Raw genomic sequence first — 113014 nt, 5'->3', positions numbered from 1 at the left:
CTCGCGTCAACTTTGCAGCAGGCGAGGCAAGCGCGCAAGGCGCCCCTCACATCGCGAAACTGATCCCGCAGCCGCAGCTCGCGGTCGCGTTCGGGTTCTGCACGACGAACCGCGCGCCGATCAGCTCGTCGGTGAAATCGATCACCGCGTTTTCCAGAAACGGCAGGCTGACCGGGTCGATCAGCACGCGCTGGCCGGCGCCTTCGAGCACGATGTCATCGGCCTCGGGCGCCTCGGCGAGGGTGATCTGATACTGAAACCCCGAACAGCCGCCGCCCTCGACCGCGACGCGCAGCGCGCGCGGCGCGGTGGCGGCGGCGTTGATCTGGGCGAGGCGCTCGAAGGCGCGGGGGGTGACTTTCGGGGGCAAAACCATCGCGTTGGGCCTGTTCTTGGGGGTTCAACCCGATATAGGGTGGGGCAAAGGCGCCGACAAGCGAGGACGACGTGCTGCACCCCTATGCCTGCCATCCCGAGGCCAGCCGTGGCCGGCTTTTCCCGGAAAACATCTCGACCTTCCGCTCGCCGTTCCAGCGCGATCGCGACCGGATCATCCATTCCTCGGCGTTCCGGCGGCTCAAGCACAAGACCCAGGTTTTCGTCGAACATGAGGGCGATTACTACCGCACGCGGCTGACTCATACGATCGAGGTGGCGCAGGTGGCGCGCACGATCGCTTCGGCGCTCGGGCTCAATACCGATCTCGCCGAGGCGGTGGCGCTCGCCCATGACCTCGGCCACCCGCCCTTCGGCCATACCGGCGAGGATGCGCTGGCGGTGTTGATGGAGCCCTATGGCGGGTTCGATCACAACGCCCAGGCGCTCCGGATCGTGACCAAGCTCGAGCGCCATTATGCGGGGTTTGACGGGCTCAATCTGACCTGGGAGACCCTCGAGGGGATCGCCAAGCACAACGGGCCGGTGATCTCGGACAGGGGCGGCTCGCATCAGGTGCCTGACCGGGCGAGCCTGCCCTATGCGCTGGCGGAATTCGACGCGGCCTGGGATCTCGAGCTCGAGACCAATGCTTCGGCCGAGGCGCAGGTGGCGGCGGTGGCCGATGATTGCGCCTATAACCACCATGATCTGCATGATGGGTTGCGGGCGGGGCTGTTCACCGAGGAGGATCTCTGCGCGCTGCCGGTGATCGGGGATTGTTTCGCGGAGGTGGACAAACTGCACCCAGGCCTCGAGCCGATGCGGCGCCGGCATGAGGCTTTGCGGCGGGTGTTCGGGGTGATGGTCGAGGATGTGATCGCGGTGGCGCAGAACCGGCTGGCGAGCCTGCAGCCGCAATCGGTCGACGATATCCGCCATATGGAGGGGCCGATCATCCGCTTTTCCAAGCCGCTTTACCAAAACCTCAAGGCAATCAAGCGGTTCCTCTTCGAGCGGATGTATCGCGCGCCGACGGTGGTGGTCGAGCGCAAGCGGGTGACGGCGATGGTCAATGCGCTCTTTCCGCTGTTTCTGGAGCGGCCCGAGCTCTTGCCCGAGGATTGGCAGGCCGATGTCGCGGCGGCGGCGGCGCGGGGCGAGACCGAGCTTGCGCGGATGGTGCTCGATTATGTGGCGGGGATGACTGATCGTTTCGCGATCCAGGAATATCACCGGCTGATCGGGGGCGAGCCCTGATCGGGGGCGCCGCCCCCTCTGGCCTGCGGCCATTCACCCCCGGGATATTTCGGCATCGTTGAAGGGCGGGTCAGGCGAGCGCGTGGCGGCGCAGCACGTCGAAGGCGCCGGTTTCGGCGCCGAGCTCGATCTCGCAGGCGGCGAGGCGGTCGAGGAGGCGGCAGCGGCTGCGGATATTGAGCCAGCTCGCCTCGGTGAGGCGGGTGCGCAGCTCGAGGCAGGCGCCGAGGCCGAAGGCGCGTTGGGCGTCGGAGAGCGCGAAATGGGGGGTGAGGCGGCGCGCATCGGGGCGCAGCTGCAGCCGGCTTGCGGTTTTGAGGAGCCGCGCGAGGCGTTCGATGTAGCTCAGCCGGTCGGCGGGTTGGCGCAGGAAGGCGCTTTCGGCCTCGCGCAGCTGGGCGTGGGCGCGATCGGGCAGGGCGTCCGGGTCGGCCTCGGCGAGCAGGAGCATCACGTCGAGATCGGATCGGGTCACCGTCTTGGCGGTGAGGCAGGCTTGGGCAATGGCGGTCAGTTCGCGAAACATGCGCGTCTCCGGCCCCGAACCATGCGGCTTATGGTAGCAGGGCGCGCGCAATGCAACCTGAAGGTGCGTGTCAGGCCGGGGGCAGGGCGGCGCCGGTGTCGAGGCCGCGCTCCATCATCGGGGCGCGGGCGGCCTCGAGGCGGGCCCAGACGGCGGGGTCGGTGCCTTCGCCCTGCCACACACCGGTGAGCGCGAAGGCCACGCGCGGGGCGCGGCGGGCCTGATCCTCCAGCCGGTCGATGACCGCGGGGCCATGGGCGGCGATCAGATCCTCGAGCGGGCCCGCGGCCAGAAGCCCCGCCTGCCAGGCGGTTTCGGCCTTGCGCAGCGCGCGCAGGATGAAGGCGAGGAGCACCTCCGGGTGGGCGTCGAGCTCGAAGACGCAGAGGTCGGACCAGGTCGGCTCCTCCGGGTCGCCGCCGTCCTCGGCATGATCGGCCAGCCACAGATCGGCCAGCGCCTCGACGGTATGGAGCCCCGCGGGCGCGCCGGCGGCCTCGGTCAGGCGCGTCGTCAGATCGGGCGGCAGCGGCGTCACTGCATCATCTCCTTGGTCGCCGAGAGCTTGACGCCCTCGTAATCGCGCACCACGCGGTCGATATCCCATTGCAGGCGGGTCAGGAACACGATGTCGCCGTCATGGTCGGTGGCGATATGCTGCTTGTTGACGTTGACGAGCTTGTCGACCACGTCCTTCGGCCCGGTGACCCAGCGCGCCGAGGTGAATTGCGAGCTCTCGAAGCGCACCGGGATCCCGTATTCGATCTCGATCCGGCTCGCCAGCACGTCGAATTGCAGCGCGCCGACGACGCCCACGATGAAGCCCGAGCCGATCATCGGCTTGAAGACCTTGGCCGCGCCTTCCTCGGCGAATTGCATCAGCGCCTTCTCGAGATGCTTGCCCTTCATCGGGTCGGTCGAGCGCACCGCTTGCAAGAGCTCCGGCGCGAAGCTCGGGATGCCGGTGAAGCGCAGCTTCTCGCCCTCGGTCAGCGCATCGCCGATGCGCAGCTGGCCGTGGTTCGGGATGCCGATGATGTCGCCCGCCCAGGCCTCCTCGGCCAATTCGCGGTCGGCAGCGAGGAACAGCACCGGGTTCGTCACCGCCATCGGCTTGCCCGAGCGCACATGGGTGAGCTTCATGCCGCGCTCGAAATGGCCCGAGGCGAGGCGCACGAAGGCCACGCGGTCGCGGTGCTTGGGGTCCATGTTGGCCTGCACCTTGAAGACGAAGCCCGTGACCTTGCCCTCGCCCGCGTCGATCGCGCGTTCGGCGGCCTTTTGCGGCTGCGGCTCGGGGCCGTATTCGCCCATCCCGTCCATCAGCTCCTTGACGCCAAAGGAGTTGATCGCCGAGCCGAACCAGATCGGCGTCATATGGCCCTCGAGGAAGCTCCGCCGGTCGAAGGCGGGCAGGAGCTCGCGCGCCATCTCGATCTCCTCGCGCAGCTTGGCGAGCAGATCGGCAGGCACATGTTCGGCGAGCTTGGGGTCGTCGAGCCCCTCGATCTTGATGCTCTCCGCCACCCGGTTGCGGTCGGCCCGGTCCATCAGCTCCAGCCGGTCGTGCAAGATGTCGTAGCAGCCCACGAACTCGCGCCCCATCCCGATCGGCCAGCTCGCCGGCGCCACGTCGATCGCCAGGTTCTCCTGGATCTCGTCGATGATCTCGAAGGTGTCGCGGCTCTCGCGGTCCATCTTGTTACAGAAGGTCAGGATCGGCAGATCGCGCAGCCGGCAGACCTCGAAGAGCTTGCGGGTCTGGCTTTCCACGCCCTTCGCCCCGTCGATCACCATGATCGCGGCGTCGACCGCGGTCAGCGTGCGATAGGTGTCCTCGGAGAAATCCGAGTGGCCGGGCGTGTCGACCAGATTGAAGCGATACTGGCGGAACTCGAAGCTCATCGCCGAGGCCGAGACCGAGATCCCGCGCTCCTGCTCGAGCTTCATGAAATCCGAGCGCGTGCGCCGCGCCTCGCCCTTGGCGCGCACCTGACCGGCCATCTGGATCGCGCCCCCGAAGAGCAGGAACTTTTCGGTCAGCGTGGTCTTGCCGGCGTCGGGGTGCGAGATGATCGCAAAGGTCCGGCGGCGGGCGATTTCGGGCGGGAGGGCGGCGTTCTGGGTCATGCCCGCCCTTTATCCGAAGGGCGCGGGGCGGGCAATGGGCTTGGGCGCTCAGCGGCGCTTGAGCTGCAGGGTGGTCTGCACCCCATAGGCATAGTGCGAGGAGCCGGTGAGCGCGAGCGCGACCGCGCCCTTGGTGTAGGAATATTGCGCGCCGCGGCTCCACATGTCCTTGCCGGTGCCGTCGCGGCTGTAGCCGCGCGCCTCGAGCGCGGTGGTGATCTCCGCGCCCATCCCCTGCAACGCGCCGGAATTGGTCGAGAAATTGCAGCTCTCGCCGTCGAACTTGACGGTCATCGCCACCGCGCCCGTCGTGCTGGCCCAGCTGCCGAGCATCCCCACCTTGTAGCCCAGCCGCGCCATCGCCGCAGGGGCGGCCGGCGTGCCGCTTTCGAGCGCGGCCAGACAGACCGGGACCAGCGGCTTGATCGCGGCGCGCGACAGCGCGTCCTGCTCGGCGACACGGGCCTCGGCGGCGGCGATCTGCTCGGGGGTCGGGCCCTCGAGACAACCGGCCAGCACCAGCGCGGCCAAAAGAAGCGCCCCCGGCGCGGCGCTCAACGAAACGAACCCATGAAAATCTCCTGAAATTATCTGCCCAAACCGCTGAACATCCGCGCGCCCGATCCCCCTTCAACGATGTCGAAATATCCCTGGGGACTGGCCGCAGGCCAGGGGGGCAGAGCCCCCGCGCGCTCACTCCTTCTTGCGAAACAGCGCCTCACGCCCCACCGTCTCGAGCAATTCGCGCCCGGCTTCGGTGCCGAAATGCGGCGCATGTTTGAGATCGGGCAGCCGCGCGCGGATCTCCGAGGTCAGCTCCTCGGGCATCATGCTCAGCGTCGCCTCCGAGACCATCAGGCTCTCGACCGGGATCCCCTCGGCATAGATGATCTCATGATGATCGAAAACCAACGCATAATAATCGACATAGCCGCCCTCGCGCCGCCAGACATGCTCGCCATCGACGAGATGCTTGGCCTGAACGAGGATCTCGGCGGTCTCGCCAAGCCGCTTCTCGCCGCGCCGATAGAGAAACACCCGGTGATGCGGCGAGACCACCAGATCGCCCTCATTGCCCAGCGTGCCGGCCGAGATCACCACCGGCGCGAAGGAGCCGAGCGCGCGCATCGTCGCCCGCGCCACCACCCGCAGCGGCTGGGGCCCGTTGTCACGCGTCAGCACCCGGTCGCCGGGGGAAAGCGTCTCGATCGGGGCCTGCGCGCCGCCCGCCATGGTGATCAACGTGCCGGTGGTGAACGCCACGCAGACGAGATCGGAAAGCCGCACCGTGCCCGGGTCCTCATGCGCCTCGAGCAGCGTGTAATCCATCCGCGGCGCGATCGGCGAGAGCGGCAGCGCGAAGAGACGATGACTTTCCTCGTGGCGGATCAACAAGATATCGACCGTATCGCCATCGGGCGCCATCATCACATGGCGCGCCACCAGGCTCACCCGGTCGCCCGGCAGCCCGATCTCGGAGCCCTGCGCGATGGTCTGCGCGCCGTCCGCCCCGGTCGCAAGCAAGATCCGCAGCGTCTCGGCCTCGGCGTCGAGCTGATAGACATCGCCCGCCTCGCAATTCTCCGCCGGCTCCAGCCCGTCGCCCTGATTGGCGCCGGACGTCACCCAGATCAGATCGGCGTCAAAGACATGGACGGCCTGAGCGGGGAGGGGGGAGGCGGAAGACATACCGGCGCGACTACTCTGCAAAAAGGTTGTGTGCCCTTGATAGCACGACAAAACTGCCGGAGGGTTAACCAACTCACGTCCCTCGGGTCAAGTATTTCGGGGCCTGCGCGGGCGCGATCCGGGCTTGCCCGTGGCGCGCGGGCCGCTACATCTGGGCCAAAGCAAAGGAGAAGCGACATGGATCTGGGGATCAGGGGCAAGCGCGCGATCGTCTGTGCGGGCTCGAAGGGGCTTGGGCGGGGCTGCGCCGAGGCGCTGGCCGAGGCGGGGGTCGAGATCGTGCTCAACGCGCGCGGCGCCGAGGCGCTCACCCGCACCGCCGCGGAGATTTCCGCGCGTTACGGCGTCACCGTCACCCCGGTCGCGGCCGATATCACCACCGAGGCCGGGCGCGCCGAGGTGCTCGCGGCGGCGGGCGGCGCGGTCGATATCCTCGTCAACAACGCCGGCGGCCCGCCGCCCGGGCTCTGGAGCGACTGGTCGCGGGAGGATTTCCTGCGCGCGATCGAGGGCAACATGCTCACGCCGATCGCGATGATCCAGGCGCTGGTGCCCGGGATGATGGCGCGCGGCTGGGGGCGGGTGGTCAATATCACCTCGGCGGCGGTGCGCGCGCCGATTGCGCCGCTGGGCCTGTCGAATACCGCGCGCACGGGGCTCACCGGCTTTGTCGCCGGCACCGCGCGGCAGGTGGCGCCCGCGGGGGTGACGATCAACAACCTCTTGCCCGGCATGCATGGCACCGACCGGATGGCCGCGCTCGACGGGCCGGTGGCGGCGGCCGAGGGGATCACGATGGAAGAGGCCGCCGCGCGGCGCGCCGCCACGATCCCGGTGGGGCGCTATGGCACCGCGGCCGAATTCGGCGCGACCTGTGCGTTTCTGTGCTCGGCCCATGCGGGTTTCATCGTCGGGCAGAATATCCTCGCCGATGGCGGGGCGACGAACCTCACCCTGTAAAGGCGGGCGGCGGCGCGCTTGCGTGGCGGGCGCGGCGCTGCTATCCCCGGGGGATGCCTGAGAATTTTGATCGGATAGCCCCGTGAGCCTTGCCGAAACCGCGCCCGTCCCGCCCGCCGCCCCGCCCGAGCCGCCGCGCCTCGAGGTCCAGAACCTCACGCGGATCTTCGACGGCCAGGTGGTGCTGGACGATGTGTCCTTCTCGATCCCGGCGGGGCAGGTGACCTGCCTGCTCGGCCCCTCGGGCTGCGGAAAATCGACCACGCTGCGGATCGTCGCGGGCGTCGACATGCAGGACGCGGGCAAGATCTTCGTCGACGGGGCGCTGGTGTGCGACACGGTCTTCCGGGTGCCGCCCGAGCGGCGCGCGATCGGGCTGATGTTTCAGGATTTCGCGCTCTTCCCGCATCTGAGCGTGGCGGAGAATGTGGCTTTCGGGCTCACCGGGCCGCGGGCGGAGAAACGCGCGCGGGTGGAGGAGCTGCTCGCGCGGGTGCGGCTTTCGCGCCATATCGACAGCTACCCCCATGCGCTTTCGGGGGGTGAGCAACAGCGGGTGGCGCTGGCGCGCGCGCTCGCGCCGCGGCCGCGGATCTTGCTGATGGATGAGCCGTTCTCGGGGCTCGACGAGCGGCTGCGCGACGGGATCCGCGACGAGACGCTGGCGCTTCTGAAGGAGGAGGGGACGGCGGTTCTCCTTGTCACGCATGAGCCGCATGAGGCGATGCGGATGGCGGATCAGATCCTGCTCATGCGCGCGGGCAAGATCGTGCAGCGCGGCGCGCCCTACAACCTTTACAACGCCCCGGCCGACCGCGCGGCGGCGGCGTTCTTCTCGGATATCAACGTGATCAAGGGCCGCGTCAAAGGCGCGCTGACCCCCACGCCCTTTGGCGATTTCCTGACGCCCGGCCACCCCGACGGCACCGAGATCGACATCGTGATCCGCCCGCAGCATCTCAAGATCGACTTCGACCGCGCCGGGCGCGGCCCGAACCCGACCGTGCAGGACGGCACGCCCGCGCGGGGCGTGGTCGAGCGCGCGCGTTTCATGGGCCGCGAGAGCCTTGTGGAGTTTCGCATGGAGGCCAATGGCGAGGTGCTGCGCGCCACCGTGCCCAATGTCTTCCTGCCCAAGCCCGGCACGCCGATGTGGCTGATGATCCGGCGCGACCGCTGTTTCGTCTTCCCCTCGCAGAGATGAAAAAGGCGCCCCGCGGGGCGCCTTTTCTGACGTGAGGGGCCCGCTCAGACCGCGCGGATCGGCGCGATCTTGGCGCTGGGCGCGGGGTCGGCGTTCTGGTCGATGAACTCGAGCACCAGCGGGCGGATGTTGTTGCGCCACGAGGAGCCCGCGAAGATCCCGTAATGGCCCGCGCCCGGCTCGAGATGCTGGGCCTTCTTGCTCTCGGGCAGGCCCGTGCACAGCCGCAGCGCCGCGACGCATTGGCCCGGCGCCGAGATATCGTCATTCGCGCCCTCGACGGTCTTCACCGCGACATCGGTAATCTTGCCGATATCGACGCGCTTGCCGTTCACGGTGAAGCGGTTCTGCGCGATCTCGAGGCCCTTGAAGATCCGCTCGACGGTGGAGAGGTAGAATTCCGCCGTCATGTCCATCACCGCGAGATATTCATCATAGAAGATGTTGTGGTGATCGCGCTCGGAGCCTTCGCCCTTGGCCTCGGCGAGGATCTTGTCCTGGAAGGCCTTGGAATGTTTGTCGGCATTCATCGAGATGAAGGAGGCGAGCTGCATCAGCCCCGGATAGACCATCCGCCCGGCGCCCTTGTATTTGAAGCCGACGCGCTGGATGACCATATGCTCGAGCTGGCCCATGGTGACGCGGCGGCCGAAATCGGTGACTTCGGTGGCGGCGGCATCGGGGTCGATCGGGCCGCCGATCAGGGTCAGCGTGCGGGGCTGGGCGGCGGGCTCTTCCTCGGCCAGATAGGCGGTCGCGGCCAGCGTCAGGGGCGCGGGCTGGCACACGGCGATGACGTTGATGTCGGGGCCGAGGTGTTTCATGAATTCGACAAGATAGAGCGTGTAATCTTCGACATCGAACTTGCCGGCCGAGACAGGGATATCGCGCGCATTATGCCAATCGGTGACATAGACCTCCGCGTCGGGCAGCAGCGACGCCACCGTCGAGCGCAGCAGCGTGGCGTAATGGCCCGACATCGGCGCGACGAGCAGGATCCGGCGCTTCATCGGCGCGCGGCCCTGCACGTTGAAATGGATCAGCGCGCCGAAGGGCTTGTCGATCACCGTCTCGACCGAGATCAGATGGTCGCGCCCGTCCTCGCCGGGGATCGAGCGGATCCCCCAGTCGGGCTTGATCACCATCCGCGCGAAGCTGCGCTCGGTGACGCGGCCCCAGGCCGACATCACCTTGAACATCGGATGGGGCGTCAGGCCCCAGATCGGGTAGGAGGCCATGGCGCGTGCGGAGGCACCCATCCACTCGTTGGTATTCCTGATGGTTTCCATCAGGTCGTAACTCATAATGCCCTTCATCTGCGCTCCTTGGCCCTGAGGCTCTCCCCTGAAAACGCCGCTTTACCCTCCCGCAAAGGCGGCGCTATGCTGTTGTTCAAAAGGATAGGGAGGTTAACGCGTTATGGCAACTACTGAGGACTTTGCCCCCGCCGCATCGCAGCATTTCAAGGACAATCTGGCCAAGATCGAGGCTCTGACGCAACGCATGGTCGAGGCTCTCGCGCGCAAGCGCACGCGCCAGCCGGGCACCGAGGCGCCGGGGATGGATCTGGTGATGGCGACGAGCGCGGCCTTTCTCAAGGAGCTCACCACGCATCCCGAGAAGATCCTCGAGGCGCAGGTGAATTACTGGGGTCAGGCGATGAAGCATTACGTCGAGGCGAGCCATGCGCTCGCCCAGCGCGGCTTCAAGGCGCCGGAAAATGCCGGGCCGAAGGACCGCCGCTTCACCAACCCGCTCTGGGATACCCACCCCTATTTCAACTTCATCAAGCAACAATATCTGATCTCCTCGAAGGCGCTCGAGGAGGCGGTGAACAATGTCGAGGGGCTCGACCCGGTCGACCGCAAGCGGCTCGATTATTTCACCCATCAGATCATCGACATGATGGCGCCGACGAATTTCCTCGCGACCAACCCCGATGCGCTCGAGCGTGCGGTCGAGACCGAGGGCGACAGCCTGGTGAAGGGGCTGGAGAATCTGGTCCGCGACATCGAGGAGAACCAGGGCGACCTGCTCGTCACGCTCTCGGACAAGAACGCCTTCAAGGTCGGCCAGAACATCGGCACCGCCGAGGGCAAGGTGGTGTTTCGCAACCGCATGCTCGAGCTGATCCAATACAGCCCGACCACCGAGACGGTCCACAAGACGCCGCTGATCGTGTTCCCGCCGTGGATCAACAAGTTCTACATCCTCGATCTGAAGCCCGCCAATTCGCTGATTCGCTGGATCGTCGATCAGGGCTTCACGCTGTTCATGGTGAGCTGGAAGAACCCCGATGCGAGCTATGCCGATGTCGGCATGGACGATTATGTTGCCGAGGGCTATCTGGCCGCGATCAACGAGGTCAAGCAGATCACCGGCGAGAAGAAGGTCAACGCGGTCGGCTATTGCATCGCGGGCACCACGCTCTCGCTCACGCTCGCGCTGATGGAAAAGCGCAAGGACAAGTCGGTCAATGCCGCGACCTTCTTCACCACGCTGACCGATTTCTCCGATCAGGGCGAATTCACGCCGCTTTTGCAGGACGATTTCGTCGACGGGATCGAGGCGCAGGTGAAGGTCGACGGGGTGCTCTCGAGCTATTTCATGCAGCGCGCCTTCTCGTTCCTGCGCGCCAACGACCTGATCTACACGCCCGCGATCCGCTCCTACATGATGGGTGAGGCGCCGCCGGCCTTCGATCTGCTCTACTGGAACGGCGATTCGACCAACCTGCCGGGCAAGATGGCGGTCGAATATCTGCGCGGGCTGTGTCAGGACGACCGTTTCAGCACCAAGGGCTTCCCGGTGCTGGGCGAGCTGGTGCGGATCTCGGAGGTCAAGACGCCGCTCTGCGCGATCGCCTGCGAGACCGATCATATCGCGCCCTGGATCGCCTCGTTCAACGGCATGGCGCAGATGGGCTCGGCGGAAAAGACCTTCATCCTCTCGGAATCGGGCCATATCGCCGGCATCGTGAACCCGCCCTCGAAGAAGAAATACGGCCATTACACCTCCGAGGCGCCGATCACCGACCCGATGGCCTGGAAGGCGGCGGCGGTGCGCCATGAGGGCAGCTGGTGGCCGCGCTGGGGCGCCTGGCTTGCGGAGCGTTCGGGGCCGATGGTGCCCGCGCGCCAGCCGGGCGACGCCAAGCACCCGCCGCTGTGCGACGCGCCGGGGACCTATGTGGGCGAGGTCGTCCGCGTCTGAGCGGAATTAATTCGGCTGGTAAAATTTCTGCGGCGCAGCATTTTTAGTTGAAATGCTGCGCCGCAGCATGTATATAATTGAACAAGCGAACGGGCCCTCGCCGCAGATCAGTTTCGGGCCCCCAGATCGGAGCAAGACCAATGGCCAAGACCCAAGACTTCACCAAGATGATGCAAGACATGATGGCGTCGATGCCGATCGATGCCTCGAAATTCCAAGACGCGTTCAAGTCGCAAGCGGCGCTTGGCGAGAAGATGGCCAAGGTTGCCCTCGACGCCGCCGAGAAGTCGACCGAGATCTCGTCGAAATGGGCCAAGGACACGCTGAGCAAAGTCGGCTCGCTGGCCACCAAGAAAGAAGAGCCGGCGGATTACGCCAAAGCGGTGAGCGACTTCGCTTCGGCCTCGGCCGAGATGGCCGCTGAAAACCTCGCCGCCTTCGCCGAAGTCGCCAAGAAAGTTCAGATGGAAACCGTCGAGCTGATGCTGGCCGCCGGCAAGGATTTCTCGGAAGACGCGACCGCCGCGGTGAAGAAAGCCACCGAGGAAGTGACCGCTGCCGCGAAGAAGGCCACCTCGGCCGCGACCTCGAAGTAACTGTGACCTCGTAACGAGTTCCTCCCGCGACCCGGCAACCTCCTCCCTGCCGGTGCGGACTAGAGGGCGGGCTTCGGCTCGCCCTTTTCTTTTGTTGCTTTTGGGCGGCTGGCGGATCAAGATTGCTGCGCTGCAATAAGGGAGGACCCGATGAGCGATGAGACCAAGCCCCTGCTGATCAAGCGGTATGCGAGCCGCCGGCTCTACAACACCGAGACGAGCGATTATGTGACGCTCGAGGATATCGCGAGCTTCATCCGGGCGGGGCGCGAGGTGCAGATCGTCGATCTCAAATCGGGGGACGATCTGACGCGGCAATATCTGTTGCAGATCATCGCCGAGCATGAGAGCCGCGGCGAGAATGTGCTGCCGGTGGATGTGCTGACCGATCTGGTGCGCAGCTATACGACCTCGGCGCAATCGGTGGTGCCGCAATTCCTCGCGGCGAGTTTCGAGATGCTGCGCGAGGGGCAATCGCAGCTGATGGAGCAATTCTCCGGCTTCCCGAACCCGATGGCTTCGATGCCGGGGTTCGAGGCCTTGCAGCGTCAGCAACAGGCGTTCCTGAAATCCATGATGGCGGGCTGGGCGCCGCCGGGCGGGTCGAGCGGGCCGGAGGGCGAGGAGGCCCCCGCCGCGACGCAAGACCGCGAGGAGCTGGCCGCGATCAAGAAGCAACTCGCCGAGCTGCAATCGAAGCTCTCGAAGCTCTGATCTTTGGCCGGGGGGGGCTGCCGGGCAGGGGGCTCTGCCCCCGGGCCTTGCGGCCCTCCCCCGGGATATTTTTGGCAAGATGAAAGCGCAGGCGGCGCGTTCGGGCATCAAAAAGGGCGGTCCTTGCGGGCCGCCCTTGTGCATTTCAGGGGGGGGTGCGGCCTCAGACGAGGCGGCTTTGGTCCTTCGCGGCGCGGACGAAATCGGCAAAGAGCGGATGCGGCGCGAAGGGTTTGGATTTCAGCTCGGGGTGGAACTGCACGCCGATGAACCACGGGTGGCCCTTGTGTTCGACGATCTCGGGCAGGCGGCCATCGGGCGACATGCCGGAGAACACCAGCCCGCAGGCTTCCAGCTGCTCGCGGTATTTGATATCGACTTCGTAGCGGTGGCGGTGGCGCTCTTCGATCTCGGTGGTGCCGTAGACCTCGGCGACTTTCGAGCCCTCCTTGAGGCTCGCCGAATAGGCGCCAAGGCGCATGGTGCCGCCCTTGTCGTCGCCGAGTTTGCGCTCGACGCGGTGGTTGCCCTGCACCCATTCCTTGAGGTGGTAGACGACCGGGGTGAAGCGTTTCTTGCCCGCCTCATGGTCGAATTCCTCCGAGCCCGCGTCGGTCACGCCGGCGAGGTTGCGCGCCGCCTCGATCACGGCCATCTGCATGCCGAGGCAGATGCCGAGATAGGGGATGCCCTTTTCGCGCGCATATTGCGCGGCGCGGATCTTGCCCTCGGTGCCGCGTTCGCCAAAGCCGCCGGGCACCAGAATGGCGTTGAAGCGCTCGAGATGCGGGCCGGGGTCTTCGCGCTCGAAGATCTCGGCGTCGATCCACTCGGCCTTGACCTTGACGCGGTTGGCCATGCCGCCATGGGTCAGCGCCTCGGCGATCGATTTGTAGGCATCCTCGAGCTGGACATATTTGCCCACGATCGCGACGCGGACCTCGCCCTCGGCGTTGGTCAGCCGGTCCATCACGTCTTCCCAGCGGCCCATGTCGGGCTTCGGCGCGGGCGAGATCCCGAAAGCGTCGAGCACCGCCTGATCGAGGCCGGCGCGGTGATAGGCCAGCGGCGCCTCGTAGATCGAGCGCAGGTCATAGGCCGGGATCACGCTATCGGGGCGGACGTTGCAGAACAGCGCGATCTTGGCGCGTTCCTTGTCCGGGATCGGCTGTTCGGAGCGGCACACGAGCACATCGGGTTGCAGCCCGATCGAGCGCAGTTCCTTGACCGAGTGCTGGGTGGGCTTGGTCTTGAGTTCGCCCGATGCCGCCAGATAGGGCAGGAGCGTGAGATGCATGAAGATGCATTGGCCGCGCGGGCGGTCCTGCGCGAACTGGCGGATCGCCTCGAAGAACGGCAGCCCCTCGATATCGCCGACCGTGCCGCCGATCTCGCAGAGCATGAAATCGACCTCGTCGTCGCCGACCGCGATCCAATCCTTGATCTCGTTGGTGACATGCGGAATCACCTGGATCGTCTTGCCCAGATATTCGCCGCGGCGCTCCTTCTCGAGCACGTTCGAGTAGATCCGCCCCGAGGAGACCGAGTCGGTCTTGCGCGCCGAAACGCCGGTGAAGCGCTCGTAATGGCCGAGGTCGAGGTCGGTCTCGGCGCCGTCATCGGTGACGAAGACCTCGCCATGTTCGAAGGGCGACATCGTGCCCGGATCGACGTTGAGATAGGGGTCGAGCTTGCGCAGCCGGACCGAAAAGCCGCGCGCTTGCAAGAGCGCACCGAGGGCAGCCGAGGCCAGACCCTTGCCGAGCGACGAAACAACGCCGCCGGTAATGAAGACATAACGCGCCATGAGACCCCCGTGAGCAGAAAATTCTGAATTATTCCCGCGCCACGAGGGGCGGGATCACGGGATTTAATGCTTACACGATTCGCAGCCCGCCCGCAACCGGACCGCAAGCAGTTGAGTTAAGTCTTTGCAGCTACCCTATTTATAGGGTCAGTTTGCCGCAGGCGGCACCACCGGCGCATCGGAGGCCGCGGGCGGCAGCTCCACCGCCGGCGCGGCGGGGGTGGCGGGCGCCTCGGCGGGCGCGGGCGCGGCCACCGCATCGACGACCGAGCTCTGATTGGCCTTTTGCGCGGCCAGAACGGTCAGCGTGACCGAGGTGACGATGAACAGCCCGGCGAGCGCCCAGGTCACCTTTTGCAGCGCATTGGCCGCCTGGCGCCCGGTCATCACGCCCGAGCCGCCGCCCATGCCAAGGCCGCCGCCCTCGGAGCGCTGCAGCAGCACGACGCCGATCAGCAAAAGCGCGAGGATCAGGTGAACCGAAAGAACGACGTTTTCCATGCGGGCTGGGCCTTCCATCATCAGACGCGCCTACTTAGGCAGTTGTCGCGCCCCGCGCAACCCCTTTGGGGCCCCGCGCCCCCCGCCCGGTTTCTTCTTGGCAAAAATACGCAAATCCCCGGCCGGGCCGGCGCCGCCAATGACAGAAAGATGACGCGCGGGGGCGAAAAAGCGGTTTCAACCGGGCGGCCGGCCCGCTATATGTCGCGCGGTTTTGCAACCCTCGAGGAGAGAGACATGGCCAATGTCGTGGTGGTCGGCGCCCAATGGGGCGACGAAGGCAAGGGCAAGATCGTTGACTGGCTGTCGAGCCGTGCCGATGTGATCGCGCGGTTCCAAGGCGGTCACAACGCGGGCCATACGCTCGTCATCGACGGCAAGGTCTACAAGCTGAACGCGCTGCCCTCGGGGGTCGTGCGCGGCGGCAAGCTGTCGGTGATCGGCAACGGTGTCGTGCTCGACCCGTGGCACCTCGTCACCGAGATCGCCAAGATCCGCGAACAGGGCGTCGAGATCAGCCCCGAGACGCTGATGGTGGCGGAAAACACCCCCCTCATCATGCCCTATCACGGCGAGCTCGACCGCGCCCGCGAGGCGCAGGCCGCCGACAGCAAGGCGAAGATCGGCACCACCGGCCGCGGCATCGGGCCCTGCTATGAAGACAAGGTCGGGCGTCGGGTGATCCGCGTCGCCGACCTCGCCGACCCGGCCACGCTGGAACTCCGCGTCGATCGCGCGCTCGTCCACCACAACGCGCTGCGCGCAGGCCTCGGCCTCGAGCCGATCGACCGCGATGCGCTGATCGCCGAGCTCAACAAGATCGCGCCCGAAATCCTGCAATATGCCGCGCCGGTCTGGAAAGTGATGAACGAGATGCGCCGCGCCGGCAAACGCATCCTCTTCGAGGGCGCGCAGGGCTCGCTGCTCGACATCGATTTCGGCACCTACCCCTATGTGACCTCCTCGAACGTGATCGCGGGCCAGGCGGCCACCGGCGTAGGCCTCGGGCCGAACGCCATCGATTTCGTCCTCGGCATCGTCAAGGCCTACACGACCCGCGTCGGCGAAGGCCCGTTCCCGACCGAGCTGAAGGATGCCGATGGCGAGCGGCTGGGCACGCGCGGCCATGAATTCGGCACCGTCACCGGGCGCAAGCGCCGCTGCGGCTGGTTCGATGCCGCGCTCGTGCGCCAGACCTGCGCGATCTCGGGGATCAACGGCATTGCTCTGACGAAACTCGATGTGCTCGACGGGTTCGAGACGATCAAGATCTGCACGGGCTATGAGCTCGACGGCGTGGTGCTCGATTACCTGCCCACCGCCGCCGACCAACAGGCGCGCTGCACCCCGGTCTATGAAGAGGTCGAGGGCTGGTCGCAATCGACCGAGGGCGCGCGCAGCTGGGCCGATCTGCCCGGCGCCGCGGTGAAATATGTCCGCCGCATCGAGGAGCTGATCGGCTGCCCGGTCGCGATGCTCTCGACGAGCCCCGAGCGCGACGACACGATCCTCGTCACCGACCCCTTCGCGGATTGATCCGGCCCGCCGGCACAGTCTTTCGGCGGCCCTTGACCTGAGGGCCGCCGTTTTCCTATCTGGCCTCTGATGGCCAAGGAGACCTGCGATGAGCCTGTCCTACAAAACCCGCCGCCGCCTGTCGTTGCTCGTTCTGGTGGTCGGCTTGCCGCTTTATATCGTGGCCGCGGTCAGCCTGACGGGCTGGCTCGATGCGCGCTTCGGGCGGCTGCCGATCTGGGCGGAACTTGGCGTCTATGTCGGGCTCGGTTTCCTGTGGATGGCGCCGCTCAAGCCGGTGTTCACCGGAGTCGGCCGCGAAGACCCGGACGCCGAAAAGTAAAACGGAGGGGAAACCCCCTCCGTTTCAATGCGTTGGCTGCGGGTCAGGCGCTCTTGCTGTCGTAGTAGCGCGAGGCCTCGGTGATCGCATATTGGCCGCGCCGGACCTTCGCGATCTTGCCCTGACGCAGCAGTTTTCCAAACACCCGCAGCCGCTCCTCGCGGCTCGCGCCCGCGCCCTCATCGGTCGCAGCGACCTTCTTGAGGATATGGGGCGGCGAGAAATGCGGGCGCCCCTCGACCTGTTCGGTATAGGCCGCGGCGGCCTCCAGAAGCTCGGCGAGCCCCTGCGCGCCGCGCGCCTCGACATAATCGGCAAAGCTCGAGGCCCCTGCCGGCGCCGGGGCGGGCGCTTCCTCGGCCTCGAAAGCCTCCGCGTCGAACTCGGTCTCGGCCTCGGTCTCGGGCGTGGCGCGCTGCAGGCTCGAGATCCGCCGCGGGCGCACGACGACCGGCGACACCGGCGTTTCCGGGGTGCGATCGACGCGCTGTTCGGAGACGAGCACGAGCGGCGCCGCACGGCCGCCGGAAACCTCCGGGCGGCGGGTGGCGGCATGGGCGGCGGCGACCGGTCGGCGCGGGCGCACGGCCTGATCGAGATCGTCGCGATAGGGGCGGGTCTCGTCCTCGGCCTTCGGCGCGCCCTTCAGCCGCCGGTCGGCCACGGTCGCGGCGACGGCGGCCTTCAGATGCGCGATCGCCGAGAAGCGGCGGCGCGTCTCATTGCCCGAGATCTGCGCATCGGCCTTGTCCATCAGCCGCGCGAGATCGCTGTCCTGGGCGGCGGGCAGGCTCGGCGCGGCGGGGCGCGCGGGAGGGGCGTGGACGGCGGGCGCCTCGGGCTCCGGCGCGGCCGGGGCGTCGAGCTCCTCGGCCGCGACAGCGTCGCTCTCGGCCTCCTCGGCCGCGTCGATCTCTTCGAGCGCATCGAACTCCGGCGCCTCTTCCGCCGCGTCGATCTCCGCCGCAAGCTCGGCGATGAGCGCCTCCTCGGCGTCTGCCTCGGCGTCAACCGCCGCCTCGGGCGCGGCCCATTGCGGCGCCGCGCTCGGCTCGGCCACCGCCGCCATCACCGCGGCCAGCGCCTCGTCGTGATCCTCCTCCTCGACAAGCTCCGCTTCCTCGATCGCGTCGACGTCCTCGACGTCCTCGGCCATCGGCTCCTCGAAGGCGAAGGCCTCGAGATCGAGCGCGGCCTTGGCCTCAACCGGGGTCTCCGTCTCCGCCTCGAGTTGCAGCGCGGGCGCCTCGGCGGCCAGCGGCGCACCCAGAAGCGTGTCCTCGCCCACCGCCAGCGGCTCGCTTTCGAGCGCGGCAAGCTCGGCCATCAGCGCGTCTTCCTGCTCCGGCGTCAGCCCCGAGGCGAGATCGCTCTCGGCCCGGGCCCCGGCACCGAGCGCCGCAGCGATCAGCGCATCCCGGTCCTCGCCGGGCTCGGCGGGCGCGGCGGGCGCGGCGGCCGAAGCCGGCGCGATCGGTTCGGGGCGGCGCACCTTGATGACCCGGGCGCGAATGCGCGGACGCTCGGCCTCTTCGGGGGCGCGCTCGGGCAGCTGCGCAACGCTCACCGCCTCTGCGACCGGCGCAGCATCGCGCGGGGCCTCGGCGGCGGCGCGGGCGGCTTCGGCGGCGGCACGCGCTTCCCGCGCGGCGCGGCGGGCGGCGCGACGGGCGGCGCGGTTGGCGAAGAAATCCTCCGGCGCATCGCCCGAGGCTTCGGCGCTGTCCTCGTCCTCGGCGTCGTCGTCGTGGTCCTCGGCCTCCTCGGCCTCCGGCGCGGCCTGATCGACCTCCGCCTCCGGCTGCACTTCGGGGGCCGCGACCGGCGCGATCTCGGCGACGGGCTCCGCTTCCGCTTCCGGCTCCAGAGCTTCCGGCTCCAGAGCTTCGGGCGCGCCAGCTGCGAGCGTATAGCCGAAATCCTCGCTCTCGGGCTCGATCGCGAAATCGCTCAGATCGTCCTCTTGCGGGGCGGCGGCCTCGGTCAGCGGCGCCTCGGCAAACATCTGCGCAAGCGGCGCGGCCGGGGTCTCGGCCGCGGGCGCCTCGAGGGTTTCGGCCTCGGCGGGCTCGGCATGCTGGGCGGCGGCGGCGCGGGCGGTGGCCACGGCGGCGCGGATCCGTTGCAGCTTCGCCGCGACCGATTCGGGCACCGAGAGCGCCGGCGCGACATGCGCGGGCTCGGGCGCCACGACCGGCTCGGCGGCGGCGACGGGCTCGGCCCGCGGCGCCTCGATCACCGGCTCGGGAGCGACAGGGTCTTCGGCGACAGGCGCGGCGGCGACAGGGTCTGCGACGGGGGCGGGCTCCGCCTGCGGCGCGTCGAGGGCTTCCGCCACGGGCTCCGAAGCGGGCGGCTCGGCGGCGGGCGCGACCGGCGCCTCGGTAGGCGCCTCGACAGGCTCCGCGAGGGCTTCGGCGACGGGCTCGGACACGGGCTCGGGCACGGGTTCGGACACGGGCTCGGCCATGGGCGCCGCCGGCGAAACGGCCGCCGCAGGGGCGATCTCGGGCACGGCCTCGGGGCGCAAGATCACGCCATTGGCGTTGATCTTCGCCTCGACTCGGCGCTGGATCTCGCGCTCGGCGATCTTGTGGAGCATCTCCGCATCGGGCTGCGGGGGCTCGGCCCCGAAATAGCGGTCGTCGGCCGCCAGGTCGCGGAAATATTCCGCGATTGCCTTCATCGTGTTGAACGGCTCGTCAAACCCTTCGAGGGTGCACGAGAACGTCCCGTAGGACACGGTGAGGATTTTACTCGCTCCAACCATTGGCCCGCTCGCTTTCCTATTGAACCTCATTGCGCCCACATTCGAGGTAAACTGGTGCTTTAGCGTGAACGAAAAAAGGCAAATGCGGGGAATTTTATCGAGTTTGATTGTGTTTCTTTGCCGCAATTGGCATCAAATGGCGTATGAAAACGCCTATTGTCCAGTCTGACACCGGTGTAACGCTGCTTGGCGGGGGGGCCGTGGCGGCGGCGGATGTCCACGCGGCGTTGACAATCGCGCCGCGGCTGGTGGCGGCGGACGGCGGCGGCGATGCGGCGCTCGGCATGGGGATCACCCCCGCGGCGGTGATCGGCGATCTCGACAGCCTCTCGGAGGGCGCGCGCGCGCGGCTCGGGGCGCGGGTGCATCCGGTGGCCGAGCAAGACAGCACCGATTTCGGCAAATGCCTCGCCCATGTCGCGGCGCCGTTTTTCCTCGGGCTCGGCTTCACCGGGCTGCGGCTCGACCATACGCTCGCCACGCTCAGCGATATCGTGCAGGAGCCGCGCCCGGTGATCCTGATCGGCGAGGAGGAGGTGATCTTCCGCGCGCCGCCCCGGCTTGCGCTCGATCTCGGGCCGGGCACGCGGGTGTCGCTGTTTCCCTTCGGGCCGGTGAGCGGGCGCTCGACGGGGCTGCGCTGGCCGATCGAGGGGCTCGCCTTCGACCCCGCGGGGCGGGTCGGCACCTCGAACGAGGCGCTCGGGCCCGTGACCCTCGAGATCAGCGGAGCGGCGTTGGTTCTGCTGCCGAAAGCGGCTCTGCGGGCGGCGCTTTGCGGGCTCGGGCTGTCACCCGCTCGCGGTGGATGAGGTAGAGCCCGGAGCCGGTGATGATCGCGATGCCGATCCAAGTGAGCGCGTTCGGGAAATCGCCAAAGACGAGGAAGCCGAAGAGCGTCGCGGTCAGCATCTCGAAATAATGCAGCGGCGCGAGCGTCGTCGAGGGGGCGAGCTTGAGCGCATAGGTCATCGACATGTGGCTGACCGTCGAGGCGAGCCCGACGCAGAAGCACCACAGCCAGAAGATGCCGGTGGGCTGCGCGAAGGAGAGCTCCTTGAGCCCGGCCGCGGTGCCAAGGCCGAGAAGCGGCAGGCAGAGCACGGCGGCGACGAGCGCGGTATGGAGCTGCATCGTGACGGGGTGCATGTGGCGCGAAAGCGCGCGGGTGAGCAGGATATAGAGCGCAAAACAGACCGCCGTGCCGAGCGGGAAGAGCGCCACCGCGCCAAAGGTGGTGAAGGAGGGCTGGATCACGAAGAGCGCGCCGATGAAGCCCACGACCGAGGCCGCCAGCCGGCGCGGCCCGACCTCCTCGCCCATCCAGAACCGCCCGATCAGCAAGATCACGAAGGGCTCGACGAAGGCGATGGCCAGCGCATCGGCAATCGGCATCACCTGCACCGCCGCCACGAAACAATAGGTCGCCACGATCGACACCGCCGAGCGCGCGAGAAGCAGCCACCCCGCATGCCGGCTGACCCGCCAACTGAGCCGCATCGCCAGCACGATCGGCGCCATCAGCGCCGCCTGCACCAGATACCGCCCCAAGGTCACCGTGCCCACCGGCACCGATTGCGCCGCGAGTTTCGAGGCAACATCGATGAGGGGCGCGATGATACAAAACCCGAGCATCAGCGCGATGCCGGGGAAGATCCGATCCTGTTCGCTCATGCGGTCTTGTCACCCGATGCGCGGGGCGCGTCCATCCCGAAAGCGACCCTCCGCGCGGTGTTTTTCGGCCGCGCGCCGATTTCTTCCGGGGGCTCGTGGAGGGGCGCGCAGGGGGCGCTGCCCCCTCTGCCTTCGGCATTCACCCCCGGGATATTTGGAGCAAGATGAAAGGGCCGCACTTCATCTTGCCATAAATATCCCGGGGGGAGCCCGGAACGGGCGGGGGGCAGCGCCCCCCCCTGACCCGCGGGGGTCAGCCCATCCGTTCGGAGGCGTAGGAGCCGGGCGAGGCGGGGAAGACCACCGTCTTGTTGCCGTTCAGGAAGGAGCGGTGTTGCACATGGGCGTGGATCGCGCGGGCGAGCACCTGGGCTTCCACATCGCGGCCGAGCGAGACGTAATCGTCGGGGCTCTGGGCGTGGGTGATGCGGACAGTATCTTGCTCGATGATCGGGCCTTCGTCGAGGTCGGCGGTGACGTAATGCGAGGTCGCGCCGATCAGCTTCACGCCGCGTTCATAGGCCTGTTTGTAGGGGTTCGCGCCCTTGAACGACGGCAGGAACGAGTGGTGAATGTTGATGATCCGGCCCGACATCTTCTGGCACAGCGCATCCGACAGGATCTGCATGTAGCGCGCCAGAACCACGAGTTCGGCGCCCGACTCCTCGACCACGGCCAGCAGACGCGCCTCGGCTTCGGGTTTGTTTTCCTTGGTCACCTTGATGTGGTGGAAGGGGATGTCATGGTTCACCACGACCTTCTGATAGGTCATGTGGTTCGACACCACGCCCACGATCTCGATCGGCAGCGCGCCGATGCGCCAGCGGTAGAGTAGGTCGTTCAGACAATGGCCGAAGTTCGACACCATCAGCAGCACCTTCATCTTCGCGCCCTGATCGTAGATCGCCCAATCCATGTCGAAGGTCTCGGCGATCGGGGTGAAGCCCTTTTGCAGCGCCGCGAGGCCCGCGCCGGTTTCCGAGGTGAAGCTCACGCGCATGAAGAAACGGCCGGTCAGCTCGTCGTCATATTGATGCGAATCGGTCAGGTTGCAGCCCTGATCGGCGAGGTAATTGGCGATGGCCGCGACGATGCCGCGGGTGGTGGGGCATTGCACGGTGAGGACGTAGGAGCTCATCTGGGTTCCTTTTCGGGCCTTGCGGCGGAAGATCTGGCGCCAGATTTGCCGGGATGGCACGCGATTGGCCATCCGGAACCGACCGGCGGGCGGCGAAAAGCGGCGTGACTTCGGTCGCAAATGCGACGCAAGTTTCCGATAGGCGGCGGGCTGGACGCGGGCGGAACGGGCGCCTAGCATGGGCGCAAAGGAGACCCGATGCATGGCCGGTGGCTGGGCGCGCGATGGCGCGGTGAATGAACAGATCGACGCTTCGATCGCCGATGAGCTCAAGCGGCTGCAGGCGCGGCGCGAGCTGGTGGGCGAGAGCCTCGAGGATTGCGCCGAATGTGGCGAGGAGATCCCGCCGGCGCGGCGCGCCGCGATCCCGGGGGTGAAGCTTTGCGTGGCCTGTCAGCAGGCGCGTGACAAGGGCCGCGCGGCGGCGCGGGGCGGCATCAACCGGCGCGGCTCGAAGGACAGCCAGCTCAAGTGAAAGGCCGCCCCGGGGCGGCCTGTCGCGATCAGATCTGTTTTTCGGGGATATGGACGACGAGGCCGTCGATCTCCGGGGTGACCTTGATCTGGCAGGTCAGCCGCGAGGTCGCCGGGTTCGGGTTCCAGGCGAAATCGAGCATGTCCTCTTCCATCGAATCCTTCGCGGGCAGCCGCTCGACCCAGGCTTCATCGACATAGACATGGCAGGTCGAGCAGGCGCAGGCGCCGCCGCAATCGGCGTCGATGCCGGGCACGCCATTGTCACGCGCGCCTTCCATGACCGTCGCGCCGGGTTTCACCTCGACCTCGTGGCGGGTGCCGTTGTGTTCGATATAGATGATCTTCGCCATGATTTGCTTTCCGTTTTGCAGGCCCAGGGGAGATGTCTCGTCCAGATGTAGGCCAAGGGGGCGCGCTTGGCCAGAGGCGCCTTTGCCGCGCCGGGCGCGGTTTTGGGGCCGGGTTTGGGCCGGGGTTTGGAGCCCTTCCGCGCGGGCGCGAAAGCCGCTAGGGTGACGCGGTTTGATCAGCGGGGCAGGGCGATGCGCGGCAGGGACTGGGGGATCGGGGCGATGGTGGCGGGCGCGGTGGCGCTTGGCGGATGCGCGCCGGGGCCTGTCGCCGAGGGGCCGGTGGCGCCGACGCTCGCGGCGCAATGGCGCGCCGAGGGGCCGCAGCCCGGCGAGAAGGGCTGTTTTGCGCGCCAGACCCGGCCCGCGGTGGTCGAGACGGAGACCGAGCAGGTGCTGGTCGCCGCCGAAAAGCGCGATCCGGCCACCGGCGAGATCCTGCGCCCGGCGACCTATCGCACCAAGACCCATCAGAAGATCGTCTCGCCGCGGGCGGAGTGGTGGTTCGCCGCGCCCTGTGCGGCCGATCTGACGCCCGAGATCGTCGCCACCTTGCAGCGTGCGCTCGCCGCGCGCGGGCTCTATCGCGGCCCGGTCACCGGCGTGCTCGATGAGCCCACCCATCGCGCGATCCGCGCCTATCAGGCGCCGCGCGGGCTCGACAGCGCGACGCTGTCGCTGCGCGGCGCGCAGGAGCTCGGCCTGATCGCCTGGCTCGACGGCAAATGAAAAGGCGCCCCGCGGGGCGCCTTTCGAGATCGGACCGGGAGGCGGGCGTCACTCGACCGAGAGCGCCACGAAGCGGGGCTCGCCGCCGCGCCGGATCAGGAGCAGCACCGATTTGCGCCCGCCCTCCTTGGCCGCCGCCACCTGCGCGGCCAGATCGGCCGGCGAGGCGACGGGCTGCTGACCGGCCTCGGTGATCAGATCGCCCGGGCGCAAGCCCTTGTCGAAGGCGTCGCTGGTCTCGGCGAGATCCTTGATCACCACGCCCTTGGCGCCCGAGGGCAGGCCCATCTCGGCGATCATCTCGTCGCTGAGCGGCACCACGGTCATGCCCAGAACCGCCTCTTCATCGGCTTGCGGCTTGGCTGCCGCCGCCGGCGCCGCCTCGCCCTCGGCCAGCTCGCGCCGGCCAAGCGTGACGAGCAGCGTCTCCGACTTGCCGCCGCGCTGCACGATCACCCGCACCGCTTCGCCCACCGGCGCATCGGCCACGCGGCGCACGAGGTCGCGCGTGCTCTTCACCTCACCGCCATCAAAGGAGGTGATCACATCGCCCGCCAGCATGCCGGCCTCTTTCGCGGGGCCCTCGGGCACCTCGGAGACCATCGCACCATCGGCGCTCGCCAGCCCCATCGCCTCGGCCATGTCGGGGGTGATGTCCTGGATCTTCACGCCCAGCCAGCCGCGGCGGGTCTCGCCGAATTGCTTGAGCTGATCGACGACCTTCTTGACCACATTCGAGGCCATCGAGAAGCCGATCCCGATCGAGCCGCCGTTGGGCGACAGGATCGCGGTGTTCACACCGATCACCTCGCCGTTCATGTTGAAGAGCGGGCCGCCCGAGTTGCCGCGGTTGATGGCGGCATCGGTCTGGATGTAGTCATCATAGGTGCCCGAAAGCTCGCGGTTGCGCGCCGAGACGATCCCCGCGGAGACCGAGAAGCCCTGGCCGAGCGGGTTGCCGACCGCCATCACCCAATCGCCGACACGGCTCTTGTCGCTGTCGCCGAAATTGACGAAGGGCAGCGGCTTGTCGCTCTCCACCTTGAGCAGCGCGATATCGGTTTTCGGGTCGGTGCCGACGAGCTTGGCATCCATCTTCTGGCCCGAGAAGAACTCGATCTGGATCTCGTCGGCATTCTCGATGACGTGGTTGTTGGTCACGATATAGCCGTCTTCGGAGATCACGAAACCCGAGCCGAGCGCGTTCGAACGATGCGGCGCGGGGGCGTCGGGCTGGCCCTGCTGCGGGCCGTTCGGGAAGCCGAAATCGCGGAACAGCTCATCGAAGGGCGAGCCGGGCGGGAAGGGCGAGGCACCGCCCCCGGTGGGCTCGGCCACCATCGTCGAGGTGGTGATATTGACCACCGCAGGGCTGACCTGCTCGGCGAGATCGGCAAAGCCCTCGGGCGCGATGCGCGCCTCGGCGCGGCTGATCGGGCTGAGCGCCAGCGCCACGGCGAGCAGGCTCGCCGTCAGCATCGCACCGAAGCCGCGCGGCCGCGCGGGCGCGAGAGCGGCGGCGGCGGCGGCGGCGGCGGGGGAGGTGTTGGAGAAGGTCTGGATCATGCAAGGCTCCCGGTTTCGTCCCGACGAGCGCTTTGGCCCGCCGTAGCTTCGATAAATACCCTAGGCCCGCGGCGCGCAAATGAAAGCCCGTCGCGGAGTGTCAATTCGGTGTGAGGCTGCGGTGAGACGCCGGCCGGGTCAAGGGGGCGCTGCCCCCCTGCCTTCGGCATTTCCCCTCGGGATATTTGCACATCGTTGAAGAGGGGAGGTCGTCCTTTGCCTTCAACGATGTCGAAATATCCTCGGGGGTGAATGGCCGCAGGCCAGAGGGGGCAGAAGGCCCCCTTGCGCGGGCGGGTCGGGGGGCGACGCGGCGCCGCCCCCCGGATCGCGTCAGCGGGTCTCGCCGATCGATTTCAGGAACCGATCATAGTCGAAATAGACGCTGTCGGGCTGGGTCACGAGCGAGGAGGAGCCCGGCTTCATGCTCTCGGCATAGAATTGCAGAGCGCGGGTGAAGGCGAAGAAGGACGGATCCTTGCCATAGGCCTCGGCATAGACGCGGTTGGCTTCGGCATCGGCCTGGCCGCGGATGATCTCGGCCTCCTTGCGGGCCTCGGAGGTGACCTCGACCACGGTGCGCTCGGCTTGTGCGCGCACGCGTTGGGCCGCCTCGCCGCCGCGGGCGCGTTCGTCGGCCGCTTCGCGTTCGCGCTCGGCGCGCATCCGGTCGTAGGTGGCCGAGAGGTTTTGCGTGGGCAGGTCGGTGCGGGTCAGCCGCACGTCCACCACGTCGATACCGAGCGCCGCCGCCTCGCGTTTCGAGAGGTCGCGGATCCGGTTCATCAAGGGCGTGCGGTCGTTCGAGAGCACCGCCGTCGAGGGCACCGAGCCGAGAACCTCGCGGATCGCGTTGTTCAGGATGCCGTCGAGCCGGCTCTTGGCGATCGTCTCGCCGCCCGCGCCCACCGCCTCGCGGAATTTCACCAGATCGACGATCCGCCAGCGCGCGAAGGCGTCGACCACGAGGCGCCGGTCATCGAGCGGGGTCACTTCGAGCGGGTTCGTCGGCAGGCTCAGGATCCGGTCGTCATAGGTCACGACCTCCTGGATCAGCGGCAGCTTGAAGCCGAGGCCCGGGTCGGTCTTGATCTGCTTGACCTGACCGAATTGCAGCACCAGCGCCTTTTCGCGCTCATCCACCACGAAGAGCGACGAGAGCGCGACGCCGGCGAGCGCCACCGCGGCGGGGATCAGGAATTGCGCGCGCGCCATCAGTTGGTCCCTCCTGCGGTGGTCTGGCTTTTCTTGAGCTGATCGAGCGGCAGATAGGGCACGACGCCCTGGCCGCCCTGCGTTTGATCGACGATCACCTTGTCGACCGAGCCGAGGATCTTGCCCATCGTCTCGAGGAACATGCGCCGCTTGGTGACCTCGGGGGCCTTGACATATTCGTCATAGACCGAGGTGAAGCGCGCCGCGTCACCTTGCGCGCGGTTCACGATCTGCGCGCGGTAAGCCTCGGCCTCTTCCTTGAGCTGGGCGGCCTCGCCGCGGGCGCCCGCGGTGACCTTGTTGGCATAGGCATCGGCCTCTTTCTCGAGCCGGTCGCGCTCCTGCTGGGCGGCCTGCACTTCGCGGAAGCTGTCGATCACCTCGCGCGGCGGGTCGGCGCGGTTGAAGTTCACCCGCACGATGTTGATCCCCGCGCCATAGCTGTCGAGCGTGCCCTGCACCGCCTGGCGCAGATCGGCCGCGATCGCGCCGCGGTCACGGTTGAGGATCGGGGCGAGCTCGGAGCGCGCGATGATATCGCGCATCGCCGATTCCGAGACCGCGCGGATCGTGTCCTCCGGCTCGGCCAGGTTGAAGAGATATTTCGCCGGGTCGGTGATGTTCCACACCACCTGGAACTCGATATCGACGATGTTCTGGTCGCCGGTGAGCATCAGCCCGGTATCCATGTCGCCGCCGCGGCCGGTGCCGATATCGACGGTCTGTTCGCGCGTCACCGGCACGATCTCGGCGGTGACCACCGGCCAGGGCGCGAAGTTCAGCCCCGGGTTGCCGATTGCGGAATACTGGCCGAACATCAGCTCGACCGAGCGTTCCTCGGGCTTGACCGTGTAGAACGAGGCATAGGCCCAAAGCCCCGCCACCGCGAGCGCCGCAAGCCCGAGCGTCGAGCCGGTCAGCGCCGGGCCCGAGGGCACGCCGCCGCCGGGCCGCCCGCCCGGGCGCCCGCCCGAGCCGCCCTTGCCGCCCATCAGGACGCGCAGCTGCTCGGAGCCCTTCTTCATGATGTCCTCGATCTCGGGGATCGCGGGCGTCTCGCCGGGGCGTCGTGCGCCGGGGCGGCGCTCCTCGCGGTCCTTGTCGTCACCGCCACCGCCCCAAGGGCCGTTGTTGCTCATGCCATCCTCACCTTTCCGTGTCGTCCCTTGCCACTTGGGCACTCATCGCCGCGCGTTCAAGCGTGGCGCGTCGGTTTTCGCATCGTCACCAGCTCTTCGGCCATCGTCGGATGGACCGCGCAGGTGGCGTCGAATTGTTCCTTGGTCGCGCCCATCTTCATCGCGATCGCGGCGAGCTGGATCATCTCGCCGGCCTCGGGCGCGACGATATGGCAGCCGAGCACCCGCCGCGTCGCCTTGCAGACCACCAGTTTCATCAGCACCCGCGCCTCCGAGCCCGCAAAGCCCGCGCGCATCGGCTTGAAGGCCGAGGTATAGACCTCGATCGGGCCGGCCGCGCGCGCGGCCTCCTCGCTCAGCCCGCAGGTGCCGAATTCGGGCTGGGTGAAGACGGCCGAGGCCACGAGTTCATGATCGACCTTGCGCGGGGTGGCGCCAAAGACGGTATCGGCGAAGGCATGGCCCTCGCGGATCGCGACCGGGGTCAGCGCGATGCGGTCGGTGACATCGCCCACCGCGTAGATCGAGGGGATGTTGGTTTGCGACCATTCATCGACGACCACCGCGCCGTTGCGCGCAAGCGTCACCCCCGCCGCCTCGAGGCCGAGCCCTTCGGTATTGGGCACCCGGCCGGTCGCGTAGAGCACCGCGTCGAAGCGTTCCTCGCGGCCGTCGCCGCAATGGACGGCAAGGCCCGCCTCGGTCTTCACGATCCGGTCGATGACGATATTCTCATGGATCTCGATGCCGCGCGCGCGCATCTGCGCCACGATCAGATCGCGGCATTCGGTGTCGAACCCGCGCAGCAGGGGCGAGCGGTTGTATTGCACGACATCCGCGCCCAGCCCCTTGAGAATACAGGCGAATTCCGAGGCGATATAGCCGCCGCCGACGATCAGCACGCGCCCGGGCAGCGCCGGCAGATCGAAGATCTCGTTCGAGGTGATGACATGGTCGCGGCCCTCGAATTCGGGCACGAAGGGGCGCCCGCCGGTCGCCACGAGGATATGTTTGGCGCTGACCACCCGGCCATCGGCGAGGCGCACCTCATGCGCGCCCGCGACGGTGGCGCGCTGGTCGAAGACGGTGACGCCCGCGCCCTCCTGCCCGCGGCGATAGATCGCCTCGAGGCGGCTCAGCTCGGCGCCGAGTTTCGCGCGGAACCCCGCCCAGTCGAAACCGCCGAGCTCGGCCTGCCAGCCATAGGCGCGCGCCTCTTCGATCAGCGCCGGCCCCTGCGAGGCGAAGACCATCAGCTTTTTCGGCACGCAGCCGCGGATCACGCAGGTGCCGCCCATGCGGTATTCTTCCGCCAGCGCCACCTTGGCGCCATGCTCGCCCGCCGCGATGCGGGCCGCGCGCACCCCGCCCGAGCCGCCGCCGATCACGAAGAGGTCATAGTCGAAGCTCATCTCAATCCTTCCCGCGCGCGCCGCGCGTCTCACCTGCGTCCTGTTGCACGAGACTTAGCGGCCCACCCCCGCCGGGGCAAGGCGGCGGGCATGAAAAGGCGCCCGCCGGGGGGCCGGGGGCGCCTGAAACTCCGCGCGCGCGGGGCGGGCTCAGTCGAGATCGCGGAAGATGTTCTCATCCTCGGCGAAATCGATGCGCTCATGGGCCACGGTGCCGGCGTTGATGTCGCGGATCTCGACCTTGCCATCGGCGCCGCCGATGATCACCATGTCGCAGATGTCGATGAAGAGCCCGTTTTCCACCACGCCCGGGATCTGGTTGAGCACGAGGCTGAGCTGGCGGGGGTTGGCGATGCGGTTGAGATGCAGATCGACGATGTAATTGCCCTCGTCGGTGACGAAGGGCTGCGAGCCGTTGAGGCGCAGCGTGGTCGAGCGGCCGAGCACATCCATCGAGACGAGCATCTCCTCGATCAGCGCGCGCGTGGTCTGCCAGCCGAAGGGCACCACCTCGACAGGCAGCGGGAAGGCGCCGAGCTGGGCGACCTCCTTGGCGGCATCGGTGATCACGATCATCTGGTCCGAGGCGGTCGCGACGATCTTCTCTTGCAAAAGCGCGCCGCCGCCGCCCTTGATCAGGCTCAGCTCCGGGTCGAATTCATCGGCGCCGTCGATGGTCAGATCGAGCCATTTCGCCTCGTCGAGGCCGACGACCCTGATGCCCACCTGGCGCGCGAGATCGGCGGTGCGCGAGGAGGTCGGCACGCCGGTGATCCGCAGCCCCTCTTCGCGGACCATCTCGCCCAGGCAGCGCACCATCCAGGCCGCGGTCGAGCCGGTGCCGAGCCCGAGTTTCATGCCGTCCTCGACGAAGTCCACCGCGCGGCGGGCGGCTGCGAATTTGGCCTTGTCGATCGGCGAGAGTTCGGCGGGCATGGGCGTCTCCTGAGGGGTGGAAGGCAGTTGGCGCCGCTTATAGGCAATCGCGCCGCCCCGTGCGAGGCCGAATCGCGCCCGCGCGCCCGGCGGCGGGGGCGCAGCGCCTTTGAGGCGGAAAATGTCGCTTTTCGGCCCGCGCCGCGCCGCGCGGCAGGGCAAGCTGGGGCGAGCGAGGGAGAACGCGATGTTTTTGTCAGTCTTTGATATTTTCAAGGTCGGCGTGGGGCCGTCCTCGTCCCATACGATGGGGCCGATGGTGGCGGGGGCGCGATTCCTCGAACGGCTGCGCGGCTCGCCTTTTGCCGCCCATGGGCTGCGCGCGCGGCTTCATGGCTCGCTCGCCTTCACCGGCAAGGGCCATGCGACCGACCGCGCGACGATCCTCGGCCTCGCGGGCTTCGTGCCCGAAAGCTACGATGCCGAGGCCGCCGAGGCCACGCTCGCGGCCAACCGCGAGACCCGCGTGCTGACCCCGCCGGGGCTCGGCGCGCTTGCCTTCGACCCCGCCCATGATCTCGTCTTCGATTACGGCCCCGCGCTGCCCGGCCATGCCAATGGCATGGTGATCGAGGCGCTCGATGCCGAGGGCGATGTGCTCTTGCAGGAGACCTATTATTCGATCGGGGGCGGCTTCGTTCTGACCGCGGCCGAGGCGGCGGCGGTCGATGATCGCGCGCTCTCGGCGCCCTCGCCGGTGCCGTTCCCGTTCCGCTCGGCGGAGGAAATGCTGACCATGGCGGCGGGCTCGGGGCGCTCGATCGCGGCGATGAAACGCGCCAATGAGCGCAAGTTCCGCTCCGAGGCGGAGATCGAGGCGGGGCTCGCCCGGATCTGGCAGGTGATGGACGATTGCCTCTCGCGCGGGCTCGCGACGGAGGGGATCTTGCCGGGGGGGCTGAGCGTGAAGCGGCGCGCCAAGGCGATCCATGAGGCGCTTCTGGCCGAGCGCGGGATGAACCTCGCGCCGCCCCATACCGTCAACGACTGGATCTCGGCCTATGCGATGGCGGTGAACGAGGAAAACGCGGCCGGCGGGCAGGTTGTCACGGCGCCGACGAACGGCGCGGCGGGGGTGGTGCCGGCGGTGATCCGCTACTGGCTCGACCATGTGCCGGGCGCGAGCCGCGCGCGGGTGGGGGAGTTCCTGCTCACCGCGGCGGCGATCGGCGGGCTGATCAAGGTCAATGCCTCGATCTCCGGGGCCGAATGCGGCTGCCAGGCGGAGGTCGGCTCGGCCGCGGCGATGGCGGCGGCGGGGCTCGCGGCGGTGCTGGGCGGCACGCCCGAGCAGATCGAGAACGCCGCCGAGATCGCGCTCGAACATCACCTCGGGATGACCTGCGACCCGGTGAAGGGCCTCGTGCAGGTGCCCTGTATCGAGCGCAACGGGCTCGGCGCGATCAAGGCGATCTCGGCGGCAAGCCTCGCGCTGCGCGGCGACGGCACGCATTTCGTGCCCCTCGATGCCGCGATCGAGACGATGCGCCAGACCGGCCGCGACATGCATGAGCATTACAAGGAAACGAGCCTCGGCGGGCTTGCGGTCAACGTGCCCAACTGCTGAGACCGGGGAGGGGGCGCTGCCCCCGCCCGTTCCGGGCCCCCCGGGATATTTATCGCATCATTGAAACAACGGCCGTTTTCAACGATGTGAAAATATCCCGGGGGTGAAGGCCGCAGGCCGAGGGGGCAGCGCCCCCTGCGCCCGCCCTCAGAGGGCGCGCCAGCCGATATCGCGGCGGCAAAAGCCCTCGGGCCAGTCGATCGCATCGACCATGTCATAGGCGCGGGTCTGTGCCTCTTTCAGCGTCGCGCCGCGGGCGGTGACGTTGAGCACGCGCCCGCCGGTGGCCACCAGAACGCCATCCTGCCGCGCGGTGCCGGCGTGGAAGACCATGTGGTTGCTGTCCTCGGCGAGATCCTCGAGCCCGTCGATCGGCGTGCCCTTGCGATAGGCGCCGGGGTAGCCGCGCGCGGCCATCACCACGGTCAGCGCATGGTCCTCGGCCCATTGCGCGCGCACCTCGCCCAGCCGCCCCTCGGCGCAAGCGATCAACAGATCGAGCGCCTGCGCGCCGAGCCGCAGCATCAGCACCTGGCATTCCGGGTCGCCGAAGCGGACGTTGTATTCCACCAGCCGCGCGCGGCCGTCCTTGATCATCAGCCCGGCGTAGAGCACGCCCTGGAAGGGCGTGCCGCGGCGCGCCATTTCGGCCACCGTCGGGCGCACGATCTCGGCGAGCACCTGCTCCTGGATCGCACCGCTGAGCACCGGGGCGGGCGAATAGGCGCCCATGCCGCCGGTGTTGGGGCCGGTATCGCCATCGCCCACGCGCTTGTGGTCCTGCGCGGTGCCGACGGGCAGCACATCCTTGCCATCCGAGAGGATGAAGAAGCTCGCCTCCTCGCCCTCCATGAATTCCTCGATCACCACCTCGGCGCCGGCCGCCCCGAAGGCGCCGCCGAAGATCTCCTCGAGCCCGGCCTCGGCCTCCTCGAGCGTCATCGCCACGATCACGCCCTTGCCGGCGGCGAGCCCGTCGGCCTTGACCACGATCGGCGCGCCCTGCGCCCGGACATAGGCGCGCGCGGCCTCAAGCGTGTCAAACCGCGCCCAAGCGGCGGTCGGCGCGGCGCAGGCGTCGCAGACCTCCTTGGTGAAGGCTTTCGAGGCCTCGAGCTTGGCGGCCTCGGCCGAGGGGCCGAAGGTCAGGATCCCGGCCGCGCGCAGCGCATCCGCCACGCCGGCGGCGAGCGGCGCCTCGGGGCCCACGACCACGAAATCCACCGCGTTTTCCTCGACACAGGCCAGCACCGCCGCCGCATCGCAGGGGTCGATCGCGGCAATCTCGGCGATCGCGGCGATGCCGGCGTTGCCCGGCGCGACGATCAGCCGGTCGCATTTCGGGTTTTGCTTGATCGCCCAGGCCAGCGCATGTTCGCGCCCGCCGCCGCCCAGAACCAGAATATTCATCGCATCCCCCTTGGCCTCGGTTTGCGGGCCTTCTAAGCTCTGGGGCGATTTCAGGCAAGGCGCGCGATGGACCTTCTCGACGATACAACCGGCTCAAACGCCCATGATTACACCGTTTCGGAGATTTCCGGCGCGGTGAAACGGGTGATCGAGGGCGAGTTTGGCCGCGTGCGGGTGCGCGGCGAGGTCGGGCGGGTCAGCCGGCCGGGCTCGGGGCATCTCTATTTCGACCTCAAGGATGACCGCTCGGTGATCGCGGCGGTGAGCTGGAAGGGCCAGGTCGCGCGGATGGCGGTGCGCCCCGAGGAGGGGATGGAGGTGATCGCCACCGGCAAGCTCACCACCTTCCCGGGCCAGTCGAAATATCAGCTGATCGTTGATGAGGTGGAGCCCGCCGGCGCGGGCGCCTTGATGGCGATGCTCGAGGCGCGCCGCCGTGCGCTCGCCGCCGAAGGGCTCTTCGAGGCGGGGCGCAAACAGCCGATCCCGTTTCTGCCCGAGGTGATCGGGGTGGTGACCTCGCCCTCGGGGGCGGTGATCCGCGATATCCTGCACCGGCTGCGCGACCGGTTTCCGCGCCGCGTGCTGATCTGGCCGGTGGCGGTGCAGGGGCAGGCCTGCGCGCCCGAGGTGACGGCCGCGATCCGCGGCTTCAACGCGCTCGCGCCCGGCGGCGCGGTGCCGCGGCCGGACCTCATCATCGTGGCGCGCGGCGGCGGCTCGCTCGAGGATCTGTGGGGCTTCAACGAGGAAAGCGTGGTGCGCGCGGCGGCCGAGAGCGCGATCCCGCTGATCTCGGCGGTGGGGCATGAGACCGATACGACCTTGATCGATTTCGCCGCCGACCGGCGCGCGCCGACCCCGACGGCGGCGGCCGAAATGGCGGTGCCGGTGCGCGCGGAACTGGCCGCGCGGCTGGCCGAGGCGGAGGCGCGGATGGCGCGGGCGGCGCGCGGGCGCATCGAGCGCAATGGTCAGCGGATGGCGGATCTCTCCCGCGCGCTCGGCCGCCCCGAGACGCTGATCGCACCGGCGCGGCAACGGTTTGACCTGATGTCGGATCGTTTGGCGCCCGCGCTGCGGATGGTCTCGACGCGCAAACGCGCGGCCTTTGCGCCGCTTGCCGCGCTGATCGGGCCGCAGATTCTGGCGCGCTTCATGCGCCATGAGCGCGACCGGCTCGCTGGGCTCTCGGGGCGGCTCGCGCCTGCGCTCGCGCGCAACCGCGCCGAGGCCGCGCGGATGAATGCGCGCAACCGCGCCGCGCTCGAGGGGCTTGCCGAGCGGCTCGCGCGCGCCCCCGAGGCGCGGCTCGCGGCGCTGGCCGAGCGGCTCGCGCGGCTTGATCGGATGCGCCAGACGCTCGGCTATACCGAGACGCTGCGGCGCGGCTATGCGGTGGTGCGCGGCGCGCCGGGGCTGATCACCGCGCGCGCACAGGCCGCCGCCGCCGGGGCGCTCGAGATCGAATTCCACGATGGCCGGATCGGCGCGCAAACGACCGAAAGCCCGCCGCCGCCCGCCGCCCCCCCGGCCCCCGAGGCGAGCCCCGCGCCAAAAACCGCCCGCGCGAAGCCCCCGCGCAAGGACACGCCGCCCGAACAGGGCTCACTCTTCTGAGCTTCGCGCCTCTGGTTGCGGTCTTTTGCGTATTTGGACCAAGAAGAAGGGGCAGGGCGCGCGCTTGCCGTTTCTTCTTGGCAAAAATACGCAAGCGCGGCCAGCCCGGGGGCGCCGGGGTCGGGCTCAGGCGCCGATCTTCGGCCCCGGGCAGGCGAGCGGCTCGGCAGTTTCCTGAAGCGACACGAGCGGTTCGCTCTCGGACGCGCCTGCAAAGCGCGCGCTCAGGCCCGCGGGCGTGTCGAAGAACTGCCAGCATTGCAGCCCGCTCTCGTCGCCATAATCGAAGCAGATCTCTGCGCCTTGCTGAAACCAGCTGCCCTCGCGGCATTCCTCGGCGGTGAAGGCCCAGATCACCCGGCGCCCGGGCAGATATTGTTCGGTGCCATAGGGCAGCCCGCCGGCCGAATAGGTGATGGTCTTGCCCTGAGTGCGCGCCTCGAAGCCCGCGGCATCGAGGGGGGCGAGGTCTTGGGCGGCGGCGCTGAGGGGGACAAGCGCGGCGAGCAGGGGCAGCAAACGGGTCATCGGTCTCTCCAGAACTCGGCCGAGACTGCCACGCGGGCGCGCGCGGCGAAACCCACCAATGCGTGAGGCTCAGCCCGCGCGCAGCGCGCGCACGCGTTTGTCCATCACCCGCCGCCAGAGCGGCGGGAAAAGCGCGATCGCCGCCATCGCGGGCAGGCTGCGCGGCAGCACCGGTCGCCCCGGCGCCGCCATGTCGCCCAAGATCAGCGCGGGATAGGGGCGCGCGGGGTGGGCGTGGTGATCGGAATGGCGCGGCGCATTCAGCATCCAGAGCGCCGAGACCGGATCGGGGGCATCCCAGCTATGGGCCTCGGTCACCGGCTCGAAGGAGCCATCGCCGAGCGCGCGCCGCTCGAGCCCGTAATGCTGCACATAATCGGAGAGGAGAAGCTGGATCTGTGCGTAGGCGCAAAGGCCGAGATAGGCGGCAAGCCCCGCGCCGCCGAAGAGGATCGTGAAGAGGAGCGCAAACCACAGCCCGCCGATCAGATAGGTCGGGTAGGGGGTCAGGCGCGCAAGCCGCGTGCGCCAAACGCGCCCGCTCAGCCGCGCCGCGCGGGCGCGCTCCATCTCGAAGCCCGCGATGAAGGCGCCCCTCCAGGCGCGCGGCGCGAAGGCCCAGTAGCTCTCGCCCAGGGGCGCGGAATTGGGGTCATCGGGGGTGGCGACGAAGCGGTGGTGCACGAGCCGATGCGCCGAGGTGTGATGGCCGTAAAGGAGCGAGATATAGACCCATTTGCCGAGCGCGAAGAGGCGTTTGTCGGTGCGGTGGATCAGCTCGTGCGCGTTCGAATTCGACACCTGCCCGAAGAAGAGGCCGAAGGCGAGGAACAGCGCCATGCGTGAGGGGGCGTCGAGATGCGTCGCGCCTGAGATTGCCGAGACGGCGGCGAAGAGAAGCAGGAAATGCGCCCCCCCGAGCGCCACCGAGAGCCGGTCGGCAGCGGGAAATTCGGCGCCTTCGGGCGCGTCGGGGGCGGCGCGGGCGATCAGCCGGTCGAGCGCGTAGATCAGCGCGGTGATATAGAGGAGCGCGGCCCAGGCGACGGCCCCGCCCGCGAGCCCGCCGAGGAGCAAAAGCGGCACCGGCGCGAAGGTGGTCAGCGCAAAGAGCCGCACGGGCGGCACCTCGCGGCCGATCCGGGCGAGGGGGGCGAGAAACGCAGGGAGCTGCATCGGAACCTCCGAAATTGCCGCAACGATAGCGCCCGGGCGGCGGCGGGCGCGAGGGCAAAGGCTTGATCGGGGCGAGAAAATCCGCTCCTGTTGCGCCATGGCTTCGAGTGGTTTGCTGATCCTGGGTGCGGTTTTGGCGGCGGTTTACGCCCTGCGCTTTGCCGCCGAGGGGCCGGGTGCGGTGAAAAGCGCGGTGAAGACGGGGGCGGTTCTCGCTCTCGCGGGGGCGGCGGCGCTGGCGGGAGCGCCGGGGGCGATCGTGGCGGGGCTCGTGCTCGGCGCGGCGGGGGATTTCGCGCTCTCGCGCCCAGGCGAGCGGGCGTTTTTGGCGGGGATGGCGGCCTTTGCGGGCGGGCATCTGGCCTATCTCGCGGCGTTTTGGGCGCAGGGCGTCGCGTGGCCCGGCGCGGGGCCGGTGATCTTGCTCTATAGTTTCGGCGGCGCGGTCGAGCGCTGGGTCGCGCCGCGGGCGGGGGCGCTCAAATGGCCGGTGCGGGGCTATATTCTCGTCATTTTGGCGATGGCGGGGGCGGCGGCGGGGCTCGACGGGGCGCCGATGCTGGTGGCGGGGGCGGCGCTTTTCGTGGTCTCGGATCTGCTTCTGGCGATCGAGACCTTCGGCCTTGCGCCCGCGGCACCGCGCTATCCGCTCCTGCGTGCCGTCGTGGCGCGGCTCCTTTGGGGGCTCTATTGGGGCGGGCAGGCGCTGATCGGGCTGGGCGCGGTGGGGTGAGGGCGGATTTTGCGTATTTGGACCAAGAAGAAGGGAGAGGGCGCGCCCTTGCCGTTTCTTCTTGGCAAAAATACGCAAGCGCGGCCTGTGCGGGGCGCCGGGGCCGGGGGGGGGAGGCGCAATCCCCTTCCATCGCGCGCGCGGATTGGATAGGGGAGAAGAAACCCGGAGGCCCGCCGATGTCGTTTTTCAACAAGCTGAAATCCCGTCTGACCCGTTCATCGACGAAACTCGAGGAGGGGCTCGAGGCGATCGTTTCGGAGGGCGGTGCGGTGGAGGCGGCGCCCGAGAGCGCGCCCGAGAGCCTGCCTGCGCCCGAGGCCGGGAAGAAGCCCGGCTTCTTCGGGCGGCTGATCGGGCGGGGCGGCGAGGAGGCCGCGCCGCGCCGGGTGCTCGATGACGAGATGCTCGAGAGCCTCGAGGAGCTGCTCATCGCCTCCGACATGGGGGTGGAGACGGCGCTCAGGGTCTCGGCCAATATCGCCGAGGGGCGCATGGGCAAGCGCCTTTCCGTGCCGGAGATCAAGGGCTTGCTGGCCGATGAGGTGGCGCGGATCATGGGCCCGGTGGCGCGGCCCCTGCCGATCTACCCCAAGCGCCCGCAGGTGGTTTTGGTGGTGGGCGTCAACGGCTCGGGCAAGACCACGACGATCGGCAAGCTCGCGAGCCAGTTCAAGGCCGCGGGCAAGAGCGTGGTGATCGCGGCGGGCGATACGTTTCGCGCGGCGGCCGTCGAGCAGCTCAAGGTCTGGGGCGAGCGCGCGGGGGTGCCGGTTCTGACCGCGCCCGAGGGTTCGGACCCGGCCTCGCTCGCCTTCGATGCGATGACCAAGGCCGAGGCCGAGGGCGCCGATCTTTTGATGATCGACACCGCCGGGCGGCTGCAAAACCGCGCCGATCTGATGGAGGAGCTCGCCAAGATCGTCCGCGTGATCCGCAAGAAGGACCCGAGCGCGCCGCATAACACGCTCCTCGTGCTCGATGCGACGACGGGCCAGAACGCGCTCAGCCAGGTCGAGATCTTCTCGAAGATCGCCGATGTCTCGGGGCTCGTCATGACCAAGCTCGACGGCACCGCGAAGGGGGGCGTGCTGGTCGCGCTCGCCGATCGGTTCGGGCTGCCGATCCATGCGATCGGGGTGGGCGAGCAGATCGACGATCTGGCGCCCTTCGACCCGGAGGAATTCGCCCGTGCGCTCGTTGGCGCGGAGCGCTGAGGGTTACTCGGCCTCCGAGCCCGGGTGGCGCGCGCGGGCGAGCAGGCCGGCTTCGGCGCGGGCGGCGGCCTCTTCGGCGGCCTCGCGCGCGGCCTTGTGCTCGACCGCATCCTCGAGCCGCCGGAAGAGCCACAGCACAACGACCGTGAGCCCCGCCGCGAGGCCCGCAAGCCCGATCCGCCCGGTGCCGCAGGCCAGCCCCACCGCGCCCGCCAGCCACATTCCCGCGCCCGTCGTCAGCCCCTTCACGCGGCCCGCGTTGACCACGATCGTGCCCGCCGCCAAGAACGCCACCCCCGAGGTCACCGCGCCGATCAGCCGCAAGATATCATTGCGCGCGCCGGTCTCCGCGCCGCCCAACTGCCGCGAGATCTCCAGCAACTCGAAGGACAAAAGCGCAAAGAGCGCCGCCGCCACCGAGATCAGCATATGGGTGCGCAGGCCCGCGGGCTTATGGTGCCATTCGCGCTCGAAGCCGATCAGCCCGCCCATCACCATCGCCGCGACGAGCCGCAGCGTCGCCACCGGCGCCGGGGTGGCGGTGAAGGAGGCCGCGAGATCGGACCAGAGGGGGTCGAGAAACGACATGGATTTCAACCTTTTGAGGGCGCGCCTTGGGTGAGCTTATAACGGCGCTCGCGGGCACGCCAGCGGGACATCAGGCGGCGCTGGGCCTGGCGCTTGCGGCGGCGTTTCTGCATGCGCTCTTCGGCGCACTGCAAAAGGGGCGCCATGACCCCTGGCTCTCGCGGGCCGCGATCGACGCGAGCTATGGGCTGATCGCGGCGCCGGTCGCGCTCTTTGTCGTGCCCTGGCCCGAGCCGCATATGTGGCCGATCTTCGCGGGCGTCTGGGCGATCCATGCGGGTTACAAGATCGCGCAGGCGGCCTGCTACCAGCGCGGCGCCTATACCGTCGTCTACCCGGTCGTGCGCGGCACCGGGCCGCTCTTCACGGTGGCAGGCGCCGAGGTGATCTTTGGCGAGCATTTCACCGCGGGGCAATGGGCGGGGGTGGCGGTGCTTCTGGCCGGGATCTACGGGCTTGCGCTTTACAACCTGCGCACGGTGCGCGAGGGGCGCGAGACGATGGGCGCGGCGCTGGGGCTGGCGGTGCTGACCGGCGCCTTCGTGGCCGCCTATACGACCTTCGACGCCTATGGCATCCGCGCCACCGCCGATCCGTTCACCTTTCTGGCGTGGTTTTTCTTCCTCGATGGCTGGCTGATGCCGCTGCTCACGGTGCGGCGCTGGCGCCACGTGCCGAGCTCGGAATTGGGCCCCTTGCTGAAAAGGGGTGTCATCGGCGCCTTTGTCGCCTATTTCTCCTTCGGCGCGATCATGCTGGCCACGCGGCTCGACCGGGTGGGCGAGGCAGCGGTTTTGCGCGAAACCTCGACGGTCTTTGCCGCGCTGATCGGCTGGCTGGTGCTGGGGGAGAAGGTGGGGCCGCGGCGGGTCGCGCTGATGGCGCTGATCGCGGCGGGGGCGGTGATTGTGGAAATGGCGGGGTAGAATGGCCGGCAAGAAGATCAATCCGTGGCTGAAGGCGGGGCTCGAATTCGGGCCGCTGGTGGCGTTTTTCGCGGCCTTCGTGCGGCTCAAGGGCGAGAGCTTCGTGATCCATGGGGTGAGCTATTCGGGCTTCGTGGTGGCGACGGCGCTCTTCGTGCCCCTGATGGTGATCACCACCGGGGTGCTGTGGCGGCTGACCGGGCGGCTCGCGCCGATGCAGGTGGCGACGCTGGTGCTCGTGGTGGTGTTCGGCGGGCTCTCGATCTGGTTCAACGACCCGAAATTCTTCAAGATGAAGCCGACGCTGATCTATCTCCTTTTCGCGGGGCTTCTGGGCTTTGGCCTCTTGCGCGGCAAGCCGTGGTTGCAGCTCGTCATGGAAGAGGCGCTGCCGATGCGCCATGAGGGCTGGATGATCCTGACCAAGCGGCTCGCGCTCTTCTTCCTCGGGCTCGCGGTGGCCAATGAGGTGATCTGGCGCACGATGTCCGATCAGGCCTGGGTCAATTTCAAGACCTTCGGGCTCACCGCGGCGATGTTTGCCTTCTTCATCGCCCAGGGCGGGCTGATCCAGCGCTACGGGATCGAGAAGCCGAAGGACGGCGGGCCGGAGGCCTGACCCCCTGCCCGGCGGTCCGCTGCGCGGCGCGCGCGTTTGCGTATTTTTGCCAAGAAGAAGGGAGGGGGCAGCGCGATCCCGTGCCGTTTCTTCTTGGTCCAAATACGCAATCTGTCGTCGGATCTCGCGGTCGGCCGGGCCTCCTCGCTGCATTCAAACCCTTGCATACAAGGCCGAACTGCGCCTCGCGCCGGTGAGGCAGGTTGACGCAGGCGCCCCCGGGCGGTAGGGCAGGGCACCCCTCAAGACCAAAGGCCCCGCGATGAGCACCGACTGGAACACCCGCACCAAACTCGTTCACGAAGGCATCCGCCGCAGCCAATATGGCGAGATGGCCGAGGCGCTGTTTTTGACGCAGGGCTTTGTCTACCCCTCCGCCGAGGCCGCCGAGGCGCGGTTCATCGGCGCGGGGGAGGATGAGTTCATCTATGCCCGTTACGGCAACCCGACGACGCGGATGTTCGAGGACCGGATCGCCGCGATCGAGGGCACCGAGGATGCGTTTGCCTGCGCCTCGGGCATGGCCGCGATCAACGGCGCGCTGACCTCGCAGCTCAAGGCGGGCGACCATGTCGTCGCGGCGCGGCAGATGTTCGGCTCGTGCCTGCATGTGCTCAAGGTGCTCTCGGGCTTTGGCGTCGGCGTCACGCTGGTTGACGGCACGAAGCTCTACGAATGGCGTGCGGCGATGCGGCCGGAGACGAAGATCTGCTTCTTTGAAAGCGTGTCGAACCCGGGCCTCGAGGTGATCGATATCGCAGGCGTGGCGGAGATTGCGCATGCGGGCGGCGCGGTGGTGGTTGTCGACAATGTCTTCGCCTCGCCGATCTTCTCGAAGGCGGTGGCGCAGGGCGCCGATATCGTCGTCTATTCGACGACCAAACATATCGACGGCGGCGGGCGGGCGCTCGGCGGGGTGGTCTGCGGCACGCGCGCTTTCATCCGCGGCCCGCTTGAAACCTATGTCAAACACACCGGCGGCGCGATGAGCCCGTTCCATGCCTGGATCATGCTCTCGGGGATGCAGACGCTCGATTTGCGGGTGCGCGCCCAGGCAGCCAATGCGGCGATGGCGGCTTCGGCGGTCGCGGGGCATGCGGCGCTTGCGCGCACGATCTATCCGGGGCTGATCGATCACCCGCAACATGCGCTCGCTATGGCGCAGATGGGCTCGGGCGGCACCATGCTCTGCCTCGATCTCGCGGGTGGCAAGGAGGCCGCGTTCCGCTTCCTCAACGCGCTGAAAATCGTGAGCATTTCCAACAACCTGGGCGATGCGAAATCGATCGCGACGCATCCCGCGACGACCACCCACAAGAACCTGAGCGAGGAAGATCGCGCGGTGATCGGGATCACGCCGGGGCTGGTGCGGATCTCGCTCGGCATCGAGGATGGCGCCGATCTCGTGGCCGATCTGCGTCAGGCGCTCGACGCGGTCTGAACCGGCCCTTGGCAAGCGCGCCCGGCGCCCCATATGGTGCCGGGCAAGACGGAGCGGGGGGAGCCCATGACCATTCACGATCGGATCGGCGCGCCCGAGCGCGAAGCGGCGGAGCAGGCGCTCGCGACGTTGCGCGCCTGGGCCGCGCAGGCAGACCCCGCCGAGGTGGCGCGCCTCGACCCGGCGATCGCGCGGCTCTTGCCCGGGCGCGAGACCGGCAATTACCCCGATCTGCGGCGCGCCTATGACCCCGAGTTCCGCGCCGATGCCGCCTACAAGGCGGGCCTGCCCGATCTGCAGAACGGCCCCTCGAGCCTGATCGTTGGGGCGCGCACGCGGATCGAACATGTCGGCATCTCGCATTTCCGCCTGCCGATCCGCTACCAGCTCCGCGCCGGCGGCGAGATCGCGCTCGAGACCTCGGTGACCGGCACGGTCAGCCTCGAGGCCGAGAAGAAGGGCATCAACATGAGCCGGATCATGCGCTCCTTCTACGCCCATGCGGAAAGCGCGTTTTCCGGCGCGGTGATGGCGCGGGCGGTGGATGACTACAAGGACCACCTCGAGAGCTTCGACGCGCGGCTCTCGATGCGGTTTTCCTTCCCGAGCCGGGTGGAGAGCCTGCGCTCCGGCCTCGCGGGTTGGCAGTATTACGATATCGCGCTCGAACAGATCGACCGGGCGGGGGCGCGCAAACGGGTGATCCACCTCGATTACGTCTACAGCTCGACCTGCCCCTGCTCGCTCGAACTTTCCGAACATGCCCGCCAGGTCCGCGGCCAGCTCGCGACGCCGCATTCGCAACGCTCGGTGGCGCGGATCTCGGTGGTGGCGCAGCCGGGCGCGCGGCTGTGGTTCGAGGATCTGATCGAGATCGCGCGTGCCGCGGTGCCGACCGAGACGCAGGTGATGGTCAAGCGCGAGGATGAACAAGCCTTCGCCGAGCTCAACGCCGCCAATCCGATCTTCGTCGAGGATGCGGTGCGCGCCTTCGCGGCGGGGCTGCTGGCCGACCCGCGGGTGGGCGATTTCCGGGTGATGGCGAGCCATCAGGAGAGCCTGCACAGCCATGATGCGGTGGCGCTGCTGACCGAGGGCGAGACCTTCGCCTCCGACAGCCTCGACCCGCGGCTCTTCGCCTCGCTGCATCACCCCGGCTGAGCCGGCGCGGGGGCAGCGCCCCCTCTGCCCTTGGAAATTTGCGAACAAGGGGGGAACATGGCTTCCCCTTGCGGCGTGGCGCGGCTAGATTGAGCGGATGAACGGGTTTGATGACGCATATGAGGGGGCGCTGAGTCTCTCCGCGCGCGCGATGATGGCGGCGCGGGGCGGCGAGCCCGGCTATCTCGAGGGGCTGAACGCGGCGCAGCGGGAGGCGGTGGAGACGCTGGACGGGCCGGTCTTGATGCTTGCGGGCGCGGGCACCGGCAAGACCAAGGCGCTCACCACGCGGATCGCGCATCTGATCCATACCGGGCGGGCGCGGCCCAATGAGATCCTCGCGGTGACCTTCACCAACAAGGCCGCCCGCGAGATGAAGGAGCGGGTCGGGCGGCTCTTGGGCGGCGCGATCGAGGGGGTGCCGTGGCTCGGCACCTTCCACTCGGTCTGTGTGAAGCTCTTGCGCCGTCATGCCGAGCTCGTGGGGTTGAAGGCGAATTTCACCATTCTCGATACCGATGATCAGGTGCGGCTGCTCAAGCAGTTGATCCTGGCCGCGAACATGGATGAAAAGCGCTGGCCCGCGCGCCAGCTTGCCGGGCTGATCGATGGCTGGAAGAACCGCGCGCTGACGCCGGAGCGGGTGCGCGGCGCGGAGACGGCCGCGTTCAACAACCGCGGCTCGGAGCTCTACGCGGCCTATCAGGAGCGGCTGGTGACGCTCAATGCGGTCGATTTCGGCGACCTGCTCTTGCATATGGTCACGATCTTCCAGACCCATGCCGATGTGCTCGCGCAGTATCAGCGCTGGTTCCGTTATATCCTCGTCGACGAGTATCAAGACACCAATGTCGCGCAATATCTCTGGCTGCGGCTCTTGGCGCAGGGGCATCGCAACATCTGTTGCGTGGGCGATGATGACCAGTCGATCTATGGTTGGCGCGGTGCCGAGGTGGGCAATATCTTGCGGTTCGAGAAGGATTTTCCGGGCGCGGCGGTGATCCGGCTCGAGCAGAATTACCGCTCGACGGAGCATATTCTGGCCGCCGCCTCGCGGTTGATTTCGGGCAATGAGGGGCGGCTTGGCAAGACGCTCTGGACCGAGGCGCGCGGCGGCGAGAAGGTGCGGCTGATCGGCCATTGGGATGGCGAGGAGGAGGCGCGCTGGATCGGCGAGGAGATCGAGGCGCTGGCGGCGGGGCGGCGCGCGCTCGGGCCGGTGCGGCTCTCCGATCAGGCGATCCTGGTGCGCGCGAGCCATCAGATGCGCGCCTTCGAGGACCGGTTCCTGTCGATCGGGCTGCCGTACCGGGTGATCGGGGGGCCGCGGTTCTATGAGCGGCTCGAGATCCGCGACGCGATGGCCTATTTCCGCCTCGCGGTCAGCCCGGAGGATGATCTGGCCTTCGAGCGGGTGATCAACACGCCCAAGCGCGGCCTTGGCGACAAGGCGCAGGCGCGCATCCAGAGCCTTGCGCGCGAGACCGGCGTCGGGCTTTTGGAGGCGGCGCGGCTGATGGTGGCCGAGGGCGAGCTCTCCGGCAAGGCGGGCGGGCAGTTGCGCCAGTTCGTCGAGGCGGTGGACCGCTGGCATGCCGAGATCCGCGCGGCCTCGCCCGCCACCGCGGTGACGGCGGCGGAGGATGATGAGCTCCTGATCGAGCCCGAGGAGGGCGGCATCGCGCCGGCCAACGACCATTCGCATGTGCGCCTCGCCGAGCGGATCCTGGAGGAATCGGGCTATGTCGAGATGTGGCTCAACGACAAGACGCCGGAGGCGCCGGGGCGGCTCGAGAACCTGAAGGAACTCGTCAAGGCCCTGGAACAATTCGATAATCTCCAGGGCTTCCTCGAGCATGTCGCGTTGATCATGGACAATGACCGCGACGAGAGCGGCGACAAGGTCTCGATCATGACGCTGCATGGCGCCAAGGGGCTCGAGTTTCCGGTGGTGTTCTTGCCGGGCTGGGAGGACGGGCTCTTCCCCAGCCAGCGCGCGATGGACGAGACCGGGCAGAAGGGGCTCGAGGAGGAGCGCCGGCTCGGCTATGTCGGCATCACCCGCGCCGAGCGGCTTTGCACGATCTCCTTCGCGGGCAACCGCCGGGTCTATGGCCAGTGGCAAAGCCAGCTGCCCTCGCGGTTCATCGATGAGCTGCCGGCGGCCGATGTCGAGGTGCTGACGCCGCCCGGGCTTTACGGCGGCGGCTTTGGCGCGGCGGGGGCCTATGGCGGCGCGGGGGCGGGGTTTTCGGGCGGCTCGCGGCTCGAGGAGCGGGCCGGGCGGGCCGATGTCTACAATTCGCCGGGCTGGAAACGCTTGCAGGCGCAGGGCGGCCAGAGCGCCGCCCCGGCGCGGCGCGGCGCGCAGGTGTTTGACGCCGATGCCGAGGATTTCGAGATCGGCGAGCGGGTGTTTCACAAGAAATTCGGCTACGGGCGCGTGGTGGCGACCGAGGGCGACAAGCTCGTCGTCGATTTCGAGAAGGCGGGGGAGAAGAAGCTTCTGGCCTCCTTCGTGGTGCCGGCCGCGCAGGCGGGCGAGGTGCCGTTCTGAGGCTCAGCCCTCTTGCGGGGCGGTTTCGGTCTCGACGAGGCGCGCGAAGGCGGGCAGGCCGGGGCCGGGGGCGCGGCGCAGCGTGAATTTCGGCGCGTTGCGCAGCGGCAGGCGGCGGCCGAACATCGCGCGTTTCACCCGGGTTTCGCGCAGGATCGCGGCGCGCATCTCCTCGCCCTGACGGCGGGTGAGGAGCGGGCGCGCGGGCCGGATCTGGCGGCGGGCGAGATCGAGCGGCGGCGCATCGCCGAGCCGCGCGAAGAGCGCCATCGCCTCGGGCCCGGCGAAGAGGCTTTCGACAAAGGCGCCGCCCGCGCGGATCACCTCATGGTGGGCGCACATCAGATGCACATAGGTGACGCGCGCGCGCGGGCGCAGCCGGATCGTCGCGCCGTTGAGAAAGCTCAGCGCCGGGGCGAGGGCCTCGTTATCGCCATAGGGTTCGATCAGCGCGGCGCCGCGCAGGAGCACGCGGTGGTGCTGGCTGAGCTCGATGGGGGTGTCGTTGCCGATCGCGCCGCGCTCGAACCAGACGGGCGCGCCGGCGCGCTGGCCGCGCATCTCGTGGCGCGCGGCCCAGAGCACGGGCTGCGGCCCGCGGTCGAGGGTGTGGACGAGATCGCCCACGCCGATCTCGCCCGCCGGACGGGGGCCGCGCTCGGTCTCGATCGGGGTCTCGGCGGTGAAACAGGGCACCGCATAATTCGTGGCGCTGGCGTCGGTTGTGTAGAAGCCGGGCGGGTTCGAGGGGCCGTAATTGGTCCAATACCAGTTCTCGAGGTCGAATTCCGGCGTCCAGATCACCTGGGTGAGATCGCCCTTGCTGTCGAGCCCCTCGAAGACCACCGCCCAGCCCTGATCGTCGTTGATCGAGATCGGGTCGGTGCGGATCACGGTGGCGTTCTCGATCGTGGTGCCGCCGTTGCCGGTGAAGCTGACGGTATAGGTATCGCCCACGTCGAATGTATAGGGCGAGGGGTCGCCGTCTTGGGAGGAGATGACGAGGTTTTTGGTCGAATTCGGCGGGTAATCGAAGGTCGAGGTGCCCGCGCCCGAGTTCACGTTGCCATCCGTCGCGGCGGCGAATTGGTAATCCAGCGCGTAAATCGTCAGGCTCATGGAGGTCTCTCGGGAGGTTCGCCCGAGAGTGCCGCGGTGAGGTTAAGATCGCGCTAAGATCAGGGCTTCATCGAGCCGGTTTCGACGAAGCGTTGATGCCAGGAGAGCGCCTCGGGCAGGATGTTGGGGGCATGGAGGCCGTAACTGCTGCGGCTCGCGCGGTCGTAGTAATCTTGCAGCATCGGCCGGTAATCGGGGTGGGCGCAGCGCTCGATCACCAGTTTCGCGCGTGCCTTCGGCGAGAGGCCGCGCAGATCGGCGAGCCCCTGTTCGGTGACGATGACATGGACATCTTGCGCGATATGGTCGGTATGGGCCACCATCGGCACGATCGCCGAGATCGCGCCGCCCTTCGCGGTCGAGGGGGTCATGAAGATCGACAGGAAGGCGTTGCGCGCGAAATCGCCCGAGCCGCCGATGCCGTTCTGGATCCGCGAGCCCATCACATGGGTGGAGTTCACATTGCCATAGATATCGGCCTCGATCAGCCCGTTCATCGCGATGCAGCCGAGCCGGCGGATCAGCTCGGGGTGGTTCGAGATCTCCTGCGGGCGCAGCACGAGCTTGCCGCGGAAGCGCTCGGCCTCGGCGTTGATGCGGTGCGCCATCTCCGGGCTGAGCGAGAAGGCGGTGGCCGAGGCCATCAGCAGCTTGCCGGTCTCGAGCATCTCGATCATGCCATCCTGCACCACCTCGGTGAAGGAGGTCATTTGGTCAAACGGCCCGTGCATGAGCCCCGAGAGCACCGCATTGGTGACGTTGCCGACCCCCGATTGCAGCGGCAGAAGGTTGCGCGGCAGCCGCCCGACCTTCACCTCATGTTCAAAGAATTCAAGCAGTTGCCCCGCGATCGCATAGGCCACGGCATCGGGTTTGGCGAAGGGCGCGTTGCGGTCGGGCGAGTCGGTCATCACCACGCCCACGACCTTGGCCGGGTCGATGCGGAAGGTCGGCTCGCCGATGCGCTGATCGGGGCGAATGAGCGGGATCGGCACGCGGTTGGGGGGCAGGGCGGTGCCATAATAGATGTCGTGCATGCCCAGCAGATGTTCGGATTGCCAGGCGTTGACCTCGAGGATCACATTCTCGGCGATGTCGAGCCAGGTCTTGTTGTTGCCGACCGAGCTCGAGGGGATCAGATGGCCGTCGGGGGTGATGCCCGAGACCTCGACCACCGCCCAGTCGAGCTTGCCCAGAAAGCCCTGCCAGGCCATCGGCGCGACCTGGCTCAGGTGCATGTCGAAATATTGCATCGTGCCGGCGTTGATCTTTTGCCGCGCGATCGGGTCGGAATTGTAGGGCAGGCGGAAATCGATGCCGTCGGCTTTCGCCAGCGCCCCGTCGAGCTCGGGGCCGGTCGAGGCGCCCGACCAGATCGAGACCTTGAAGCGGTTGCCCTTGGCGTGTTCGTCCTCGATCCGCGCGGCGAGCGCCTGCGGCACCGCCTTGGGGTAGCCCGAGCCCGTGAAGCCGCTCATCCCGATCGCGGCGCCCGAGGGGATCAGCCGGGCGGCCTCCTCGGCGGTCATGATCTTCGAGCGGAAGGCGTGGTTGAGGATGCGATGGCTGGCGGGCACGGGGAACCTCCTGAAGGCGGGGCGCTCCCGCCGAATGGGGCATACCAATGCATACCGATTATTGAACGCGCAAGGATCTTGCGTGGCGAAAAGGGGGTCTGAAATGCGGGTATGCGCGTGGCGCATGGGTCGCGCCGCGTTTTGCATAGCTCTTCGCGCGCTGCCCGCGTTTTGGGCGGGGCTGCCCGGCGGTTGGGCTCAGAGCCGGCGGAACAGGCCCTCGAGGCGCCGCGCCTCGCCCTCGAGCCCCCAGGGCGGGTTCAGGAAGACCATCCCCGAGCCGATCATCCCGTGGCCCTCGCGCGCGGGCGGGAAGCCGACTTCGGAGATCAGCGCCTCGGGGTGGGCGTCGCGCAGGCTGCGCACCATCTTGCGCTGCGCCGCCGAGGCCGCGACCTCGGAGGCGAGGATCGGATACCAGAGCGCGAGGATGCCGACGTTCCATTTCCGCGCGACCTGGCCGAGCAGTTTCGGGATCGTCTCGTAATCGGCCTTCACCTCCCAGGAGGGGTCGATCAGCATGATCCCGCGGCGCGGCGTCGGCGGCGTCAGCGCCAGCGCCATGGCGAGCCCGTCCTTGTGGTGGAAGATGCCGCCATGGGGCGCCATCGCCTCGCGCAGGGCGGCGAATTCCTGCGGGTGCAGCTCGCACAATTGCAGCGCGTCGATCGGGCGCAAAAGCTCGGCCGCGAGCATCGGCGAGCCCGGATAGGCGCGCGGGCCGTGACGCGCCCGCACCGCCTTGAGCGCGCGCGCATAGGGGTGGGCGGCGCCGAACCAGCCGAGTTTCTCGACCCGCTCGATGCCCTCGGCCGCCTCGCCGGTCTTCACCGCCGCCGCGCTGTCGAGCGCATAGAGCCCGCGGCCCGAATGGGTCTCGAGGTAGCTCAGCGGCTTGTCCTTGCGGGTCAGATAGTCGAGCGCGGTGGCCATCAGCGCATGTTTGTGCACATCGGCCAGATTCCCGGCGTGAAAGCCATGTTGATAGGAGAGCATTGCGACCTCGTTTTTCCTCTCATGCCCCGGCCCGGGCGGGCGTGCAAGCATTGCGGTGCTTTGGGCGCATCAGGGGGGGGCAGAAAACAAAACGGCGGGCCCAGGGAGGAGGAGGGGCCCGCCGTCTCTTGTCCTCGGGCCCGGGAGGAGGAGGGGCCCGCGGTATTCTGGCGCACCCTCAGGGAGGAGGAGGAGGGCTCGCCGCACCCGGGCCCAGGGAGGAGGAGGGGCCCGGTATTTGTGACGGCGCCCTCAGGAAGGAGGAGGAGGGCGCCGCCCTGACGATCGGCCCAGGGAGGAGGAGGGGCCTTTCGTGTCTCGCGGGCGTTCAGCCCGGTATCTCGGCCCGCCGCGGGCGGGAGGGGAAGTGCGGCAGCCCCAGGGAGGAGGAGGGGGCCGCCGCCTTCGTCACAAAGGCCCAGGGAGGAGGAGGGGCCTTCGTCGCGGTCCGGGGCTTGCGCTCCGGTATTTGATGGCGGCACCCTCAGGGAGGAGGAGGAGGGCGCCGCCGATTTCCGAGGCCCAGGGAGGAGGAGGGGCCTCAGGAAGAGAATTACTTGCCGTAGGCCGCCTCTTGGGCGACGCGGGTGATCATCGAACGATGGATGCCCAGATCGGCCAGTTCGCGGGCCGAGAGAGCTTTCAGCTCGCGCAGCGTCTGGCGATACACCTTGCGGCGGGCGAGGGCTTCCGAAAGGCCCGCGAAGAAGCGGGTGAAGCCGGCGTCATTGCCGTGAAGTTCCTGAACCAGAGCCATCGTTACTGCCTTCGTATTTTCGGGGCGGATCGTTTCGCCGTTGGGGTCAATTTGGGGGTTTTGCTGCACCTGCACAATGGTTGGCGGATGCATTTCTGCCATGCAGAAAACGCATGGCCGGATTGGGCCATTTTGGGCCTGTTCCGATTATTTCCGCGGCGTCATTTCCTACCTTTTGTTTACATAAATTGCGCGCCCCCTTGAATCGCGCGGCAAAAACGCCACAGTCGCGCCGAAATCGACAGGAGACAGTCATGAGCCTCAGCAAGGAATCGGTCCTCGAAGCGCTTCGAATCGTGCGGATGCCGGGGGGCGGTGACCCGGTGTCGCGCGATCTGATCCGGGCGCTCGCGGTTGAGTCGGGGGTGGTACGCTTCGTGCTCGAAGGCGCGCCGGAGGCTGAGCTCGCGGCCGCCAAACCCGCGATCGAGGCGGCGGTGCGGGCGCTCGCCGGGGTGGAGAGCCTGACGGTGGTGGTGCCTTCGGGGCCGGCCAAGGGGATGGGCGCGGGGCCGAAGATCGGCCAGCACCCGACGCCGCAGGCGGGTCCGCAGGGGGTGGCGGGGGTGCGGCACATCATCGCGGTGGGCTCGGGCAAGGGCGGCGTCGGCAAATCGACGGTGAGTTCGAACCTCGCGGTGGCGCTGGCGCGGGCGGGCAAGCGGGTGGGCCTGCTCGATGCCGATATCTATGGCCCGTCGCAGCCGCGGATGATGGGGGTGCAGCAGCGCCCCGCCTCGCCCGATGGCAAGACGATCTTGCCGCTGCGCGCGCATGGGGTCACGCTGATGTCGATCGGGCTGATGCTCAAGGAGGATGAGGCGGTGATCTGGCGCGGGCCGATGCTGATGGGGGCGCTCCAGCAGATGCTCGGTCAGGTCGCCTGGGATCATTACGGGCCGCTCGATGTGCTGATCATCGATTTGCCGCCGGGCACCGGGGATATTCAGCTCACGCTGTGCCAGAAGACCAGGCTCGACGGCGCGATCGTGGTGTCGACGCCGCAGGATGTGGCGCTTTTGGATGCGCGCAAGGCGCTCGACATGTTCCGCCGGCTGGAGACGCCGGTGATCGGGCTGATCGAGAACATGTCGAGCTATGTCTGCCCCAATTGCGGGCATGAGGCGCATCTCTTCGGGCATGGGGGTGTGGGCGCGGAGGCGGTGAAGCTCGGGCTGCCTTACCTTGGCGAGTTGCCGCTCGATCTCGAGGTGCGGCTTGCGGGGGATGCGGGAACGCCGGTGGCGGCGGGCGAGGGGCCGGCCGCGGCGGGCTATCGGGCGATTGCCGAGAAGCTGATCGCCGCGGGCGCGGTTTGAGGGCGTTGCGGGGCGCTGCCCCGCACCCCGGGATATTTTTGGCAAGATGAAGGGGGCTGCGGCCCCCTTTTTGCTGCGCGGCGGGATTTCATGGCACCGGCGCCCGGGGGCGGTCTGCGGGTGGGAATTCGTGGGAAATGTCGTCCCGCCGGCCCGGTCACGCCGAATCACCGGGCTGTGAAGGGCTGTGAAACCGGGGATTCCGGGGCGGATTGCGGCGTGATCCGGGCGGGTATGGGAAAAATTCGGGATTTCATGGGCTGTGGATAGTTTCTGCCGCGATGACTAAATCTAGTGATGTTGCTTTTTGTTCTCCCGAGATCTGCGAAGTGTTAACCGGATTTTATCCACAACACCTTGATTTCCCGCCGCTTCCCGGACCAGATCTGGCCTTGGGTGGCGAAAATTCCTGTTGCTTCCCATGAATTCCCGTGGCATCCCTTGTGCATCGAGAGGCGAGGGTAAGGGGCAGCAAGACCCCACGGCGCAAAGACCGGGTTTCATACAGGCACCCGCTTCACGAAAGAGAGATCCGGCGCGCGGGCGAGCAGACATCCCCCCAGGTGGCGCGCGCAGTCCGGACACCCAGCGATGGGACGAGGGCGGCGGATCGGACAGTGGCAGCAGTCCGATCCGCCGTTTTCCATTTCTGGGATCGATGCAACGGGGTGGGACAGGAGAGCGCCAGCTTTGGCACGGCGGTTCAGAGGTTCGGAGACTTTCAAGGTGGACGCGAAGGGTCGCGTTTCCATCCCGGCCTCGTTTCGTCGCGTGATCGAAGCCGGTGACCCGGACTGGGCCCCGGGCGCGCGCCCGCAGATCGTGATCGTCTATGGCGGGGCGGAGCGCAAATATCTCGAAGTTTTCACCATGGAAGCGATCTACGAGATCGATGAGCAGATCGACGCGATGCAGCGCGGCTCGGGTGAGCGGGCCGAGATCGAAGAGCTGATGTATGCGCAATCGCACCAGACCGATATCGACGGCGACGGGCGGCTCGTTCTGCCGCAAAAGCTGCGCGAGAAGATCGCGCTGAAGGGCGAGGCGTTCTTTGCCTCGGCGGGGACCTCGTTCAAGATCTGGGATCCGGAGACCTATGAGGCCGAGCAGGCGGCGATTGCGGCGGCGCGGGCCGAGGCGCGGCCCGAGGGCTATGACCCGCTCGTGCATTTGCCAAAGATCGGAGCGGCGTGATGTCGGATGCGGAGCGCCCTCATATTCCGGTATTGCTGCGGCCGCTTCTCGAAGCGGTCGCGCCTGTCTCGGGGGTCTGGCTCGACGGCACCTTCGGCGCGGGCGGTTATGCGCGCGGGCTTCTGGCGGCGGGGGCGGGGCGGGTGATCGGCGTCGATCGCGATCCGTCGGTCTTTGCGATGGCCGAGGGCTGGCGGGGCGACTATGGCGATCGGCTGGTGCTCGTCGAGGGGACGTTTTCCGAGCTCGACACCTATGCCGCCGAGATCGCGCCGGGCGAGGGCGGGTTTGGCGGGCTCGACGGTGTGGTGCTCGATCTGGGCGTCAGCTCGATGCAGCTCGATCAGGCCGAGCGCGGCTTTTCCTTCATGACCGATGGCCCGCTCGACATGCGGATGTCGCGCAGCGGCCCCTCGGCGGCCGATCTCGTCAATGAACTGAGCGAGGAAGAGCTTGCCGACATCCTCTATCATTACGGCGAGGAGCGCGCCTCGCGCCGGATCGCGCGGGCGATCGCCGAGGCGCGGCGCGCGAGCCCCTTCGAGACCACCCGTCAGCTCGTCGCGGTGATCGAGCGCTGTCTGCCGCGGCCCAAACCCGGCCAGAGCCACCCTGCGACGCGCTCCTTCCAGGCGATCCGCATCGCGGTGAATGACGAATTCGGCCAGCTCATCGAGGGGCTCGAGGCCGCCGAGCGCGCGCTCAAGCCCGGCGGGCGGCTCGCGGTGGTGACCTTCCATTCGCTCGAGGACCGGGTCGTGAAGCGCTTCTTTCAGGCGCGCTCGGGGCGGGCGGCGCATGTCAACCGCTATGCCGCGGCCCCCGCCGAGGAGGCGCCGGCGCCCTTTGATCTCCTCACCCGCAAGTCGATCGGCCCCGACCCCGAGGAGCTGGCCGACAACCCGCGTGCGCGCTCGGCCAAGCTGCGCGTGGCGCGCCGCACCTCTGCCCCCGCCGGCCGCGCCGAGCGCGCGGGGCTTGGCCTGCCGGCCCCTGTTCTGACCCCGTCTCCCCGAGGAAAGTCGCGATGAGAAACCTGCTCTACCTTGCCACGGCATTGTGTGTGATGGGCCTTGCGTTCTGGGCCTATCGGGTGAACTACGATACCCAGGACCGGCAGGGCGAATTGCGCGCCCTGAACCGGGAGATTGCGAGCCTGCATGAGGGGTTGGGCGTGTTGAACGCGGAATGGGCCTATCTGAACCGGCCCGAACGGCTGACGGAGCTTGTGAACCTCAATTTCGAGCGCCTCGCGCTCCTGCCGCTCGCGCCCGAGCAGTTCGGCGCGGTGGGGCAGGTGGCTTACCCTGCACCGCCCGAAGCCGCGCCGCTGGGGGAGGGCGGCCTTGTGGACCCTATTGATGTGATCGCGCGCAACGGCGCCTCCGACGGGGGGCCGCTATGATCCGCACGCCGCTGCGCCCGCTCGCGCGCATCTTGCAAGCCCGCGCCAAGGGCGAGAACCCCGACGCGATCGAGCGCGAGAATATCCGCCTGCGCGGCGAGGAGACGCGCGACCGCGCGCGGCTGCGCGCCGAGGGGCGGCTTTTGATGATGGGGCTGATGTTTCTGGGCGCTTTCGTGGCGGTGGGGCTGCGGATGGGCTCGCTCGCCGCGACGCCGCCGCAGGAGCCGCAGCTCTCGGGCGGGGCCGAGGCGATCGTGGCGCAGCGCGCCGATATCACCGACCGCGCGGGGCGGGTGCTGGCCACCAATCTCGTGACGCATGCGCTCTACGCCCAGCCGCCGATGCTCGTCGACCCTGAGCGCACCGCCGACAAGCTGGTCAAGATCTTCCCCGATCTCGAGCGCGACCGGCTGGTGAAGGATTTCACCGGCACGCGCAAATTCGTCTGGATCAAGAAGAAGATCAGCCCCGAGCAGATGCAGGCGGTGCATGATATCGGCGACCCGGGGCTTCTCTTCGGCCCGCGCGAGATGCGGCTTTACCCGAACGGCCGGCTGGCCGCGCATATCCTTGGCGGCGCGCGTTTTGGCGCCGAGGGCGTCAGCTCGGCCGAGATCCTCGGCGTTGCGGGCGTCGAGAAGGCCTTTGACGGCTGGCTGCGCGACCCGGCCAACCACGGCGCGCCGCTCGCGCTCTCGCTCGATCTCACCATCCAGTCCGCGGTCGAGGAGATCCTCGATGGCGGCATGAAGCTGATGAATGCCAAGGGCGCGGCGGCGATCTTGATGGATGTGCGCTCGGGCGAGATCCTCGCGATGGCGAGCCTGCCCGATTTCGACCCCAACGACCGGCCCGCGCCGCTCGCCAAGGGCGATGCCTCCGACAGCCCGCTGTTCAACCGCGCGGTGCAGGGCGTCTATGAGCTCGGCTCGACCTTCAAGATCTTTGCCGTGGCGCAGGCGATGCAGCTTGGCCTCGTCAACCCCGCGACCATGGTGCCGACGAAGAGCCCGATGGTCTGGGGCCGCTTCCGCATCCGCGATTTCCACAATTACGGCGCGGAAAACTCGGTCACCGATATCATCGTGAAATCCTCCAACGTCGGCACGGCGCGGATCGTGCAGATGATCGGCGCCGACCGGCAGCGCGATTTCCTGCGCAAGATGGGCTTTCTGGAGCCCACCTCGGTCGAGCTCGTCGAGGCGCCGACGGGGCGCCCGATCGTGCCCGCGAAATGGTCGGAAATCTCGTCGATGACGATCGGCTACGGCCACGGCCTCTCGGCCTCGCCGCTGCATCTGGCGGCCGCTTATGCGACGATTGCGAACGGCGGGCGGCGGGTCATGCCGACGCTCGTTCATGGCAAGACCGCCGCCCCGGGCGAGCAGGTGATGGACCCGATCGTGGCGCGGCGCGCGCTGGCGATGATGCGCGCGGTGGTGGCGCGCGGCACCGCCTCCTTTGGCGAGGTCGCGGGCTATCAGGTCGCCGGCAAGACCGGCTCCGCCGACAAGGCCAAGCCCAGCGGCGGCTATTATGATGACAAGGTGATCGCGACCTTCGCCTCGGTCTTCCCGGTGACGGACCCGAAATATGTGCTGGTGCTGACGCTTGATGAGCCCTCCGAGAACTCCGGCTCCGAGCCGCGGCGCACGGCGGGCTGGACGGCGGTGCCGGTGGCGGCCGAGGTGATCCGGCGCGTCGCGCCGCTTCTGGGGCTGCGCCCCGAGGCCGGCCCCGACGAGATGGAAGGCATCCAGCTCGTCAAGAAGGACGGCTGAGCGGGCGAGCGCGAGAGGGCGACGGGCGGCGGGTCTTCGCCGCCCTTTCAGTTTCTGGCCCGGGCCGCGGCGGGGCGCGTTGACCTCGGGCCGCGGGCCGAGATAAATGGCGAAGACGAAACGGGGGCACAAGATATGGATATCGATCCCAAGCCGCTGAGCGCACTCGGGCTGACGGTGCCGAACGGGCCGGATGTGGTGATCTCGGGGATTTCGGTGGACAGCCGGCGGGTTCAGCCGCGCCATCTCTTCGCGGCGCTGCCCGGGGTTGCGGCTCATGGCGCGGCCTTCGTGGCGGCGGCGGTGGAGCGTGGCGCGGTGGCGGTTCTGACCGACCGGGCGGGGGGCGAGATCTTGCGCGCCGAGCTTGCGGGCGGGCCGGTCGCGCTGATCGTGGTCGAGGATCCGCGCCAGGCGCTGGCCTTCGCGGCGGCGCTTTTCTATGGCGCCCAGCCCGCCACGATGATCGCGGTGACCGGCACCAACGGCAAGACTTCGGTCGCGAGTTTCACCCGCCAGATCTGGCAGCTCATGGGCCTCGAGGCCGCCAATATCGGCACCACCGGCGTCGAGGGGGCCTTCACCGCGCCCTCCGCCCATACCACGCCCGAACCCGTCACCCTGCACCGGCTGCTGGCCGAGATGGCGGCGGCGGGCGTCACCCATGCGGCGATGGAGGCAAGCTCGCACGGGCTGGCGCAGCGCCGCCTCGACGGGGTGCGCCTCGCGGCCGCGGCCTTCACCAATTTCACCCAGGATCACCTCGATTATCACGCGACCTTCGAGGAGTATTTCGCCGCGAAGGCGGGGCTTTTCACCCGGGTTCTGCCCGAGGAGGGCGTTGCGGTGCTCAACACCGACGACCCGAAGGGCGAGGTTCTGGCGGCCTATGCCACCGCGCGCGGGCAGCGGGTGATCCGCGTCGGCCATGCCGAGGGCTGCGAGATGCGGCTGATGGGCCAGCGTTATGATGCGACCGGCCAGGATCTGCGCTTTGCCTGGGGCGGCGCGGCGCATCTGGTGCGGCTGCCGCTGATCGGCGGGTTCCAGGCGATGAACGTGCTGACCGCGGCGGCGCTGGTGATTGCCTGTGGCGCCGATCCGGCCGAGGTTTTTGCCACTTTGCCGCGGCTTTCGACCGTGCGCGGGCGGATGCAGCTCGCCGCCACGCGCGAAAACGGCGCGACGGTCTTTGTCGATTACGCCCATACCCCCGATGCGGTCGAGACCGCGATCCGCGCGCTGCGCCCGCATGTGATGGGCCATCTCGTCGCGATCGTGGGGGCGGGGGGCGACCGCGACCGCACCAAGCGGCCTCTGATGGGGCGCGCGGCCGCCGAGACCGCCGACCGGGTGATCGTCACCGACGACAACCCCCGCACCGAGGATCCGGCCACGATCCGCGCGGCGGTGATGGCGGGGGCGGGGCCGGAGGCGACCGAGGTCGGCGACCGCGCCGAGGCGATCTTGCGCGGCGTCGACATGCTCGGGCCGGGCGATGCGCTTCTGATCTGCGGCAAGGGCCACGAGAGCGGGCAGGTGATCGGCACCGACATCTATCCCTTTGATGACGTTGAACAAGCGAGCGTCGCGGTGGCCGCGCTCGACGGGAAGATCTGATGGCTGTGCTTTGGACCTCGGCGGAGGCGGTGGCGGCGACCGGCGGCCGCGCGACCCGCGATTTCGCCGCGATGGGGATCTCGATCGACACCCGCAGCCTGCGGCCGGGCGATCTTTTCGTGGCGCTCAAGGATGTGCGCGATGGCCATGATTTCGTGGCGCAGGCGCTTGCGGCCGGGGCGGCGGCGGCGCTGGTCAGCCGGCTGCCCGAGGGCTGTTCCGAGGCCGATCCGCTCCTCATCGTGGAGGATGTTCTGCCCGCGCTCGAGGCGCTCGGGCGGGCGGGGCGGGCGCGCACGCGCGCGCGGGTGATCGCGGTCACCGGCTCGGTCGGCAAGACCTCGACCAAGGAGATGCTGCGCGCGGTTCTGGCCGCGCAGGGGCGCGTGCACGCGGCCGAGGCGAGTTTCAACAACCATTGGGGCGTGCCGATCACGCTCGCGCGGATGCCGGCGGAGGCCGATTTCGCGGTGATCGAGATCGGCATGAACCACCCCGGCGAGATCGCGCCGCTCGCGCGTCTGGCGCGGCCCCATGCGGCGATGATCACCACCGTGGCGGCGGCCCATCTCGAGGCTTTCGCCGAGGCCGAGGGCGGTGGCCTTGCGGGGATCGCGCGCGAGAAGGCCGCGATTTTCGAGGGGCTGGAGCCCGGGGGCGTCGCGGTCGTGCCGACCGGGCTCGAGGTCAGCGCGATCCTCGAGGCGGCGGCGGCGGCGCGGGCTGATCGGGTGATCCGCTTTGGCCCGGCGGAGGGCTCGGACTATCGTCTCGTCTCGGCCACGATCGCGGGCGATGCGACGATCGTGCGCGCCGATCACGCCGGCCAGGAGCTTCTCTTCAAGGTGCTCAGCCCCGGAAAACACTTTGCTAACAACGCTTTGGGGGTTCTGGCTCTCGCTGAGGCGGTGGGCGCGGATGTGGCCGTCGCGGCCTGTGATCTCGGCCTTTGGGAGCCGCCCGCGGGGCGCGGCGCGCGCGAGCGGGTCTGGCTCGACATCGTCGACGAGAGCCAGAGTTTCGACCTCTTCGATGATGCGTTCAACGCCAACCCGGCCTCGATGACGGCGGGGCTCGAGGTTCTGGCGGGGGCGGCGCCGCGCGACGGGGTGGGGCGGGTCAAACAGGGGCGCCGGGTGGCGATCCTGGGCGATATGCTCGAGCTTGGCCCCGATGAGGCGGCGCTTCATGCCGCGATCGCGGACGACCCGTCGATGGCGGCGATCGACACGGTGCACCTCGCCGGGCCGCGGATGCGCGCGCTTTACGAGGCGCTGCCGCGCGCCAAGCGGGGCGAATGGTTCGCGACGGCCAAGGAGCTCGCCGAGCGCGCGCGCCATCTCGTCGATGCGGGCGATGTCGTGCTCGTGAAGGGCTCGAAAGGCTCGAAGGTCAGCCTTGTGGTTGACGCGCTGAAAAAACTCGGTCAACCCGGCGCCGCCGAAAGTTTCAAGGGATAACGCCATGCTCTACTGGCTCGCGCATCTGTCGGACGGGGGGGATCTGTTCAACCTCTTCCGCTACATCACCTTCCGGGCGGGGGCGGCGTTCTTCACGGCGCTGATCTTCGGGTTCCTGTTCGGGCGCCCCCTGATCGACATCCTGCGCCGCAAGCAGGGCAAGGGCCAGCCGATCCGCACCGACGGGCCGCAGAGCCATTTCGCCAAGGCCGGCACGCCGACGATGGGGGGGCTCTTGATCCTCTCGGCGATGCTCGTCTCGACGCTTTTGTGGGCGCGGCTCGACAATGGCTATATCTGGATCGTGCTGGGCGTGACCTATGGCTATGCGCTGATCGGCTTTGCCGATGATTACGCGAAGGTCACCAAGCAGAACGTCAAGGGCGTGAGCTCGCGCACGCGGATGGTGCTCGGGCTGTTGCTCGCGGGGCTGGCGGCGGTGGCAGCGGCCTGGCTGCACCCGGCGGATCTCTCCAACCGGCTCGCGCTGCCGATCTTCAAGGATGTGCTGATCAATCTGAGCTGGTTCTATGTGCCCTTCGCGATGGTGGTGATCGTCGGCGCGGCCAATGCGGTGAACCTCACCGACGGGCTCGACGGGCTCGCGATCATGCCCGCGATGATCGCCGCGGGCACGCTTGGCGCGATCGCCTATGTCGTCGGGCGCGCCGATTTCACCACCTATCTGGGCGTCCATTTCGTGCCCGGCACCGGCGAGATCTTCGTCTTCACCGCGGCGCTGATCGGCGGGGGCTTGGGCTTTTTGTGGTATAACGCGCCGCCCGCGGCGGTGTTCATGGGCGATACCGGCTCGCTCGCGCTCGGCGGCGCGCTCGGCGCGATCGCGGTCTGCACCAAACATGAGCTCGTGCTTGCCATCGTTGGCGGGCTCTTCGTGGTCGAGGCGCTCTCGGTGATCATCCAGGTCGCCTATTTCAAGCGCACCGGCAAGCGGGTGTTCCTGATGGCGCCGATCCACCACCATTTCGAGAAGAAGGGCTGGGCCGAGCCGCAGATCGTGATCCGCTTCTGGATCATCTCGCTGATCCTCGCGCTGATCGGGCTGGCCACGCTGAAGCTGCGCTGAGGCGGGGGAGGCGGGGCCGATGCTGCTCGCCCTCGTTCCGCTCGTCTTCGGCGTGATGGTGCTGCTGACCGCGCGCCGGATGGGCGGCGCGCGCCGCACCGAGGCCGCGCGCCGCGCAGGCCGGGGCGCGCATGCCGAGGCGCTGCGCGCGGGCGATTTCGCCGCCGCCGCCGCCCTCGCCGAGACCCATTACGGCCCGCAAAGCGCCGAGCTCGCCACAGCCCTCCTCGCGCTCTCCGAAACCGCCCCGCCCGAAGAGGCGCTCCCCGCGCTGCGCCGCGCGCTTGCCATCCTGAGCGCCCGCCAGGCGCCCCCCGAAACCCGCGCCGCCCCGCTCGCGCGCCTCGCAGCCCTCAGCCCCGATGCGGACGAGGCCTATGCCGCAATCACCCAATCGCTCGCCCAGACCCGCCGCGCCTTTGGCAAATCCGCCCCCGAATTCGCCGCCCGGACCGCCCAGGCCGCCCGCCTCTTCGCCGCCCAGGGCCGCGCCCCCGAGGCCGAGGCCCAGTTCCGCGCCGCCCTCGCCCTCGCCACCGGCCCCGAGGCCGTAACACTCCGCGCCGATTTCGCCACCTTCCTCGCCGCCCGGGGCCGCACCCGCGAGGCCGAAGTGCTGCGCGCTGCCCCCTGACCCTTCATCTTGCCAAAAATATCCCGGGGTGCGGGGCAGAGCCCCGCTCCGCCCTCGCCACCTGCTCCCCCCACAGGCCCCCTTTCCCTTTCCCCCCGCCTCACTTATCCCAAGAGCGCAAGGGGCCGCCCCCGCCAGCTACGGAGAATGCGATGATTCCGGTTCAGGGTTTTGATGGTCAGAAGGTCGCCGTGCTCGGGCTCGGCCGCTCGGGGCTCGCCACCGCCGCCGCGCTCAAGGCGGGCGGCGCCACGCCGCTTTTGTGGGATGACAGCCCGGAATCGCGCGCCCGCGCCGAAGCCGCAGGCTGGACCTGCCACGACCTGACCCGCAACGACGCTTTCGAGGGCGTCGCCGCGCTGATCACCTCGCCCGGCATCCCCCATCTCTACCCGACCCCGAACCGCCATATCGCCCGCGCCATGGCCGAAGGCATCCCGGTCGATAACGACATCGGGCTCTTCTTCCGCTCCTGGGCGACGCCCGAATGGGACAATTTCGACACCCCCCCGCGCACCGTCTGCGTCACCGGCTCGAACGGCAAATCGACCACCACCGCGCTCATCCACCATATTCTCGCCCATGCCGGGCGGCCCACGCAAATGGCCGGCAACATCGGCCGCGGCGTCCTTGATATCGACCCGGCCACCGACGGCGAGGTGGTGGTGCTCGAGCTCTCCTCCTACCAGACCGATCTCGCCCGCGCGCTCACCCCCGATATCGCGGTCTTCACCAATCTCTCGCCCGACCACCTCGACCGCCACGGCGGCCCGGGCGGCTATTTCGCGGCCAAACGCCGGCTCTTCGCCGAGGGCGGCCCGGATCGCGCGGTGATCGGCGTCGATGAGCCCGAGGGCATCTATCTCGCCAATCAGCTGGCGATGAGGCGCGAGGACGACCGGGTGATCCGCGTCTCCTCGGCGCGCAAACTGGGCGATTACGGCTGGTCTGTCTTCGCGCGCAAGGGCTTCCTCGCGGAATGGCGCAAGGGCCGGCAGGTCGCCTCGATCGACCTGCGCGAGGTCAAGGGCCTGCCCGGCGCGCATAACCACCAAAACGCCTGCGCAGCCTTTGCCGCCACCCGCGCGCTCGGGCTCTCGCCGCGCCTGATCGAGGAGGCGTTCCACTCCTTCGCGGGCCTGCCGCACCGCAGCCAGACGATCGCCGAAAAGGCCGGCGTGCGCTTCGTCAACGACTCGAAGGCCACCAATGTCGACAGCGCGGAAAAGGCGCTCGAGGCCTTCGACAATATCCGCTGGATCGCGGGCGGGCTGGGCAAGGAAGGCGGCGTCACGGCGCTGCGCGCGCATCTGGGCAAGGTGAAAAAGGCCTATTTCATCGGCCATTCGGGGCGCGATTTCGCGCTCGAACTGGCGCCGCTTGCCCATGAAATCTGCGAGACGATGGAGGCGGCGGTGGCGGCCGCGGCGCGCGACGCGGAGGCGGGCGATACCGTCCTTCTCGCCCCGGCGGCGGCGAGCTTCGACCAATATCCGAATTTCGAAAAACGCGGCGAGCATTTCGCCGAACTGGTCGCCCGTCTGCCCGGCTGATCAGAGAAACGCCGCGCCGCCGCCCGCGCCCATCACCACGAGCGCGAGCGGCGGCAACCGCGTCGCAAAGGCCAGCGCGGTAAGCGCGGCGGCGAGCGCCCCATGGCCGGGCGAGAGAAACGCCTCGGGCAGGATCTGGCCGAAAAACGCCGCGCCAAGCACGCCGACCACCGCCGCATTGGCCCCCGCGACCGCGCCCCGCGCCCCCGCGCGCGCCCCGATCCGCGCCCAAAGCGGCGCCACCAGCGCATAAAGCGCAAAGCCCGGCACAAAGATCGCGAGCGTGGCAATCGCCGCGCCCCAAAGGCCGCCCTGCACCGCGCCAAGATAGCTCGCAAAGGTGAACAGGGGCCCCGGCATCGCCTGCGCAAGCCCATAGCCGGAGAGGAAGACCCCCTCCGCGATCGCCCCGCCCAGAGCCTCGCGCAAGAGCGGCAAGACGACATGCCCGCCGCCAAACACAAGCGCCCCCGCGCCCAAATAAGGCCGCGCAAACGGGATCAGCGCAAGCCCGAGCGCGAGCAGCAAAAGCCCCCCCGCAACCCACCGCGCCCCGCGCAACGAGAGCGCGCCGCCCGCCGCCTCCGCCCCGGGCCGCAGCCACAGCGCACCCATCCCCGCGCAGAGCGCAATCGCGCCGATCTGCGCCCCGGCAAAGGGCCAGAGCACGAGCGCCCCCGCCACCAAAACCGCCGCCGCCCGCCGCGGCGCATCCGGGCACAGGCTGCGCGCCATCCCGACGAGCGCCTGCGCCACCACCGCGAGCGCCACGAGCTTGAGCCCCGCGAGCGCGCCCGCCACCGCCCCCGTGGGCGTCGCCTGCGCCGCCCAAAGCCCCGCCGCCGCCATCAGCCCCGCCGAAGGCGCCGTGAACCCCGCAAAAGCCGCCAGCGCCCCCAAAGGCCCGCCCCGCCGCCAGCCGATCGCAAAGCCCATCTGCGACGACGCCGGCCCCGGCAGAAACTGCGCCAAAGCCAGGGCCTGCGCAAATTCCGCCTCATCGAGCCAGCCCCTGCGCGCCACGAATTCCGCGCGGAAATAGCCGATATGCGCCACCGGCCCGCCAAAACTCATCAGCCCAAGCCGCAAGAACGCCCAGAAAATCTCGCCCATCACCCCTCCGATCGCGCCCCAGCCTAGCCGCCCCGCCCCCCGCCTTCAACGATGCCAAATATCCCGGGGGGAGGGCGCAGCCCGAGGGGGCAGCGCCCCCCTGAGCCGCGCGCAAAACCCCGCCGTTCGACCCATGTTCCTCTAGGCAGAGCCAGCACTTTCCGCTAGGCTTTCCCCAGACCCGGAAAACCGGGCTTTCGAGGCAGCGAGCGGTACAGCCCATGACAGAGATGGTTTTTGGCACCGTGCCCGTGCGGGCAGGTGAGCCGATTCTTCCGCGCTGGTGGCGCACGATCGACAAATGGGCGCTCTCGGCGATCCTGATGCTGTTCGGCGTCGGCATGCTCTTGGGCCTCGCGGCCTCGGTGCCGCTGGCGGAAAAGAACGGGCTCGAACCCTTCTACTACGTCAAGCGCCAGGCCTTCTTCGGGCTGGTCGCGCTCGGCGTGGCGGGGGGCGTCTCGATGATGAGCCCGCTGCAGGTGCGCCGGCTCGGCGTCATCGGCTTTGCCTTCGCTTTCGTCTCGATCCTGCTCCTGCCCATCTTCGGCACCGATTTCGGCAAGGGCGCGGTGCGCTGGTTCTCCTTCGGCTTCGCCTCGGTGCAACCCTCCGAATTCCTCAAACCCGCCTTCGTGATCACCGCCGCCTGGTTCATGGCCGCGGCCCATGAGGTCGGCGGCCCCTCGGGGCGGCTTTACAGCTTCATCCTGACGCTGATCATCGTGCTCGCCCTCGCGCTGCAGCCCGATTTCGGCCAGGCCTCGCTCGTGCTCTTCTCCTGGATGGTGATGTATTTCATCGGCGGCGCGCCGATCACGCTGCTGACCGCGATCGGCGGGCTGACCGCGGCGGGCGGCGTCTTCGCCTATAATACCTCGGAGCACTTTGCCCGCCGGATCAACGGCTTCCTCTCCACCGAGATCGACCCGCGCACGCAGATCGGCTACGCCACGAACGCCATCCAGGAGGGCGGGTTCTTCGGCGTCGGCGTCGGCGAGGGCACGGTGAAATGGTCGCTCCCCGATGCCCATACCGATTTCATCATCGCGGTCGCGGCCGAGGAATACGGGCTGATCCTCGTGATGATCATCATCGCGCTTTACGCGACGGTGGTGGTGCGCTCGCTCCTGCGGCTGATGCGCGAGCGCGACCCGTTCACGCGGCTCGCGGGCGCGGGGCTTGCCTGCGCCTTCGGCGTGCAGGCGCTGATCAACATGGGCGTCGCGGTGCGGCTCTTGCCGGCCAAGGGGATGACGCTGCCCTTCGTGAGCTACGGCGGCTCCTCGGTGATCGCCTCGGGCATCGCGGTGGGCGCGCTTCTGGCGCTCACCCGGTCCCGCCCGCAAGGCGAGATCTCCGACATTCTCGCGCGTCGCCACTGAGGCGGCGGCAGGGCCCGCGGGCCCAAGCCCCAGGGAGGAACTCATGGCCGAGCCGAAAGCGCCGCTTTTGCTGATCGCCGCCGGGGGCACCGGCGGGCATATGTTCCCCGCGCAGGCGCTGGCCGAGGCGATGGTGCGGCGCGGCTGGCGGGTGAAACTCTCCACCGATGCGCGCGGCGCGCGTTATGCGGGGGGCTTTCCGCATGTGGTCGCGGTCGAACAGGTCGCCTCGGCGACCTTCGCGCGCGGCGGGGTGGCGGCGAAACTCGCGGTGCCGTTCCGCATCGCGGGCGGGGTTCTCTCGGCGGTGATGCGCGGCCTGTCGGACCGCCCGGCGGTGGTGGTGGGCTTTGGCGGCTACCCGACGATCCCGGCGCTCGCCTCGGCGCAGGTGCTGCGCGTGCCCTGCGCGATCCATGAGCAAAACGGCGTGATGGGCCGGGTGAACCGGGTCTTTGCGCGCCATGTCGACGCTTTCGCCTGCGGCACCTGGCCCACCGACCTGCCCCAGGGCGTCGCGGGGGTTCATACCGGCAACCCGGTGCGCGCGGCGGTCCTCGAGCGCGCGAACGCCCCCTATATCCCGCCCGGCGATTACCCGCTCTCGCTCCTCGTGATCGGCGGCAGCCAGGGCGCGCGGATCCTCTCGGACATGGTGCCCGCCGCGCTTGCCAGCCTGCCCGAGGGCCTGCGCGCGCGGCTGCGTGTCGCCCATCAGGCGCGGGCCGAGGATATGGAGCGCGTTGCCGCGGCCTATGCGGCGGCGCAGATCCCCGCCGATGTGCAGCCCTTCTTCAACGACGTGCCGCGAAGGCTTACCGAGGCGCAGCTCGTGATCTCGCGCTCGGGCGCCTCGTCGGTCGCCGATATTTCGGTGATCGGGCGCCCCGCGATCCTGATCCCCTTTGCCGCCGCGACCGGCGATCACCAGAGCGCCAATGCCCGCGGGCTGACGGAAGCGGGCGCCGCGATCCTGATCCCGGAGGCGAAACTCAGCGTCGAGAGCTTGGCCGCGCAGGTGGCGCTCGTGCTGGACAATCCCGAAGGGGCGGTGCAAATGGCCCATGCCGCCGCGCGCCAGGGTATCCCCGATGCCACCGATCGCCTGGTGGAACTTGTTGAACAGATTGCAGGAAATTCGAAATGAACGCCGCCGCCGCCACCAAACTCCCGCGTGAGATCGGGCCGATCCATTTCATCGGCATGGGCGGGATCGGCATGTCGGGGATCGCCGAAGTGCTGATGACGCAAGGCTTTTCGGTGCAGGGCTCGGATGCGAAGGCCTCGAAGATCACCGACCGGCTGGTCGAGCTCGGCGCCACGTTCTTCGAGGGCCAGCGCGCCGAGAATATCGGCGAGGCGGCGGTCGTGGTGATCTCCTCGGCGATCAAGCCGGGCAACCCCGAGCTCGAGGAGGCGCGCAAGCGTGGCCTGCCGGTGGTGCGCCGCGCCGAGATGCTGGCGGAGCTGATGCGTCTGCGCTCGAATATCGCGATCGCGGGCACGCATGGCAAGACGACCACGACGACGATGGTCGCGACGCTGCTCGACAAGGGCAATTTCGACCCGACCGTGATTAACGGCGGGATCATCCACGCCTATGGCTCGAACGCGCGCGCGGGCGCGGGCGAATGGATGGTCGTCGAGGCCGATGAGAGCGATGGCTCGTTCAACCGCCTGCCCGCGACGATCGCGATCGTGACCAATATCGACCCCGAGCACATGGAGCACTGGGGCACGATCGAGAACCTGCGCAAGGGGTTTTACGATTTCGTCTCGAATATCCCGTTTTACGGGCTGGCGGTGTGCTGCACCGACCACCCCGAGGTGCAGGCGCTCGTCGGGCGCGTGAACGATCGCCGCGTGGTGACCTTCGGCTTCAACGCCCAGGCCGATGTGCGCGCGGTCAACCTGAGCTATGTGAAGGGGGTCGCGCATTTCGACATTCAGCTCCGCGGTGAGGGCGAGGGCGTGGTGATCGAGGGCTGCACGCTGCCGATGCCGGGGGACCACAACGTCTCGAACGCGCTGGCGGCGGTGGCGGTGGCGCGCCACCTCGGCATGAAGAAAGAGGAGATCCGCGAGGCGCTTGCGGGCTTTGGCGGGGTCAACCGGCGGTTCACCAAGGTCGGCGAAGTGCTCGGCGGCGTTGCGATCATCGACGATTACGGCCACCACCCGGTCGAGATCGCGGCGGTGCTGAAGGCGGCGCGGCAGGCGGTGGCGGGCACGCCCGGCGCGCGGGTGATCGCGGCCCATCAGCCGCACCGCTACACCCGTCTGCACAACCTCTTCGAGGATTTCTGCACCTGTTTCAACGAGGCCGATGTGGTCGCGATCGCCGATGTCTATGCGGCGGGCGAGGAGCCGATCCCCGGCGCGAGCCGCGATGATCTGGTCGCCGGGCTGATCCGCCACGGCCATCGTCACGCCCGCGCGATCCTCTCCGAGGAAGATCTCGCGCGGCTGGTGCGCGAGCAGGCGCGGCCGGGCGATATCGTGGTGTGCCTTGGCGCCGGCACGATCTCGGCATGGGCCAACGCGCTGCCCGCGCGGCTCGGGGCGTGAGGGTGGAGGCGCTCGCCCCCCTTGGCCTCGGCGCGATGGGCTCGCTCGGCGCGGCCTGCCTGTGGGCGATCGTGGCGACGGCGGTGGCGCTCGGGCCGCGGCGGTTCCATTGGCCGGCGGCCTGGGCGCTGATCGCGGCGGGGGTGCCGATCCTCGGCTGGGTGACCTTCGAGAACGGCTGGCTCGCGGGGCTGGTGGTGCTCGCGGGGGGGATGAGCGTGCTGCGCTGGCCGCTCAAGGCGCTGATCGCGCATCTGCGGCTCGGCTGAGCGCGCCCAAAGTGTTTTTGCTAGAGAAAATCGCGCTTTGCTGTATCCTGCGGCGATGTAACGCAGGGAGGGGCGGGTGCTTTTCTCGGTCAGTCACGTCACGAAATACAGCTATTCCGAGCCGGTGCGGCTGGGGCCGCATCTGATCCGGCTCTCGCCGCGGCCCGAGGCGGGGCGGCTCGTCGGGCAGGAGATCACCGTCTTTCCCGTCCCCGCCGCGCGCGCCGAGAAGGTGGATCTCTGGGGCAACCGGGTGCTTGCGCTCGATTTCGCGGGCGAGACGCGGGCGTTCCGCATCGAGAGCGCGCTGCGCTTTGCCACCCGCGCGCCCGAGCCTGCCGCGGCGCCCGCGCCCGACCCCGCCTATCTGCCCAATGAGCCCGCCGCGCCGGAGGTGGCGCGCTTTGCCGAAGGGCTGCGGCGCGCGGCTGGCGAGGGCGAGGCCTTTGCCACGGCGCTGTGCGAGGCGCTTTACACCCGCACCGACCGCCAGATCCGCGAGACCGGCGCCGCGCAGAGCGCGACCGAGACGCTGATCACCGCGCGCGGCGCGTGCCGCGATATCACCGTGCTCGCGATCGCGGCGGCGCGTGCGGTGGGGATGCCCGCGCGCTTCGTCTCGGGCTATCAGGCGATGGCCGAGAGCCCCGACGGGCGGCGCCATCTGCATGCCTGGGTCGAGATCTGGGTGGCGGGGCGCGGCTGGATCGGGTTTGACGCGACCCATGGCACCGCGGTCGGCGCGGGGCATCTGCCGCTGGCGGTCGCGCCCGATCAGGCCGCCACGATGCCGGTCGAGGGCTCGTTCTGGGCGGGCCGGGTCGAGACCACGCTCGGCTATGAGATCCGCATCGACACCCGCGCCTGAGGCGGCTTGAAAACCGCCCGCGCGCCGCGCTAGGAGGAGGCATGATGGATCAGCTCCCCTATACCCCCCGCGGCACGCTCACCGCCAACCGCCCGCTCGCCGATCTGACCTGGCTGCGCGTTGGCGGGCCGGCGGATTGGCTTTTCCAACCGGCCGATGCCGAGGATCTGGCGGCGTTTCTGGCCGCGCTGCCGGCCGAGGTCGCGGTCTTCCCGATGGGGGTGGGCTCGAACCTGATCGTGCGCGATGGCGGGATCCGGGCGGTGGTGATCCGGCTCGGGCGTGGGTTCAACGGCATCGAGATCGCGGGCGATCTGGTCACCGCCGGCGCCGCCGCGCTCGACGCCCATGTCGCGCGGCGCGCCGCCGATGCCGGGCGCGATCTGACGTTTTTGCGCACGATCCCCGGCTCGATCGGCGGCGCGGTGCGGATGAATGCGGGCTGCTATGGCGCCTATGTCGCCGATCATCTGATCTCGGCCGAGGCGATCTTGCGCGATGGCACGCGCGCGACGCTCACCCCCGCCGATCTCGCCTTTGGCTATCGGCAGAGCCGGCTGCCCGAGGGCGCGGTCCTGATCTCGGCCACCTTCCGCGCCGGCGCGGGCGAGCCCGCGGCGCTTGTCGCGCGGATGGAGGAGCAGATCGCCCGCCGCGATGCGAGCCAGCCCACCAAGGAGCGCTCGGCCGGTTCGACCTTCCGCAACCCCTCGGGCGCCTCCTCGACGGGGCGGGCCGATGACGTGCATGAGATGAAGGCCTGGGCGGTGATCGACCGGGCGGGGATGCGCGGCGCGCGGCTTGGCGGGGCGCAGATGAGCGAGATGCATTCCAACTTCCTGATCAACGCGGGCGGCGCCACGGCACAAGATCTTGAGGGTCTGGGCGAGGAAGTGCGCAAAAAGGTTTTGCAGACGCAGGGAATTTCGCTAGAGTGGGAAATCATGCGCGTGGGCGAGAATTGAGCCGCCCGGCGCGTTGCAAATGCAAGAAAACAGCGGGATAGCGGCGGCGCCGGTAAACCCGCGGCAAGGCGAAAGAGGCGGGCATGTCGAGCAGGGCATCCCACCGGGTGGCGGTTTTGATGGGCGGGACTTCGGCGGAGCGCGAAGTGTCGCTCTCCTCGGGGCGTGGCTGCGTCGAGGCGCTGACGGTGGCTGGGTTCGAGGTTATCGAGATCGATGCGGGGGCGGATCTGCCTGCGCAACTCGCCGCGGCGAAGCCCGATGTCGTGTTCAACGCCCTGCATGGCCGGTGGGGCGAGGATGGCTGCGTGCAGGGCCTGCTCGAATGGCTGCGCCTCCCCTATACCCATTCGGGCGTGCTGGCCTCGGCGCTGGCGATGGACAAGAGCCGCTCGAAAGAGGTGTATCGCGCCGCCGGTCTGCCGGTGGTGGAGAGCGTTCTGGCCACCAAGGCCGAGGTCGCGGCGGGCCATGTTCTGCCGGTGCCCTATGTCGTGAAGCCCAATAACGAGGGCTCGTCGGTGGGGGTCTATCTCGTCACCGAAGGGTCGAACGGGCCGCCGCAGCTTTCCGCCGAGATGCCCGAGGTGGTGATGGTCGAGACCTATGCGCCGGGCCGCGAGATGACCTGTGCGGTGATGGGCGACCGGGCGCTGTGCGTGACCGAGATCATCACCACGGGCTGGTATGATTACGCCGCGAAATATCAGCCCGGCGGCTCGCGCCATGTTTGCCCGGCCGAGATTCCGGTCGAGATTTCCGAGGCGTGCCGGGAGTATGCGCTGCGCGCCCATCGCGCGCTTGGCTGCCGGGGGCTGTCGCGGACCGATTTTCGCTGGGATGACAGCCGCGGGCTCGAGGGGCTGGTTCTCTTGGAGACCAATACCCAGCCCGGCATGACCGCGACCTCGCTTGCGCCCGAACAGGCCGCCGCCGAGGGGATCAGCTTCGCCGAGCTCTGCGCCTGGCTGGTGGAGGATGCCTCATGCGACCGCTGACCCCCGAGCCGCCGCTCTCGGCCCGCACCGGCGGGCAACGCTTCGTGCGCGTGGCGCGCCGCCGCCCGCGGGGCCCGCGGCGCGACCCGGCGCCCTCGCGGCTGGCTTACCGGCTCGAGCGGCTCTGGCTCACGCCCTTCGTGCGCGCCTTCACCCGGATCGGCGCGCCGGTCTTCGTGGTGACGCTCGGGCTCGGGATCTGGCTGGGCGACGAGGGCCGCCGCGCCGATCTCGTCGAGCAATATGACGCGCTGAAGACCGCCGTGCAGAACCGCCCGGAATTCATGGTTTCGCTTCTGAAGATCGAGGGCGCGAGCCCCGAGGTGGGCGATGCGATCCGGGCGATGTTGCCGGTGCGGCTGCCGGCTTCGAGCTTTGCCATCGACCTCGAGCTTTACCGCGACACGATCGCGCGGCTCGATGCGGTCAAGGAGGTGAGCCTCGTCGTGCGCCCGGGCGGCGTGCTCGAGGCGAAGGTGACCGAGCGCGAGCCGGCCGTTTTGTGGCGCACCGCCGCGGGGGTCGAGATGCTCGACGCCGAGGGGCACCGGGTGGCGACGCTGCTTGATCGCGCGACGCGCGCCGATCTGCCCCTGATCGCGGGGGAGGGGGCGGATCTCGCCGTGCCCGAGGCGCTCGATATCCTCGCCGCCGCCGCGCCGATCCTGCCGCGCACGCGGGGCCTCGTGCGGGTCGGCGAGCGGCGCTGGGATCTGGTGCTCGACCGCGATCAGCGGATCCTGCTCCCCGAGCTCGACCCGGTGCGCGCGGTGGACCGGATCCTCGCGCTCGACAAGGCCGAAGACCTGCTCGGCCGCGATTTTACCCGCCTCGATCTGCGCAACCCCGAGCGCCCGACGCTGCGGCTCACCGACCATTCCCTGCAAGCCCTGCACGCCATGTCCGGCCAGACCATCGACGTGAAAGCGACCCCATGACCGATCTTTACGAAACTCAACGCGCCATGCGCGCGATGCGCAAAACCGCCATGCAGCGCGGGGTGATCGCGCTGCTTGATGTGGGCACCTCGAAAATCGCCTGTCTGGTGCTGCGATTTGACAGCCCCGAGGGCGCGCGCGAGGGCGACGGGGTGGGCTCGCTCGCCGGGCAATCGGCGTTCCGGGTGATCGGCGCGGCGACGACGCGCTCGCGCGGGGTCCGTTTTGGCGAGATCGACGCGATGGCCGAGACCGAGCGCGCGATCCGCACCGCGGTGCAGGCGGCGCAGAAGATGGCCAACACGCGCGTCGATCATGTGATCGCCTGTTTTTCGGGCGCCGGTCCGCGCAGCTACGGGCTCGCGGGCGAGACCGAGGTGCGCGGCCAGCAGGTCGACGAGCAGGATGTGGCGCGGGTTCTGGCGGCTTGCGACATGCCGCCGATCGGGCAGGGGCGCGAGGTGCTGCATGCCCATCCGGTGAATTTCGCGCTCGATCATCGCTCGGGTCTGGGCGACCCGCGCGGCCATGTCGGCGCGCGGCTTGCGGTCGACATGCATCTGTTGACGGTCGAGGCTTCGGCGATCCAGAACCTCGTCTATTGCATCCGCCGCTGCGATCTCGAACTCGCGGGCATCGCGAGCTCGACCTATGTCTCCGGGCTCAGCTCGCTCGTCGAGGATGAGCTCGAGCTCGGCTCGGCCTGTATCGACATGGGCGGCGGCGCGACGGGCGTGTCGATCTTCATGAAGAAACACATGATCTTCGCCGATGCGGTGCGGATGGGGGGCGACCATGTCACCCGCGACATCGCCGCCGGGTTGCAGGTGCCGATGGCGGTGGCCGAGCGCATCAAGACCTTCCACGGCGGCGTCCATGCCACCGGCATGGATGATCGCGAACTCATTGAACTTTCGGGAAATTCCGGCGATTGGGAGAAGGATCGCCGGCAGGTCAGCCGCACCGAGCTGATCGGCATCATGCGCCCGCGCGTCGAGGAGATCCTCGAGGAGGTGCGCGGGTTGCTCGACGTGGCGGGCTTCGATTACCTGCCCAGCCAGCAGATCGTGCTGACCGGCGGCGCGAGCCAGATCCCGGGGCTCGACGGGCTCGCGGCGAAGATCCTGGGCCACAACGTGCGTCTCGGGCGGCCCTTGCGGGTGGCCGGGCTGCCGCAGGCGGCGACCGGGGCGGGGTTCAGCTCGGCGGTGGGGCTTGCGCTCTTTGCCGCGCATCCGCAGGACGAATGGTGGGATTTCGAGATGCCGCTCGAGCGGCTCGGCGGGCGTTCGTTCAAGCGCGCGATCCGCTGGTTCCGCGACAACTGGTAACGGCGCCGTCTCTAGCGCCGGGGGGTAGGGGCGATTCGCCCCACCAGATCCTGCGACATGCGCGAAATACCGCCGAAGGGCGGTAACCTCCCCGCCATATTTTGTGGGTGAGCTGTGTTTTTCTGGTGACGTTTCCGGGAATCGCAGGTAAAATCGTCGTAATTTCGGGGACTCTCGGCCTCCACCCGGGCCGTTGATCAAAAGCACAGGCGGAAACCAATGACCCTTAATCTGATGATGTCGGATCACGAAGACCTCAAGCCGCGGATCACCGTGTTCGGCGTTGGCGGTGCGGGCGGGAACGCGGTCAACAACATGATCGAGAAGGAGCTCGACGGCGTCGAGTTCGTGGTCGCCAATACCGATGCGCAGGCGCTCCAGCAATCGCGCTCGCAGGCGCGCATCCAGATGGGCGTGAAGGTCACCGAGGGTCTGGGCGCGGGCGCCAAGCCCACGATCGGCGCCGCCGCGGCGGAAGAGTCGATCGAGTCGATCGTCGACCATCTGGCCGGCGCGCATATGTGCTTCATCACCGCGGGGATGGGCGGCGGCACCGGCACCGGCGCTGCCCCGATCATCGCGCAGGCCGCGCGCGAGCTGGGCGTGCTGACCGTCGGCGTGGTCACCAAACCCTTCCAGTTCGAGGGGCCCAAGCGCATGCGTCAGGCCGAGGCCGGCATCGAGGCGCTGCAAAAGGTCGTCGATACGCTGATCATCATCCCGAACCAGAACCTGTTCCGTCTGGCCTCGGAGCGCACCACCTTCACCGAAGCCTTCGCGATGGCCGATGACGTGCTCTATCAGGGCGTCAAGGGCGTCACCGATCTGATGGTCCGCCCCGGCCTGATCAACCTCGACTTCGCCGATGTCCGCTCGGTGATGGACGAGATGGGCAAGGCGATGATGGGCACCGGCGAAGCCACCGGCGACGACCGCGCGCTGCAGGCCGCCGAGAAGGCGATCGCCAACCCGCTCCTGGACGAGATCTCGCTCAAGGGCGCGAAGGGCGTGCTGATCAACATCACCGGCGGCTATGACCTGACGCTGTTCGAGCTCGACGAGGCGGCGAACCGGATCCGCGAAGAGGTCGACCCGGATGCCAATATCATCGTCGGTTCGACGCTCGACCCGAACATGGAAGGCGTGATGCGGGTTTCGGTCGTTGCGACCGGGATCGACGCGGTGGTGAGCCATGTCGAGACGCCGGTGGCGCGCCGCCCGATGGCCGAGCCGCTGAAGGCCCCCGAGGCCCCGCGTCAGCCGGCGCTGACCGTGACCGCCGCGCAGCCGGTGGCCGCCGCGCCGCAGCCGGCGCCGCAGCAACCCGCGCCGCAGCCGATGGCCGAGCGCAACCTCTTCGAGGCCGCCGCCCCCGCGCCGCAAGCGCCGGTGCGCGCCGAGGCCGAGGATCTGCCGCCGCCGGCCTATCAGCCGCGCGCCGCCGCCCCCGCGCCGCGCGATCTGCATGTCGAGGACGATGCCGGCGCCTTCGTCGCGCCGCGTCCGCGCGCGCCCGGCACCCCCTCGCCCGAGGCGCTCGCGCGTCTGCAAGCGGCCGTGAACAAGGTGCCCGCGCAGCAAGCCGCGCCGCAGCCCCATCAGGCCGCGCCGCGCGCCGCGATGGCCGCGAGCCGCCCGGCCGCGCCGCAACCCGCGCCGGAAAAGCCGCGCTTCGGCATCAACTCGCTGATCAACCGGATGACCGGTCACGCCGCCGAGGCCCCGGCGCCCGCGCCGCGCGCCACCCATGCCGCCGCGCAGCAGGCGCCGCAGCATCAGGCCTATGACGAGGAGCAGGACGGCGATCAGGATCGCATCGAAATCCCGGCTTTCCTGCGTCGTCAGGCGAATTGAACGGATCACAAGATCTGCTGAAGAGGCCGGGCGCTGCCCGGCCTTTTTGTTTAAAATTCAAGTGGATAACTCTCGCTCGGCGGGGTTTTGCCGGGGCTTTGGCCTTATGTTTCAGTCCGTTACAAAGAGTGAGTTGAGATGCGGGCCGGGCTTGCCTAACTGATGCTGCGGCGCAAGGTGTCGGAGAATCTCGTTAACGAGAGGTCACCGCCCGGCGCCGGTGCAAGGACGAAAGGGTGAGATCGTGCAGACGACTCTGGTGAAAACGGTGGTGTTCGAGGGCGTGGGGCTTCACTCCGGCGCGCCGGTGCGCATGGCGCTGCATCCCGCCCCGGCCGACCACGGCATCGTCTTCCGCCGCACCGATGTGAGCGGCGTGAACCCGCGCATCCCGGCGCTGTGGGATCGGGTGACGCCCTCGAAACTCTGCACGCTGATCGAGAATGGCGATGGCGTCTCGGTCTCGACCATCGAACATATCATGGCCGCGATCGTCGGCGTCGGGCTGCACAACGCGCTGATCGAGATCGACGGGCCGGAAGTGCCGATCCTCGACGGCTCGGCGGCGCCCTTCGTGCGCGGGATGCGCCAGGCGGGGCTGCGCGCGCTTGGTGGCGCGCTGCGCGCGATCCGGGTGCTCAAGCCCGTCGAGGTGCGCGAGGGCGAGGCGGTGGCGCGGCTCGAGCCGGCCGCGGCGCTGGAGATCGATTTCGCGATCGATTTCGCCGATGCGGCGATCGGCAAGCAGGAAAAGCGGCTGAAAATGGCCAATGGCGCTTTCGTGCGCGAGCTGATGGACAGCCGGACTTTCTGCCGTCAGGCGGATGTCGATTTCATGCGCGCCAACGGGCTTGCGCTTGGCGGCACCTATGAGAACGCGGTCGTGGTCGATGGCGCCAAGGTGCTTTCGCCGGGCGGGCTGCGCCATGAGGATGAGGCGGTGCGCCACAAGATGCTCGACGCGCTCGGCGATCTGTCGCTCGCCGGGGCGCCGATCCTTGGGCGCTATGTCGGCGTGCGCGCGGGCCATGCGATGACCAACCGGCTCCTGCGCGCGCTCTTCGCCGATCCGAGCGCGTGGGAATGGGAAGCGTGCAGCCCTTTGCAGGCCCATAGCCTGCCGGGCGCGGGCGTGTGCCGGCCGGCTCTGGCGGCGGTCTGAGCGCGGGCCGCGGTGCGGCTTTTCGGCGGGCGCCGCGCACGCGCCCGTGAGCCGCGCGAAAGGCGTTTTGCGCCCCGGATTTTTCTGTGCTAGGACGGGCGAAGCAGGGCCGCCCCGGGGCGGCTGAACGGGTGAGATCCCGGGCGGAAGAGCTCGGGCACAAGGGATAGGGCAGGGCATGGCAGGCGGCAGATCGGCGGCAGTTCGGGTCGGAAGTCTTGTGCTGATCGGGGTCCTGGCGGCCTGTTCGGGCGGCAAGGACAAGGAGCCCAATCTCGAGAATTTCACCGCCGAAGAGATCTACAAGCGCGGCGAATATGAGCTCGAGGTCGGCAATCCGCGTCGGCCCAATACGGCGCTCAAATATTTCTCCGAGGTCGAGCGGCTTTATCCCTATTCGGAATGGGCCAAGCGCGCGCTGATCATGGAGGCCTATGCCCAGCACAAGGCCAAGCGCTACGAGGACGCGCGCGCCTCGGCGCAGCGGTTCATCGACACCTATCCGGGCGATGAGGACGCGGCCTATGCGAAATATCTGCTCGCGCTGAGCTATTACGACCAGATCGACGAGGTCGGCCGCGATCAGGGCCTGACCTTCCAGGCGCTGCAGGCGCTGCGCGATGTGATCGAGCAATATCCCGAGAGCGATTATGCGCGCTCGGCGATGCTGAAATTCGACCTCGCCTTCGACCATCTGGCGGCGAAGGAAATGGAGATCGGGCGCTATTACCTCAAGCAGGGCAATTACACCGCCGCGATCAACCGCTTCCGCGTGGTTGTCGAGCAGTTCCAGACCACCACCCAGACGCCCGAAGCGCTGATGCGGCTCGTCGAGGCCTATCTCTCGCTCGGCCTGCGCGACGAGGCGCAGACGGCGGGCGCGATTCTCGGCCACAACTTCCAATCCTCGCCCTTCTACGAAGACGCCTACAAGCGCCTCAAGAAGGAGGGGCTGGAGCCCGAGGTGAAGGGCGATAACTGGCTGACCGTGGTCTATCGTCAGGTGATCAAGGGCGAGTGGCTCTGAGCCACTGTCCCGCTTCGAGGCAGGCCGATGCTGCGCACGCTCGACATTCGTGACATGTTGCTGATCGACCGGCTGGAGCTCGGCTTCGGGCCGGGGCTCAATGTGCTGACCGGCGAGACCGGCGCGGGCAAGTCGATCTTGCTTGATTCTCTGGGCTTTGTGCTGGGCTGGCGGGGGCGGGCGGAGCTCGTGCGCGCGGGGGCGGCGCAGGGCGAGGTGACGGCGGTCTTCGAGCTGCCGGCGGGCCATCCGGCGGCGGCGGCGCTCGCCGAGGCGGGGATCCCGGTCGAGGAGGAGCTGATCTTGCGCCGGGTGAACACCGTCGAGGGCCGCAAGACCGCCTGGATCAACGACCGCCGCGCCTCGGGCGAGGTGCTGCGCGCGGTTTCGGCGACGCTTGTCGAGCTGCATGGCCAGCAAGACGATGGCGGGCTCTTGAATGCGCGCGGGCACCGGGCGCTCTTGGATGCGTTTGCGGGCCATGGCGCGCTGCTCGAGGCGGTGCGGGCGGCCTGGGGGGCGCGCGGGGCGGCGGCGCGGCGGCTGGCGGCGGCGCAAGCCGCGCTCGCGGCGGTGAAGGGCGAGGAGGAGTTCCTGCGCCATGCGGTGGCCGAGCTCGACAAGCTCGCCCCCGAGCCCGGCGAGGAGGCCAAGCTCGATGCCGAGCGGCGGCTGATGCAGGGCGCCGAGAAGATCCGCACCGATGTCGCGCGCGCGGCGCAGATCCTTGGCCCCGAGGGCGCCGAGGGGGCGATGCGCGACGCCGATCGCTGGTTGCAGGGCGCGGCCGATCGCGCCGAGGGCCGGCTCGAGGCGCCGCTCGCGGCGCTCGAGCGGGCGCTGATCGAGCTTGGCGAGGCCGCGCAGGGGGTGGAGGCGGCGCTCGATGCGCTCAGCTTCGATCCGCGCGCGCTCGAGGCCTGCGAGGAGCGGCTCTTCGCGATCCGGGCGATGGCGCGCAAACATGGCGTGCTGCCCGATGAGCTCGGCACTTTCGCCGAGGGGCTGCGCGCCCGGCTCGCGGCGCTCGATGCGGGCGAGGGCGATCTCGCGGCGCTTTCGGCGGCGCTGGCGGAGGCCGAGCGCGCCTATGCGGAGGCAGCCGACCGGCTCTCGGCGGCGCGGACCGAGGCTTCGGGGCGGCTCGATGCGGCGATGGCGGCCGAGCTCGCGCCGCTCAAGCTCGAACGCGCGGTCTTCGCGACCGCGATCGCGCCGGGCGAGCCCGGCCCCGAGGGGCGCGACGCGGTGGCCTTCACCGTGGCCACCAACCCCGGCGCGCCGGCGGGCCCGCTCAACAAGATCGCCTCGGGGGGGGAGCTCTCGCGCTTCCTCCTTGCGCTGAAGGTGGTGCTCGCGCGCGGCGCCGATACGCTGACGCTGATCTTCGACGAGATCGACCGCGGCGTCGGCGGCGCCACGGCCGATGCCGTCGGGCGGCGCCTCGCGCAGCTCGCCGAGAGCGCGCAGGTTCTCGTCGTGACCCACAGCCCGCAGGTCGCGGCCCGCGGCGCGCATCATTTCCGCGTGCAGAAAAGCGTCGAGGCCGGGGTGACCACCTCGCGCGTCACCGCGCTCGGGCCTGAGGAGCGCATCGACGAGATCGCCCGGATGATCTCGGGCGCCGAGGTTTCGGATGCGGCGCGCGCGGCCGCGGTCGCGCTCATTGAGGGCTGAGGAGGGGGCGGCGCCCCCTTTCGGCTCAGGCTTCGGGCACGAATTGCGCCGCGACGATTTCCCAGCCCTCGGCGGTGCGCCCGAGCGTCGCGCTCAGGATCGCGCCGATCCGGCCGGCGTCGGAGCCGTCTTCATGGATGAGGCCCGAGAGCACGAAGCGCTGCGTCAGAACCACCACCTCGGCGCCAACCGGGCGCAGCTTGGTCTTGCCGGTGACGAGGCGGGCGCGGGCAAAGGCGCCGGCCAGCTCGCCCGCGAAGAGCTCGGCGATCTCCGTCGCGCCCTCGGCGATGCCGCCGGTCAGGCTGAGGAAATCGGCGTCGGCGGCGAAGAGCGCGGCGAGTGCGCGGGCATCGCGCGCCCCCCAGGCCGAGGCGAAGGCGCGCGGCAGCTCTTGCGGGTCAGCGATGCTCATTGCGCGGCCTCCGGCAGATCGGGCACGAGTTTGCCCGGGTTGAGGATGTTGAGCGGGTCGAGCGCCTGTTTGATCGCGCCCATCACCTGCCAGCCCGCGCCATGTTCGGCCTCCATCAGCCCGCGTTTGCCCAGCCCGATGCCGTGCTCGCCGGTGATCGTGCCGCCCATCTCAAGCGCTCGTTCGGCCAGTTTATGCGCGAGCGCCTTGGCGCGGGCGAGCTCCTCGGCATCATCGCGGTCGAGCAGCAGGATCGCGTGGAAATTGCCGTCGCCGACATGGCCGAGGATCGGCCCGGTCAGCCCCGCCGCCGCGATATCGTCGCGCGCGGCCTCGACCGCCTCGGCCAGCCGCGACATCGGCACGCAGACATCGGTGACGAGCCCCATCGAGCCCGGCCGCGAGGCGAGGCAGGCGGTATAGGCGCCGTGGCGCATCTTCCAGAGCCGGTTGCGCGCCTCGGTGGTGGTGGCCCATTCGAAATCGGCTCCGCCCATCTCGGCCACGACCTCGCCAAAGCGGCGGCTGTCTTCGGCCACGGCCCCTTCCGAGCCATGGAACTCGATGAGAAGATGGGGTTTTTCCGGCATATGGGTGCCATTCATCTGGTTGAAGACCTGCGCGATGGTGCGGTCGACGAATTCGATCCGGGCCATCGGGATGCCCATCTGGATGGTCATCTGCACGGTCTCGACCGCCGCCTCGAGGCTCTCGAAGGCGCAAACGGCCGAGGAGATCGCCTCGGGCTGGCCATGCAGGCGCAGGGTGAGTTCGGTGATGATGCCAAGCGTGCCCTCGGAGCCGAGCATCAGCGCCGTCAGGTCATAGCCCGCCGCCGATTTCGCCGCGCGCGAGCCGGTGCGGATCACCCGGCCGTCCGCCAGCACCACCTCGAGCCCCGCCACATTGTCGCGCATCGAGCCGTAGCGCACCGTCGTCGTGCCCGAGGCGCGGGTGCCCGCCATGCCGCCCAAGCTCGCATTCGCGCCCGGATCGACCGAGAAGAAGAGCCCCGTCGCGCGCAGCTCCGCATTGAGCTCCTCGCGGGTGATCCCGGGCTGGACGACCGCCAGCATATCCTCGGCCGAGACATCGAGCACCCGGTTCATCCGGCTCATGTTGAGGCAGACCCCGCCGCGCGTCGCGAGCGCATGGCCCTCGAGCGAGGTGCCCGCCCCCCAGGCCACCACCGGCAGCCGATGCGCCGCGCAGATCTTCACGATCGCGCTGACCTCCTCGGTGGTCTCGGGCCAGGCCACCGCATCGGGGGGCGCGGGCGCAAACCAGGTCTCGGAGCGCGAATGAAGGTCGCGCTCGGCATGGGTGGCGCTCAGGCGCGCGCCGAGGAGCGCGGAGAGCTCGGCCAGGGCTTGGGTGAGATCGGTCGACATCGGGGCCTCCTTCGTTGCCCGACTCTTAGGCAGTTCGGCGCCCGGGGGGAAGGGGGCAGGGCGCGCCCCGGCACCTTCCCGCCGCGACGCGGAATTTTTTTCGCACGCGCAGCAAAAACTTGTCCATGATCAAGGTAAATCAACCCTGAGGCGTTTATCGAACCTTCACGGATGACACGGTAAACACGGGGCCACCCGTGAGCGAACAGGACTGCAAGGAGCACGCGATGATCTTCGAGAGCCGGATTTGGGATGAGCTGGAAGTGGGGCAGAGCGCCGAGCTGCGCCGGTTGGTCACTGCGGATGATTTCTATGTGTTCGCGGCCGCCTCGGGCAACCACAACCCGATCCATCTTGCGCAACAGAAACAAGAGCTTGGCACGCCCGAGAAAGCCGTCGCGCCGGGCATGTTCGTGGCCTCGCTGATCACCTCGGTGCTCGGCAATGTGCTGCCCGGGCCGGGCACGCTCTACCGCGCGCAGACGCTCGAGTTCCACGCCCGCGCCCATGCCGGCGAGGAGCTAGTGGCCAAGGTCACCGTCACCGCCAAGCATGACGACGGCACGGTGAGCCTCGCGACCGAGGTGCGCCGGCTCGAGGACGGGGTGGTGATCGTCTCGGGCGAGGCGTGCGTCGTCGCGCCGAAAAAGCGCATCCGCTATGAGGAGCTGGAGGTGCCCGGCCTCGTCGTGCAGCGCCACCGCCATTTCGAGAAACTGCTCGCGGTGGCCGAGCCCTTGCCGGCGCTCACCACCGCGGTCGTGTGCCCCGAGGCCGATCATGCGCTCGAAGGGGCGCTGATCGCGGCGGAACATTCGATCCTGACGCCGGTGCTGATCGGCGACCCCGACAAGATCGCCAAGGCCGCGAAGGAGATCGGCAAATCGCTCGACGCCTATGAGATCTTGCCGGCGCTGAGCCACCCGCTGGCGGCACGGATGGCGGTCGATCTGGTCAATTCGGGCCGCGCGGGCGCGATCATGAAGGGCCATCTGCATACCGATGACCTCCTGAAACCGATGCTCGACAAGGTGAACGGCCTGCGGATCGGGCGGCGCTTCACCCATATTTTCGTCATGGATGTGCCCGGCGTGAACCATCCGCTCCTGGTCACCGATGCCGCGATCAACATCGCGCCCGATCTCGCGACCAAGGTCGATATCGTGCAAAACGCCATCGATCTGGCGATCTCGATCGGCATCGAGCAGCCGAAGGTCGGTGTGCTCTCGGCGGTGGAGACGGTGAACCCGGCGATGCCGAGCTCGATCGACGCGGCGCTTCTGTCGAAAATGGCCGAGCGCGGCCAGATCAAGGGGGGCATCGTCGACGGGCCGCTGGCGATGGACAATGCCGTCGATATCGGGGCGGCGCGCACCAAGGGGCTGCGCGGGGCGGTGGCGGGCCATGCCGAGGTGCTGGTCGTGCCGGGGATCGATGCGGGCAACATGCTGGCCAAACAGCTCGCCTATATCTCCCACGCCGAGGGCGCGGGCATCGTGATGGGCGCCAAGGTGCCGGTCATCCTGAACTCGCGTTCGGATAGCGCGATGGCGCGTCTGGCCTCGGCCGCGGTCGCCGCGATCCATTACAACCGCACGAAAGGCGGTGCGAAATGACCCGCGCGATCCTGACGCTGAACTCGGGCTCCTCCTCGCTCAAGCTCGGGCTCTTCACCGAGGATCTGGGCACGATGGCGATGTGCCACGTCGACCGGATCGGGCGGCGCGAGGCGGCGATGAAGATCCGCGATGCCGAAGGCCGCGATCTGCCGATGCCGGACCATGCGCCCAACGCCTTTCGCACCAATGCCGCCGCGCTGCGCACCGCGCTCGAGGTGTTCCGCGCCGATTTCCCGGGCCTCGAGGTGGTGGCGATCGGCCACCGGGTCGTGCATGGCGGCATCAAGCACAACCACCCCGTGCGGCTGACCGAGGAGATGATGAAGGATCTCGCGCGGCTTGCGCCCTTCGCGCCGCTCCATCAGCCGCATAACCTCGCGGGCGTGCGCGCCGCGGTCGATACCTTCCCCGGCGTGCCCAATATCGCCTGCTTCGACACCGCCTTTCACCGCGGCCACCCGTTCGTGAACGACACGTTTGCGCTGCCGCGGCGCTATTACGAGAAGGGCGTGCGGCGCTATGGGTTCCATGGGTTGAGCTACGATTACATCTCGGGCGAGCTTGCCCGCACCGAACCCGCGCTCGCGGCGGGGCGCGTGGTGGTGGCGCATCTTGGCTCCGGCGCCTCGATGTGCGCGATCAGGAACGGCCAATCGATTGATTCCACGATGGGATTCTCGGCGCTCGACGGGCTGCCGATGGGCACCCGCACCGGCCAGCTCGACCCGGGCGTGCTGCTCTATCTGATGGATGAGGAGGGGCTCGACAGCCATCAGATCTCCGATCTCGTCTACAAGGAGTCGGGGCTTCTGGGCATGTCGGGCGTGTCGAACGACATGCGCACGCTCGAGGGCTCGACCGACCCCCATGCCGAGGAAGCGATCGATTATTTCACCTTCCGCATCCGGCGCGAGCTCGGCGCGCTGGCCGCCGCGATGGGCGGCATCGACGGGCTCGTCTTCTGCGGCGGTATCGGCGAAAACTCGGCCAATGTCCGCGCGCGCGTCTGCGAGGAGCTCGGCTGGCTCGGGATCGCGATCGACGGGGCGAAGAACACCACCCATGCGCGCGAGATCGGCACCGGGCCGGTGCGGGTTCTGGTGATCCCGACAAATGAGGAGATCGTCATCGCCCGCGCGGCGGCGGCGGTGCTCGAAACCTTGGCGGCCTGAGCAGCCCCGAGCGCGCTTGCGTATTTGGACCAAGAAGAAACGCAGCGCCCAAGCAAGGGGAGGGGGCGCGCCCTTCCCCTTCTTCTTGGCCTAAATACGCATATCCGAGGCCGGGCTCGGGCGCGCGCTCAGAGGGGGGCGCAGGCCGCCTCTAGCCAGCCACGTGTGGCGGGGCTGACCCGCGGGCCGATCCGCGCCAGCGTCTCGGCGTGATACGCGTCGAGCCAGGCGCGCTCCTCGGCGCTCAGCATCTCGGCCAGGATCAGCCGCCGGTCGATCGGCGTGAAGCTCAGCGTGCGGAAACAGAGCATGTCGCGCCGGTCCGCGCCCGTCATCGGCAGGGCGTTTTCGACGAGGATCAGGTTCTCGATGCGGATCCCGAAGGCGCCCTCGCGGTAATAGCCGGGCTCGTTCGAGAGGATCATCCCGGGCGCGAGCGGCACCTCGGAGACCCGCGAGATCCGCGCCGGGCCCTCATGCACACAGAGCGCCGCGCCGACGCCATGGCCGGTGCCGTGGTCGTAATCGAGCCCCGCCTCCCACAGGCTCGCGCGCGCCAGCGCGTCGAGATCGCGCCCGGCGAGGCCGCGCGGAAACCGCGCCCGCGCGAGCGCGATCATGCCCTTGAGCACCCGCGTGAAGGGCGCGCGCGCCTCTTGCGCTACCGGGCCCACCGCCACGGTGCGGGTGATGTCGGTGGTGCCGTCGGGGTATTGCGCGCCCGAATCGACGAGCAGGATCTCGCCCGGCGTCACCGCCCGGTTCGTCGCCTCGGTCACCCGGTAATGCACGATCGCGCCGTTCGGCCCGGCGCCGCAGATCGTGTCGAAGCTGATCTCGATCAGCGCGCCGGTGGCCGCGCGGAAGCCTTCGAGCGCGGTCACCACGTCGATCTCGGTCAGGCCGCCCTTCGGCGCCTCGGCGTCGAGCCAGGCCAGGAACTCCGCCATCGCCACGCCGTCGCGCAGGTGAGCGGCCTCCATCCCCTTGATTTCGTTCGGGTTCTTGATCGCCTTCGGCAGGATGCAGGGGTCTTCGCCCCAGAGGATTTCAACCCCCGCCTCTTCGAGCTCACGCGCGATTTGCACCGGCGCCGAGGCCGGATCGACCCGCACCGGGCCTTGCAGGCTGCGCAGCCCGGCGGCGAAAGCCTCCGGCGGGCGCAGGGTGATCTCGGGCCCGAGCGTGGCGCGCAGCGCGGGCGAGACTTTCGCGCCCTCGGCGAAGAGCGTCAGATGCGCGTCGTCATGGAGCACGGCAAAGCCCTGCATGAGCGGGTTGCGGGCGATATCGGCGCCGCGGATGTTCAAAAGCCAGGCGATCGAGTCGCTTAAACTGAGCACCGCCGCGCGGGCGCCGGCGGCGCGCAGCCCCTCGGCCAGGCGCGCGCGTTTCGCGGCGCTCGTTTCGCCCGCGATTTCAAGAGGATGGGCGCGGGCAGGCGCGGTGGGCGGCGCCGGGCGGTCGGCCCAGATCCGGTCGACGAGATTCGCGCTCTCGACCAGGGTGACGCCGGTGCCCTTGAGCGCCGCCTCGATCGTCTCGATCTCGCGGCGGGTGTGCAGCCAGGGGTCGAAGCCCACGCGCCCGCCCTGCGGCAGCGCCGCGGCGAGCCAGGGCCCTGGCTTTTCCTCGGGCCAGTTGACCGGCGTGAAGGCGCCAAGCTCGACCTCGGCGCGCACCTGCACCCGGTAGCGCCCGTCGATGAACACGCCCGCGCGGTCGCCGAGCGCGATGCAGAACCCCGCCGAGCCGGTGAACCCGGTCAGCCAGGCGAGCCGCGCATCGCAAGGCGCGACATATTCGCCCTGATGGGCATCGGCGCGCGGCACGATGAAGCCCGCCAGCCCCTCGCGCGCCATCTCGGCACGCAGCGCCGCGAGCCGGCCCGGCCCCGCCTCGGGAGAGGTCTTCGCCTCGAAGCTCTGAAACATCAGATCGCCTTTCGCATGCCCATGAACCGCGCCCGCGCGCGCGGGTCGCTGTCGAAGAGGCTCGCGAGCTGTTCGGTCATCGCGCCGGCGAGCTGTTCGACATCGGTGATCGTCACGGCGCGCTGGTAATAGCGCGTCACGTCATGGCCGATGCCGATCGCGATGAGCTCCACCGCGCGGCGTTTCTCCACCATGGCGATCACGTCGCGCAGGTGTTTTTCGAGGAAAATCGCGGGGTTGACCGAGAGGGTCGAGTCATCGACCGGCGCGCCATCCGAGATCACCATCAAGATCTTGCGCGCCTCGGGCCGCGCCATCATCCGCTTGTAGGCCCATTCGAGCGCCTCGCCGTCGATGTTTTCCTTCAGCAGGCCCTCTTTCATCATCAGCCCGAGGTTCGCCCGCGCCCGCCGCCAAGGCGCATCGGCGCCCTTGTAGATGATGTGGCGCAGGTCGTTGAGCCGGCCCGGCGCCTGCGGGCGCCCCTCGGCGAGCCATTTCTCGCGGCTCTGCCCGCCTTTCCAGGCGCGGGTGGTGAAGCCCAGGATCTCGACCTTGACCGAGCAGCGCTCGAGCGTGCGCGCGAGCACATCGGCGCAGATCGCCGCGATCGAGATCGGCCGGCCGCGCATCGAGCCCGAATTGTCGAGCAGCAGCGTCACGCAGGTGTCGCGGAATTCGGTGTCCTTCTCGATCTTGAAGGAGAGCGGCGTCGTCGGGTTGGCGACCACGCGCGCGAGCCGCCCGGCATCGAGCGTGCCTTCCTCGCGGTCGAATTCCCAGCTCCGGTTCTGTTGCGCCTGCAGTCGCCGTTGCAGCTTGTTGGCCAGCCGCGAGACCGCGCCCTTGAGCGGCTCGAGCTGCTGGTCGAGATAGGCGCGCAGCCGTTCGAGCTCGGCCGGTTCGGCGAGGTCTTCGGCGCGGATCTCCTCGTCGAATTCGGCGGTGAAGATCTTGTAATTCGGGTCGGCGGCCGAGGGCGGCGTCGGGGCGGGGGGCTCGGGGGGCGCGTCGGCCTGCGGCATCTCGACCTCGTCGCCGAGCTCCTGATCGGAGGCGTCGTCGGTGCTGACCGTGGTCTGGGTCTGGTCCTGGGTCTGATCCTGCGCGCGCTCGGGCGTGGCTTCGCCGTCGTCGCTCTCGCTCTCCTCGCCCTGTTGCTCCTCGCCGGCGTCGGGGTCGGTCTCGGCCTCTTCTTCGTTGGGCGCGTCATCCATCGGCTGGTCGGGGTCTTCGCCCAGCTGATCGGCATAGCCCAGATCGGCGATCACCTTGCGGGCAAGGCGCGCGAAAGCCGCCTGATCGGCCAGCACATCGCCCACATCGCTCAGATCCGCGCCCGCGGTCTGTTCGATGAACGGGCGCCACAGATCGAGCATATGCGTCGCCGCGGCGGGCAATTTGCGCCCGGTGGCGAGCTCGCGCACGAAATAGCCCGCGGCCACCGCGAGCGGCGCCTCGGCCTGGCTGCGGATCTGGCCATAGCCCTTGCGCTCGGCCTCCCAGGCGATTTTCGCGTCGATATTGGAGAGCGTGCCGGGCATGTCGCGCGCGCCAAGCGCCTCGCAGCGCGCCCCCTCCATCGCCTCGTAAAGCGCCCGCGCCATTTCGCCCGAGGGCGCATAGCGCGCGCCGAGCCCCGCATCATGGTGGCGCGTGCGCAGCGCCAGCGCATCGGCCGTGCCGCGCGCCAAGAGCACCTCGTCGCGGGTCATCCGGCGGGAGACCTGCGGCAGGCGCATCGTGTCGCCCGAGACGCCCGAGGGGTCGACGCTGTAGCTCACCGTCAGATCGGGGGCATCGGCCAGCGTCTTGGTCGCCTCGGCGAGGGCTTTCTTGAAGGGGTCGGCGGGGTTGTCGAGGGGCTTGCTCATGCGTGATCTTATGCACCGCCGTCGGGCGGCGGCAAGAGGGATCGCACGGCCGAGCACTGCGCATCTGCGCGGGTCTTTGCAGGAATGGCGGGTTGATAGTTTGTGAGCGCACAGAACTATCCCGGCACCTGCGGCGTTTGTGCGGTAGATTGTGGGGAAGGCGGCGGGATGGCCGGCCGCAGAGAACAGGAGATGACCGCATGAGCGAGACGTTGAAAATCGGGCTGATTGTCAGCTCCACCCGTCAGGAGCGCTTTGCCGACAAGGTGCTGGCGTGGTTCGCGCCGATCGCGGCGGCGCAGCCGGGTTGGGAGATCGAGGTGCTCGATCTGCGCGAGGCGGCCTTGCCGTTCTTTGACGAGCCGGTGCCGCCGGCGGCCAAGCCCGTCACCGCGCCCGCCGCGCAGGCCTGGGGCGAGAAGCTCGAGGCGATGGACGGGTTCATCGTGCTGACCGCCGAATATAACCATTCGATCACCGCGGTGCTGAAAAACGCTTTCGACTATGCGTTCGAGGGCTGGAAGCGCAAGCCGATCGGCACGGTGGGCTATGGCGGCGTGGGGGCGGCGCGCGCGGTCGAGCATCTGCGGATGATCGCGATCAATTTCGGCATGGTGCCGGTCGCGGGCGGGGTCAATATCGGCGGGGGCGATTTCGGCGCGCTGATGGGCGGCAAGAGCTTTGCCGATCTCGGGCCGCATCTGGAAAAATCCGCCGAGGGGCTGATCGCCGATATCGACTGGTGGGCGCGCGCGATCAAGGCGGCGAAAGCGGCCTGAGACCCGGCCCAAACGCAAACGGCGCGCCGCGTGGCGCGCCGTCTTCGCGGATCGGAGAGGGCTCAGCGCCCGGCGATCACCGCCGCCGATTCGGGCAGCTCCTCGTCAAAGAGGCGCTGGTAGAACTCGGCCACCGTGGCGCGCTCGAGCTCGTCGCATTTGTTGAGGAAGGTCAGCCGGAACGCATAGCCCACATTGCGGAAGATCTCGGCGTTTTGCGCCCAGGCGATCACCGAGCGGGGGCTCATCACCGTCGAGAGATCGCCGTTCATGAAGGCGGTGCGGGTCAGATCGGCGACATGGACCATCGACGAGATCGTCTTGCGGCCCTTCTCGGTGTTGTAATGGGGGCATTTCGACAAGACGATCGCGGTCTCGGCGTCATGGCTGAGGTAGTTCAGCGTCGCGACGAGGCTCCAGCGGTCCATCTGGCCCTGGTTGATCTGCTGGGTGCCGTGGTAAAGGCCGGTGGTGTCGCCAAGGCCCACGGTGTTGGCGGTCGCGAAGAGCCGGAAAGAGGGGTTCGGCGTGATCACCTCGTTCTGGTCAAGCAGCGTGAGCTTGCCGTCGGTTTCCAGAACCCGCTGGATCACGAACATCACATCCGCGCGCCCCGCGTCATATTCGTCGAAGACGATCGCGGTCGGGTTGCGCAAGGCCCAGGGCAGGATGCCCTCGTGGAAGACGGTGACCTGCTTGCCGTCGACGAGCTTGATCGCATCCTTGCCGATCAGGTCGATCCGGCTGACATGGCTGTCGAGGTTGACGCGCACGCAAGGCCAGTTCAGCCGCGCCGCGACCTGTTCGATATGGGTCGATTTGCCGGTGCCGTGATAGCCCTGGATCATCACGCGGCGGTTATAGGCAAAGCCCGCCAGGATCGCCATCGTGGTATCGGGGTCGAACTTGTAGGTCGGGTCGAGGTCGGGCACGCGGTCGGTGCGCTCGGCAAAGCCCTTGACCTTCATGTCGCTGTCGATGCCGAACACCTCGCGGATGTCGATCTCTTCGGTGGGTTTGGCAGAGGGGTCAAGAGCGGTCATGGCGGCGTCCTTTCGCAATTGGGGGAATTTGTGGACCATCGCAAAGGGCTTCGCAAGGGGGCGATTGTGCCCGGCACAAGCGGCGGGGCGGTTGTAACGGCGCGCGCGGGCTTCTATTTTCGGCGCAGGCCATCGGGGCCGGGTGAGGGATTGCGATGAGTGGATTGCTGGCGCTGCTCGATGATGTGGCGGGGATCGCGAAGATCGCCGCGGCGAGCGTGGATGATGTGGCGGCTCAGGCCACCAAGGCGGGCGCCAAGGCGGCGGGCGCGGTGATCGATGACGCCGCGGTGACGCCGAAATATGTGCATGGCTTTGCCGCCGCGCGCGAGCTGCCGATCGTGGGCAAGATCGCGCTCGGCTCGATCCGCAACAAGCTCTTGTTCCTGCTGCCCGCGGCGCTGCTGCTCTCGGCCTTCGCGCCCTGGGCGATCACGCCGCTCCTGATGATCGGGGGGGCCTATCTCTGTTTCGAGGGCGCCGAGAAGGTCTGGCATCTCTTCCTCCCTGCCGCCCCCCATGCCGACGGCACCCCGGCCGCCCCGCAAAACCCCGAACATCTCGAGGCCGAGAAGGTCTCGGGCGCGGTGAAGACAGATTTCATCCTCTCCGCCGAGATCATGACGATCGCGCTCGCGGCGCTGCCCGCGGGCCAGCCGGTCTGGATGGAGGCGCTCACGCTCGCGGTGGTCGCGGTGGGGATCACGGTGGTGGTCTATGGCGGCGTCGCGCTGATCGTGAAGGCCGATGATGTGGGGCTCTGGCTCGCGCGGCGCGGCCGGCTCGGCGCCACGCGCGCGCTTGGCCGCGGGCTGGTGGCGGTGATGCCGGGGTTTCTCAAGGCGCTGATGGCGGTCGGCACGGCGGCGATGCTCTGGGTCGGCGGCTCGATCGTGCTCCATGGGCTGGCCGAGACGCTTTGGCATGCGCCCTATGATCTGATCCATGAGCTCGCCGCCAAGGCCGGCCATGCGGTGCCCGAGAGCCTGCTCGGCGCGACCGAATGGAGCGTCACCGCCGCGCTCGACGGGCTCTTCGGGCTCGCGCTCGGGCTCGTGCTGCTGCCGATCGTGGCGAAACTGATCGACCCGGCGATCGCCGCGCTCAGCGGCAAGGGCAAGGCTGCGCATTGAGGCCGGAGGGGGCGCTGCCCCCGCCCGTTCCGGGCCCCCCGGGATATTTCGGGCAAGATGAAACCGGAGCCTTTCATCTTGCTGCAAATATCCCGGGGGTGAATGGCCGTAGGCCAGAGGGGGCAGAGCCCCCTGCGCCTCATTTGAAGTTGCGCGACTCCTTGAGCTGATCCCAGGCCCAGACCACCTCTTGCAGCATCTCTTCCTGGCTGCGGTCGCCGCCGTTCATGTCGGGGTGCAGCACCTTGATCAGCGCCTTGTAGCATTTGCGGATCTCGGCCTTGGTCATCGTCTCCTTGGCCTCGAGGATCTCGATCGCGCGCCGCTCGGTGGGCGGCAGGCGCCGCGCCGAGACCTTGCCGGGGTTTTGCGTGGCATTGCCGCCGAGGATCTCATGGGGGTCGGTGATGCCATGGCGCGCCCAGCCCAGCCGCTCGTCATTGGCGCGGTTGAAGGGTTTGGTGGGGCGCTCCCAGACGGTGGCATTGTCGAGGAAGGCCTGGAATTCCTCCTCCGACTGACCCTGGAAATAGTTCCAGTTCAGGTTGTACTCGCGCACATGGTCCTTGCAGAACCAATAGTAATCGTCGAGCACCTTCGGGCTTTTCGGCGCGCGATACTGGCCGGCCTCCTGGCAGCCCTTGTGGTCGCATTGCCGGGTCGAGGTCTCGAAAGCGCCGGACATGCCGCGCTTGCCTTTGGTGCGGCGTTTTTTGTCCGCGGCTGCGGAGATATTGAAACCGAACGGGTCACTGGTGCTCATGCAGCCCTCTTTCGTCTGTCGCGCGTCTCTCGGCAGGGCTCTTGACGGCCCCCGCCGACTCGGGTCACGCAGTCTAGACCATCTGGCGCGAGAGGGAAGGGGGCCTGTCCAATGCCGCAGGGAATTTTGCCGATTGCCGATCAAATCCGGGCGCGCCTCGCGGGGCTTGCGCCGGAACGCCTTGAAATTATTGACGAATCCTCCCGCCATGCGGGTCATTCCGAAGACGCTCGCCGCGGCGAGAGCCATTTCCGCATCCGCCTCGCGGCGCCGGGGCTTGCGGGCCAAAGCCGGCTCGCGCGCCATCGCGCGGTGCTCGCGGCGCTGGGCCCCGAGATCACCACGCGCGTGCATGCGCTCGCGATCGAGTTTCTGGATTAGGCCTCGTCTTCCTCGGCGGGGCCGAGTTTCGGCGCGCGGCCCTCGGGGCTGAGCGCGGAGAAGAGCTTGGCGCGCGCCGAGCTCGCCGCGGCCTCGGCCACGCTTTGCGCCATCGTCTCGCCGCCGAGCGGGCGGCGGAAGACGAGCAGATTGTGGAAGACGGTGGTTTTCGAGGTCAGCCCCGCGCGCTCCTCCGCGGGCAGCGTCTCGGCGCGCCAATATTCCCAGCCCTCGCGGCCGAGTTCGTTCATCAAGGCCCCGAGCGCATGGGCGAAGCGCTCCGCGCCGGTCTTCAGACCGCGCTCCTTCTCGCCCTTCACCGGGGCGGGGACGACCTTGTATTCATAGGACATTTTGCTCTCCGGCCTGTTCTTTCGCTGGTTCTAGCCGCTGGCTGCGCGCCGTCAAGAAACGAAGGGGTGAACGCAAAGGGCGCCCCGCGGGGCGCCCCTCGGGGCTCAGAGCCCGAGTTTCTTCGCGACGATCTCGTTGACCGCCGCGGGGTTGGCCTTGCCGCCCGAGGCCTTGATCACCTGGCCGGTGAACCAGCCCGCAAGTTTCGGGTTTTGCTTGGCTTTCTCGACCTGCGCGGGGTTCGCGGCGATGATCTCGTCGACCGCCGCCTCGATCGCGCCGAGGTCGGTGACCTGTTTCATGCCGCGCGCGACCACGATCTCCGCCGGGTCGCCGCCCTCGGTATAGACGATCTCGAAGAGATCCTTGGCGATCTTGCCCGAGATATCGCCCGCCTTGATCAGCGCGATGATGCCGCCGAGCTGCGCGGGCGAAACCGGGCTCTGGCCGATCTCGGCGCCGTCCTTCTTCAGCCGCCCGAAGAGCTCGTTGATCACCCAGTTGGCGGCGAGCTTGCCGTCGCCCGCGACCGCGACAACGGCTTCGAAATAATCGGCGTTCTCGACCTCGGCGGTCAGCACCGAGGCGTCATAATCGGAGAGCCCCAGCGCCTCGACAAAGCGCGCCTTCTTGGCGTCCGGCAGCTCCGGCATCGCCGCGGCGATATCGTCGACCCAGCCCTGTTCGATCTCGAGCGGCAGCAGGTCGGGGCAGGGGAAGTAGCGGTAATCATGCGCCTCTTCCTTCGAGCGCATCGAGCGCGTCTCGTTGCGGTCCGGGTCGTAGAGCCGGGTTTCCTGGGTGACGGTGCCGCCATCCTCGAGGATCGCGATCTGGCGCCGGGCCTCGTAATCGATCGCGGCCTGGATGAAGCGCATCGAGTTCATGTTCTTGAGCTCGCAGCGCGTGCCCAGATGCGAGAAATCCTGGGTTGCCTGATATTTCTCGTATTGGCCCGGCCGGCAGACCGAGACGTTCACGTCGCAGCGCAGGTTGCCGTTTTGCATGTTGCCATCGCAGGTGCCCAGGTAGCGCAGGATCTGGCGCAGCTTGACGACATAGGCTGCGGCCTCCTCGGGGCCCCGGATATCGGGGCGCGAGACGATCTCCATCAGCGCGACCCCGGTGCGGTTGAGATCGACGAAGGACATGTTCGGATCCATGTCATGGATCGATTTGCCCGCATCCTGCTCGAGGTGGATACGCTCGATACGCACCTTGCGCGCCACGCCCGGGCCCATCTCGACGAGGATCTCGCCCTCGCCCACGATCGGGTGGTAGAGCTGGCTGATCTGATAGCCCTGCGGCAGGTCGGGGTAGAAATAGTTCTTGCGGTCGAAGGCGGAGAACAGGTTGATCTCGGCCTTCAGCCCGAGCCCGGTGCGCACCGCCTGCGCCACGCAGAATTCGTTGATCACCGGCAACATCCCGGGCATCGCCGCGTCGACGAAAGCGACATTCGAATTCGGCTCGGCCCCGAAGGTGGTCGAGGCGCCGGAGAAGAGCTTCGCATTCGAGCTCACCTGCGCATGGACCTCCATCCCGATCACCAGCTCCCAGTCGCTCTTCGCGCCGGCGATGACTTTCGGTTCGGGGGCTTTCAAGGTGAGATGGTCGAGCATGGTCCGGTTCCCGTGTCCTGTGGTTCCCTGCCTTCTAGGACAGGGCCGCGCGCGGGGCAAGCCTTGGCGCAGGCGGAGGGGCCGTCGAGCGGGGCGCTGCCCCGCACCCCGGGATATTTGGAGCAAGATGAAAAGGCCGCGTATCCTTTCATCTTGCCCGAAATATCCCGGGGGTGAATGGCCGCAGGCCAGAGGGGGCAGCGCCCCCTCGCGCCCCCTCAGCCCAAGAGCCGTGCGGTCATCTCGCCCAGATCGCGGCTGAGGCCGGGGGTGGCCGCGATCCGCGCAAGCTCGGCGCGGATCTTCGCCTGCCGCCCGGCGTCATAGCGCGCCCAGGTCTCGAAGGCGGTCGACATCCGCGCTGCCGTCTGCGGGTTGACCGGGTCGAGGCGGATCAGCCAATCGGCATAGAAGCGATAGCCCGCGCCGTCGGCCCGGTGAAAGCCCGCGTGGTTGGCCGCAAACCCGCCCAGAAGCGCGCGGAAGCGGTTGGGGTTCTTCCACTCGAAGGCCGGGTCGGCGCCGAGCGCGGCGACCGTTTCGGCCGCCGTTTCGGGCGGGCAGAGCGCGGACTGCGCCAGGAACCACTTGTCCATGACGAGGCGCACGTCTTTCCAGCGCGCGCGGAAGGCCGCGAGCGGGCGCTGGGCCGCGCCCGCCCCGATCAGCAGGTTCAGCGCGCCGATCTCGTCGGTCATGTTGTCCGCGCTCTGGAACAGCGCCTCGGCCCGGGCGGTGCCCTCGGCGCGCGTCAGGATCGCGAGCGCGGCATGGCGCAGCGCGCGCCGCCCGGCGGGGCCGGCCTCGGGGGTATAGGGGCCGGGCACCGCCATCGCCTCGTAAAGCGCGCCGAGTGCTGCCCCATGCGCGCGCAAGAGCGCGGCCAGCAGCCCCTCGCGCGCGGCATGGATCGCCTGCGGGTCGGGGGCGGCGCCGCGCCGCGCGATCTCGGCGGCGATCTCATCCTCGCCGGGCAGCCGCAGGCAGGCCGCGCGGAAGGCCGGGTCGGCGCCCGCATCGCCGATCAGCCGGCCCATCGCGTCGAGATAATCGGCCCCCGCCGCCGCCCCGCCCGCCATCGCGACGAGCGTGTCGCGCGCAAGGCCGCGCCCCGCCTCCCAGCGGTTGAACGGGTCGGTATCATGGGCCAGCAGGAAGGCCTGTTCGGCGGGCGAGGTGGCGCGCTCGAGACCCACGGGCGCCGAGAAATCGCGCAAGATCGAGGGCACCGGGCGCGCGCCGAGGCCCTCGAAGGCGAAGCTCTGCCGGCGCTCGGTCATCTCGAGCACCCGCGTCGGCATGATCTCGTCGCCGTTTTGCCCCAAGAGCCCGACCGCGATCGGAATATGGCGCGGGGCTTTCTCCGGCTGGCCCGGGGTGGGCGGGGTTTCTTGCTCAAAATCAAGCCAGTAGGTGCCGTTCTCGAAGCGCTCGGCGACCCTCAGCCGCGGCGTGCCGGCCTCGGTGTACCAGCGCTTGAACTGGCTCAGGTCGCGGCCCGAGCTGTCCTCGAAGACCTTGATCCAATCCTCGATCGTGCAGGCCTGGCCGTCGTGGCGCGCGAAATAGAGATCGAGCGCGGCGCGGTAGCCCTCGGGCCCCACCAGTCGCTTGAGCATGCCGACGATCTCGGCGCCCTTCTCGTAGACGGTCGCGGTGTAGAAATTGTTGATCTCGCGATATTGATCGGGACGCGGCGGATGCGCGAGCGGCCCGGCATCCTCGCGAAACTGCCGCCCGCGCAGGGCCGCGACATCCTCGATGCGCTTGACCGCGCCGAGGCGCTCATCGGCGGTGAAACTCTGGTCGCGGAAGACCGTCAGCCCCTCTTTCAGACAGAGCTGGAACCAGTCGCGGCAGGTGATCCGGTTGCCGGTCCAGTTGTGGAAATATTCATGCGCGATCACCGCCTCGATACGCTCGTAATCGCTGTCGGTCGCGGTCGCGGGGCTCGCCAGAACCAGCTTCGAGTTGAAGATGTTGAGGCCCTTGTTCTCCATCGCGCCCATGTTGAAATCATCGACCGCGACGATGTTGAACACGTCGAGATCATATTCGCGCCCGTAAACCCGCTCATCCCAGGCCATCGAGCGCTCGACCGCGCCGAGCGCGAAGCCGCAGCGATCCTCATCGCCCGGACGCACCCAGATGTTGAGATCGACCGCGCGCCCCGAGGCGGTGGTGAAGCGCCCCGAGGTGGCCCTCAGATCGCCCGCGACGAGCGCGAAGAGATAGGCAGGCTTCGGCCAGGGGTCGTGCCATTCCGCCCAACCCGGCCCCGCCGCGCCGGGGTTGCCGTTCGAGAGGAGCACCGGCAGATCGCCCTCGATGCGCACATCGAACCGCGCCATCACATCGGGGCGGTCGGGGTAATAGGTGATCTTGCGAAAGCCCTCGGCCTCGCATTGCGTGCAATACATGCCGTTCGACATGTAGAGCCCCTCGAGCGCGGTGTTGCCCTCGGGCGCGATCTCGACCTCGGTCTCGAGGGTGAAGGGGCGCTCGGGCAGGGCGGCGGGGTGGATCGTCAGATCGGTCGGCGTGAGGCGATAATCGGCGGGCGTGAGCGGGGTGCCGTCGATCGCGGCCGAGATCAGCTTGAGCTCTTCGCCGTCGAGCCGCAGCGCGGCACCCGCCTCGCGCGGAGCGATCTCGATGCGCGCCCGCACGCGGGTGGCGCGCGGGGCGAGGGCAAAGGTCAGCGCGACGCCCCGGATTTCAAAGGGAAAGGGTTTGTAATCAGAGAGATAGGTGGTGCCGTCCATGTCATCCTCGCGCCTGGTCGGGGCGAGCCTAGGCCGCGCGGGGCCCGGGCGCAAGGCGGCGCGGACATCCGGGCGGGGCGCGGGCGGCGGCGGAATTTGCGTATTTGGGCCAAGAAGAAGCGCAGGGGGGCTCTTCGTTTCTTCTTGGAAAAAATACGCAAGCGCGGCCGGGGGCGGGCGCGCGGTGGCGATTTTCCGCCCGGGGTGCTGGACAGGGGCCGCGCTCTGGCCAAGATAGGGCGAAACAACGGGAGAGATCGGATGATCGAGAGAGTGGAGCGCGCGGGGCTGGCCGTGGCGGCGGAGCTGGCGGCCTTCATCGAGGCGGAGGCGCTGCCCGGCACCGGGGTTGCGGCGGAGCGGTTCTGGTCGGGGTTTGCGGCGCTCATTGCCGATCTCGCGCCGAAGAACCGTGCGCTTCTGGCCCGCCGCGAGGAGTTGCAGGCGCGGATCAACGACTGGCATCTGAAGAACCGCGCGCGCGGCCATGATGCGGCGGCTTATCGCGCCTTTCTCGCCGAGATCGGCTATCTCGAGCCGGAGGGCGAGGATTTCACCATCGAGACGCCGCCGACGGACCCGGAATTCGCCTCCGTTTGCGGCCCGCAGCTTGTCGTGCCGATCACCAATGCGCGCTATGCGCTCAATGCCGCCAATGCGCGCTGGGGTTCGCTTTATGATGCGCTTTACGGCACCGATGCGCTCGGCGCGGTGCCCGAGGCGCCGGGCTATGACCCCGCGCGTGGCGCGCAGGTGATCGCCTGGGCGAAGGGCTTTCTCGATACCGCCTTCCCGCTCGTGGCGGGGCCCTGGGCCGAGGTCACGCGGCTTTGGGTGCAAAATGGCGGGCTCTTTGCCGAATGCGGCGAAGAGACCGGGCTGAAAGACCCCGCGCAATTCGCAGGCTACCGCGGCAAGCCTGAGGCGCCCGAGGCGATTGTTTTGCAAAACAATGGCTTGCACGTCATTGTTGAGGTCAATCCGAGCTCCCGGATCGGCGCCGATGATCCGGCCGGGATCGCCGATGTGAAGCTCGAATCGGCGCTTTCTTCGATCATGGATTGCGAGGATTCGGTCGCTTGTGTCGATGCGGCGGACAAGGTTCTGGCCTATCGCAACTGGCTCGGGCTGATGCGCGGCGATCTGGCGGAGAAGGTCACCAAGGGCGGGCGCAGCTTCATGCGCGCGCTGGCCCATGATCTCGCCTTCACCGCGCCCGAGGGGGGCGAGCGGGTGCTCAAGGGGCGCGCGCTGATGCTGGTGCGCAATGTCGGCCATCTGATGACCAGCCCCGCGGTGCTCGATGCCGAGGGGCGCGAGGTGCCCGAGGGGCTGATGGATGCGATGGTGACCACGCTCTGCGCGGTGCATGATCTGCAAAAGACCGAGGGCGCGCGCAATTCGGTGACCGGCTCGGTCTATGTGGTGAAGCCGAAGATGCACGGCCCCGAGGAGGTGCGCTTTGCCTGCGAGATCTTCGACCGGGTGGAGGCCGCGCTCGGCCTGCCGCGGCTCACTGTCAAGCTCGGCATCATGGATGAGGAGCGGCGCACCTCGGCCAATCTGAAGGAATGCATCCGCCAGGCGAAGGAGCGCGTGGCCTTCATCAACACCGGCTTCCTCGACCGCACCGGCGACGAGATCCATACTGCGATGGAAGCCGGGCCGATGCTGCGCAAGGGCGAGATGAAGAGCCAGCCCTGGATCCTCGCCTATGAGGATCGCAACGTCGATATCGGGCTCGCCTGCGGGCTCGCGGGGCGGGCGCAGATCGGCAAGGGGATGTGGGCGATGCCCGACAAGATGGCCGATATGCTGGCGCAGAAGATCGCCCATCCGATGGCGGGGGCGAATTGCGCCTGGGTGCCGAGCCCGACCGCCGCGACGCTGCATGCGACGCATTATCACAAGGTCGATGTGAAGGCCCGCCAGGCCGAGATCGCGGCGATGGCGCGGCCGGCGCGGCTCGAGGATCTGCTGACCCTGCCGCTCGCCGTGGGGCGCAACTATTCCGAGGCCGAGATCACCGAGGAGGTCGAGAACAACGCGCAAGGCATCCTCGGCTATGTGGTGCGCTGGGTCGATCAGGGGGTGGGCTGCTCGAAAGTGCCCGATATCCATGACATCGGCCTGATGGAGGACCGCGCAACCTGCCGGATCTCGAGCCAGGCGCTGGCGAATTGGCTCCATCATGGGGTGGTCAGCGAGGGCCGCGTGATGGAGGCGCTGCGCAAGATGGCGGTGGTGGTCGACCGGCAAAACGCCGCCGACCCGGCCTATGTGCCGATGGCGCCCGATTTCAACGGGCTGGCCTTCCAGGCGGCCTGCGATCTGATCTTCCTCGGCGGGGTGCAGCCCTCGGGCTATACCGAGCCGGTGCTCCATCAGCGCCGCCTGCAACTCAAGGCCGGCGCCTGATCCCGGGCCGGGCAGGGGGCGCCGCCCCCTCGGGCTTCGCCCTCACCCCCGGGATATTTGCGCATCATTGAAGGGGCGCGCACCCGCTGTTTCAACGATGCCAAAATATCCCGGGGGACGCCGCAGGCGGGGGGCAGCGCCCCCTCGGCGGGATGACCTTGCGCCAATGCACAGAACGGGTGCGCTGCTGTGGGTTTTCGTGCGGATGGGAATCGCCTAGCTTTCCGGGGCGAAAGGACAGCATCATGACCAGACCCGTCGTCGGCATCATCGGCAACCGCGCCCTCATCAACGACCGTTACCCCGTCCATGAGGGCGGGCAGATGAATTCCTGTGCGGTGAGCCATGTGGCGGGCTGCGTGCCGCTGCTGATCCCGGCCGATCCGAGTTATGTCTCGGTCGAGGAGCTTCTGGAGATCTGTGACGGGTTCCTGCTCACCGGCGGGCGCCCGAATGTCCACCCGGAGGAATATGGCGAGGAGCCGACCGACAAGCACGGCGCTTTCGATCGCGCGCGCGATGCGATCACGCTGCCCCTGGTGCGCGCCTGTGTCGAGCGCGGCCAGCCCTTCATGGGCATCTGCCGCGGCTTTCAGGAGGTCAATGTCGCGATGGGCGGCACGCTGCACCCCGAGATCCGCGAGCTGCCCGGCCGGATGAACCACCGCATGCCGCCCGAGGGCACGCTCGAGGAGGCGTTTGCGCTGCGCCACAAGGTGCGGCTCGACCCGGAGGGCCGCTTCGCCGCGCTCTTCGGCGCCGAGGAGGTGCTGACCAACACGCTGCACGGGCAGGGGATCTGCCAGCCCGGGGCGCGGATCGTGATCGAGGGGCGCGCCGAGGATGGCACGCCCGAGGCGATCTATGTCAAGGATGCGCCGGGCTTCACGCTCTCGGTGCAGTGGCACCCGGAATGGAACGCCGAGGCAGACCCGGTCTCGCGGCCGCTGTTTCGCGCCTTTGGCGACGCGGTGCGGGACTGGGCCGCGCAGAAGGGCTCAGCCAAGGCGCTTTGAGGCCTCCTTGCGGGCGAAGGCTTTCAGCGTCTCGCCATGCGCCGCGAGCCAGTTCGCCACGGCCTCCGGGTCGTGTTTGGAGAGCTCGCGCAGCCACCAGCCGATCGCTTTCTGGATGAACCAATCGCGCTCGGGGGCCAGCCGCACGCACCACTCAAGCACCCGCGCGCGCGCCGCGGCCTCCGCGGGGGTGGGGTGGTTTTGCTTGGTGAAGGGCAGCGTCATGACCAGCGCCGCGCGCCGCGTCCACATGTTCTCGGCGCCAAGCCAGCCCTCCACGCGATCCAGCCGCGCGGGATCGGCGCTGAGCCGCCGCGCCCCGGCCGAGGCCGCGTGATCGGCGATCGCCCAGGCGTCAAACCCGTCGACCCAGTCGCAAATCAGCTCCCAGGCCGCGTCATCGGGGCGCATCCGGGCCTGCGTGAGCAGCTTCGCCGCGGCGATTTTCGCCTCATGGATATCGCTCGCCCAGAGCCCCCGCGCGAGCGCGATCCGCTCCTCGAGCGTGCAGGCCTCGCGCCAGAGCCGCGCCATATCCTCGATGAGCGGCACCGGCACGCCGAGATAGCGCCGCGCGACCTTGTGATAGGCCGCCGCCGCCTCGGCGCGGGTGGCATCGCCGCAGACCTCGAGCGCGGCGATCGCCTCCGCGAGGCTCGGCGCAGGCGCGGTTTCGCCCGTCTCCTCTTCCTCGGCGTAATAGGCGTAATCGGCCTCCGAGGCGGCATAGGCGGCGGCGGCCGCCGCGGCTTCTGCCTCCTCGGGGGTGAGCGGGCGATCCTCGGCGACCACGACGCGGGATTTGCGTGTGCGGCCCATTATTCGACCGTCACCGATTTGGCGAGATTGCGCGGCTGATCGACATCGGTGCCCTTCGCGACCGCGGTGTGATAGGCCAGCAATTGCGCGGGCAGCGCGTAGAGGATCGGCGCGAAAGGCTCGGGCACCTCGGGCATCTTGAGCGTGGCCCAGACCCCCTCGGCGGCCGCCGCCAGCCCCTTCGCATCGGAGATCAGCAGCACCTGCCCGTGGCGCGCCATCACCTCTTGCATGTTCGACACGGTCTTGTCGAAGAGCCGGTCATGGGGCGCCAGAACGATCACCGGCACCGAGCGGTCGATCAGCGCGATCGGCCCGTGCTTGAGCTCGCCCGAGGCATAGCCTTCGGCATGGATGTAGCTGATTTCCTTGAGTTTCAGCGCGCCTTCGAGGGCGAGCGGGAACATCGGCCCACGGCCGAGGAAGAGGATATCCTGCGCCTCGGCGAGCCGCTCGGCGAGCGCCGCGACCGGCCCGTCGCCCGCCAGCGCCGCGTTCATCAGCCCCGGCAGCGACCGCAGGCCCGCGACATGGGCCGCGAAAGCCTCCGCGCTCAGATGCCCGCGGTCGCGCCCGGCCTTCAGCGCGAGCGTGGCGAGCACCAGAAGCTGGCAGGTGAAGGCCTTGGTCGAGGCCACGCCGACCTCCACCCCCGCCAGGATCGGCAGCGCCACATCGGCCTCGCGCGCGATCGAGGAGGTCGCGACATTGACCACCGCGACGGTTTTCGCAACCTTCTCGCGGCAATAGCGCAGCGCGGCCAGCGTGTCGGCCGTCTCGCCCGATTGGCTGACGAAGAGCGCAAAGCTCTTCGCCGGGATCGGCGGCTCGCGGTAGCGGAACTCGGAGGCCACGTCGATCTCGCAGGGCAGGCCGGCTAGCGTCTCGAACCAGTATTTCGCCACCGAACAGGCATAGAACGCCGTGCCGCAGGCCACCAGCGTCAGCCGCTCGAGCCCGGAAAAATCGAGCGTTTCCGGCAGGTTGACCGTATCGCCGGGCAGATAATGCGCCAGCGCATCGCCCAGAACCACCGGCTGTTCGGCGATTTCCTTGGCCATGAAATGCTTGTAGCCGGCCTTCTCGACCCGCGCCGCGCCCAGATCGATGCGCAGCTCGTCGCGGTTCGCCCGCCGCCCCTCGGCGTCGAAAATCTCGGCCCCCGCGCGGGTGACAAAGGCGTAATCGCCCTCCTCGAGATAGGTGATCCGGTCGGTCAGCGGCGCGAGCGCAATCGCATCCGAGCCCACGAACATCTCGCCCGTGCCATGGCCGATGGCGAGCGGCGAGCCCTTGCGCGCGGCGATCATCAGATCGTCCTCGCCCTCGAAGAGCCACAGGAGCGCAAAGGCGCCCTCGAGCTTTTTCAGCGTCGCCGCGGCCGCCTCACGGGGGCCAAGTCCCCGGTCCATGAACATCCGCGTCAGGAGCGCGACGGTCTCGCTGTCGGTCTGGGTTTCGGGCAGGATCCCGGCGGCGGCGAGCTCCTCGCGCAGCTCGCGGAAATTCTCGATGATGCCGTTATGGACGACCGCGGTGCGCCCGGAGCGATGCGGATGCGCGTTGCCCACGGTCGCGGCGCCATGGGTCGCCCAGCGGGTGTGGCCGATGCCCGCCTTGCCGGCGAGGGGCTCGTGGACGAGCAGGTCGGAGAGGTTCACGAGCTTGCCCACCGAGCGCCGCCGGTCGAGCCGGCCGGCGTTCACCGTGGCGATGCCCGCCGAGTCATAGCCGCGATATTCCAGCCGCCGCAGGCTCTCGACGAGCTGCGGCGCGACCTCATGATTGCCGAGAATACCAATGATCCCACACATTTACGCGCCTTTCTTAAGGTTGGCCTTCTTGGCCCGCAGCATCTCGAAGAGTTTGGTGGCGAGCCCCGGCCGCGTCACCTGTTTGGCGCGCCCGAGCGCGATCGCGCCCGCCGGCACATCCTCGGTGATCACCGAGCCCGAGCCGGTCAGCGCGCCGTCCCCCACCGTCACCGGCGCCACCAGCATCGTATCCGAACCGATGAAAGCATGGGCGCCGATCGTGGTGCGGTGCTTGAACACGCCATCGTAATTGCAGGTCACCGTGCCCGCGCCGATATTGGTGCCCTCGCCGATCTCGGCGTCGCCCAGATAGGTGAGGTGGCCGACCTTGACCCCCTCGCCGAGGATCGCGTTCTTCACCTCGACGAAATTGCCGATATGGACCTCCTCGGCGAGCTCGGCCCCCGGGCGCAGCCGCGCAAACGGCCCGATCGTGGCGCCGCGCGAGATATGGCAGCCCTCGAGATGGCAAAACGCCTCGATCGTGGCGCCGCTCTCGATCGTCACGCCGGGGCCGAAGACCACATGCGGGCCGAGCACCACATCGCGGCCGATATAGGTGTCGAGGGCGAAATAGACGGTGCCCGGGTCGACCATGGTGACGCCGTTCTCCTGCGCCTCGGTGCGGGCGCGGGCCTGAAAGAGCGCCTCGGCGCGGGCAAGCTCCGCGCGGGTGTTGATGCCGAGCGTCTCGGCCTCGTCGCAGGTCACCACCTCGGCCGGAAGGCCGCGCGCGCGCGCCGCCGCGACGATATCGGTGAGGTAATATTCGCCCGCGGCATTGGCGTTGCCAAGCCCCGCGACGAGCTCTTCCAAAAGCTCCGCGTCACAGGCAATAACCCCGGAATTACAAAGCGTTATCGCGCGTTCTTCATCCGTCGCATCCTTGAATTCCACGATCCGCTCGAGCGCCGATCCGCTGGCCACGAGCCGCCCGTAGCGCCCCGGATCCGCCGCCTCGAAGCCCAGCACCGTCACCGCCGCCGGGCTCGCGGCGAGCCCTTCGAGCGTCTCGGGCCGGATGAAGGGCGTGTCGCCGTAAAGCACGATCACCCGCCCGGCAAAGCCCGCAAGCGCGGGCAGCGCCTGCGCCACCGCGTGCCCGGTGCCGAGCTGCTCGGCCTGGATCACCACCTCGGCCTCCGGGTCGATCTTCGCTACCGCCCGGGTTACGGCTTCGGCGCCATGGCCCGCCACCACGATCACCCGCTCGGGCTCGAGCGCGCGCCCCGCCGCCAGAGCATGGGCCACCAGCGGCGCCGCGCCGACGCGGTGCAGCACCTTGGGCAGGTCCGAGTTCATCCGGGTGCCCTGGCCCGCGGCCAGAACGATGAGGGCGATGGTCATGGGAATGCCTTTTCTTCTGCTCGCGCCTGTTTTACCGATACCACACCCCGCCGCAAGGCCCGCGCGTTCACGCTGTCTTTCGCTTCGTAACAAGGCGCGGCAAGGGCGGCCCGGGCGGGGGCGGTTTGCAACAGGGAGTGGCCGATGCGCACGGTGGTTTTCGATCTCGACGGCACGCTGGCCGATACCTCGGCCGATCTGATCGCGGCGGCGAATGCCTGTTTCGCGGCGCGCGGGCTCGGGCGCCCGCTCGATCCGGTCGCCGATGCGCTGATCGCCTTTCATGGCGGGCGCGCGATGCTGCGGGCGGGCTACGGCCGGCTCGGCCATCCGCAGGCCGAGACCCTGACCGAGGCCGATTACCGCGCGCTTCTCGATCATTACGAGGGCGCGATCTGCGTCGAGACCCGGCTTTACCCGGGCGCGGCCGAAGCCGTCGAGGCGCTGCGCTCCGCGGGCTTTGCCACCGCGATCTGCACCAACAAACCCGAGGGCCTCGCGCGCGCCCTCGTCAGCGCGCTCGGCATCGCCGATCTCTTCGGCGCGCTGATCGGCGCCGATACGCTGCCCACCCGCAAACCCGATCCCGCGCCCTATCTGGCGGCGGTGGCGGGCGTGGGCGGGGCGCCGGCGCGCTCCTTCCTGCTTGGCGATACCGTGACCGACCGCGACACCGCCCGCGCGGTGGGCGTGCCCTGCGCGCTCGTCACCTTCGGCCCCGAGGGCCGCGGCATCGAACGCCTCGCCCCCGAGGCGCTCCTTGAGGCCTATGCCGACCTGCCGGCCCTCGCCGAAAAGCTCCTCGGCTGAGCCCTTTCATCTTGCCGAAAATATCCCGGGGGGCGGCGCAGCCGCGGGGGCAGCGCCCCCTCGACGCCCGCCTCTCTCACTTCGCCCCGTAAAGCGGCACCGTCGAGATCGACATCTTCGCCGAACCCTGCGTGACCTCGGTCGCATGGGTGAGGTAGATCAGCGTCTGATGCGCCTCATCAAAGATCCGCGTGACCTTCAAGCTCTTGAAAATCAACGACCGGCTCTCGGAAAACACCGTCTCGCCCTTCGGCCCCTTGGCGATGGCGCCCAAGCTGATCGGCCCGGTCTGCCGACAGGCGATCGAGGCGTTCGACGGATCCTCGAACCAGTTGCCATTCGAGATCCGGTCAAACAGCGAGCGGTCGAAATAGGCCACATGACAGGTCACCCCCGCCACCTTCGGGTCCTCGATCGCCTCGATGACGATATCGTTGCCGACCCAATCGACGCCGACCTTGCCGACCGTCTCCGCCGCCACCGGCAGCGCGCCAAGCGCCAGCGCCGCGCCCAAAATCCATGACCGCATGACATCCTCCTGTCGTTTCCCCCAAGATCGGGACGCCACGTCCGTTGCGCAAGGGGGGATCGGCTCTTGACGCGAATCGCGCGCTCCGCATAAATGAACATATGTTCAATAATCGGAGGGGAGGCCGATGTTTGCAGGCTCCATGGAGTTCGATCTCGGAGAAGATATCCGCGCGCTGCGCGAGACCGTTCAGGCCTGGGCGCAGGAGCGTCTGAAGCCGATCGCGGCGGAGGTGGATCGCTCCAACCTCTTCCCGGCCGAGCTCTGGGCCGAGATGGGCGCGCTCGGGCTTCTGGGCATCACGGTGGCGGAGGAATTCGGCGGCGCGGGGATGGGCTATCTCGCCCATGTCGTCGCGACCGAGGAGATCGCGCGCGTTTCGGCCTCGGTGGCGCTCAGCTACGGCGCGCATTCCAACCTCTGCGTCAACCAGCTCAAGCTGAACGCCACCGCCGCGCAAAAGGCCAAATACCTCCCCGATCTCGTCTCCGGCGCCAAGATCGGCGCGCTCGCGATGAGCGAGACCGGCGCGGGCTCGGATGTGGTGGGCATGAAGCTCAAGGCCGAGAAACGCGACGGCTATTACCTGCTCAACGGCCATAAATACTGGATCACCAACGGCCCCGATGCCGATACGCTCGTGGTCTATGCCAAGACCGACCCCGAGGCGGGCTCGAAAGGCATCACCGCCTTCATCATCGAGCGCGGCTTCAAGGGCTTCTCGACCTCGCCGCATTTCGACAAGCTCGGCATGCGCGGCTCGAACACCGGCCAGCTCTTCTTCGACAATTGCGAGGTGCCCTTCGAGAACGTGCTGGGCACCGAGGGGCGCGGCGTGCGGGTGCTGATGTCGGGGCTCGATTACGAGCGCGTCGTGCTCTCGGGCATCGGCACCGGGATCATGATGGCCTGCCTCGACGAGGTTGTCCCCTATGCCAAGGAGCGCCACCAGTTCGGCCAGCCGATCGGGAATTTCCAGCTCATGCAGGCGAAAATCGCCGATATGTATGTCGCGATGAACACCGCGCGCGCCTATACCTATGAGGTCGCCAAGGCCTGCGACCGCGGCCAGGTCACCCGTCAGGACGCCGCCGCCACCGTGCTTTACGCCTCCGAACAGGCGATGGTGCAGGCGCATCAGGCCGTGCAGGCGCTGGGCGGGGCGGGGTTCTTGGCGGATTCGGTGGTCTCGCGGCTCTTCCGCGATGCGAAACTGATGGAAATCGGGGCTGGCACCTCGGAAATTCGGCGTATGCTGATCGGACGCGAAATCATGGAGAAACTCTGATGCGTCCTGTCCTCCCCGCCACCCTCTCCCTCCTCCTCGTCGCCCTGCCTGCGGGCGCGCAAGACCTGCCCGCGGATGCGGTGGCGGGGATGGAGGAGAGCGTGCGCGCCTGTTTTGCCGAGTATTCCCCCTATGCCGAGGGGCCGAGCTGCCTCGGTCAGGCCGCGCAGGGCTGCCTGGGCGCGACCGATCAGTCGACGCTCTCGACGGTGGCCTGCATCGGCGCCGAGACCGCGGTCTGGGATGATCTGCTCAACACCGAATACAAGGCGCGCCGTGCCGAGATGACGGCGGCGGGCCTCTCCGAGAAGCTGCTCGACGCGCAACGCGCCTGGATCGCTTATCGTGATGCGGAATGCGGGCTCGAGGTGGCGCGCTGGGGCGATGCGTCGCTTGCCGGCGTGGTGGGGGCGAATTGCCTGATGGAAATGACCGCGACGCGCGCGGCGCAACTGCGAGACAAGAAGGCCGATCCATGAAACTGACCTCTTCCTTCCTCGCCGGCTCCGAGGCGGCTGCGCGCAATCGTGCAGCCCATCTCGCGGCGCTCGAGACCGTGCGCGCGGCGGCCGAGGCCGCCACCGCCGGCGGCGGCCCCGAAGCGCAGGCCCGCCACACCGCGCGCGGCAAGATGAGCCCGCGCGCCCGCGTCGCGGGGCTTCTCGACCCGGGTGCCCCCTTCCTCGAGATCGGCGCGACGGCGGCGCATGCGATGTATGACGGCGCAGCCCCCGGCGCGGGCGTGATCGCGGGGGTGGGGCGCGTGATGGGCCAGGAGGTGATGGTCGTCGCCAATGACGCGACCGTCAAGGGCGGCACCTACTACCCGATGACCGTCAAGAAACACCTGCGCGCGCAGGAGATCGCCGAAGACTGCGGGCTGCCCTGCGTCTATCTGGTCGACAGCGGCGGCGCCAACCTGCCCAATCAGGACGAGGTCTTCCCCGACCGCGACCATTTCGGGCGGATCTTCTACAATCAGGCGCGGATGTCGGCCAAGGGCATCCCCCAGATCGCGGTGGTGATGGGCTCGTGCACCGCGGGCGGCGCCTATGTGCCGGCGATGTCCGATGTCACGATCATCGTGCGCGAGCAGGGCACGATCTTCCTCGCCGGCCCGCCGCTGGTGCGCGCGGCTACCGGCGAGGTGGTCTCGGCCGAGGATCTGGGCGGCGGCGATGTCCATACGCGGCTCTCGGGCGTGGCCGATTATCTCGCCGAGGACGATGCCCATGCGCTCGCGCTTGCGCGCCGCGCGGTGGGCAACCTCAACCGCACCAAGCCCATGACGGTGCAATGGCAAAGCCCCGAGCCCCCCGCCTATGACCCCGAGGAGATCCTGGGCCTCGTGCCCGCCGATCTGCGCACCCCCTATGACATCCGCGAACTGATCGCCCGGGTGGTCGACGGCTCGCGCTTCGACGAGTTCAAGGCCCGCTTCGGCGAGACGATCGTCACCGGCTTCGCCCATGTCGAGGGCTGCCCGGTCGGCATCGTGGCCAATAACGGCGTGCTCTTCTCCGAGGCCGCGCAAAAGGCCGCGCATTTCATCGAGCTTTGTTCGGCGCGCTCGATCCCGCTGATTTTCCTGCAAAATATCACGGGCTTCATGGTCGGGCGGAAATATGAAAACGAGGGCATTGCGCGCCATGGCGCGAAGATGGTGACCGCGGTCGCAACGACCAATGTGCCGAAAATCACCATGCTCGTCGGCGGCTCCTTCGGGGCGGGCAACTATGGCATGGCCGGGCGCGCCTATTCGCCGCGGTTCCTGTGGAGCTGGCCCAATAGCCGCATCTCGGTGATGGGCGGCGAACAGGCGGCGGGCGTGCTCGCCACCGTCCGGCGCGAGGCGATCGAGCGCAAGGGCGGCAGCTGGTCCACCGAGGAGGAGGCCGAGTTCAAACGCCCCACGATCGAGATGTTCGAGCGCCAGAGCCACCCGCTCTATGCCTCGGCGCGGCTGTGGGATGACGGCATCGTCGACCCGCGCAAGACCCGCCAGGTGCTCGCGCTCAGCCTCTCGGCAAGCCTCAACACGGCCATCGAACCGACGCGCTTTGGCGTGTTCCGGATGTAAACTTTCTAGCCTCCGGCGGGGATATTTGGAGCAAGATGAAAGGTCGATCCTGTTCATCTTGCCACAAATATCCCGGGGGCCCGGGGGCAGCGCCCCCGCCGCAGTCACAGGGAGACCGAGATGTTCCGCAAGATCCTGATCGCCAACCGCGGCGAGATCGCCTGCCGGGTGATCGACACGGCCCGCCGGCTCGGCGTGGCCACCGTCGCCGTCTATTCCGAGGCCGATGCCGGTGCGCGCCATGTGGCGATGGCCGATGAGGCCGTGCTGATCGGCGGGCCCGCGCCGAAAGACAGCTACCTGCGCGGCGCCGCGATCATCGCCGCGGCGCAGGCCACCGGCGCCGAGGCGATCCATCCGGGCTATGGGTTTCTCTCGGAAAACCCCGAGTTCGTCGATGCCGTGGCGGCGGCGGGGCTGGTGTTCATCGGCCCTTCGGGGGCGGCGATCCGGGCGATGGGGCTCAAGGATGCGGCCAAGGCCCTGATGGCCGAGGCGGGGGTGCCGGTCGTGCCGGGCTATCATGGCGCGAACCAGGACCCGGAGCATCTGGCGGGCGCGGCCGAGGCGGTGGGCTATCCGGTCCTGATCAAGGCGGTGGCGGGCGGGGGCGGCAAGGGCATGCGCCGCGTCGAGCGCGCCGAGGACTTCGCCGCGGCGCTGGCCTCGGCGCAGGGCGAGGCCGAGACCGCCTTTGGCAACCCCGCCGTCCTGATCGAGAAATATATCGACAAGCCCCGCCATATCGAGGTGCAGGTCTTTGGCGACGGCACCCGCGCGGTGCATCTCTTCGAGCGCGATTGCTCGCTCCAGCGCCGCCACCAGAAGGTCATCGAGGAGGCCCCGGCGCCCGGCATGACCGCCGAGATGCGCGCCGCGATGGGGCAGGCGGCGGTGCGCGCGGCCGAGGCGATCGGCTATTCGGGCGCGGGCACGATCGAATTCATCGTCGACGGCTCGGACGGGCTGCGCCCCGACCGGTTCTGGTTCATGGAGATGAACACGCGTCTGCAGGTCGAGCATCCGGTCACCGAGGCGATCACCGGGGTCGATCTGGTCGAATGGCAGCTGCGCGTGGCCTCGGGCGAGGGGCTGCCCGCACGGCAGGAGGATCTCGCGATCCGCGGCCATGCGTTCGAGGCGCGGCTTTATGCCGAGGATGTGCCGGCGGGGTTCTTGCCGGCCACCGGGCGGCTTGCGCATCTCGTTTTCGGGCCCGGCGCGCGGATCGAGACGGGGGTGCGGCCGGGCGATGCGATCAGCCCCTGGTATGACCCGATGATCGCCAAGGTGGTGACCCATGGCCCGACCCGCGCCGCGGCGCTCGCGCAGCTCTCGCGCGCGCTCGAGGGCACCGAGGTCGCGGGCACCGTCACCAATCTCGGCTTTCTGGGCCGGCTCGCGCGGCATCCGGGCTTTGGCGCGGGCGATGTCGATACCGGGCTGATCGCGCGCGATCTCGAGGCGCTGACGGCGCCCGCCCCGGTGCCTTTGGCGGCGCGGGCGCTCGGCGCGATCGCGGCGGCGGGGCTGATCGAGGGCACGGGCGGGGGCTTTGCTCTCTGGGCGCCCTTGCCGCGGGCGGTGGCTTTTGCCGAGCCCGTCGTGCTGAGCGTCGAGGCGCCCGGGCGGGTTTCGGTGGCCTTCGAGGGCGAGACGGTTCTGGCCGAGCTCAAGGCCGATGGCTGGTGGGTGGCCGGCGCCAAGACCGGCGCGCGGGTGCATGTGGGCGCGCAGGAGATCACCGTCTTCCTCGGCGCGCGCGGCACCCATGTGTTCGAGCGCCCCGATCCGCTGGCGCGCGCCTCCGAGGGGCCGGCGTCCGATCTCACGCTCGCGCCGATGCCGGGGCTGGTGAAGGCGGTTTTTGTCACGCCGGGGGCTTGGGTCGAGGCGGGTGCGCCGCTCGTCATTCTCGAGGCGATGAAGATGGAGCACACGATGCTCGCCGCGCGCGCGGGCCGGGTGGCGGAGGTTCTCGCCGCCGCGGGGGCGCAGGTCGAGGCGGGGGCGGCGCTGATCCGTCTGGCGGAGGAGGCCGAAGCCGCATGAGCGATTTCGTCGAGATCTACGAGATGGCGCCGCGCGACGGGCTGCAAAACGAGCCGCGCGCGATTTCGGTGGCCGAGAAGGTGGCGCTCATTGATGCGCTGAGCGGGGTGGGGTTTCGCCGGATCGAGGTGGGCTCTTTCGTCAGCCCGAAATGGGTGCCGCAGATGGCCGGTTCGGAGGCGGTTTTCGCCGCGATCGCCCGGGTGCCGGGCGTGCGTTACGGCGCGCTCACGCCGAACCTGAAGGGCTATGAGGCCGCGCGGGCGGCGCGCGCCGATGAGGTGGCGATCTTCGCGTCGGCCTCGGAGGGGTTTTCGCGCGCCAATCTCAACTGTTCGATCGCGGAGAGCCTCGAGCGGTTCGCGCCGGTCGCGGCGGCGGCGGCGGCCGATGGCATCCCGCTGCGGGGCTATGTCTCGATGGTCACCGATTGCCCCTTCGACGGGCCGGTCGCGCCGGGCGCGGTGGCGCGGGTGGTGGCGGCGCTGCGGGGGCTTGGCTGCCATGAGGTGAGCCTTGGCGATACCGTGGGGCAGGCGCGGCCCGAGGCGGTCGATGCGATGCTCGCCGCCGTTCTGGAGGAGGCCGAGCCCGCGCAGCTGGCTGGGCATTTCCATGATACCGCTGGGCGCGCGCTCGCCAATATCGAGGTCTCGCTTGGCCGCGGGCTGCGGGTGTTCGATGCCTGCGCGGGGGGCTTGGGCGGCTGCCCCTATGCGCCTGGCGCGGCGGGCAATGTCGCGAGCGAGCGCGTTGCGGCGCGGCTGGCGGAGCTCGGCTATGAGACCGGGCTCGATCTGGAGAAACTCGCCGCGGCGGCGGCAATGGCGCGCGGGCTGCGCGGGTAGGGGGGCGGATGTTCGAGACGATCCGGGTTGAGGAAGACACGCGCGGGGTGGCGCATCTGTGGCTGGCGCGGGCGGAGAAGCACAACGCGCTTTCGGCCGCGATGATCGGCGAGCTGACGCAGGCGATCGGGCGGCTGGGCGCCTCCGCCTCGGTGCGGGTCGTGGTGCTTGCGGCCGAGGGGGCGAGCTTTTGCGCGGGCGGCGATCTAGCTTGGATGCGCGCGCAGATGGCGGGCACGGCGGAGGAGCGGGCTGCCGGGGCGCGCGCGCTCGCGGGGATGCTCGCGGCGATGGATGGCTGCCCCAAGCCCGTGATCGGCCGGGTGCAGGGCAATGCCTTTGGCGGCGGCATCGGGATGATGTCGGTGTGCGATGTGGCGGTGGGGGTTGCGGGGGCGCGGTTTGGCCTGACCGAGACGCGCCTTGGCCTCACGCCCGCGACGATCTCGCCCTATGTGGTGGCGCGGATGGGCCCGGCGCGGGCGCGGCGGGTGTTCATGTCGGCGCGGCTTTTCGAGGCGGCGGAGGCCGAGCGGCTCGGGCTTTTGGCGCGCGTGGTGGCGCCCGAGGCGCTCGACGCGGCGATCGAGGCGGAGGTTGCGCCCTATCTCGCCTGTGCGCCCGGCGCGGTGGCCGAGGCCAAGGCGCTGATCGCGCTGATCGCGGGGCAGGGGCGCGACGCGGAGGCGCTGCGCGCGGCGACCGAGGCGGCGCTGGTGGCGCGTTGGGAGAGCCCCGAGGCGGCGGAGGGAATCAGCGCCTTTTTCGAGAAGCGCCCGCCCGGCTGGGCCTGAGGCGCGCGCCGCGCCAAAGCCGACAAAAGCCTGACAAGAATCGTCTCGATCACGCAAATTCTTGACTTTCATCAAGGGCGTCGGCCCCCGTGCGTGATCGGCCCGGGGCGGGCGCCCTTTGCGCAGGGAAATCGGGGCGGACCGGTGCCGCTAACGGTGTGCCTTGGTATACTAAATGCAGATTTCAACCCCCGAGCGGGCACCTCTTGGTTGACCCGGCGCGGAGGCAAGGCTAAAGGTCGGCCTAGCCGGAACCTGCGCGACAACCTGTCGCGTCACGAGGGAGCCAACCAGTGCACGATATGCTGCGTGAATATCTTCCCATTCTCATCTTTCTCGCGATGGCCATTGCTCTCGGGCTGGTGCTGATCATCGCCGCGGCCGTTCTTGCGGTGCGCAACCCCGACCCGGAAAAGGTGTCGGCCTATGAATGCGGTTTCAACGCCTTCGACGACGCGCGGATGAAATTCGACGTCCGCTTCTATCTCGTCTCGATCCTGTTCATCATCTTCGACCTCGAAGTCGCCTTCCTGTTCCCCTGGGCGGTGGCGTTTGGCTCGCTCTCGATGGTGGCCTTCTGGTCGATGATGGTGTTCCTCGCGGTCTTGACCGTGGGCTTTGCCTATGAATGGAAGAAAGGGGCGCTGGAATGGGCGTGATGACCGGACCGAATACCGCCGCGGCGGACATGAGCTCGGCGGCCGAGGCGCTCAACCGCGACCTGCAGGACAAGGGCTTCATCCTCACCACCGCCGAGGATTTGATCAACTGGGCCCGGATCGGCTCTCTGCACTGGATGACCTTCGGTCTGGCCTGCTGCGCGGTCGAGATGATGCATACCGCGATGCCGCGCTATGACGTGGAGCGCTACGGCTTCGCGCCGCGCGCCTCGCCGCGCCAATCCGACGTGATGATCGTCGCGGGCACGCTGACCAACAAGATGGCGCCGGCGCTGCGCAAGGTCTACGACCAGATGCCCGAGCCGCGCTATGTGATCTCGATGGGCTCCTGCGCGAATGGCGGCGGCTATTATCACTACAGCTATTCCGTGGTGCGCGGCTGCGACCGGATCGTTCCGGTCGATATCTACGTTCCGGGCTGCCCGCCCTCGGCCGAAGCGCTGATGTATGGCATTTTGCAGCTGCAGCGGAAGATCCGCCGCACCGGCACGCTGGTGCGCTGAGGAGGGGACGATGACCGAGCAACTGCAAGACCTGGCCACCCATATCGAGCTCAAGCGCGGCGAGGACGTGATCTCGACCGAGATCGCCTTCGGCGAGCTGACCGTGATCGTGGCGCCCTCGAAGATCCTCGATTTCGTGGAATTCCTGCGCGACGACCCGAGCTGCCGCTTCACCTCGCTGGTCGATCTGACCGCGGTCGATTACCCGACGCGCCCCGCGCGCTTCGATGTGGTCTATCACTTCCTGTCGATGTGGCGCAATCAGCGCATCCGCGTGAAGGCCGCGCTGCGCGAAGACGAGATGTGCCCCTCGATCGTCGGGCTGCATT

General features: G+C 68.6%; 100 protein-coding genes (1 of these 100 running past the window's edge). 60 read left to right on the top strand and 40 right to left on the bottom strand.

Going from position 1 to position 113014, the window contains the following annotated elements; all coding sequences use genetic code 11:
- Positions 1-46: 46 nt before the first annotated feature.
- Entirely contained in the window at positions 47-376 is a 330-nt protein-coding gene (locus tag LPB142_RS11400) for a HesB/IscA family protein (protein WP_071166444.1), read from the bottom strand.
- Positions 377-447: 71 nt separating this feature from the next.
- Between LPB142_RS11400 and LPB142_RS11395 the strand changes: the two genes are divergently transcribed.
- The gene (locus LPB142_RS11395; protein ID WP_071166443.1) at positions 448-1635 is read left to right on the top strand and encodes a deoxyguanosinetriphosphate triphosphohydrolase; all 1188 of its coding nucleotides are present in this window, start codon (positions 448-450) and stop codon (positions 1633-1635) included.
- A 70-nt stretch (positions 1636-1705) separates the two neighbouring features.
- On the opposite strand, the gene LPB142_RS11390 is transcribed toward LPB142_RS11395, so the two are convergent.
- The 5 genes from LPB142_RS11390 to LPB142_RS11370 form a co-directional block, all read right to left on the bottom strand.
- Positions 1706-2161 carry a hypothetical protein gene (locus tag LPB142_RS11390; protein ID WP_071166442.1) on the bottom strand — a complete coding sequence of 152 codons (456 nt, stop codon included), beginning with the start codon at positions 2159-2161 and terminating at the stop codon, positions 1706-1708.
- 70 nt (positions 2162-2231) lie between these two features.
- Positions 2232-2699 carry a DUF6869 domain-containing protein gene (locus LPB142_RS11385; protein ID WP_071166441.1) on the bottom strand — a complete coding sequence of 156 codons (468 nt, stop codon included), beginning with the start codon at positions 2697-2699 and terminating at the stop codon, positions 2232-2234.
- On the bottom strand, positions 2696-4291 hold the full coding sequence (locus tag LPB142_RS11380; protein WP_071166440.1) for a peptide chain release factor 3: 1596 nt from the start codon (positions 4289-4291) through the stop codon (positions 2696-2698). The genes LPB142_RS11385 and LPB142_RS11380 overlap by 4 nt, the downstream gene beginning before the upstream one ends.
- Before the next feature lie 48 nt (positions 4292-4339).
- Entirely contained in the window at positions 4340-4849 is a 510-nt protein-coding gene (locus tag LPB142_RS11375; RefSeq protein ID WP_068766564.1) for a hypothetical protein, read from the bottom strand.
- Positions 4850-4984: 135 nt separating this feature from the next.
- The gene (locus LPB142_RS11370) at positions 4985-5980 is read right to left on the bottom strand and encodes a Hint domain-containing protein (protein ID WP_071166439.1); all 996 of its coding nucleotides are present in this window, start codon (positions 5978-5980) and stop codon (positions 4985-4987) included.
- 177 nt (positions 5981-6157) lie between these two features.
- Here LPB142_RS11370 and LPB142_RS11365 point away from each other — a divergent pair, with 177 nt between their 5' ends.
- Both LPB142_RS11365 and LPB142_RS11360 read left to right on the top strand, forming a co-directional pair.
- Positions 6158-6940, top strand: a complete 783-nt coding sequence (locus LPB142_RS11365) for an SDR family oxidoreductase (RefSeq protein WP_071166438.1) — start codon at positions 6158-6160, stop codon at positions 6938-6940.
- Between the two features lie 82 nt (positions 6941-7022).
- Positions 7023-8144, top strand: a complete 1122-nt coding sequence (locus LPB142_RS11360) for an ABC transporter ATP-binding protein (protein ID WP_071166437.1) — start codon at positions 7023-7025, stop codon at positions 8142-8144.
- A 44-nt stretch (positions 8145-8188) separates the two neighbouring features.
- Here the strand turns inward: LPB142_RS11360 and phaZ are convergent, their stop codons facing one another.
- Positions 8189-9460 (bottom strand): polyhydroxyalkanoate depolymerase, encoded by a 1272-nt coding sequence (gene phaZ / locus LPB142_RS11355; RefSeq protein ID WP_068766568.1) that lies wholly within the window; start codon positions 9458-9460, stop codon positions 8189-8191.
- A 103-nt stretch (positions 9461-9563) separates the two neighbouring features.
- Here phaZ and phaC point away from each other — a divergent pair, with 103 nt between their 5' ends.
- The 3 genes from phaC to phaR all read left to right on the top strand — a co-directional run bounded on the left by phaC (position 9564) and on the right by phaR (position 12667).
- Entirely contained in the window at positions 9564-11357 is a 1794-nt protein-coding gene (gene phaC, locus LPB142_RS11350; protein ID WP_071166436.1) for a class I poly(R)-hydroxyalkanoic acid synthase, read from the top strand.
- A 140-nt stretch (positions 11358-11497) separates the two neighbouring features.
- Positions 11498-11953, top strand: a complete 456-nt coding sequence (locus LPB142_RS11345; protein WP_068766570.1) for a Phasin — start codon at positions 11498-11500, stop codon at positions 11951-11953.
- Between the two features lie 150 nt (positions 11954-12103).
- Positions 12104-12667: a polyhydroxyalkanoate synthesis repressor PhaR gene (phaR, locus tag LPB142_RS11340; protein ID WP_068766571.1), complete on the top strand. Its 564-nt coding sequence runs from the start codon at positions 12104-12106 to the stop codon at positions 12665-12667.
- A 163-nt stretch (positions 12668-12830) separates the two neighbouring features.
- On the opposite strand, the gene LPB142_RS11335 is transcribed toward phaR, so the two are convergent.
- On the bottom strand, positions 12831-14474 hold the full coding sequence (locus LPB142_RS11335) for a CTP synthase (protein WP_068766572.1): 1644 nt from the start codon (positions 14472-14474) through the stop codon (positions 12831-12833).
- A 147-nt stretch (positions 14475-14621) separates the two neighbouring features.
- Entirely contained in the window at positions 14622-14975 is a 354-nt protein-coding gene (gene secG, locus LPB142_RS11330; RefSeq protein WP_068766573.1) for a preprotein translocase subunit SecG, read from the bottom strand.
- Positions 14976-15212: 237 nt separating this feature from the next.
- Between secG and LPB142_RS11325 the strand changes: the two genes are divergently transcribed.
- Both LPB142_RS11325 and LPB142_RS11320 read left to right on the top strand, forming a co-directional pair.
- Positions 15213-16511, top strand: coding sequence for an adenylosuccinate synthase (locus tag LPB142_RS11325; RefSeq protein ID WP_071167232.1), 1299 nt, complete (start codon positions 15213-15215; stop codon positions 16509-16511).
- 88 nt (positions 16512-16599) lie between these two features.
- Complete coding sequence (locus LPB142_RS11320; protein WP_071166435.1) at positions 16600-16833, top strand: DUF2842 domain-containing protein; 234 nt, start codon at positions 16600-16602, stop codon at positions 16831-16833.
- Positions 16834-16876: 43 nt separating this feature from the next.
- Here LPB142_RS11320 and LPB142_RS11315 read toward each other — a convergent pair whose 3' ends face one another.
- Positions 16877-19603, bottom strand: coding sequence for a hypothetical protein (locus LPB142_RS11315; protein WP_198037827.1), 2727 nt, complete (start codon positions 19601-19603; stop codon positions 16877-16879).
- 143 nt (positions 19604-19746) lie between these two features.
- Between LPB142_RS11315 and LPB142_RS11310 the strand changes: the two genes are divergently transcribed.
- A complete protein-coding gene (locus tag LPB142_RS11310) occupies positions 19747-20415 on the top strand; it encodes a thiamine diphosphokinase (protein ID WP_071166433.1) in 669 nt (222 codons plus the stop codon).
- Here LPB142_RS11310 and LPB142_RS11305 read toward each other — a convergent pair.
- Together LPB142_RS11305 and purU are read right to left on the bottom strand one after the other, a co-directional pair.
- A complete protein-coding gene (locus LPB142_RS11305) occupies positions 20327-21277 on the bottom strand; it encodes a DMT family transporter (RefSeq protein ID WP_071166432.1) in 951 nt (316 codons plus the stop codon). The genes LPB142_RS11310 and LPB142_RS11305 overlap by 89 nt on opposite strands.
- 253 nt (positions 21278-21530) lie before the next feature.
- Positions 21531-22415, bottom strand: a complete 885-nt coding sequence (gene purU, locus LPB142_RS11300; RefSeq protein ID WP_068766749.1) for a formyltetrahydrofolate deformylase — start codon at positions 22413-22415, stop codon at positions 21531-21533.
- A 202-nt stretch (positions 22416-22617) separates the two neighbouring features.
- On the opposite strand from purU, the gene LPB142_RS11295 reads away from it, so the two are divergent.
- Positions 22618-22890, top strand: a complete 273-nt coding sequence (locus LPB142_RS11295) for a DksA/TraR family C4-type zinc finger protein (RefSeq protein ID WP_068766578.1) — start codon at positions 22618-22620, stop codon at positions 22888-22890.
- Positions 22891-22918: 28 nt separating this feature from the next.
- On the opposite strand, the gene fdxE is transcribed toward LPB142_RS11295, so the two are convergent.
- Positions 22919-23242 (bottom strand): ferredoxin FdxE, encoded by a 324-nt coding sequence (gene fdxE / locus LPB142_RS11290; protein ID WP_068766579.1) that lies wholly within the window; start codon positions 23240-23242, stop codon positions 22919-22921.
- 192 nt (positions 23243-23434) lie between these two features.
- On the opposite strand from fdxE, the gene LPB142_RS11285 reads away from it, so the two are divergent.
- Entirely contained in the window at positions 23435-23971 is a 537-nt protein-coding gene (locus tag LPB142_RS11285; protein ID WP_071166431.1) for a peptidoglycan-binding domain-containing protein, read from the top strand.
- 48 nt (positions 23972-24019) lie between these two features.
- Here the strand turns inward: LPB142_RS11285 and LPB142_RS11280 are convergent, their stop codons facing one another.
- From LPB142_RS11280 to rpiA, 5 genes are all read right to left on the bottom strand, one after another.
- Complete coding sequence (locus LPB142_RS11280; protein ID WP_068766750.1) at positions 24020-25450, bottom strand: DegQ family serine endoprotease; 1431 nt, start codon at positions 25448-25450, stop codon at positions 24020-24022.
- Between the two features lie 420 nt (positions 25451-25870).
- The gene (gene hflC / locus LPB142_RS11275) at positions 25871-26752 is read right to left on the bottom strand and encodes a protease modulator HflC (protein WP_068766581.1); all 882 of its coding nucleotides are present in this window, start codon (positions 26750-26752) and stop codon (positions 25871-25873) included.
- Entirely contained in the window at positions 26752-27891 is a 1140-nt protein-coding gene (gene hflK, locus LPB142_RS11270) for an FtsH protease activity modulator HflK (RefSeq protein ID WP_071166430.1), read from the bottom strand. The genes hflC and hflK overlap by 1 nt, the downstream gene beginning before the upstream one ends.
- A 56-nt stretch (positions 27892-27947) precedes the next feature.
- The gene (gene gorA, locus LPB142_RS11265; protein ID WP_071166429.1) at positions 27948-29303 is read right to left on the bottom strand and encodes a glutathione-disulfide reductase; all 1356 of its coding nucleotides are present in this window, start codon (positions 29301-29303) and stop codon (positions 27948-27950) included.
- A gap of 150 nt (positions 29304-29453) precedes the next feature.
- Complete coding sequence (gene rpiA, locus LPB142_RS11260) at positions 29454-30239, bottom strand: ribose-5-phosphate isomerase RpiA (RefSeq protein ID WP_071167231.1); 786 nt, start codon at positions 30237-30239, stop codon at positions 29454-29456.
- A 187-nt stretch (positions 30240-30426) separates the two neighbouring features.
- Between rpiA and LPB142_RS11255 the strand changes: the two genes are divergently transcribed.
- Positions 30427-31806, top strand: coding sequence for an L-serine ammonia-lyase (locus LPB142_RS11255; RefSeq protein ID WP_071167230.1), 1380 nt, complete (start codon positions 30427-30429; stop codon positions 31804-31806).
- Between the two features lie 147 nt (positions 31807-31953).
- On the opposite strand, the gene purD is transcribed toward LPB142_RS11255, so the two are convergent.
- Positions 31954-33216: a phosphoribosylamine--glycine ligase gene (gene purD / locus LPB142_RS11250; protein ID WP_068766585.1), complete on the bottom strand. Its 1263-nt coding sequence runs from the start codon at positions 33214-33216 to the stop codon at positions 31954-31956.
- Between the two features lie 66 nt (positions 33217-33282).
- On the opposite strand from purD, the gene xseA reads away from it, so the two are divergent.
- Positions 33283-34836, top strand: a complete 1554-nt coding sequence (xseA, locus tag LPB142_RS11245; protein WP_071166428.1) for an exodeoxyribonuclease VII large subunit — start codon at positions 33283-33285, stop codon at positions 34834-34836.
- A 126-nt stretch (positions 34837-34962) separates the two neighbouring features.
- Here xseA and LPB142_RS11240 read toward each other — a convergent pair whose 3' ends face one another.
- Together LPB142_RS11240 and LPB142_RS11235 are read right to left on the bottom strand one after the other, a co-directional pair.
- On the bottom strand, positions 34963-35364 hold the full coding sequence (locus LPB142_RS11240) for a hypothetical protein (RefSeq protein WP_071166427.1): 402 nt from the start codon (positions 35362-35364) through the stop codon (positions 34963-34965).
- A gap of 69 nt (positions 35365-35433) precedes the next feature.
- The gene (locus LPB142_RS11235; RefSeq protein ID WP_083392670.1) at positions 35434-36540 is read right to left on the bottom strand and encodes an alkane 1-monooxygenase; all 1107 of its coding nucleotides are present in this window, start codon (positions 36538-36540) and stop codon (positions 35434-35436) included.
- A 97-nt stretch (positions 36541-36637) separates the two neighbouring features.
- On the opposite strand from LPB142_RS11235, the gene LPB142_RS11230 reads away from it, so the two are divergent.
- Both LPB142_RS11230 and ftsY read left to right on the top strand, forming a co-directional pair.
- A complete protein-coding gene (locus LPB142_RS11230) occupies positions 36638-37273 on the top strand; it encodes a lysoplasmalogenase (protein ID WP_068766588.1) in 636 nt (211 codons plus the stop codon).
- Positions 37274-37452: 179 nt separating this feature from the next.
- Positions 37453-38490 (top strand): signal recognition particle-docking protein FtsY, encoded by a 1038-nt coding sequence (gene ftsY / locus LPB142_RS11225; RefSeq protein ID WP_068766589.1) that lies wholly within the window; start codon positions 37453-37455, stop codon positions 38488-38490.
- A 3-nt stretch (positions 38491-38493) separates the two neighbouring features.
- On the opposite strand, the gene LPB142_RS11220 is transcribed toward ftsY, so the two are convergent.
- Positions 38494-39078, bottom strand: a complete 585-nt coding sequence (locus tag LPB142_RS11220; protein ID WP_068766590.1) for an MgtC/SapB family protein — start codon at positions 39076-39078, stop codon at positions 38494-38496.
- 26 nt (positions 39079-39104) lie between these two features.
- Between LPB142_RS11220 and LPB142_RS11215 the strand changes: the two genes are divergently transcribed.
- The 5 genes from LPB142_RS11215 (at position 39105) to LPB142_RS11195 (ending at position 45782) form a co-directional block, all read left to right on the top strand.
- Positions 39105-40004, top strand: coding sequence for an EamA family transporter (locus tag LPB142_RS11215; protein ID WP_071166426.1), 900 nt, complete (start codon positions 39105-39107; stop codon positions 40002-40004).
- A 1-nt stretch (position 40005) separates the two neighbouring features.
- The gene (locus LPB142_RS11210; protein ID WP_068766592.1) at positions 40006-40623 is read left to right on the top strand and encodes an inner membrane-spanning protein YciB; all 618 of its coding nucleotides are present in this window, start codon (positions 40006-40008) and stop codon (positions 40621-40623) included.
- Positions 40624-40885: 262 nt separating this feature from the next.
- Positions 40886-42064: an aminotransferase class I/II-fold pyridoxal phosphate-dependent enzyme gene (locus LPB142_RS11205; RefSeq protein ID WP_068766593.1), complete on the top strand. Its 1179-nt coding sequence runs from the start codon at positions 40886-40888 to the stop codon at positions 42062-42064.
- Between the two features lie 66 nt (positions 42065-42130).
- Entirely contained in the window at positions 42131-43225 is a 1095-nt protein-coding gene (gene folE2, locus LPB142_RS11200) for a GTP cyclohydrolase FolE2 (RefSeq protein ID WP_071166425.1), read from the top strand.
- A gap of 97 nt (positions 43226-43322) precedes the next feature.
- The gene (locus LPB142_RS11195; RefSeq protein ID WP_071166424.1) at positions 43323-45782 is read left to right on the top strand and encodes an ATP-dependent helicase; all 2460 of its coding nucleotides are present in this window, start codon (positions 43323-43325) and stop codon (positions 45780-45782) included.
- A 3-nt stretch (positions 45783-45785) separates the two neighbouring features.
- On the opposite strand, the gene LPB142_RS11190 is transcribed toward LPB142_RS11195, so the two are convergent.
- The 4 genes from LPB142_RS11190 to LPB142_RS11175 form a co-directional block, all read right to left on the bottom strand.
- Positions 45786-46901 carry a Hint domain-containing protein gene (locus LPB142_RS11190; protein ID WP_071166423.1) on the bottom strand — a complete coding sequence of 372 codons (1116 nt, stop codon included), beginning with the start codon at positions 46899-46901 and terminating at the stop codon, positions 45786-45788.
- Between the two features lie 59 nt (positions 46902-46960).
- Positions 46961-48478, bottom strand: coding sequence for an acetyl-CoA hydrolase/transferase family protein (locus LPB142_RS11185; RefSeq protein ID WP_232230886.1), 1518 nt, complete (start codon positions 48476-48478; stop codon positions 46961-46963).
- Between the two features lie 198 nt (positions 48479-48676).
- On the bottom strand, positions 48677-49474 hold the full coding sequence (locus LPB142_RS11180; protein ID WP_068766754.1) for a 23S rRNA (adenine(2030)-N(6))-methyltransferase RlmJ: 798 nt from the start codon (positions 49472-49474) through the stop codon (positions 48677-48679).
- A gap of 553 nt (positions 49475-50027) precedes the next feature.
- Positions 50028-50333 (bottom strand): DUF1127 domain-containing protein, encoded by a 306-nt coding sequence (locus tag LPB142_RS11175; RefSeq protein WP_394328596.1) that lies wholly within the window; start codon positions 50331-50333, stop codon positions 50028-50030.
- 152 nt (positions 50334-50485) lie between these two features.
- On the opposite strand from LPB142_RS11175, the gene LPB142_RS11170 reads away from it, so the two are divergent.
- The 10 genes from LPB142_RS11170 to murD all read left to right on the top strand — a co-directional run bounded on the left by LPB142_RS11170 (position 50486) and on the right by murD (position 62287).
- Positions 50486-51550, top strand: a complete 1065-nt coding sequence (locus LPB142_RS11170; RefSeq protein WP_068766598.1) for an Mrp/NBP35 family ATP-binding protein — start codon at positions 50486-50488, stop codon at positions 51548-51550.
- A gap of 690 nt (positions 51551-52240) precedes the next feature.
- Positions 52241-52744: a division/cell wall cluster transcriptional repressor MraZ gene (mraZ, locus tag LPB142_RS11165; RefSeq protein ID WP_198037826.1), complete on the top strand. Its 504-nt coding sequence runs from the start codon at positions 52241-52243 to the stop codon at positions 52742-52744.
- Positions 52744-53775, top strand: a complete 1032-nt coding sequence (rsmH, locus tag LPB142_RS11160) for a 16S rRNA (cytosine(1402)-N(4))-methyltransferase RsmH (RefSeq protein ID WP_071166421.1) — start codon at positions 52744-52746, stop codon at positions 53773-53775. Before mraZ ends, rsmH begins: the two co-directional genes overlap by 1 nt.
- Positions 53772-54149, top strand: coding sequence for a cell division protein FtsL (gene ftsL / locus LPB142_RS11155; protein WP_068766601.1), 378 nt, complete (start codon positions 53772-53774; stop codon positions 54147-54149). The genes rsmH and ftsL overlap by 4 nt, the downstream gene beginning before the upstream one ends.
- Positions 54146-55933, top strand: a complete 1788-nt coding sequence (locus LPB142_RS11150) for a peptidoglycan D,D-transpeptidase FtsI family protein (RefSeq protein WP_071166420.1) — start codon at positions 54146-54148, stop codon at positions 55931-55933. The genes ftsL and LPB142_RS11150 overlap by 4 nt, the downstream gene beginning before the upstream one ends.
- Before the next feature lie 135 nt (positions 55934-56068).
- On the top strand, positions 56069-57553 hold the full coding sequence (locus LPB142_RS11145; protein WP_068766603.1) for a UDP-N-acetylmuramoyl-L-alanyl-D-glutamate--2,6-diaminopimelate ligase: 1485 nt from the start codon (positions 56069-56071) through the stop codon (positions 57551-57553).
- Positions 57553-59013: a UDP-N-acetylmuramoyl-tripeptide--D-alanyl-D-alanine ligase gene (locus LPB142_RS11140; RefSeq protein WP_071166419.1), complete on the top strand. Its 1461-nt coding sequence runs from the start codon at positions 57553-57555 to the stop codon at positions 59011-59013. The genes LPB142_RS11145 and LPB142_RS11140 overlap by 1 nt, the downstream gene beginning before the upstream one ends.
- Before the next feature lie 4 nt (positions 59014-59017).
- Positions 59018-60100 carry a phospho-N-acetylmuramoyl-pentapeptide-transferase gene (gene mraY, locus LPB142_RS11135; protein WP_068766605.1) on the top strand — a complete coding sequence of 361 codons (1083 nt, stop codon included), beginning with the start codon at positions 59018-59020 and terminating at the stop codon, positions 60098-60100.
- Between the two features lie 19 nt (positions 60101-60119).
- Positions 60120-60734, top strand: a complete 615-nt coding sequence (locus tag LPB142_RS11130; RefSeq protein WP_068766606.1) for a hypothetical protein — start codon at positions 60120-60122, stop codon at positions 60732-60734.
- A gap of 152 nt (positions 60735-60886) precedes the next feature.
- A complete protein-coding gene (murD, locus tag LPB142_RS11125) occupies positions 60887-62287 on the top strand; it encodes a UDP-N-acetylmuramoyl-L-alanine--D-glutamate ligase (protein WP_071166418.1) in 1401 nt (466 codons plus the stop codon).
- On the opposite strand, the gene chrA is transcribed toward murD, so the two are convergent.
- Positions 62288-63400 carry a chromate efflux transporter gene (gene chrA, locus LPB142_RS11120; RefSeq protein WP_071166417.1) on the bottom strand — a complete coding sequence of 371 codons (1113 nt, stop codon included), beginning with the start codon at positions 63398-63400 and terminating at the stop codon, positions 62288-62290.
- Positions 63401-63621: 221 nt separating this feature from the next.
- Here chrA and LPB142_RS11115 point away from each other — a divergent pair, with 221 nt between their 5' ends.
- The 13 genes from LPB142_RS11115 (at position 63622) to recN (ending at position 78442) form a co-directional block, all read left to right on the top strand.
- On the top strand, positions 63622-64785 hold the full coding sequence (locus LPB142_RS11115; protein ID WP_068766609.1) for a peptidoglycan glycosyltransferase FtsW: 1164 nt from the start codon (positions 63622-63624) through the stop codon (positions 64783-64785).
- 43 nt (positions 64786-64828) lie between these two features.
- On the top strand, positions 64829-65932 hold the full coding sequence (locus LPB142_RS11110) for a UDP-N-acetylglucosamine--N-acetylmuramyl-(pentapeptide) pyrophosphoryl-undecaprenol N-acetylglucosamine transferase (protein WP_071166416.1): 1104 nt from the start codon (positions 64829-64831) through the stop codon (positions 65930-65932).
- Complete coding sequence (murC, locus tag LPB142_RS11105; protein ID WP_071166415.1) at positions 65929-67353, top strand: UDP-N-acetylmuramate--L-alanine ligase; 1425 nt, start codon at positions 65929-65931, stop codon at positions 67351-67353. Before LPB142_RS11110 ends, murC begins: the two co-directional genes overlap by 4 nt.
- Before the next feature lie 2 nt (positions 67354-67355).
- The gene (locus LPB142_RS11100; RefSeq protein ID WP_330390628.1) at positions 67356-67622 is read left to right on the top strand and encodes a DUF2484 family protein; all 267 of its coding nucleotides are present in this window, start codon (positions 67356-67358) and stop codon (positions 67620-67622) included.
- Positions 67623-67698: 76 nt separating this feature from the next.
- Positions 67699-68490 carry a transglutaminase family protein gene (locus LPB142_RS11095; RefSeq protein WP_071166414.1) on the top strand — a complete coding sequence of 264 codons (792 nt, stop codon included), beginning with the start codon at positions 67699-67701 and terminating at the stop codon, positions 68488-68490.
- A 44-nt stretch (positions 68491-68534) separates the two neighbouring features.
- On the top strand, positions 68535-69455 hold the full coding sequence (gene murB / locus LPB142_RS11090) for a UDP-N-acetylmuramate dehydrogenase (protein WP_156894443.1): 921 nt from the start codon (positions 68535-68537) through the stop codon (positions 69453-69455).
- Positions 69456-69538: 83 nt separating this feature from the next.
- A complete protein-coding gene (locus LPB142_RS11085; RefSeq protein WP_083392668.1) occupies positions 69539-70453 on the top strand; it encodes a D-alanine--D-alanine ligase in 915 nt (304 codons plus the stop codon).
- Positions 70441-71391 carry a cell division protein FtsQ/DivIB gene (locus tag LPB142_RS11080; RefSeq protein ID WP_071166411.1) on the top strand — a complete coding sequence of 317 codons (951 nt, stop codon included), beginning with the start codon at positions 70441-70443 and terminating at the stop codon, positions 71389-71391. The genes LPB142_RS11085 and LPB142_RS11080 overlap by 13 nt, the downstream gene beginning before the upstream one ends.
- Positions 71388-72722: a cell division protein FtsA gene (gene ftsA, locus LPB142_RS11075; protein ID WP_071166410.1), complete on the top strand. Its 1335-nt coding sequence runs from the start codon at positions 71388-71390 to the stop codon at positions 72720-72722. Before LPB142_RS11080 ends, ftsA begins: the two co-directional genes overlap by 4 nt.
- A 219-nt stretch (positions 72723-72941) precedes the next feature.
- Positions 72942-74576, top strand: coding sequence for a cell division protein FtsZ (gene ftsZ / locus LPB142_RS11070; RefSeq protein ID WP_071166409.1), 1635 nt, complete (start codon positions 72942-72944; stop codon positions 74574-74576).
- 244 nt (positions 74577-74820) lie between these two features.
- Positions 74821-75738: a UDP-3-O-acyl-N-acetylglucosamine deacetylase gene (gene lpxC / locus LPB142_RS11065; protein WP_071167227.1), complete on the top strand. Its 918-nt coding sequence runs from the start codon at positions 74821-74823 to the stop codon at positions 75736-75738.
- Between the two features lie 178 nt (positions 75739-75916).
- Positions 75917-76765 (top strand): outer membrane protein assembly factor BamD, encoded by an 849-nt coding sequence (locus tag LPB142_RS11060; RefSeq protein WP_071166408.1) that lies wholly within the window; start codon positions 75917-75919, stop codon positions 76763-76765.
- A 27-nt stretch (positions 76766-76792) separates the two neighbouring features.
- Entirely contained in the window at positions 76793-78442 is a 1650-nt protein-coding gene (gene recN / locus LPB142_RS11055; protein WP_071166407.1) for a DNA repair protein RecN, read from the top strand.
- 25 nt (positions 78443-78467) lie between these two features.
- On the opposite strand, the gene LPB142_RS11050 is transcribed toward recN, so the two are convergent.
- Positions 78468-78857, bottom strand: a complete 390-nt coding sequence (locus LPB142_RS11050) for an SgcJ/EcaC family oxidoreductase (protein ID WP_071166406.1) — start codon at positions 78855-78857, stop codon at positions 78468-78470.
- A complete protein-coding gene (locus LPB142_RS11045; protein ID WP_071166405.1) occupies positions 78854-80248 on the bottom strand; it encodes an FAD-binding oxidoreductase in 1395 nt (464 codons plus the stop codon). Before LPB142_RS11045 ends, LPB142_RS11050 begins: the two co-directional genes overlap by 4 nt.
- Positions 80249-80475: 227 nt before the next feature.
- Here LPB142_RS11045 and LPB142_RS11040 point away from each other — a divergent pair, with 227 nt between their 5' ends.
- On the top strand, positions 80476-81864 hold the full coding sequence (locus LPB142_RS11040) for a bifunctional enoyl-CoA hydratase/phosphate acetyltransferase (RefSeq protein WP_071167226.1): 1389 nt from the start codon (positions 80476-80478) through the stop codon (positions 81862-81864).
- Positions 81861-83039, top strand: coding sequence for an acetate/propionate family kinase (locus LPB142_RS11035; RefSeq protein WP_071166404.1), 1179 nt, complete (start codon positions 81861-81863; stop codon positions 83037-83039). The genes LPB142_RS11040 and LPB142_RS11035 overlap by 4 nt, the downstream gene beginning before the upstream one ends.
- Positions 83040-83167: 128 nt before the next feature.
- Here the strand turns inward: LPB142_RS11035 and LPB142_RS11030 are convergent, their stop codons facing one another.
- Together LPB142_RS11030 and cobT are read right to left on the bottom strand one after the other, a co-directional pair.
- Positions 83168-84973, bottom strand: coding sequence for an aminopeptidase P family protein (locus LPB142_RS11030; protein WP_071166403.1), 1806 nt, complete (start codon positions 84971-84973; stop codon positions 83168-83170).
- The gene (gene cobT / locus LPB142_RS11025; RefSeq protein ID WP_071166402.1) at positions 84973-86847 is read right to left on the bottom strand and encodes a cobaltochelatase subunit CobT; all 1875 of its coding nucleotides are present in this window, start codon (positions 86845-86847) and stop codon (positions 84973-84975) included. Before cobT ends, LPB142_RS11030 begins: the two co-directional genes overlap by 1 nt.
- Before the next feature lie 200 nt (positions 86848-87047).
- On the opposite strand from cobT, the gene LPB142_RS11020 reads away from it, so the two are divergent.
- Complete coding sequence (locus LPB142_RS11020) at positions 87048-87626, top strand: NADPH-dependent FMN reductase (protein ID WP_071166401.1); 579 nt, start codon at positions 87048-87050, stop codon at positions 87624-87626.
- Between the two features lie 62 nt (positions 87627-87688).
- On the opposite strand, the gene cobS is transcribed toward LPB142_RS11020, so the two are convergent.
- A complete protein-coding gene (gene cobS, locus LPB142_RS11015) occupies positions 87689-88669 on the bottom strand; it encodes a cobaltochelatase subunit CobS (protein ID WP_071166400.1) in 981 nt (326 codons plus the stop codon).
- 155 nt (positions 88670-88824) lie between these two features.
- On the opposite strand from cobS, the gene LPB142_RS11010 reads away from it, so the two are divergent.
- A complete protein-coding gene (locus tag LPB142_RS11010; protein ID WP_071166399.1) occupies positions 88825-89802 on the top strand; it encodes a DUF808 domain-containing protein in 978 nt (325 codons plus the stop codon).
- 139 nt (positions 89803-89941) lie between these two features.
- Here the strand turns inward: LPB142_RS11010 and LPB142_RS11005 are convergent, their stop codons facing one another.
- Entirely contained in the window at positions 89942-90565 is a 624-nt protein-coding gene (locus LPB142_RS11005) for a DnaJ domain-containing protein (protein WP_068766628.1), read from the bottom strand.
- 111 nt (positions 90566-90676) lie between these two features.
- Here LPB142_RS11005 and LPB142_RS11000 point away from each other — a divergent pair, with 111 nt between their 5' ends.
- On the top strand, positions 90677-90946 hold the full coding sequence (locus LPB142_RS11000) for a BolA family protein (RefSeq protein ID WP_071166398.1): 270 nt from the start codon (positions 90677-90679) through the stop codon (positions 90944-90946).
- On the opposite strand, the gene LPB142_RS10995 is transcribed toward LPB142_RS11000, so the two are convergent.
- From LPB142_RS10995 to pepN, 3 genes are all read right to left on the bottom strand, one after another.
- Complete coding sequence (locus LPB142_RS10995) at positions 90943-91299, bottom strand: hypothetical protein (protein WP_068766630.1); 357 nt, start codon at positions 91297-91299, stop codon at positions 90943-90945. The genes LPB142_RS11000 and LPB142_RS10995 overlap by 4 nt on opposite strands.
- Before the next feature lie 105 nt (positions 91300-91404).
- Positions 91405-92922, bottom strand: a complete 1518-nt coding sequence (gene gatB, locus LPB142_RS10990; protein WP_068766631.1) for an Asp-tRNA(Asn)/Glu-tRNA(Gln) amidotransferase subunit GatB — start codon at positions 92920-92922, stop codon at positions 91405-91407.
- A 218-nt stretch (positions 92923-93140) separates the two neighbouring features.
- Entirely contained in the window at positions 93141-95687 is a 2547-nt protein-coding gene (pepN, locus tag LPB142_RS10985) for an aminopeptidase N (protein WP_071166397.1), read from the bottom strand.
- 261 nt (positions 95688-95948) lie between these two features.
- Between pepN and LPB142_RS10980 the strand changes: the two genes are divergently transcribed.
- On the top strand, positions 95949-98105 hold the full coding sequence (locus LPB142_RS10980) for a malate synthase G (protein WP_071166396.1): 2157 nt from the start codon (positions 95949-95951) through the stop codon (positions 98103-98105).
- 245 nt (positions 98106-98350) lie between these two features.
- Entirely contained in the window at positions 98351-99121 is a 771-nt protein-coding gene (locus tag LPB142_RS10975; RefSeq protein WP_071166395.1) for a gamma-glutamyl-gamma-aminobutyrate hydrolase family protein, read from the top strand.
- Here LPB142_RS10975 and LPB142_RS10970 read toward each other — a convergent pair.
- Genes LPB142_RS10970 through glmU form a run of 3 tightly spaced genes read right to left on the bottom strand, consistent with a single transcriptional unit; the run spans position 99104 to position 103101 of the window.
- Positions 99104-99940 carry a DNA alkylation repair protein gene (locus LPB142_RS10970; RefSeq protein WP_083392667.1) on the bottom strand — a complete coding sequence of 279 codons (837 nt, stop codon included), beginning with the start codon at positions 99938-99940 and terminating at the stop codon, positions 99104-99106. The two genes, LPB142_RS10975 and LPB142_RS10970, sit on opposite strands and share 18 nt — an antisense overlap.
- A complete protein-coding gene (glmS, locus tag LPB142_RS10965) occupies positions 99940-101754 on the bottom strand; it encodes a glutamine--fructose-6-phosphate transaminase (isomerizing) (RefSeq protein ID WP_071166394.1) in 1815 nt (604 codons plus the stop codon). Before glmS ends, LPB142_RS10970 begins: the two co-directional genes overlap by 1 nt.
- Positions 101755-103101 (bottom strand): bifunctional UDP-N-acetylglucosamine diphosphorylase/glucosamine-1-phosphate N-acetyltransferase GlmU, encoded by a 1347-nt coding sequence (glmU, locus tag LPB142_RS10960; protein WP_071166393.1) that lies wholly within the window; start codon positions 103099-103101, stop codon positions 101755-101757.
- A 144-nt stretch (positions 103102-103245) separates the two neighbouring features.
- On the opposite strand from glmU, the gene LPB142_RS10955 reads away from it, so the two are divergent.
- Positions 103246-103911 carry an HAD family hydrolase gene (locus LPB142_RS10955; RefSeq protein WP_071166392.1) on the top strand — a complete coding sequence of 222 codons (666 nt, stop codon included), beginning with the start codon at positions 103246-103248 and terminating at the stop codon, positions 103909-103911.
- 76 nt (positions 103912-103987) lie between these two features.
- Here LPB142_RS10955 and LPB142_RS10950 read toward each other — a convergent pair whose 3' ends face one another.
- Positions 103988-104440 (bottom strand): CreA family protein, encoded by a 453-nt coding sequence (locus LPB142_RS10950; protein WP_068766638.1) that lies wholly within the window; start codon positions 104438-104440, stop codon positions 103988-103990.
- Positions 104441-104567: 127 nt separating this feature from the next.
- Between LPB142_RS10950 and LPB142_RS10945 the strand changes: the two genes are divergently transcribed.
- The 9 genes from LPB142_RS10945 to LPB142_RS10905 all read left to right on the top strand — a co-directional run.
- On the top strand, positions 104568-105728 hold the full coding sequence (locus LPB142_RS10945; RefSeq protein WP_071166391.1) for an acyl-CoA dehydrogenase family protein: 1161 nt from the start codon (positions 104568-104570) through the stop codon (positions 105726-105728).
- Entirely contained in the window at positions 105728-106207 is a 480-nt protein-coding gene (locus LPB142_RS10940) for a lysozyme inhibitor LprI family protein (protein WP_068766640.1), read from the top strand. The genes LPB142_RS10945 and LPB142_RS10940 overlap by 1 nt, the downstream gene beginning before the upstream one ends.
- On the top strand, positions 106204-107808 hold the full coding sequence (locus tag LPB142_RS10935) for a carboxyl transferase domain-containing protein (protein WP_071166390.1): 1605 nt from the start codon (positions 106204-106206) through the stop codon (positions 107806-107808). Before LPB142_RS10940 ends, LPB142_RS10935 begins: the two co-directional genes overlap by 4 nt.
- Before the next feature lie 120 nt (positions 107809-107928).
- Positions 107929-109860, top strand: a complete 1932-nt coding sequence (locus LPB142_RS10930; protein ID WP_071166389.1) for an ATP-binding protein — start codon at positions 107929-107931, stop codon at positions 109858-109860.
- Positions 109857-110708: a hydroxymethylglutaryl-CoA lyase gene (locus tag LPB142_RS10925; RefSeq protein ID WP_068766643.1), complete on the top strand. Its 852-nt coding sequence runs from the start codon at positions 109857-109859 to the stop codon at positions 110706-110708. The genes LPB142_RS10930 and LPB142_RS10925 overlap by 4 nt, the downstream gene beginning before the upstream one ends.
- An 8-nt stretch (positions 110709-110716) precedes the next feature.
- Positions 110717-111502 carry a crotonase/enoyl-CoA hydratase family protein gene (locus tag LPB142_RS10920; protein WP_068766644.1) on the top strand — a complete coding sequence of 262 codons (786 nt, stop codon included), beginning with the start codon at positions 110717-110719 and terminating at the stop codon, positions 111500-111502.
- Positions 111503-111795: 293 nt separating this feature from the next.
- Complete coding sequence (locus tag LPB142_RS10915) at positions 111796-112161, top strand: NADH-quinone oxidoreductase subunit A (RefSeq protein ID WP_082872953.1); 366 nt, start codon at positions 111796-111798, stop codon at positions 112159-112161.
- The gene (locus LPB142_RS10910; RefSeq protein ID WP_071166388.1) at positions 112152-112685 is read left to right on the top strand and encodes a NuoB/complex I 20 kDa subunit family protein; all 534 of its coding nucleotides are present in this window, start codon (positions 112152-112154) and stop codon (positions 112683-112685) included. The genes LPB142_RS10915 and LPB142_RS10910 overlap by 10 nt, the downstream gene beginning before the upstream one ends.
- A gap of 10 nt (positions 112686-112695) precedes the next feature.
- On the top strand, positions 112696-113014 hold the 5' portion of the coding sequence (locus LPB142_RS10905) for an NADH-quinone oxidoreductase subunit C (protein WP_068766647.1). The gene runs 281 nt beyond the window's last position; only the first 319 of its 600 coding nucleotides appear in the window; its start codon is at positions 112696-112698; the stop codon falls past the right edge of the window.

It is taken from the genome of Rhodobacter xanthinilyticus (assembly GCF_001856665.1).
GTDB classification, from domain to species: Bacteria; Pseudomonadota; Alphaproteobacteria; order Rhodobacterales; family Rhodobacteraceae; genus Rhodobacter; species Rhodobacter xanthinilyticus.
Note: the sequence above shows the minus strand (reverse complement) of the source record. Positions and strands in the feature narration are given on the sequence as shown.

What these genes read in the sequence shown, in the direction of transcription:
- LPB142_RS11370 (WP_071166439.1), bottom strand. Translation starts at nt 5,980, where the DNA reads ATGTCTTCCGCCTCCCCCCTCCCCGCTCAGGCCGTCCATGTCTTTGAC.
- LPB142_RS10980 (WP_071166396.1), top strand. Translation starts at nt 95,949, where the DNA reads ATGATCGAGAGAGTGGAGCGCGCGGGGCTGGCCGTGGCGGCGGAGCTG.
- LPB142_RS11140 (WP_071166419.1), top strand. Translation starts at nt 57,553, where the DNA reads ATGGCTGTGCTTTGGACCTCGGCGGAGGCGGTGGCGGCGACCGGCGGC.
- LPB142_RS11170 (WP_068766598.1), top strand. Translation starts at nt 50,486, where the DNA reads ATGAGCCTCAGCAAGGAATCGGTCCTCGAAGCGCTTCGAATCGTGCGG.
- purU (WP_068766749.1), bottom strand. Translation starts at nt 22,415, where the DNA reads ATGAGCTCCTACGTCCTCACCGTGCAATGCCCCACCACCCGCGGCATC.
- LPB142_RS11045 (WP_071166405.1), bottom strand. Translation starts at nt 80,248, where the DNA reads ATGTCGACCGATCTCACCCAAGCCCTGGCCGAGCTCTCCGCGCTCCTC.
- murD (WP_071166418.1), top strand. Translation starts at nt 60,887, where the DNA reads ATGATTCCGGTTCAGGGTTTTGATGGTCAGAAGGTCGCCGTGCTCGGG.
- LPB142_RS11230 (WP_068766588.1), top strand. Translation starts at nt 36,638, where the DNA reads ATGGCTTCGAGTGGTTTGCTGATCCTGGGTGCGGTTTTGGCGGCGGTT.
- LPB142_RS11010 (WP_071166399.1), top strand. Translation starts at nt 88,825, where the DNA reads ATGAGTGGATTGCTGGCGCTGCTCGATGATGTGGCGGGGATCGCGAAG.
- LPB142_RS11130 (WP_068766606.1), top strand. Translation starts at nt 60,120, where the DNA reads ATGCTGCTCGCCCTCGTTCCGCTCGTCTTCGGCGTGATGGTGCTGCTG.
- LPB142_RS11280 (WP_068766750.1), bottom strand. Translation starts at nt 25,450, where the DNA reads ATGCTGACGGCGAGCCTGCTCGCCGTGGCGCTGGCGCTCAGCCCGATC.
- LPB142_RS11115 (WP_068766609.1), top strand. Translation starts at nt 63,622, where the DNA reads ATGACAGAGATGGTTTTTGGCACCGTGCCCGTGCGGGCAGGTGAGCCG.
- xseA (WP_071166428.1), top strand. Translation starts at nt 33,283, where the DNA reads ATGGACCTTCTCGACGATACAACCGGCTCAAACGCCCATGATTACACC.
- LPB142_RS10935 (WP_071166390.1), top strand. Translation starts at nt 106,204, where the DNA reads ATGAAACTGACCTCTTCCTTCCTCGCCGGCTCCGAGGCGGCTGCGCGC.
- secG (WP_068766573.1), bottom strand. Translation starts at nt 14,975, where the DNA reads ATGGAAAACGTCGTTCTTTCGGTTCACCTGATCCTCGCGCTTTTGCTG.
- cobT (WP_071166402.1), bottom strand. Translation starts at nt 86,847, where the DNA reads ATGAGCAAGCCCCTCGACAACCCCGCCGACCCCTTCAAGAAAGCCCTC.
- phaC (WP_071166436.1), top strand. Translation starts at nt 9,564, where the DNA reads ATGGCAACTACTGAGGACTTTGCCCCCGCCGCATCGCAGCATTTCAAG.
- LPB142_RS10945 (WP_071166391.1), top strand. Translation starts at nt 104,568, where the DNA reads ATGTTTGCAGGCTCCATGGAGTTCGATCTCGGAGAAGATATCCGCGCG.
- LPB142_RS10930 (WP_071166389.1), top strand. Translation starts at nt 107,929, where the DNA reads ATGTTCCGCAAGATCCTGATCGCCAACCGCGGCGAGATCGCCTGCCGG.
- LPB142_RS11325 (WP_071167232.1), top strand. Translation starts at nt 15,213, where the DNA reads ATGGCCAATGTCGTGGTGGTCGGCGCCCAATGGGGCGACGAAGGCAAG.
- glmU (WP_071166393.1), bottom strand. Translation starts at nt 103,101, where the DNA reads ATGACCATCGCCCTCATCGTTCTGGCCGCGGGCCAGGGCACCCGGATG.
- LPB142_RS11335 (WP_068766572.1), bottom strand. Translation starts at nt 14,474, where the DNA reads ATGGCGCGTTATGTCTTCATTACCGGCGGCGTTGTTTCGTCGCTCGGC.
- LPB142_RS10910 (WP_071166388.1), top strand. Translation starts at nt 112,152, where the DNA reads ATGGGCGTGATGACCGGACCGAATACCGCCGCGGCGGACATGAGCTCG.
- fdxE (WP_068766579.1), bottom strand. Translation starts at nt 23,242, where the DNA reads ATGGCGAAGATCATCTATATCGAACACAACGGCACCCGCCACGAGGTC.
- LPB142_RS11315 (WP_198037827.1), bottom strand. Translation starts at nt 19,603, where the DNA reads ATGGTTGGAGCGAGTAAAATCCTCACCGTGTCCTACGGGACGTTCTCG.
- LPB142_RS11050 (WP_071166406.1), bottom strand. Translation starts at nt 78,857, where the DNA reads ATGAGCATCGCTGACCCGCAAGAGCTGCCGCGCGCCTTCGCCTCGGCC.
- LPB142_RS11380 (WP_071166440.1), bottom strand. Translation starts at nt 4,291, where the DNA reads ATGACCCAGAACGCCGCCCTCCCGCCCGAAATCGCCCGCCGCCGGACC.
- LPB142_RS11145 (WP_068766603.1), top strand. Translation starts at nt 56,069, where the DNA reads ATGGATATCGATCCCAAGCCGCTGAGCGCACTCGGGCTGACGGTGCCG.
- LPB142_RS11345 (WP_068766570.1), top strand. Translation starts at nt 11,498, where the DNA reads ATGGCCAAGACCCAAGACTTCACCAAGATGATGCAAGACATGATGGCG.
- LPB142_RS11255 (WP_071167230.1), top strand. Translation starts at nt 30,427, where the DNA reads ATGTTTTTGTCAGTCTTTGATATTTTCAAGGTCGGCGTGGGGCCGTCC.
- LPB142_RS11080 (WP_071166411.1), top strand. Translation starts at nt 70,441, where the DNA reads ATGCGACCGCTGACCCCCGAGCCGCCGCTCTCGGCCCGCACCGGCGGG.
- LPB142_RS10925 (WP_068766643.1), top strand. Translation starts at nt 109,857, where the DNA reads ATGAGCGATTTCGTCGAGATCTACGAGATGGCGCCGCGCGACGGGCTG.
- purD (WP_068766585.1), bottom strand. Translation starts at nt 33,216, where the DNA reads ATGAATATTCTGGTTCTGGGCGGCGGCGGGCGCGAACATGCGCTGGCC.
- LPB142_RS11085 (WP_083392668.1), top strand. Translation starts at nt 69,539, where the DNA reads ATGTCGAGCAGGGCATCCCACCGGGTGGCGGTTTTGATGGGCGGGACT.
- phaZ (WP_068766568.1), bottom strand. Translation starts at nt 9,460, where the DNA reads ATGAAGGGCATTATGAGTTACGACCTGATGGAAACCATCAGGAATACC.
- LPB142_RS10995 (WP_068766630.1), bottom strand. Translation starts at nt 91,299, where the DNA reads ATGTCCTATGAATACAAGGTCGTCCCCGCCCCGGTGAAGGGCGAGAAG.
- cobS (WP_071166400.1), bottom strand. Translation starts at nt 88,669, where the DNA reads ATGACCGCTCTTGACCCCTCTGCCAAACCCACCGAAGAGATCGACATC.
- LPB142_RS11210 (WP_068766592.1), top strand. Translation starts at nt 40,006, where the DNA reads ATGGCCGGCAAGAAGATCAATCCGTGGCTGAAGGCGGGGCTCGAATTC.
- ftsL (WP_068766601.1), top strand. Translation starts at nt 53,772, where the DNA reads ATGAGAAACCTGCTCTACCTTGCCACGGCATTGTGTGTGATGGGCCTT.
- phaR (WP_068766571.1), top strand. Translation starts at nt 12,104, where the DNA reads ATGAGCGATGAGACCAAGCCCCTGCTGATCAAGCGGTATGCGAGCCGC.
- LPB142_RS11220 (WP_068766590.1), bottom strand. Translation starts at nt 39,078, where the DNA reads ATGTCGTTTCTCGACCCCCTCTGGTCCGATCTCGCGGCCTCCTTCACC.
- LPB142_RS11190 (WP_071166423.1), bottom strand. Translation starts at nt 46,901, where the DNA reads ATGAGCCTGACGATTTACGCGCTGGATTACCAATTCGCCGCCGCGACG.
- LPB142_RS11240 (WP_071166427.1), bottom strand. Translation starts at nt 35,364, where the DNA reads ATGACCCGTTTGCTGCCCCTGCTCGCCGCGCTTGTCCCCCTCAGCGCC.
- LPB142_RS11205 (WP_068766593.1), top strand. Translation starts at nt 40,886, where the DNA reads ATGAGCACCGACTGGAACACCCGCACCAAACTCGTTCACGAAGGCATC.
- LPB142_RS11040 (WP_071167226.1), top strand. Translation starts at nt 80,476, where the DNA reads ATGATCTTCGAGAGCCGGATTTGGGATGAGCTGGAAGTGGGGCAGAGC.
- LPB142_RS11195 (WP_071166424.1), top strand. Translation starts at nt 43,323, where the DNA reads ATGAACGGGTTTGATGACGCATATGAGGGGGCGCTGAGTCTCTCCGCG.
- LPB142_RS11365 (WP_071166438.1), top strand. Translation starts at nt 6,158, where the DNA reads ATGGATCTGGGGATCAGGGGCAAGCGCGCGATCGTCTGTGCGGGCTCG.
- LPB142_RS11305 (WP_071166432.1), bottom strand. Translation starts at nt 21,277, where the DNA reads ATGAGCGAACAGGATCGGATCTTCCCCGGCATCGCGCTGATGCTCGGG.
- LPB142_RS11000 (WP_071166398.1), top strand. Translation starts at nt 90,677, where the DNA reads ATGCCGCAGGGAATTTTGCCGATTGCCGATCAAATCCGGGCGCGCCTC.
- LPB142_RS11310 (WP_071166433.1), top strand. Translation starts at nt 19,747, where the DNA reads ATGAAAACGCCTATTGTCCAGTCTGACACCGGTGTAACGCTGCTTGGC.
- LPB142_RS11020 (WP_071166401.1), top strand. Translation starts at nt 87,048, where the DNA reads ATGAGCGAGACGTTGAAAATCGGGCTGATTGTCAGCTCCACCCGTCAG.
- LPB142_RS11180 (WP_068766754.1), bottom strand. Translation starts at nt 49,474, where the DNA reads ATGCTCTCCTATCAACATGGCTTTCACGCCGGGAATCTGGCCGATGTG.
- LPB142_RS11030 (WP_071166403.1), bottom strand. Translation starts at nt 84,973, where the DNA reads ATGTTTCAGAGCTTCGAGGCGAAGACCTCTCCCGAGGCGGGGCCGGGC.
- ftsZ (WP_071166409.1), top strand. Translation starts at nt 72,942, where the DNA reads ATGACCCTTAATCTGATGATGTCGGATCACGAAGACCTCAAGCCGCGG.
- gorA (WP_071166429.1), bottom strand. Translation starts at nt 29,303, where the DNA reads ATGAGCTTCGACTATGACCTCTTCGTGATCGGCGGCGGCTCGGGCGGG.
- chrA (WP_071166417.1), bottom strand. Translation starts at nt 63,400, where the DNA reads ATGGGCGAGATTTTCTGGGCGTTCTTGCGGCTTGGGCTGATGAGTTTT.
- LPB142_RS10970 (WP_083392667.1), bottom strand. Translation starts at nt 99,940, where the DNA reads ATGGGCCGCACACGCAAATCCCGCGTCGTGGTCGCCGAGGATCGCCCG.
- LPB142_RS10975 (WP_071166395.1), top strand. Translation starts at nt 98,351, where the DNA reads ATGACCAGACCCGTCGTCGGCATCATCGGCAACCGCGCCCTCATCAAC.
- LPB142_RS11295 (WP_068766578.1), top strand. Translation starts at nt 22,618, where the DNA reads ATGGCCGGTGGCTGGGCGCGCGATGGCGCGGTGAATGAACAGATCGAC.
- LPB142_RS11005 (WP_068766628.1), bottom strand. Translation starts at nt 90,565, where the DNA reads ATGAGCACCAGTGACCCGTTCGGTTTCAATATCTCCGCAGCCGCGGAC.
- LPB142_RS11235 (WP_083392670.1), bottom strand. Translation starts at nt 36,540, where the DNA reads ATGCAGCTCCCTGCGTTTCTCGCCCCCCTCGCCCGGATCGGCCGCGAG.
- ftsY (WP_068766589.1), top strand. Translation starts at nt 37,453, where the DNA reads ATGTCGTTTTTCAACAAGCTGAAATCCCGTCTGACCCGTTCATCGACG.
- mraY (WP_068766605.1), top strand. Translation starts at nt 59,018, where the DNA reads ATGCTCTACTGGCTCGCGCATCTGTCGGACGGGGGGGATCTGTTCAAC.
- LPB142_RS11390 (WP_071166442.1), bottom strand. Translation starts at nt 2,161, where the DNA reads ATGTTTCGCGAACTGACCGCCATTGCCCAAGCCTGCCTCACCGCCAAG.
- rsmH (WP_071166421.1), top strand. Translation starts at nt 52,744, where the DNA reads ATGTCGGATGCGGAGCGCCCTCATATTCCGGTATTGCTGCGGCCGCTT.
- pepN (WP_071166397.1), bottom strand. Translation starts at nt 95,687, where the DNA reads ATGGACGGCACCACCTATCTCTCTGATTACAAACCCTTTCCCTTTGAA.
- LPB142_RS11060 (WP_071166408.1), top strand. Translation starts at nt 75,917, where the DNA reads ATGGCAGGCGGCAGATCGGCGGCAGTTCGGGTCGGAAGTCTTGTGCTG.
- LPB142_RS10950 (WP_068766638.1), bottom strand. Translation starts at nt 104,440, where the DNA reads ATGCGGTCATGGATTTTGGGCGCGGCGCTGGCGCTTGGCGCGCTGCCG.
- folE2 (WP_071166425.1), top strand. Translation starts at nt 42,131, where the DNA reads ATGACCATTCACGATCGGATCGGCGCGCCCGAGCGCGAAGCGGCGGAG.
- LPB142_RS11320 (WP_071166435.1), top strand. Translation starts at nt 16,600, where the DNA reads ATGAGCCTGTCCTACAAAACCCGCCGCCGCCTGTCGTTGCTCGTTCTG.
- ftsA (WP_071166410.1), top strand. Translation starts at nt 71,388, where the DNA reads ATGACCGATCTTTACGAAACTCAACGCGCCATGCGCGCGATGCGCAAA.
- glmS (WP_071166394.1), bottom strand. Translation starts at nt 101,754, where the DNA reads ATGTGTGGGATCATTGGTATTCTCGGCAATCATGAGGTCGCGCCGCAG.
- LPB142_RS11110 (WP_071166416.1), top strand. Translation starts at nt 64,829, where the DNA reads ATGGCCGAGCCGAAAGCGCCGCTTTTGCTGATCGCCGCCGGGGGCACC.
- gatB (WP_068766631.1), bottom strand. Translation starts at nt 92,922, where the DNA reads ATGCTCGACCATCTCACCTTGAAAGCCCCCGAACCGAAAGTCATCGCC.
- hflC (WP_068766581.1), bottom strand. Translation starts at nt 26,752, where the DNA reads ATGGCGCGCGCGCAATTCCTGATCCCCGCCGCGGTGGCGCTCGCCGGC.
- LPB142_RS11150 (WP_071166420.1), top strand. Translation starts at nt 54,146, where the DNA reads ATGATCCGCACGCCGCTGCGCCCGCTCGCGCGCATCTTGCAAGCCCGC.
- LPB142_RS11400 (WP_071166444.1), bottom strand. Translation starts at nt 376, where the DNA reads ATGGTTTTGCCCCCGAAAGTCACCCCCCGCGCCTTCGAGCGCCTCGCC.
- LPB142_RS10940 (WP_068766640.1), top strand. Translation starts at nt 105,728, where the DNA reads ATGCGTCCTGTCCTCCCCGCCACCCTCTCCCTCCTCCTCGTCGCCCTG.
- hflK (WP_071166430.1), bottom strand. Translation starts at nt 27,891, where the DNA reads ATGAGCAACAACGGCCCTTGGGGCGGTGGCGGTGACGACAAGGACCGC.
- LPB142_RS11285 (WP_071166431.1), top strand. Translation starts at nt 23,435, where the DNA reads ATGCGCGGCAGGGACTGGGGGATCGGGGCGATGGTGGCGGGCGCGGTG.
- murB (WP_156894443.1), top strand. Translation starts at nt 68,535, where the DNA reads ATGGATCAGCTCCCCTATACCCCCCGCGGCACGCTCACCGCCAACCGC.
- murC (WP_071166415.1), top strand. Translation starts at nt 65,929, where the DNA reads ATGAACGCCGCCGCCGCCACCAAACTCCCGCGTGAGATCGGGCCGATC.
- recN (WP_071166407.1), top strand. Translation starts at nt 76,793, where the DNA reads ATGCTGCGCACGCTCGACATTCGTGACATGTTGCTGATCGACCGGCTG.
- LPB142_RS10920 (WP_068766644.1), top strand. Translation starts at nt 110,717, where the DNA reads ATGTTCGAGACGATCCGGGTTGAGGAAGACACGCGCGGGGTGGCGCAT.
- LPB142_RS11175 (WP_394328596.1), bottom strand. Translation starts at nt 50,333, where the DNA reads ATGGCAGAAATGCATCCGCCAACCATTGTGCAGGTGCAGCAAAACCCC.
- LPB142_RS10955 (WP_071166392.1), top strand. Translation starts at nt 103,246, where the DNA reads ATGCGCACGGTGGTTTTCGATCTCGACGGCACGCTGGCCGATACCTCG.
- LPB142_RS11035 (WP_071166404.1), top strand. Translation starts at nt 81,861, where the DNA reads ATGACCCGCGCGATCCTGACGCTGAACTCGGGCTCCTCCTCGCTCAAG.
- rpiA (WP_071167231.1), bottom strand. Translation starts at nt 30,239, where the DNA reads ATGCCCGCCGAACTCTCGCCGATCGACAAGGCCAAATTCGCAGCCGCC.